This is a genomic window from Nonomuraea sp. NPDC004580 (assembly GCF_040609855.1).
GTDB classification, from domain to species: domain Bacteria; phylum Actinomycetota; class Actinomycetes; order Streptosporangiales; family Streptosporangiaceae; genus Nonomuraea; species Nonomuraea salmonea.
The window spans coordinates 1-109413 of the sequence record NZ_JBEXLH010000024.1 but is presented as its reverse complement, the minus strand read 5'-3'; the positions used below and the strand labels follow the sequence as shown (position 1 = coordinate 109413).

Sequence of the window (109413 nt, the reverse complement as noted above, 5' to 3'; positions counted from 1 at the left end):
ACCAGCAAGATCTTGAGGACATTCCTGGTCCTTCGCCCAGCCCGGTCTCGGGCCTGCCGGCGTTCGGCAGCCGCGCAACCGCGATGAGCTGGACCGGCACGGAGAGGCGGGTGAGCCGGGCTGTGAGTTCAGCCGGTGGGGCGGGGCGACCGGCATTGTGGGTTCACGTCAAGTAGCGCGAGCGGGGCGGCCCAGGAAGACCTGGGCCGCCCCGCCCTTTCCCAGACCGGAGAGGACATGCCTGTCAACGAAAACCTTCATGACCTGCTCACGAGGTACGGCGTCATCGACGACGAACTCGGGTTCCACGCCGTGTGGTGTGCGGGTCGAACACCGGGGGAGGTGGCCGGACTGCTGCGCGTGAGCCCCGGTTCTGCCGCGCAATGCCGTCTCGACGACCCCTGGGAGGGCCTCGACCAGCTGAATGATCGGGACGGCGTGCTGTTCGTGGGCGCGTACCGGGATTGGACGCTGGTCCTGCAGACGGTGGGCGTCAAGACCACACGAGACCCGGCGCTCTCCATCCTGTCGAGCGGCGGCCGCAGGGCGCTGGCCATCGGCTGGGACGTCAATCTTCGCGGGCGGCTCACCTACGCGGCCGACGGCCGCATTCTCGCGTCAATGGTCCTGTTCCCACCTGGACGTCCGCGCGGCATCGACCCGCGGGCCCTGGAACAGTACATGGACGGCATCCCCTTCGAGGACGGCCCGGACATGGAGGCCCATGCCGTGAGCGCCTTGCGACTGGCCGCTCGGATCACGGACGGAGGAGTCGACCGCGCCTGGCTGGAGAGTCCCCAGACGCGGTGGATCATCCCGGCCGACGCCTGGTACTACGGCTGGTGAGATCCGTGGGACATCGATCTGCCGGCCGGCCTGCGGTAAAAGCCCTCGCCATTGCCGAGGTGCTCGGGGTCGACTGCGAGGTAGCCACGGTCGTAGAGGGTGTGGACATCTGATCGCAGGAGCGGCGTGACGGCGCATGTGGGTCGTCCGGGTCGTCCGGGCACAATGGGGCTGTGGAACGTCAGGACTTCGGTGCCGCGGTGCGCCGGTTGCGGGAGAGCACGGCGCCCGCGGCTGTCGAGTTACCAGAACATCGCCTGGCGTACGTTCTGTGCCCCGTTCGACGGGGTTCAAGCAGTCCGCGGCTGACGCGACCGATCACCAGGCGGTCCTGGTCGCCCGCCTGACGAGCGCGCTGCTGCGCTACCCCGCGGACGCCTCGCTCGCCGCGCTGGTGGACGAGATGCGGACGCGAAGCCGCCTGTTCGACACCTTGTGGCGCACGCCGCGACCGGTGGCGGCCTATGAGAGCAGTGCCGTGCTCGTTCATCCGGACGGCCGCTCCGTCACGCTCGTGGGCAGCCTGCTCGCCATCCCGGGCGACGATCTGGCGGCTTTGATGCTCACCGCGGCGCCGGGCTCGGCCGATGCGGCGCGGCTGGCGGAGATCGTCGACGGGGAACCGGCCATCATCAAGGTGGGCCGATCTGGCCCAGGCTGACCGCGCGAGATCCTGCGAGATTGAGTGACGTCTCCAGCGACCGCGGAGCCGGTGGCCGCCTCCGGGCGGCTTCGGTCACGCGGAGCAGCTGGTCTGCTTCGGACTCGAAGCACCAGGCGGCACTTAACAGAAGCAGGTTCTGCATGAAGGCAGTACGTTTCCACTGGCGCTGGCCGATCTGCCCGCACTCCACGCCCAGGCCGCCGCCGGCGAGCTGCCGGGCAAGACCGTCGTCCTCGCGCCCACCGCCTGACCTCGCGTACAGCAGGAGTGATCGTGCCTTTGTCCCTGGCTCCCGAGATCGCCGAGGCGCTGCCCCCGATGGCCGGGGGCACACCACTTGAGGTGGGCGACGTCGAAGGGCGTCGTGCCCTGTGAGAGATCATCGGCGCCGCGGCCCGGCCGCCCGTTACGTGGCGGCCTCAGGCGTGCCGATGTTGTCGGTGGAGTATCGCCGCGCGCCCGAGTTCCCGTTCCCGACGCTGCTCGAGGACCGCCTATGCCGCGCTGCGCCGGCTGCACGACCGCTCCGCCGACCTGGGCAGGCCGCCGCCGCGCGGCAGAGCCGGCCCCGGCCTACCGCAGCGAATTCCTCTGACCACCGCGGCGATCGGTTTCGCCGGGCGGTTCGGTCGCCGTGATCGACGGCACAAAAATAGTTCACTGACGGACCATTTTCGTTCCGGACTATAAAACAATACCTTGCGGTCGGTCCGTAAGATCACCCGCCGAAAGATGCATCCCACTTTCTATGGATATCCACCAAAGCTGTGGCTACCATCAAGCGGTGATGATCGACACCGAAGGAGGTAGTTGATGGGCCACATCAAGAAGTTAGCCGTTTCGGCGGCCGCGGCGGCCGGGATCGCCGCCGTGACGGCTCTCGTGTCACCGGCTTCCCCCGCTCAGGCGGCGACCTGCAGCACTGACGCGCAGATCGGCACTCCCGGCGGCACCGGATGGGCGTTGTGCAGCGGCACCGGAGTAACTCAGACGCGGGTCGTGCTCTTCTGCCAGAACAGCAGCGGCGGCTACACCACGCTGTACGGCCCATGGGTTGCCAATTCCGTCAAATCAAATGCCAAATGCAGCAGCACCTCGTGGCCGATCTCGGTCGGATATCAAACGCTCTGAGCCGCCGCGGGCTCAGGTGATTTCCGATCGATAATCAACCGGCTGTGCCAGGATCCCTGAGCCACTCACGTTCTGATCGCCGGTTGCCGCCCTTTCAGCGAGCCATGGCTCCATCAGTCACGTGCGCGACCGGTGCCCGGCCTGTCAGGGCCGGGCACCGAGAGGGAGGGTGTCACTGGGATCATCTGCTGCTGGGGCGGAGGGGGCGACCGAGTAGGTTCTCGTCTGTGAGTGATATTCGGCTTCTCGGTCCGGAAGACCTGCCTCTGTGTCAGCGGCTGGAGCGCGATCGGGGGTGGTCCACCGATGAGGCCAAGTGGCGGCTGATGTTCGAGGTGGGCGAGGTTCACGCCGTCGATGCGGCCGACGGTGACGGACTGGCGGGGTGTGTCGTGGTGACCTGTTACGGTGACCGGCTGGCCGGTGTCGGCATGATGCTCGTCGCCGGCAGGTACGGCAGGCAGGGGCTGGGCACGCGGCTGATGGGGCACGCCCTGCAGGTGGCCGGGGGCCGCGTCGTGGAGCTGACCGCGACCCGGTTCGGGCGTCCTGTTTATGAGCGGCTGGGCTTCCGGCCTGTCGGCAGCCTGACGATCACCATGGGTCCGATGCAGGGGACGGCGTGCTCGCCGCGAGTTCGCGTGGCAAGCCCGGAGGACCACGCCGCGCTGCTGAAGCTGGACGCGGAGGTCACCGGCGCCGACCGGAGCAAGGCGCTGACCGGGCTGCTGGCCAGGGCCGAGCGGACGGTCGTCACCGACGGCGGCTTCGCCGTGGCCTGGAACGCCGGCCCTCACCGTGTCATCGGCCCCGTCGTCTCACCCTCGGAAGAAGCGGCTCGCGAGCTGATCCTGGCAGCCGCCCACGGCGCCGACCGCGACGTGCGGATCGACCTGCTGGACGCCTATCCGGGCCTGCGCTCGTGGCTCGCCAAGCTCGGGCCCGTCCAGGGACCCGCGGTCCTGCCGACGATGGTCCATGGTGCCCGCCGTCCCCCGGGTGATCGCGGGCGATACGTCGCGCCGATCCTCATCTCGATGGGCTGACCGGCCTTCGACCCAACGGAGGGACGGCCCTCGCGGCGGAAGAACGATGCCCCCGTCCGGCACGACCGCTCAGTCGCTCGACGGCGCCTCCTCGGCGCTGAGGGTTCGCAAGATGTCGGCCAGGGTCGACAGCTGCTCGTCGGTGAGCGGCTCGAACAGCTCTTCCGCCGCCCGTTCATAACTGGCCGTCCAGTCCTGCGCCAGCGCGGCTCCTTGCGCTGTCACGCGCAGGAGCACGGAGCGGCGGTCGTCCGCGCTGGCCTGGCGTTCGAGTAGCCCGTCGCGGACGAGCGCGTCGACCAGGGTGGAGGCGGTGCCCTGCGCGATGCCGACCGCGAGGGCGAGTTCGGTGAGCCGGACGGGCTGCGAACGCGCCACCTCCACTACCAGGCGGGACCTCGGCGTCGACACTCCGTGCTCGCCCAGACGCTCGTTGAAATGACGCACGAGAACCTTCGCCGTCCGGCTGAACTCGTCGGCGACCTGTGCGGCGGTCACGGTCTTCTTCGCGTGCGGCATCGCCCACCTCTCCTTGACGCACCCATCGTACGAGAGGTTACATTGACACCAATACATCGACGTCGAACTATTTGGGAGCGATGTATCCGCGCGATCGACCACGAGGAGTGGAAGCATGAAGATCTTCATCACCGGAGGCAGCGGTTTCGTCGGCGGCGTTGTCGTCCATCGCCTCATCGCCGAAGGACATGAGGTCATGGCGCTCGCCCGATCGGAGCCGAGCGTTCAGCGCGTCCGTGCGGCCGGAGCCGAGCCCGTTCCCGGCGACCTCGCCGATCTCGGCCAGGCCGGCTCACCGGCGCCGAGCTGGGTCGCCAGGCTGCGCGAGGCCCACGCGGTCGTGCACGTCGCGGCGCACATGGAGTTCTGGGGCCCCGACTCGCTCTTCGAGGAGGCCAACCACGTGCCGACGGTCGCCCTGCACGCCGCGAGCGTCGCGGCCGGTGTGCGTCGGTTCGTGCTCATCAGCGCCGCATCCGTCTCCACGGGGAGTCAACGACGTCCCGTCGTCGACGAGTCGATGCCGGAAGGCCGGCCGAACGTCGCCTACAGCCGGGTCAAGCTGGTCACCGAACGCGCGCTCCTGCAAGCCCGTGCCGGGAACACCGAGCTGGTGGTGCTCCGCCCGCCGTTCATCTGGGGCCGCGGAATGACGACGATCAACGACATGGCCGAGGTCGCCGAGGCCGGACGGTTCGCCTGGATCGACCACGGCAGGCACATCGTCGACTTCGTCCACGTCGAGAACCTGGCCGGCGCCACGCTCCTCGCCCTCACGCGGGGCCGCCACGGTGGGGTCTACTACGTGACGGACGGTACGCCGATGCCCATCCGGGACTTCCTCCCTCCCTTGCTGGCGACCCGCGGCGTGGACCTGTCCAAGAGCCGCAGCGTCCCCTTGGCGATGGCGGCGCCCATGGCGGCGATCATGGACCGTACGGCACGCCTGCTCCGGCGCAAGTCGGCGCCCCCGCTGACGAACTGGCTCGTGAGCTTCACCGGCCGCGACCGTTCCTACGACATCACCGCCGCGAGGCGAGAGCTGGGCTACTCACCGGACATGACGCTGGAGAAGGGCCTGGCGGAGATGGCTTCTCGTGAGTCCGCCCTGAGGGACTGTGGCCGACGAGGCGAGAGATCACCGGCAGGTGGACAGATCGCGCCGTGACGAGCTCCGCCACGCCGTCCGGCTGCGTGCGCGGCGCTTGCCGCGGGCATCAGCCGGACCAACGGTGTCGGTCCGCCGATCCTGAGGTCAGGGCCCGAAGGTGATGCCGTCCCTGCTGGTCAGGACGGTCAGGGGGGAGCGGTTGCGGGTGCCGGTGGGGTTGCCGACCAGGTACGCGGTGCCGTCCGGGAGGTTGCCGGCGCTCTGCTGGGTGCGGGAGTCGGGGACGTTGGTCTCGACCGAGTTCGACCAGGTCGCCCCGTTGCCGGTGCTGACGGCGGCGAGTTTGCGGTACGTGCCGCCGCCCTGGTCGCGGAAGACCATGACGATCGAGCCGTCGCGGCGCCGGTACCAGCTCGGCTCCAGCTCGCGGCTGATCTCCGGGGTGTTGGGCTGGTTGGTGCGATACGAAAGACGCCTCCCGGCCAAGCTGAGGAGGCGTCTTCCGTACGGTCACCTGCGGGTGCCGGCGGCGCGGCGCAGGTCAGCGAAGGCCCGGTCGAGGTCGTCGGCGGCGGATGGCGATCGCGTACGTGTCCATGCCCACCTGGGCGCACAGGGCGTGACCGCCGGCGTTAAACGCCGAGGTCACAGGGGTAGAGCTAGGCACCTCGGGGACATGCGGGGGCACCATGCGAGCGTTCGTGATGAAGGAGATCGGGCAGGTCGGCCTACCCTGGCGGCCTTCGAGAACGCGATCGCGGTCGCCTCGGCCATCGCCGCCTCGACGAACGCGCCGATCCACATCAACGCCATCGCGCGGCATGCCGGGGTGCCGCTGTCCCTCCAGGACTGGCAGCGCGTCGGAGCCGACATCCCGGTGCTGGCGAACGTCGCACCCGCCGGCGAGTTCCTCGGCGAGGACTTCTACCGCGCCGGCGGCGTGCCCGCCGTCATGTGGTCGCTGCTGACGGCCGGAGGACTACCACGCCCGCATCGACGACCCCGAGGCCGCGGCCGGCGGCAACCTCGCCATCCTGCGCACCGGCGACCGCATCCGGGTCGACCTGGACGGCGCGCGCGTCGACCTGCTCCTTCCCGACGAAGAGATCGCCGCGCGGTGGGCCGCCTACACGCCGCCTTCGCTCGACCATCAGACGCCGTGGCAGGAGATCTACCGCTCCACCGTCGGGCAGCTGGACGGCGGCGGCTGCATGGAGCTCGCGCTCGCCTACCAGGACCTCGTCCACACCAAGGGAGTCCCGCGTGACTCGCACTGACGCCAGAGGCACGATCATGATCGCCGACTTCGACTTCGGCGACGTGGACATCGAGCGCCCGATCATCGAGGGGGCCGGATTCGAGCTGCTCGCCGCCCAGTGCAAGAGCGAGGACGAGGTGATCGAAAGGGGCAGGGACGCCGACGGCGTCCTCACCCAGTACGCGCGGGTCGGCACCAGGGCCATCGACGGTTTCACGCGGTGCCGGGTGATCGCCCGCTACGGCACCGGCGTGGACATCGTCGACGTCGACGCCGCGACCCGGCGAGGCATCCAGGTCACGAACGCGCCGAACGAGTGGTGCGCCGACGAGGTCGCCGACCACGCCGTCGCGCTCTGGCTGGCGGCCGCCCGCAAGATCTGCGTGTACGACCGGGCGACCCGGCAGGGCGAATGGCACTGGCGCAGCCGATCTGGCGGCTGCGGGGACGGGTGTTCGGGCTGCTGTCCTTCGGCGCCATCGCCCAGCTGATCGCCGAACGCGCCAGAGCGTTCGGCGTCGAGGTGTGGGCGCACGACCCGTTCGTCGACGAGGCGGAGATCCGCTCCCGCCAGGCGCGGCCGGTGTCGTTCGACGAGCTCGTGGAGGGCTCCGACCACCTCGTGGTGCAGGCGCCGCTCACCCCGCAGACCCACCACCTCTTCGACCGTGCGACGCTGCGCAGGATGAAGCCCACCGCCCTGCTCGTCAACACCGCGCGCGGCCCGATCGTGGAGGACGCGGCGCTGCACCAGGCGCTCACGGAGGGCTGGATCGCCGGTGCGGCCGTGGACGACCTCGAGGAGGAACCGGCGAAGCAGCGCGACTGGCGCCCGAGCAACCCGTTGTTCGCGCTGCCCAACGTGATCGTCACCCCGCACGCCGCCTACTACTCCGAGCAGGCCGTCATGACGGTGCGGCGCATCGCCGCGGAAGAGGCCGTACGGGTCCTGACGGGGCAGAGCCCCCGGCATCCCGTCAACGACGTGACGTGATGGGCAAAGCCGGCGCTTCTAGGCCAGAATGCTGGGTGCGAGTCCCCCGAGACAAGGAGCGCTCAAGCCGTGGCGGAGAAGCAAGGCCTGCCCATCATCGCCTTCCCCTCCCAGGAGGCGTTCGAGAAATGGCTGGAGGCCGAGCACGAGTCGCCGGGGCTCTGGCTGCAGATCGCGAAGAAGGAGTCCGGCATCCCGTCGGTCACCTACGCCGAGGCGCTCGACGTGGCGCTGTGCCTCGGCTGGATCGACGGGCAGAAGGCCGCGTTCGACGACGAGCACTGGCTGCAGCGCTTCACGCCGCGCACGGCCAGGAGCAAGTGGTCGAAGGTGAACCGCGGCCGGGCGGAGGAGTTGATCGCGGCGGGGAGGATGCGCCCGTCCGGCCTGGCCCAGATCGAGGCGGCGAAGGCCGACGGCCGGTGGGAGGCGGCGTACGCGGGCCAGAAGACCGCGACGGTGCCCGACGACCTGCGGGCGGCCCTGGACGCCGACCCGGTGGCCGCGGAGTTCTTCGCCACCCTCGACAGCAGGAACCGCTACTCGATCCTTTACCGCGTGAACGACGCCAAGAAGCCCGAGACCAGGGCGGCCCGGATCGAGAAGTTCGTCGCGATGCTCCGGGAACACAAGAAGATCTATCCCTGAGCGTTCACCGGAGCGGCGGCGGACCCGTGCCGGACCCGCCGCCGCACGTTCGAGCTCGGCCCGCGAGCTGCTGAGGCGGTCGTCAGCCGCGCTTGGCGGGGTCCCAGCCGTGGCCCCAGCCGCCCTGGACCATGGTCTGGAAGGCCCAGCCGTCCTCGGTGCGCACCAGCAGGTCGGCGTAGTGCATCTGGTGGTCCTGGCCGTCGATCGTCATCGTGGCCTCGGTCTCCACGACGACCAGGTTCGGGCTGAGGAAGCGCGGGGTGCGGGTCGAGCGCAGGTCGAGGCCGGCGGTGCCGCCGCCCATGGACTGCTGCATCGCCTCGACGTACTCGGCTCGCGTCCACTGGCGGACCGCCGCGTGGCCGTCGGGCACGTCGGTGGCCACGTTCATCGGAAAGACCGCCAGGTCGGCCAGCTGCTCGATCGCGCCCTGCTCGGCCAGCGCGTCATAGGTGGCGAACCATTCCTCGATGCTCTTCAGTTCCTCGGTGGTGGGCTGGTACATAGGGGTCCTCCTCCATAAGCCGTACGTCGTACCGTACACCATACGGGATCAGAATGCACGCTCGTGATGGATGTGCTGGGGGAGCAGGTCCATGAAGGCGTAGAGGGCCCGGGTCGGCTTGCGGCGGGCTGAGCGGATCACGCTGAGGGTCCAGGACAGCTCCGTGTCCAGAGGCAGCGCTCGCACGCCGGGGCCTGCGGGGAACGCCTCGGGCAGGAGTGCCACGCCGAGGCCGTGGGCGACGTACTCGGGGATGGTGGTGACGTCGGAGACCTCGACCGTCACCTGGCGGCTCAGCTCGGCGCGGGCGAAGGCTTCGTCCACCACCTCCCGCTGGCCGAAGCCCGGCGGCATGTCGATGAACGGCTCCCCGGCCACGTCGGCGAGGCCCACGGCCGCCCGCCCGGCCAGCGGGTGGTCCTCGGGGAGGAGCAGGCGCAGGTCGTACTTCTTGATCGGGCTGACGTGCAGGTGCTCGTCGCGGAGTTGGCGGCCGACGAAGGCCACGTCCATGCGGCTGTCCTTGATCTGCTCGGCCAGCCCTGCGGTGCCGCGCCGCGACATGGCGAGGCGCAGCCGCACCCCCGGATGCCTGCGGTGGAAGTCGCCGGCCAGGGCGGGGACGTCCACGATGGTCATGCTGGTGAGCAGGCCGACGGTGAGGCTGCCGCGCAGGCCGGCGGAGACCGGCTCGACGGCGGCGCGGGCCCGGTCGAGCGCTTCCAGGGCGGCTCCGGCTTCGGGGAGGAACGCCGCGCCCGCCTCCGTGAGCTGCACCGAGCGGGTCGAGCGGGTCACCAGTTCGACCCGCAGCTCGCTCTCCAGCGCCTTGAGGCCCGCCGACAGCGTCGACTGGGTGACGTGGAGGCGCTGGGCGGCGCGGGTGAAGTTCATCTCCTCCGCGACCGCGATGAAGTACTCCAGTCTGCGCTGGTCCACACACGCCTCCATTGATCGAGATCAGCGATGGCAGCATCGAGATTCTTCGTTGGGCACGATAGGTGAGCGTCGGTGAAAGTGGCCAGGACGGCACTTCCACGAAGGACGATTCATGCGTGTACTTCTCACCGGCGGCACCGGCTACATCGGTAGGGCGGTCCTCGGCCGGCTCATCAGCGAAGGCCACCGGGTCACCGCACTGGTCCGCGACCCGGGCAAGGCGGAGGCCGTACGCGCGCAAGGGGCGGACCCCGTCATCGGCGACCTGGCCGACGGCGCGACGGTGCACCGGCTCGCCGGCGCCGCCGACGGCGTCATCCACCTGGCCTCACCGGGTGACGACAGCAGTGCGCGGATCGACGACACGGCGGCCACGCACATCATCGCCGCACTGACAGGCAGCGACCGGCCGTACGTCCACACCGCCGGCGTCTGGGAGCACGGGAGCGGCGCCGCCATCACCGAGACGAGCCCGATGAACCCGCCGCGCCTGACGGCCTGGCGGGTGCCGATCGCGGAGCGGGTGCTGTCCGCGCCGGGCGTGCGGAGCGCGGTGGTGGCTCCCGCCGTGGTCCACGGTCACGGAGGCGGGCTGCTCAATGTCGTGGGCGCGGGGCCGAGGACCGGCGGGGCCCTGACCATGATCGGGCACGGGGACCAGCATTGGAGCACCGTGCACGTGGACGACCTCGCCGCCCTCTACGTGCGGGCCCTGGAGAAGGCGCCGGCGGGCTCGTACTTCATCGGGGCGAGCGGCGCGAACCCCACCGTCCGCGAGATCACCGAGGCGGTGAGCCGGGCGATCGGCCTGTCCGGCCGGGTCGCGCCCGAGCCGGTGGTCCAGACGCTGGAGCGGCTCGGGCTGCTCGGCGAGGCCCTGCTGCTCGACCAGCAGGCCACCGGGGACGCCGCACGGCGCACCCTCGGCTGGGCCCCGGAACACCCCACGATCATCGACGACATCGCGCCATGACGCGGCCATGGATGCGTTCGCCCGCCCTGCCCGTGCTGGCGGCCGTCGCGGCCGGAGCGGTCGTCCCGGTGCAGTCCCGGGTGAACGCCGAACTGAGCCACCGGCTCGGCGACGCGGTCGGCGCCGCCGCCATCAGCTTCACCGGCGGCGCGGTCATCATGACCGTGCTCGCGCTCTGCCTGCCGCGGCTGCGCCAGGCGCTTCTGAGCCTGCCGCGCGTCACGCGGGAGCGCCGCCTGCCGCGCCGCTACCTGCTGGCGGGGCTGCTGGGCGGGACGTTCACGCTGGCCCAGTCGACGACCGCGCTGATCACGGGCATCGCGGTGTTCACGGTGTCGGCCATCGCGGGACAGACCCTCGGCGGGCTGATCGCCGACGCCCGGGGCATCGGCGGCGTGCTCCGGCAGCGGCCCGGTGCCCATCGTCTGGCGGGTGCGGCGCTCACCCTGGTGGCCGCCGTCGTCTCCGCCCTGCCCGGGCTCTCCGGCGCCCCGGCCACGGTGCTGCTTCCCGCGCTGCTCGCCGTGGCCGCCGGTCTGCTGCTGGGCCTGCAACAGGCCATGAACGGCGCCACCGGGGCGGCGGTGGCCTCCCCGCTCGCCGCCACCTGGGTGAACTTCGCCGTCGGCGCGGTCTTCCTCGGCCTCGCCTGGACCGTGCAGACCCTGGTCTTCGGCCTCGGCGGCCACCCGCTGCCCACGCAGTGGTGGGCCTACCTCGGGGGCGCGTGCGGCGTGGTCTTCATCGCGACGTCCGCCCTGCTCGTCCGCAGGATCGGCGTGCTGCTCCTGGGTATGGCGTCCATCGCGGGACAACTGCTGAGCTCCGTCGTCCTGGACGCCGTCCTGCCCTCGGGCGACCACGCGCCGGGAGCGTTCACCGTCGTCGGCGCGGTCCTCACCTTCGCGGCCGTCTGGATCGCCGCCCATCGCAAGCAGGAAAGAAAGGAAGAACCACGGTGCCCCACGACCGCATCCTCCTCAAGGGCGCGTATCTGATGACCCAGGACGAGCGGCTCGGCGACCTCCCCGGGGACGTCCTCGTCGCCGATGGAAGGATCCAGGAGATCGGCCCTGACGTCCGGGACGAGCAGGCCCGCGTGATCGACGGCTCCGGCACCGTCGTGCTGCCCGGCTTCATCGACACCCACCGGCACAACTGGCAGGGAGCGCTGCGCGGCCTGGGCCCCGCCTGGACCTACGAGGAGTACCGCAGCCGCGTCCAGATCGGGCTCGGCCAGCACTTCGAGCCCCGCGACGTGCACATCGGCAACCTGGCGGCCGACCTGCTGTCCATCGACGCCGGCGTGACCACGGTGCGCGACGAGTCGCACATCAGCAACAGCCCCGAGCACACCGACACCGCCATCGCCGCGCACTGGGAGTCGGGCATCCGCGCGGTGTTCGACCACGGGTGGCCGTCGACGGAGGCCGAGGCATGGCAGTTCGGCAGCGACCGTACGCATCCGGACGACATCCGGCGCGTACGCCACGACGTGCTCACCGACGACACCGCCCGCGTCACGCTGAACGCGATGCTCCGCGGCCCAGAACTGTCCACCCCCGAGGTGGCCGAGCACGACATCCGGCTCGCCAGGGAGCTCGGGCTGCGCATCAGCATGCACGTGGGCCTGGGGGAGTGGGGCGCCAAGCAGCAGGCGATCCGCAGGCTCGCCGGCTCGGGGCTGCTGGGCTCCGACATGACGTTCATCCACTGCTGCACCTCCACCGACGAGGAGCTCAGGATGCTCGCCGCCCACGGAGCCACGGCGTCCGTGGCGTCCGCGCTGGAGGTCTTCATGCCGGGGCTCGGCCACGCGAACCTGCTGCCGGCCACCGACCCCGCGGCCGCGATCGTCGCGAACGCTCACGCGGGCAACGTGGACACGGTGATCGTGGCCGGTCGCGTCCTGAAGGAGGGCGGCGTGCTCAAGGGCGGGGAGACGGTGTTCGAGCAGGCGGCGGCGTCGCACGACCGGCTGTTCCGCGCCGCCGGCCTCAGCCGGCCCGGGGCGGCGCGTGTGAGCGGGTGATTCAGCGGATGCGGTCGAGCAGGGAGCCCCCGCTCTCCGGGGCGAAGGGCGCGCCGGTAGCGCGAGCATGCTGAATAGAACGTAGCATGAGCGTGCTATAAAGGCAGGGTGCCGAAGATCGTGAATGCGGGGGAGCGGCGGCGGGCGGTCGCCGAGGCGGTGTTCCGTGTGGTCGGCCGTGACGGCCTGGAGCAGGCGTCGCTGCGCAACGTCGCGGCCGAGGCCGGGCTGGCCATCGGGTCGGTGCGGCACTACTTCGACGGGCACAACGAGCTGATGGTGTTCGCGATGCGGGAGATGTCCGCGCGCGTGATCGCCCGGCTGGACGCCCACGCCGAACGCCTCATGGACCCGTCGGCGCCGCCCACCCCCGACGAGCAGCGCGAGATCGCCGTCCGCATGCTGGCCGAGCTGCTGCCCCTGGACGACGAGCGGCGTACCGAGGTCATCGTCTGGTTGTCCTTCGCCGCCGCCGCGCGCACCAGGCCCGAGCTGCGCGCGCACGCCGACGAGCTGTACGACGGCCTGCTCGCCCTCACCACCCGCATCCTCGAGGGCGCCCGCCGGTCGGGGCGGCTGCGCCCGGACCGCGACGTCGCCCTGGAGGCGCGCCGGCTGTGCGCGCTGCTCGACGGGCTGGCCATGCAGGCCGCGTTCCATCCCGGCCGGCTGGACGCCGACACCATGCTCGCCGTCCTGCGCACCCACCTGGCCGCGCTGGCGCCCTGAAAAGCGGGGTCAGACCTCCGTGCGCCGGTCGATGCCGAGCGTCGCGATGAGGTCCTCGTGGAGCTGGAACCAGACCCGGTGGCAGGAGTCGATCTCGCTGCCGTCCACCCAGCCGGCCTCTCCGGCTCGCGCTCGGGCCAGGGCCGCGGCGAAGCGGATGTCGTACCCGCGCAAACGTGACAGGACGCGCCCGAGCCGGTCGGACAGCGGCGTGAGCGCGTCCGAGAGGGCGGCGAGCTCGCCGAGGACGCGGGCGTCCCAGGCGGGGTCGGAGTGGTCGTTGGCGGCGAGCCGGTCGCCGGGAGCGGGCCGGAGCTGCCAGTCGGTGCAGGCCTGCTGCAGGCGGGCGTTCAACGGGAGGAACGCGCGGTAGACGTCGCGGACCTCGTCCGTGCCGCCGGCGTCGGCGAGCTCGGCCGCGAGCCGGCGCTCGTTCTCCGTGCGACCGCGTTCGGTCAGCGACCAGCCCCCGGTGCCGGCGAAGGCGGAGCGGCCGACCCAGCCGCGCGCCTCGGCGTCGCGCAGCAGCTCCTCCGTCTCGGCCGCGTCGAGCCCGTAGCGCCGGGCGAGCTCCGGGGTGTCGGCGAAGCCGAGCACGCGTACGGCGTGCAGCACCAGCAGGTCGGGTACGGAGTCGCGGGTCACGAGCCGGTGTCCTGTCGCGCGGTCAGGCGGGTGTAGTGCTGCTGGCACGCCTGGGGGGAGTTGAAGCCCATCGCGTCGGCCATCTGCGCCCAGGTCAGGCCGGCGCTGCGGGCGATGAACAGCAGAGCGGACTCCAGCCCTTCGGCCTCGGCGCGGGCGGCGGGCAGGAGGGCCAGCGCGTCGAGCACGTCGTCCTGGTCGAGGTCGCCGTGGCGCCAGACGGCGAACTGGACGAGGTCGATCGCCGACGGCGGCACCGGCGAGGGGCGCCACGGGCGGGGGTCGAGCGCGTCCGCGCCGAGGCGCAGGAGGCGTTCGCGGGCCTCCTTCTCGCGGTCGGCCTGGGCGTCGTCTCCCTGCCGTGGGTTGCGTGACATGCCAGTCATGGTCCACCATCAATAAATTGTTGTCAATCTTTTGTTGATGAGGGCTGATGATCGTACCCCTGAGGGCGGCTGTTGCTGTGACGTGCGGAGGCAAGGCGGGGGCGCTCGGCGCGCTGCTGCGGGCGGGGCTGCCGGTGCCGGACGGGTTCGTCGTGCCGTTCGCCGATCCTGGTGCGGAACTGCGGCCGGCGGTCGAGGAGCTCGGTGACGCGCCCGTCGCGGTGCGCTCGTCCGCCTCGGACGAGGACACCGCGCACGCTTCGGCCGCCGGACAATACGAGAGCTTCCTCGCCGTACGGGGGGCCGACGCGGTGATCGAGGCCGTACGTGCCTGCCGGGCCTCGCTGTTCGCCCCGCGCGCCCTCGACCACCAGGGCGACCGCGCCATGGCCGTCCTCATCCAGCGCCACGTGGACGCCGACGTGTCCGGCGTCATGTTCACCCCCGCAGATCCGGGCGACCCGACCCGCATCGAGGCGTCATGGGGGCTCGGCCCCAGCGTCGTCGGCGGCACGGTCACTCCCGACACCTACCTCGTCGCCGAGGCGGTCACGCGCACCATCGCCCGCAAACGCACCCGCCTGGACCGGCGGGGCGGCGAGCTGGTCACGTCCGGGGTGCCGCTCGGTGCCCGCGATCGGCCGGCGATCGACGACGCGACCGCCAGAGCGCTCGCCGGCCTGGGCGGGATGATCGCCGCCGTACGCGGCGGCCCGCAGGACGTCGAATGGGCGATCGCCGGCGGCCGTACCTGGATCCTCCAAGCACGCCCGATCACCGCCGCACCCCCACCGCTCACCTCGGCCGCACTGAACGGAATGCCGGGCAGTCACGGCGTCGCGACCGGCACCGCGCGGATCGTCCGCGGCCCGGACGACTTCGCGCGCGTGCGTCCTGGCGACATCCTCATCTGCCCCTTCACCGACCCCGCCTGGACGCCGCTGCTGCGCATCGCCGCCGGCGTCGTCACCGAGACCGGCGGCGTGCTCTCCCACGCCGCGATCGTCGCCCGCGAGCGCGGCATCCCCGCCGTCCTCGGCATCCAGGACGTCACGAACACCCTCCACGACGGCGCCACCATCACCATCGACGGCACCACCGGCACCGTCACCTGACGAAGGCGTGCAGGGCGTCGAGCAGGCAGGCGACGTAGGCGTCCCGTACGTCCTGCGCGTGGGGTGGCGGGCAGGCTCACCTTCCGGTTGGCCTGCACCGCGTGCTGTACAACTGCCTTCTGCTGACCGGACAGGCCGAGGCGGTGGCCGTCCGATCGCGTGACGGGTCGTGCCTCGTCATCGTGGATCAGCAGGTCGTCCAAGTGGATCGGCCAGCGCTTCACTCCTCCCGGCGTCTGGTCGCGCTCGCCGCCGGCGCGACGATCGCCCGTCCCGGTCTGTGGCGCTGGTTCGCGGCCGGAAGTGTGGAGGCGTACGCGCTCAGCGCGCCGGCCTGGCGGCGCATCGTGCGCGGGCCCGCGTCATGACGACCGGCGGGCCAGGTCGCCGGTGGCGTCCTGGCCGGCGTCGGTGGTGCGGCGGAGGAAGTCGGCGAGCAGGTCGAGATCGGCGTCGGCGTACTGCTCGCAGATCTCGTCCATCTTCGAGCTCATCCCGCCATAGAGCTCGAAGAGCTCCGCGTTGCGCTCCCGGTTGGCGCGGACGATGACGGCGCGGCGGTCGGACGCCGCCGGGTCGCGGTCGCGGGTGACCCAGCCGGCGCGCTGCAGCCGGTCGAGGATGCCGGTGATGGTGGCCGGGTGCAGGCCGGCGCGGCGGGCCAGCGCGGTCGGGCTGAGCGGGCCGTGCCGGTTGACGACGTCGAGGCAGGACAGATCGACGTCCTTGAGGCCCGCGTGGGCACCGACCTGGTGGTTGAGCAGCGAAAGCTGGATGCTCAGGGCGCGCAGCGACTCCTTGATCTCATTGGTCACCCGGCGCCGCGATCGCGCCGGCTCGGCTGCCTCCGAGGACGTCATACGGTGGGCCTCCCGCGCGAATGAATATGGCCCACGTACTGTATGTGACTCACATCATGCGGGCGCCGAGCCCGGCAGCGGGCTGGAGTCGGCGTACCTGACCTCGTAGACGCGTTCGGCGAACTTCCAGCCGTCGGGCGTGCGCTCGTAACGGTCGTGGTAGACGGCGTGGTTCAGGTGGGAGCCGCCGTCGCGCATCCGCCCGAACTCCTGGATGTACGACCGCCCGGTCGCGGTGTCACCGTCGATCCTGATGACGCCCGGGTGGACGTTCTGGACGAAGAACTCCCACAGGCCCTGCCCCCACTCGACGCCGGCCCTGATCGCCTCCCGGCCGGCGAACTCCCTGCCGATGTGCGGCCACCGCACCACGCACTCGAGCGTGAACAGGGACTCGACGCGGTCGTAGTCGCGCGTCATCACGGCGTCGGTGAGCTCGCCGCGCAGGGCCTCGATCTCGACGCGGTCGGCGATCGCTCGCATGTCGTTCATGGCTCCAGCATCGGAGCCGGCCCCGGAGAGAACAACGTAGGCTTCGTGCGGCGATCCATGACATGGGGGTTATCGGTGGAGCTGAGGGACATCGAGATCTTCCTGACGCTCGCAGAAGAGCTGCACTTCGGCCGCACCGCCGAACGACTGCACGTCTCGCAGGCCCGCGTCAGCAAGGCCATCGCCCGGCAGGAGCGGCGGCTCGGCGTGGCGCTGTTCGAGCGCACCAGCCGCCGCGTGGCCTTGACCCCGGTCGGGCGGCGGCTGCGCGAGGACCTGGCGCAGGCGTACGACCTGCTCCAGCAGGGCCTCGCCCGGGCCGAGGCGGCGGGCAGGACACTGCGTCTCGGGGTGTTCGGCCACGCCGGGTACGAGCTGCGCCCGCTCATCGACGCCTTCCGCGCCCGCCACCCCGGCGGTGACGTGCTCTTCAGCGAGGTCACCGGCGCCGACCCGTTCGCCGCGCTGCGCGCGGGAGAGGCCGACGCCCACGTGCTGTGGCTGCCGGTCGCCGAACCCGATCTCACCGTCGGCCCCACCGTGCTCACCAGCGGGCGCGTGCTGGCGGTGGCGGCCGGGCATCGGCTCGCCGGACGCGGCGGCGTGTCGCTGGAGGACCTGGCCGGCGAGCGGGTCGCCGACCTCGGCCCCGCGGCCCCGGAGTATTGGCTGGAGTCCATGGTCCCCGCCCGTACGCCGTCGGGCCGCCGCATCCCGCGCGGGCCCGCCGCCCGGACCTTCAACGAGATCCTCACCCTGGTCGCCGCCGGGCACTGCGTGCACCCGCTGGGCGAGCTCGCGGCCCGCTACAACAACCCGCCGGGCGTCGTGTTCGTCCCGATCCACGACGCCCCGATCCTCAGGTTCGCCCTGGTCTGGCCGTCCGTCGCCGACAGCCCGGCGGTCCGCGCGCTGGCACGGACCGCCGCCGCCCTCGGGCCCGTCGCGATGGGCTAGGCCGCGCCGCGGAAGGCGGTGGCGTTCCGTGTATGAAATTCATATTATATGAGCTTCATACAAGATGGCGTCAGACGATGCCCGCCCGGATCTCGTCGTACAACCGGGTGGGATCCTCGGCCAGCGACTTCTTGACGTGCACGCTCCATGCGTCGGCGAGCACCTCGGCCGCTCCCGCCTCGATCCCGTCCAGGCCGGCCCGCACGGCCTCGGCGGGGTCGCCCTTCGGCCCGTCGTAACCGGCGCTGAAGTCGGTGTCGACCGCTCCCAGATGCAGCGCGGTCACCAGCGTGCCCGGCAGCTCCAGGCGCACGCCGTTCGTCAGTGCCCACTGGGCGGCCTTGGTGGCGTGGTAGCCGTTCGTGCCCGGGTAGGCGTGCCAGGACTGCGCGGACAGCACGTTCAGGATCGCGCCGCCGCCGTTGGCCGCCAGCGCCGGGGCGAACGCGCGTACGGCGGTCAGCGTGCCCCAGAAGTTCGTCTCCATCTCCGCGCGGATGGCCGCCGGGTCCGTCGTGAGGAAGTACGTGGAGTGGCTGACTCCGGCGTTGTTCACCAGGAGCGTCACGTCGGTCGCCGTGGCGGCCGCGGCCAGGACCTGCGCCTCGTCCGTGACGTCCAGCCGCAACGGCACGACGCCGGGCAGGTCGATCGTCTCCGGGCGCCTGGCGGTCGCGTACACGCGGGCCGCGCCGCGGTCCAGGAGCTGACTGGCGAAGTGGCGGCCCAGGCCGCGGTTGGCGCCGGTCACGAGCGCCACCGCGCCCTCGATGCGGAAACCGTTCAGGTTCTCTGTGCTCATGTGAGCACGCTAAGACCTACCGCTGACGTCAGGGTCAAGTCCTGGGGAGGTCGGGACGAATCGGTCGGACATTCGCCGACGATTCGGCTGACTGCTATTGATCTTGACCGTTACCCTTCACCGTCAACAACGTTTCGTAGAAGGGAAGCTTTCATGCGACACCCTGTTGTCGTGAGTGCGTTACTCGCCCTGGTGACCGGCGCCGGCCTGCTGGCCGGACCGGCCACCGCCGCGGTGGCCGACGACAGCGCGGCCGGTGGCTGGTACACCGAACTGCCGGACACCATGAAGGTCTGCGACAACGCGACCTGGCAGGACGGACCGGCCGGCGCACCGCAGGGCGCCATCGTGGTCCCGGCGGGCGACAACACCGGCTTCGACTTCGGCCAGAGCGGCACGACCTACTGGTTCGCCCCGGGCACCCACACCCTCGGCGACGAGCCGTACAGCCAGATCAACCCCGGGGACGACAGCGTCTTCCTGGGTGCTCCCGGCGCCATCCTGGACGGCCGGAACAAGAACCAGTACGCCTTCTCCGGCGCAGCCGCCAACGTGCGCATCGCCTACCTCGAGGTCCGCAACTTCGGCCGCGGCAAGGACAACAACAACGAGGGCGTCATCAACCACGACGCGAGCAGCGGCTGGGTGATGGAGCACCTCTACGCGCACCACAACGACGGCGCCGCGGTGTTCCTCGGCAACGCCAACACGATCCGCAACAGCTGCCTGAAGGACAACGGCCAGTACGGCATCAGCATGTACCGGCCGCAGGTCGAGGGCGACGCGGCGATCAAGGACATCGTCGTGCACAACAACGAGATCTCCGGCAACAACCAGGACGACTGGGAGGCCGAGATCGAGGGATGCGGCTGCACCGGCGGCGTCAAGTTCTGGGACGTCGAAGGCGCCACCGTCACGCAGAACTACGTCCACGACAACCTGAGCGTCGGCCTGTGGGCCGACACCAACAACATCGACTTCCTCTTCGACCGCAACTGGATCGAGGGCAACGAGAGCATCGGTCTCTGGTACGAGATCAGCTACAACGCCACGATCACCCGCAACGTCTTCAAGCGCAACGCCTGGGTCACCGGCAACGACAACCAGGGCTCGCCGGCGCCGGCCATCTACATCTCCGAGTCGGGCGGTGACGCGCGCCTCGCGAGCGCCACCAGCGGCAGCACCGATCTGAGGATCAGCGACAACTACTTCGAGGACAACTTCTCCGGCATCTCGATCTTCGAGAACGCCAACCGCTTCTGCAACTCCAACGGCAACACCAGCAAGACCTACTGCACGCCGTTCGTCGCTCCGACGGTGATCCCGCAGCCGTACGACTTCGAGTACCCGAACCCGATCAACGACGCCCACCCCTGCTACACCTCGATCGCGAACGAGCCGCAGCGCACCGACTGCCGCTGGCACTCGCGCAACGTGAAGGTGACGGGTAACGAGTTCCGGTTCGACCGTTCGGTCGTGCCCTGCGCCGGCACCTACTGCGGCGTCCAGGCCCTGTACGCCCAGGGCGCCGACAACATGCCGTGGGCGCCGTACACGGTGGCGGAGATCCAGCAGAACATCATGTTCAACGCCGGCAACAGCTTCACCGGCAACACCTACGTCGGCGACTGGAAGTTCGCCAAGGGCTGGGGCGAGACGATCTCCTGGGACGCCTGGCGCTCGGCCCCGTACAACCAGGAGGCCGGCAGCACCTACAACGGCTCTACCGAGGAGCCGCCGGTGCCCAACGCCCTCGACGCCGACACCTCGACCCTCGAAGGCTCGATCGGCCAGTGGTCCGCCTGGTACGGCAGCTCCGTCGAGCGGTCGGCCGACGCGGCCCACGAGGGCGACTACGGCCTGCGCATCGCGGTGACCGAGGCGAACGGCTGGGGCGTCGCCCTCGGCAACTGGCCCGGCTTCGGGACCAGGGCCGGCGCCAAGCAGATCAGCTTGTGGGCCCGGCAGGGCACCCCCGGGATCGCCGGCGCGACGCTCAGCGTGCTGTGGCGCGACTCCGAGCAGGAACTGATCCGCACCGACGAGATCCCGCTGAGCGGCCTGACGGCGAGCTGGAAGGAGTTCACCCAGCAGCTCACGGCCCCGTCGGGCACCGCCGCCGTCTCACTGGAGCTGGTTGGCGAAGGCGCCGCCGGCGAGTCCCTCCACCTCGACGACATCGTGCTCGCCGACCAGGAGAACGCCTAGAAGAAGGGGGAACGGGCGCCCACCACCCGTTCCCGCCCTTGTCAGCGCAGTCCTGGCGATCGGCTCGTGGTCGCCGGGACGACCCAGCGGTGCCATTCTCCTTGAACACCCGGGCGAGCGCCTCTGTAGCCTGCCCGTCATGCGGTCCAGGCGTGCGTGAACGACCTTGGACGTCTCAACCTCACATCCCGTCGATTCCCTCGCGCGGGGGAGGCGCACCCGGGGCCCACGACGGGACGCTGCTGACGTCACGAGCGTTCGAAAGGGCTGGAGGGGTGGCGTGGTCACGTCGTTGCGGGTCCGGGTGTGGGTCTACCTGTTGCTGTGCGGGCTTCTGCCGTGGTCCGTGGTGAAGACCGTGTGGACCCTCGGGGGAGACGTGCTCGGGGTGAGCGGCCAGGACTGGTTAGGGAGTGTCGAGAGCGACGGGGGCGCCGTCTATGAGGCGCTGGCGGCCGTGGGGCTCGATCTGACGGTGCTGGCGGCCCTGCTCGGGGTGTTCCTCGCGCTCGGGCTGGTGCATCGGTGGGGGAAGATCTTTCCGCGGTGGACGCTTTTCCTGGCCGGGCGACGGGTGCCGCGCCTCCTTCCGCTGATCCCCGCGTGGGTGGTCGGGGTGTGTCTGGGCGGGTACGGGCTCGTCCTTCTCGTCATGGTGCCGCTCGCCCTGATCGGGGTGATACCGCCGTTCACGCCGCCGGAGCCCTTCACCAGCAGCGCGGACGTGACCTGGATGATCCTCTTCGGCGGCCTGGCGTTCGGCGGGCTCGGGGGAGCCCTCGTGCTGGGAGCGTGCTCGTACACGTCTCACGCGGGGTAGGCGTGCGTCTCGGTGGCCTTGACCGACGCCCAGATCTCCTGACCCGGGCTGAGGTCGAGGTCGGCCACGGCGGCGGGGGTGATGTCGGCGAAGGCCGTGATCGGGCCGTCGAGGTGGACGCGGACGTTGTCGCCGTGCCGTTCGATGCCGTCGATGCGGGCCCGCCACAGATTACGCGGGCTGCCGTCGGGACGCGAGCGATAGAGGGCGACGGCGGCCGGCGGGAAGGCCACGAACGCGGGCCCTGACAGGTGCTCGGAGCTGTGCAGCAGGAGCTCGCCGACCTTGACCCGGCCGGCGTCGGCGCTGCCCCGATAGAGGTTGAGCCCGACGAGGCGGGCGACGTAGTCCGTACGGGGCCGGCGCGCGACCTCGGCGGGCGGCCCCTCCTGGACGACGGCCCCCTGCTCGATGACGATCAGCCGGTCGGCCAGCACCATGGCGTCGAGCGGGTCATGGGTGACCAGCACGGTCGCGCCGTCGAAGTCGGCGAGGTGGCGGCGCAACTGCGAGCGGACCTCCAGCCGGGTGTGGGCGTCGAGCGCGGCCAGCGGCTCGTCCAGCAGGAGCAGCTCAGGCCGTACGGCGAGCGCACGGGCCAGCGCCACCCGCTGCGCCTGCCCGCCGGACAGCTGCCGCGGCCTGGCACCGGCCCGATCGGCCAGCCCGACCCGTTCCAGCAGCTCGGTGGCGGAGCGGCGGGCCTCGGCCTTGGGCACGCCCTGGCAGCGCGGCCCGAAGGCGACGTTGTCGAGCGCGGACAGGTGAGGGAAGAGCAGGTAGTCCTGGAACACCATGCCGATCGGCCGGCTCTCTGCGGGCAGGGTGTGCAGCGGCCGTCCTCGCAGCGAGATGTGACCGGCGGACAGGCGGGTCAGCCCGGCCAGCGCCCGCAGCGCCGTGGTCTTGCCCGCCCCGTTCGGGCCGAGCAGCGCCACCACCTCACCGGCGTCGGCGTGCAGCGTGACGTCGAGGGTGAAGGCGGGCCTGGTGACCACCAGGCGGGCGTCGAGGGTCACGGCGCGCTCACCCACCGATCACGCAGGCTGGCCAGGATGACCACCGACACGGCCAGCAGGACCAGGCTGAGCACGATGGCGGCCTCGGGCTCGGTCTCCAGCGCCAGGTAGACGGCCAGCGGCATCGTACGGGTGGTGCCGGGGAAGTTGCCGGCGAACGTGATCGTCGCCCCGAACTCGCCCAGCGCCCGCGCCCAGCACAACACCGCGCCCGCCACCACGCCAGGCATGACCATCGGCAGCGTCACCCGCCGGAACACCGTCCACCGCGAGGCGCCGAGCGTCGCGGCGGCCTCCTCGAACCGCTGGTCGGCGCCGCGCAGCGCCCCCTCCACGCTGATCACCAGGAACGGCATCGCCACGAACGCCTCGGCGATGACCACACCGGCCGTCGTGAACGGCAGCGTGACCCCGAATGACGCCTCCAGCCACTGCCCGACGATCCCGCGCCGGCCGAGCACCAGCAGCAGCGCCACGCCGCCGACCACCGGCGGCAGCACCAGCGGCACGGTGACCAGCGCCCGCACCAGCCGCCGTCCAGGGAACTCGACCCTGGCCAGCAGCCAGGCCAGCGGCACACCGAGCAGCAGGCACGCGGCGGTCGCGATGGTGGCGGTGACCAGCGACAACCGCAGCGCCTCCAGCACCTGCGGCTCGGCCAGCCGGCCGGGCAGCGTCGTCCACGGGGCGCGGACCAGCAGCCCCGCCAGCGGCAGCACCAGGAAGACCAGCCCGATCAGCGCGGGCACCACCAGCATCCACGGCAGCCTGCCGGACGCCTCGCGTCCTCGGGGCGTGGGGCCGGTCCGGCCGCTGACGGGAGCGTTCATCAAGGCGCTTCGAATCCGGCCTTGGTCAGCACGTCCTTGCCCTGCCGCGACAGCACCAGGTCGACGAACCGCCGGGCCGCGTCACCGGCCGGAGCCTTGGCGATGGTGGCGATGGGATAGTCGTTGACCGCCTGGTCGGCCTCGGGGAACGCGATGCCTTCCACCTTGCCGCCGGAGGCGATGACGTCGGTCTTGTAGACCAGCGCCGCGTCCACCTCGCCCAGCTCGACCTTGGTCAGCGTGGCCTTGACGTCCTGCTCCAGGGTGACCGGCCTGACCTGCAGCCCGGCGGCGTCCAGCGCCTTGGCGGCCGCCGCGCCGCACGGCACCTGCTCGGCGCAGAGCGCGACCTTCACCTTCGGGCCGGTGAGGTCCTTCAGCTCGTCGATCTGCGCCGGGTTGCCGGCGGGGACGGCGATCTGCAGCTTGTTGCGGACGAACGTGGCCGGCGAGCCCGCCAGGGACGCGTCGGTGACGGTCTTCATGGTGGCCGGGCTCGCGGCGGCGAAGACGTCGGCCGGGGCGCCCTGGACGATCTGCTGGGCCAGCGTTGCGCTGGAGCCGAAGTTGAACCGCACCGACGTACCCGGATGAGCGGCCTCAAAGACCTTCCCGAGCTCGGTGAACGTCCCGGTCAGCGACGCCGCCGCGAACACCGTCACCTCCTTGCTCCCTCCAGAGGCCGGCTCTCCTGACCCGCACCCCGCCAGGGCCAGCGCGACGGGCAGGACGAGCGCCAACAGGGACATGCGCCTGAACACCAAGGGGCCGCTCCTCACACGTGACTGGCCACGCGATCGTGGTCAGGGATCTCCACGACGACGTTGGTGGACTTGATCACCGCGACCGCCACCACCCCCGCCGCCAGGCCCAGCTCATCGGCGGCCTGGCGGCTCATCAGCGACACCACGCGGAACGGCCCCGCGGCGATCTCCACCTGCGCCATCACCGCGTCGCGGACCACCTCCGTCACGATCCCCCTGAACCGGTTGCGCGCCGAGGAACGCCCGCCGCCGCCGCTCTCCCCGACCTGCGCGCGGGCGAACGCCGCCAGGTCGGCGCCGTCGACCTGCCGATGCCCGTGCTCGTCGCGCTCGGCCCGCAACCGGCCCGCGTCCACCCACCGGCGGACGGTGTCGGAGCTGACCCCCAGCAGCGCCGCGGCCTCACTGATCCGAAACGTCGTCACAAGCCCTCACCATACCCCCGCACTTTCGAGTGTGAACAGCAATCAAGGTCAGCAGTAGCGGAGCACTTACCGTTCTTCCCCTCGCATTCGCGAGACAAAAGTTACGTTGCCCTGTGACCGCCGATGACGGGCTCGCGATCCACCACGGCCTCGCCGCTGTCCACGCCCTCAGCGAGAGGTACGGCTTCGAGCTCCCGTCCGGGCGCGCTCGGGGGAAGGGCCGAGGGTGATGCGGGAAGCTTCACATGTGCACAATGGCAGGACGCCGCGCTGTCCGTCATGGGGACCCTCGCGGAGGTTCGCTGAGCCTCCAGCGCCCCTCGAGCGCTGCTCGATAACGTGACGGTCCCCACGCGCTGGAGAGCCTCATGTCATTCCTTCGCCGAGCCCTGCTGTGGGCGCGCAAGGCCGGCAGGCACCTTTACGCCGGGCTGGTCATGCTCGGCGCCGGCGTCCACGCGCCCGCACTGCCCCTGCTCCGGGACCAGCGCGTGGATCATGACGTACCGGACCGGTGTCTGAGTCCATCTGAACGCGCCGCCTGGCACCGCCTCACGGCCTCGCTGACGCGCGACGAGTGATGGGCGGCGGGCCCGCTGCTCAGCAGCGCGTCGACCGCGTGCGTCTCCGCCGTCAGATCGATCAGAGCGCGCAGCAGTTCCTCGGGGTGAGCCGCTCTTTCGCGCAGCGCTCGGCCAGCTTCGCGAACAGCGACAGCGGCTCGGTGATGAGCGCTCCAAGGGTCAGCTCCTTCTAGCGAGCCTCTGGCCTGAGGTAGAACGTTCGGTCTTGACTGGTAGGCCGGGTGTGCCATGATGAGACCGAACGTTCTCCTCTTTTGGCGGGGAGCGTCGTAAGTCGTTCTGACCTGGAAGGCCACATCATGGGAACCCGTATGCTTCGCCGTGCCGCACTCGCCGCCGGCGCCCTCGCCTTGATCGGTGCCACCGCGCCCGGCGTGGCGATGGCGGACAGTGCGAAGTCCACCGGCGCGAAGCCGACCATCGTCCTGGTGCATGGAGCGTGGGCCGAGTCGTCGAGCTGGTCGTCGGTGGTGGAGCGGCTGCGCAAGGACGGCTATCCGGTGCGCGCCCTCGCCAACCCGCTGCAGGGCCTCACCAGTGACAGCGCCTACGTCTCCAGCTACCTGGCCTCGATCGACGGCCCCTTGGTGCTGGCCGGCCACTCGTACGGCGGCGCCGTCATCACCAACTCCGCCGTCTCCGACCCCGACGTCAAGGCCCTGGTGTACATCGCCGGGTTCATCCCCGCCAAGGGCGAGACGGTCGGCGATCTGGCCGCCAAGTCCTCGCCGGCCATCCCGCTGGTCACGACCACCGTCCCGGACGGCGCCGAGGTGTCCATCGACCCGGCCCACTTCCGTGAGTCGTTCGCCGGCGACGTCGACAAGACCACGGCCGCCACCCTCGCGACCGTCCAGCGTCCCGCCAACACCAAGGCGGTGACGGACGCCGGCGAGAAGGAGGCGTACCGGACCATTCCGTCCTGGAGCCTCATCACCCGGCAGGACAAGGCGATCGCGCCCGACCTGCAGCGCTTCATGTCGAAGCGGGCCGGTGCGCGCGTCGAGGAGGTCAACGCCTCCCACGCCGTCATGGTCAGCCGTCCCGACGCGGTCACGAACCTCATCGAGAAGGCCGCCCGCAGCTCCCGCTGAGCACGGGCCTCATGCTCCCGCCGGTCGATACGGACCCTCCGGCCGGCGGCGGACCATCCGATCCGCACGCTCCTCCCGATTGAGGTCTCAACCCATGACCCAGCACCAGATCGGCCGCCTGGCCGACACCCTGCGGCGGACCATCCACGCCGGCCGCGTCATCACCACAGGGCCGGACTACGACGCCGGCCGCGCCATCTGGAACGGCGCCGTGCTCGCCCGGCCCGGCGTCATCGTCCGGTGCGGCGACCACACCGGCGATCACATCGAGGTCCAGGTCGCCGTACGGGCCGCGCGCGAGGCCGGGGTGCCGCTGTCGGTGCGCGGCGGCGGCCACGACTGGGCAGGACGATCGCTCAGCGACGGCGGCCTCACCATCGATCTGTCCGGTATGCGGCAGGTGACCGTGGACCCTGAGGCGAAGGTCGCCGAGGTCGCGGGTGGGGCGACGGCCGCCGACGTCGTACGCGCCGCGCAGCCGTTCGGCCTGACCGCCGCGACCGGCTCCGCCGGGTCGAGATCGGCCCCGCCACCATGCCCGAGATGCTCGCGGGCCTCGACGCGCAGTTCCCCTTCGGCCGGCACGTCGAGATCCGCCCGCGTTCCGTACCGTCCCTTTCGCCGGGCGTACGCCAGGTGCTGAGCGCCGCCGGCTCCACCCTGACCTCGCCCTACTCGGCGGTCTCGGTGCACCACCTGCACGGGGCCGCGGCCCGCGTACCCGTCACGGAGACGGCGTTCGGCAACCGCGACCCGCACCTGATGATCGAGATCATCGCCCTCTGGGAGCCCGGCGACGCGTATGCGGCCGGCCACCGCGCCTGGGCCGCCGACGTGGCCCGCGCCCTGGAGCCCGACGCCCTGCCGGGCGGCTACCCCAACCTGCTCGGGGACGACGAATCCGCCCAGATCGCCCACGCCTACGGCCCGAACGCCGAACGGCTCCAAGAGGTGAAACACCGCTACGACCCGGACCGGATCTTCCGCGCGATCCCCCTCCCGCTGTTCTCCTGAAGAGATGAAGGTAGACGTATGAACCTGCGTACGAAGATGACGCGCCACGCCGTGATCGCCGGCATGTTCGGAGCCACGACGGCCCTGGCCGTCCCCCAGGCCATGGCGTCGGCGGCCCCGGCCGGCGCCGTGGTCGCGGCGTCCCCGTCGCCGGGCAAGCTCGGACGCCTGACGGACCTCGTCATCGAACGGCTCCTGGTGAGCGACGACGTGGCCGCCTCCAAGTTCGGCACCGACTCGCCCATCGAGGACCCGGTACGCGAGCAGCAGGTCCTCGACCAGGTCCGTCAGCAGGCGGGGGCGGTGGGGGTGGACCCGGACGCCGCCGTGGCGTTCTTCCGCGACCAGATCACCGCCAGCAAGGTCGTACAGAAGGGCCTCTTCACCCGCTGGACCACCCACCCAGACGAAGCCCCGACGACCCGTCCCGACCTGGCCGAGATCCGCCAACGCCTCGACCGCCTCACCACGGAGCTGCTGGACGGCCTCAGGAGCACGGAGCACGTACGCACCAAGCCGGTTGCCTGCTCAACCCAACTGACCCTCGCCACCACATCCGCTGCAACCAGACAACACCTGGACGCTCTCCACCGCCGGGCCCTCACAACCGCAACGACCTCGGTGTGCCGCCCGGTAGTGCGCACGCAGGCCGCTCCGGCTGCCGTGGCTCGGCGTTAGAACTCGGGGGCCGCGCCGCGGCCCCCGGGGTCCGCCACGTGCGCGCGGAACTTGCGCACCGACACGCTGATCGACCGGGCGGCGGCCTCGTCGTTGTCATGACGGGTCAGCGCGTGCAGGACCTGCTGCTCGATCGGCGACAGCGGCAGATCATCCAGATCACGGGCACGCGCCCACATGCCGTCGAACACGTCCGCCAGCATGATCACGAGACCCTGCTGGCAATCTGCAGCGCCCCCCGTCCGCGCCTGGGCGGGATCGGCCTGCACGAAGGCGACCGACCGGTTGACGATGGCCAGGTGCCTGACCGGCTCGATGGTCACCCGGTGCAGGTCACCCAGGGCATGCAAGGACCGCGCATGCGCCTCCTGCCGCGGATCGCCCAGCGTGTGCCCGGGAATGAGGGTGCGGCTGCGCAACCCGCGCGCCAGCAGCCGTCGGAAGGGCGTGTCATCGTAACCGGCGGAGGCTTCACGGGCGCGGACCTTCAGGTGCGCGAACTCGCCGGGATCGACGCTCAGCATCGTACGGATGCGGCGGGTGACGGCCGCCCCCTCGGGAATGTGCTCGACCATCTGGACCGGCCTGCCGCCGCGATGCTCCTCTGTCAGTTCGGTGAGCACGTCCCAGACGAGCGTCAGCTCAGTGAGCTGACGCTGCGTCTGCTCGATGCGCCGCCGCACCAGCACGTCGATCGCAGCGGCCGGGGCGAGCGCGGTCAGCGTGCCGTCCACCAGGCCCAGCGCCCGCAGCTCGGCCAGCACAGGCCGCACGCCGGGCATGACCAGTTCGACCCCGGCCGTCTCCAGGTCCGCGCGCGGGTGGCGCAGCAGGTAACGGTAGAGACGCTCCTGCTCGGGGCTCAGCCCCAGGCTCTCCAGGCTCATCATCACTCCGGGTCTCGTACGCGTGCCTCTCGCGGTCACGAGGTTCGCCGCGTATGGCATGTCGATCATCCAGTGGCGTCGCCGCCGGTCACCGCACGGGCCCTGAATCGAGGAGGTGTGCCCGGCCCCTCCCATGGCCCGCGGGTGCCGGTCCTTGCGGACGGCACCCGCGATCGGAGCCGCTGTCCATCCGGCTCGTCAGGGCCGGTTGTTCTTGCCGTCCAGCCAGAGCGTGTCGGACTCGTCGCGGTGGGAGCCCGAGCTGCCGACGTGTCTGGCGTCGATTTTCGGCCCCTTCTTGATGACGTGCACCAACGCCATCGCGTGTCCACGGCCGAGCTCATAGTCCTGCTTCAGCCAGTCGACGATCACTCCGGCCTTCACCGACGGGTCGTCGAAGCCGCGTTCTTTCGCCAGGGCGATGAACTCACGTGGGGTCAGTCCGGTCTTGGTTTCGATGTTGTCGAGGTAGGCCTGGAACGACATGCGCTTCTCCCATCTGTACGACCTGTCACGATCTCGTGCCAGGAAAGCTTGTCTTTCGCAAGTACGCTTTGTCAACTGAAGTATGAGTTAGGATTCGCAGCATGGCGTCTCGGGAGTACGGACAGTTCTGCGGCCTGGCCCGCGCGATGGAGATGGTCGGCGAACGGTGGAGCATGCTGATCATCCGCAACCTGCTCATCGGGCCCCAGCGCTTCACCGACCTGCACAAGGGCCTGCCGGCCATCCCGACCAACATCCTTTCGACCCGCCTCAAACAGCTCGAAGAGGCGGGCCTGGCCACCCGCCGCGCGCTGCCGCACCCCGAGCGCGCCGTGGTCTACGAGCTCACCGACTACGGACGCGACCTCGAGCCCGCACTGATCGCACTGGGCCGCTGGGGCGCACGGACGCTCACCGAGCCCCGCCCCGGCGAGCTCATCACCGCCGAATCGGTCGCCATGTCCTTCCACACCACCTACCGACCGGAAACAGCCCAGAAAATCACCGCCGGCTACGAGATCCGCATGAGCGACATCACGCTCCGCCTGCAGATCACCCAAGGGAAGCTCACCGTCGGCATCGGCCCCCACCCCTCCCCCGACCTCGTCATCGAACGCCTGACCGGCCACCCCATCCGCGAACTGATGAGCGGCGCCAAGACCCCTGACGACGTACTCCGCGACGGCAGCGTACGAACAGAAGGCGACCCCGCACTGCTCGACCGATTCGCCGAGATGTTCCGCTTCTGAAGCCATGCCGTTCACACCGGACTACCGGGACCGCCGTGCGCGGGACGGCTGGCGCGTGCACGCCGCGAGGTCTTCGGTTCTGCCGGCGCCGACCGGCGGTGACCACGTGCCGGACTTTGGCGCAGGCGTCGAGCGTTCGCTGTTCATCGTCGCCTCTTGTCATCGTGTTCGGCGGGGAGTGCGCCTCGAACCCGCGATGACCCCGCTCTTCCAGAAGCTCATCAACATCGCGCGGACGCACTCGCCGGCGTCCGTGCTCTGCTTCAACACCGGCCCGCAGACCACCGTGGACGCGGTGCGCCGCTGGTGGCCCCGGCCGTCCGACGCGGGCTGAGGCGGGTCACTTCGTGTCGATGCGGCCCAGCGGTCCGCCGGCCGCCGCCAGCGCCCGGCGGACGGCGGGCCAGGCGTCGTCGTCGAGGCCGAGCACGGTCCGCAGGAGCGTGACCCGGACATGAAGGTCCCTCCTGAGGGCCGCTCCGCAGCAATAGACGGAGCAGTGTCCGCTCGGTGAGCCGCGAAGATGTCCGCGTCATGTGTGGATCCTGGGCAGAATGGCCCGATGCCTACCATCCCGCACAAGTTCGCCGAGGCCACGTCTTCGTCCGCGTACAACGATTACGACCAGATGGCCGAGGACTACTCGGCCGAGAACGAGACCAACCTCGTGAACGCCTACTACGAGCGCCCCGCCATGCTGGAGCTGGCCGGGGACGTGGCAGGGCGGCGCATTCTCGACGCGGGTTGTGGCTCGGGGCCGCTGTTCGCCGAGCTGCGGAGCAGGGGAGCGATCGTGACCGGCATCGACGCGAGCGCGGGGATGCTGGAGATGGCCAGGCGGCGGCTGGGCCCCGACGCGGATCTGCACGCGGTGGATCTGGCCGGGCCCCTGCCGTTCCCCGACGACACGTTCGACGACGTCACCGCGTCCCTCGTGCTGCACTATCTGCAGGACTGGGGGCCGACGCTGGCCGAGCTGCGACGCGTGCTGAAGCCCGGCGGCCGGCTCCTCGTCTCGGTGGACCATCCTTTCTCCATCGCGCTCTTCCAGCAGATGGCCGGGGAGAAGCCCGCGTACTTCGAGACCCGCGCCCGCACCGAGGAATGGGTCATGGGCGGGGAGACCGTCCGGATGAGGTTCTGGGACCGGCCGCTGCACGCGATGACCGAGGCTTTCGCCGCCGCGGGCTTCCGCATCAGCGTCATCAGCGAGCCGCCGTTCGCGCCGGAGGCCCGCGAGCTGTTCCCCGAGGAGTTCGGCGGCATCGAGCCCGGCCGCACGCGGTTCCTGTGCTTCCTGTTCTTCGTCCTCGAGGCAGCCTGACGTAATCCCCTGGACTACAGCGTCGCCGGCTGTGCCGACGGCGGCAGCGTGTCGTCGCCGGCCGCGCGCAGGGCCGCGAGCGGGTCGGGATCGCCCATGTCGAAGGGAAGTCGGAGCCGAGCAGCACCCGCTCGGGCCCGGCCACCCTGACCGGTTCGCGCAGCGCGGCCGGGTCGTGGGTGAGCGAGTCGAAGTGCAGGTCGCGCAGATAGCTGCTGGGCGGCCGGGCACAGCCGCGGGCGTCGGGCCGCACCCGGTGGCCGTGGTCGGAACGACCCAGGTAGTACGGCAGGTAGCCGCCTCCGTGCGCGGCCAGCAGCTTCAGCCCAGGATGCCGGTCGAGCACGCCGGAGAAGATCAGGTGGGACAGCGCGACGGCGTTCTCCACCGGCTGGCCGACGATGTTCGACAGGTACCAGCGGTCCGCTTCCAGAGCTATGGGGAAGCGGCCTTCGCGTTGCCGGTGTCCGAGCGTACGGGGTCAGCTGCAGCTCCACCGAGCCCAGTACGTGTTCCGGTAGTCGTCCGTGACCCACAGTGCGTGGACGATGTCGTTGTCGCCCAGGTAGATGTCACCCGGCCAGGCGAGCGGGTCCGGATACGGGAAGATCACCGGCGCCCCGGAGGCTTCCCAGAACCCCGCGTCGTACCCGGTCGTGTTCGTGCGCTTGACCAGGCCGACGGTGTCGCCGTCGGTCTTCGCCGCCACCGGGCGGGCGCCCGCGCGGGTGTGCAGCACCGAGCCGTCGCTGTTCCACACGATGGCGACCTCGCCGCCCGACGTGGCTGTGCCGTAGCCCACCGGCCGGCCGCTGTTGTCGCTCTCCGTGAGGGAGAAGCTGCTCACTCCGGCCGGCGTCTGCAGGTCGTGCAGGGTGCCGTCCGGGTGCAACATTTTCTTGGACGTGAGCAGGATGCGGCCGTCCTTGTCGATGCTCACCGGGCGGCCCTGCCCGACGACGCGGTACGTCGAGTAGTTGGACGCCGGCCACACCACCACCGAGTACCCGGAGCTGAGGCTGGCCAGACCGACGACGTCCCCCTTGTCGTTGATCGCCACCTCTTCTGTGTAGGTGGAGCCGGACACCTTGGCCAGCTTCACCTTGGACCCCGAGCCGGGCCGCCACACGTACGGCTCCGACGGCCCTCCCGTCGGGGTGAGGCTGCCGATCACGGTGCCGCTGCTGTTGACGTCCTGCGGGGTGTCGCGTTTGTTGCCGTCCATGGTGGGCCACGTCGCCACGGTCTGGCCGTTGCGCCATAAGAAGCGGCCGTTGTCCTCGCCGGCGCCCACCGCGTACTCGCCGCTGGCGCTCGCGCCCGCGATCGAGGCGTAGTCGTCGCCGTTCTGGTCGGGGAGGTTGCCCAGGTAGGTGCAGGCCGTGGCGGCGGACGCGGGGCTCGCCGGCGCCATGAGCCCGGCGGCGGCCAACGCGCTGACCAGGATTGTGCGCACGTGCTTACGCATGGAACTCCTCGCGGTCGATTCCCGGCTTTCAGGACGAGCTGCCGGATCGTGCGCAGCCTCCCAGCCGCCCATCAAGGGCACCTCGAATTGATATGGGGACGCCTGGGCGCTGGTGCTGGTCGCCTCCGGCTCCCCGGAGCCGGTCAGGTGGTGAAGCCGTTCAGGAGGGCGGTGAGCCCTGGGCCGCAGTGGTCGTCGAGGATGGTGGCGTCGGCGGCTTCGGCGAGCAGGTTGTAGCCGGGGCTGCCGGGCTCGGGTTTGCGGCTGCGGCCGGCCTGCGTCATGGCGACGGACAGGGCGTGGCCGATGACGAGCTCGCGCAGGCAGCGCGTCATGCGCAGGGCATCGGCCGGGGACATGCCGTCGGCGAAGTCTACTTTGTAAAGGCGGCCGCGTGGGTCGCGCCGTCGTCAGGCGGGCCTCGTCGGTGGCCGGGCCTGGTCAGTGGTGCTGGGCGCCGGTCTCGATCTGGCCGCCCACCTTCTTGCGCAGCCCCTCCAGCAGCGCGGGCTCGGACACGACCGTCCACCGATCACCCACCAGGTACGTCCCGCCATACGGCTGGGCGTAGTCGAGCCAGTCGCGCTTGCCCTTGTCGGTGGTGAACGTGACGATCGTGTACCGGCCCTGCTTGGTCTGGCAGGCCGCCTGCTTCAGCTCGTCGGCGTCGATCTGCAGGCGCGCCTTCGGGCAGCCGGCGCTGGTCTTGAGCTTCTTCATGCTCGCGCGCGGCAGCTTCACCGTCGCGGCGGGCTGCGTGACACCGCCGCCCGCCACGTGTCCTTGGTGGTGCGACTGGTGTTGCGCGGCGGCGGGCGCCGCCCCTATGGCGGCTTGGGGTTGCGAGTTCCCGCAGGACACCAGGCACGCGCCCAGCACGGCCGCGCCCGCCGAGACGGCCAGCAGGCCCGTCACCCGCCTCCGGTTGCGTGCGAGTGACGGCGGCTGCGGTGTGAGCGTCATGGTGATGTTCCTCCGATTCAGGCAGCGGGAAGCTCCCACGGGAGGTACGCACGCCCGTCCGCACGCGGTTCACCCGGGCGGAAAAGGGTTCGTGTCCGCCGGTGGCGGCCCGTTAGCATCGCGCGGATGAACGCTGTGCTGTGGTTGTCCGGCCCCTCGGGCGTCGGGAAGTCGTCGGCCGGGTGGGAGATCTGCGATCAGCTCGGCCGGGAGGGCGTCAGGACGGCGTTCGTGGACGCCGACCAGATCAGCCTCATCTACCCCGAACCCGAACAGAACACCCACCGCCTCCGCGCCCGCAACCTCGCCGCCCTCTGGGACGGCTTCCGCGCGGAAGGCGCGGAGTGCCTGGTGCTGGCCGGCTTCGCGGACACGCCGGACGAGGTACGCGAATACTCCTCGCTCCTGCCTGATGTCGCGTTCACCGTGTGCCGGTTGCGTGTCCCCGGAGCGGAGCTGCGCCGGCGTTTCCTGGGCCGCGGCTGGCAGCCGGACCTGGTGGACCACGCGGTGGCCGAGGCTGAGGCGCAGGACCGTACCTCCTATGCCGACCTGACCCTGGACACCAGCGGCCTGACGGTCCCGGAGACGGCCCGCCTGATCCGGGAGCGCACCGGCTGGCCGGGAACCACCGCACCCGGCCAGGGACGTCCCGCACAGGCGGAGCCGGCCCCGGTGCCGGTGCTGTGGTTCACGGGGGCGACGGCGGTGGGGAAGTCCACGGTCGCGTACGAAGTGTTCCGCCACGTCGTACGGACCGGCACGCGGACGGCGTATGCCGACCTGAAGCAGATCGCCATGCTGCGGCCCGCCTCCGGCGACGCACACCATCTCAAGGCCCGCAACCTCGCCGCGCTCTGGGCGGGCTACCGGGCAGCCGGAGCGACGTACCTGATCGTCTGCGGCGAGGCGGACCCCGACGAGACCATCCGCGACTACACCCGCCTGCTGCCCGGCGCGCGGCTGACGGTGTGCCGCCTCCACGCCTCCCCGGCCACGCTGCGCGAACGCGTCGCCGACCGCGCCCGGGGCGGCGGCCCGGCGATCCCCGGCGACGAACTGCGCGGCCTGGACGAGCACGCCCTGGACGAAGCCGCCACCCGCGCGGCGGCCGAGGCGGCCCGCCTCGACCAGGCGGGCGCCGGAGACGTGCGCATCGACACCGACGACCGTCCGGTGCCGGACGTGGTGGCCACCGTGCTCGCTCACCTCAAGCTCACCCAGGAGAACTCCCGAGCCTGAACCGGTCTCGCCCTGACCCCGTTACTGTGTCCGGATGACACCGATATTTGCGCTTTGTGAGGGATATGTCGGGAAGTCGGCGGCCCTCGATCCGGTCAGCATGGGAGTTTGCGGAGTCACCGGCGACTTCGCCGCGGCCACCGACTACAGCCCGGACGGCCACGCCGCCCGCGCCGACCTGATCCGCCGCACCCTGGCCGAGCTGGACGAGCTGAGCCCCACTTCGGAGGCCGATCGGCACGCCGCCGCGCATCTTCGGGAACGGCTGGAAGCGCAGCTGGCCTGGCACGACAGCGGGGAGCCCCTGCGCATGCTGCGCGGCCAGTTCGGGCTGATCAACGTCATCCGCGACAGCGTCGACCTGCTGCCACGCGGCGGCGACGACCAGTGGCGCGACGTCGCCGCCCGCCTGGCGGCCGTGCCGGAGATGCTCGCGAGCTGGCGATTCGCGATCTGGCGTGAGCTGACGACGGTCTTCCACGAGGGAGTGCCCGGTCACCACCTGCAGATCGGCGGGATGATGGCGGCCGGGGACACGCTGTCGCGCTTCGCGAAGACGTCCCGGGTGAGCGGGCACAGCGAGGGCTGGGCTCTTTACGCCGAACGCCTCGCCGACGAACTCGGCTGGTTCTCCGACCCTGGAACCCGCCTCGGCATGCTGGCCGCGTCTTCGCTGCGCGCGGCCCGCGTGGTCATCGACATCGGAGTCCACCTGGACCTGCCGCTGCCCGACGGGTCCCGATGGGACGTTCGACAGGGCCTGCCAGGTGCTGCGCGAGCGTGGCCACGCCGCCGCGCACCGGATCCGTCCCGAGGTCGCCCGCTACTTCGGCTGGCCCGCCCAGGCGATCTCGTACAAGCTCGGCGAGCGTGCCTGGCTGATGGCCCGCCAGGCGGCGAGCCGGCGCACGGGCTTCGACCTCCGGACCTGGCACACCACCGCCGTCGGCCTCGGCCCCGTCGGCCTGGACGACCTGGTCGATGCCCTGAAGGACGTCGGCCGAGGCGCTGCCGGTCAGTGCCGCACATGGGTTCGTCAGCCCAGTGTCGCAACGGGTACGTGCTGCTCGGTCTCGCCGTCATAGGCGGCATCGTGGTGCTCGTCGTGGGACGACGGGTGACCGAACCGGCCTGAGCGCAGGCCGGTTACAGATGGCGGCGCCCGCCTGGCCCCGCGGACCAAGCTCGGGCCGGGTGGGCGCCGCCGGCTCAGGGGTCAGGCGCTACGTGCGGCGTCGTAGCGGGCGATCACGTCGTTCCAATTGATCAGATCCCACAGCTTCTCCACGTAGTCCGGCCGCACGTTACGGTACTGCAGGTAGTACGCGTGCTCCCAGGCGTCGAAGACGAGCAGCGGGGTGGTGTTCATGCCGACGTTGCCGTGGTGGTCGTAGACCTGCTCGACGACGAGCCGCCGGCCGAGCGGCTCCCACGCCAGCACGCCCCAGCCCGAGCCCTGCACGGTGGCGGTGGCCGTGGTCAGCTGCCTCTTGAACGCCTCGAACGATCCGAAGTGCTCGTCGATGGCCGCCGCCAGGTCGCCGTCGGGGCGGTCGCCACCGTCGGGGGACAGGTTCTGCCAGAAGATCGTGTGCAGCACGTGCCCTGACAGGTTGAACGCGTACGTCTTCTCCAGCCCGACCAGCCCGCCGAACTCACCCTTGTCCCGCGCCTCCGCCAGCCGCTCAAGGGTGTCGTTGGCGCCCTTGACGTAGGCGGCGTGGTGCTTGGCGTGGTGCAGCTCCAGGATCTCGCCGGTGATCGCGGGCTCCAGGGCGGCGTAGTCGTACGGCATGTCGGGCAGCGTGTACTGACCCATGACGCTCCTCATCATTGTTGCGAATCATTCGCAACAACAATAGACCCGCAACTGGTGTCCCGTCATGGAGATCACGGCGGTGTCGCCATCGGACCCGGCCGACCCACTCCACGACGCGGTGCCTGACCGTACTTGAGGAACCGAGGCTCGCCTGATCATGGTCATCCCGCTACGAAGTGGAGTTACCCGTGCTCCCAGGTCGGGTGTCGTCGTCATCATCAGCGGAGCTTTCGGATGGGGCGGCGTTCCCGTCCTGATCGCGTGGCACGGGCTGGAACCAGGACCCGAGAGGCCCAGGTGGTTCAGAGGACGCGAACGGCGGCCTCCAGGCGGCGGTCGCCTCAGGGTCCGCGTCGGAGTCCGGTGGGGGTGAGCCGGGGCGCGGGTCGTTCGCCTTGTTCTGGTCGTCGAGGGCGACGACGTTCTCGAGGGCTTCGAGAAGCTGTCGCGTCCAGGGGTTGTCCTCCTGCACGGGGTACGGGCGCGGGGCCGGCGGTGCGGGGACGGGGTCGGCGACGGGTTCCGGGGCCGCCAGGCGGGTGCGGCGGGACCTGACCACGAGTACCGCGAGCCCGGCCAGCACGGCGGCCACGAGGAGCACGGTCGAGGTGAGCACCATCGTGGTGGAGACGTCCCGCTGCTGGCTGGCCACCGTGGTGGTGAGGTGCGTGGGGACGGCGCTGGAAGCCGTGGTGGTGGATGCCGGTGTGGCGGCGGCGCCCTCGTCTTCCTCGGCCTCCGGCGTGGGTGAGGTGGAGGTCGACGTGCCCGCCGCCGCTGCTGACGTGGAGGTGGCGGACGATTCGGCTTCGCTCGCCGCTTCGCCGGCCGTCGAAGCGGCGGGCGACTCCGATGCCGCGGCGCTCTCGGTGGGCGCCGGCGCGTCGGAGGCCGTTGCGGTTTCTGCGGGCGATGACGGCTCAGGCGCGGTTTCGGTGGGTGATGCCGAGTCGGATGCCGTAGGGGTCGCTGTGGGGGTCGCTGTGGGGGTTTCTGTGGGGGTGGCCGAAGGGGACTCGGTCACCGTCGGTGTGGGGGAGGAGGAGTCCGAGGGGGTTGACGACGGCGTCGCGGTGGACGTCGGTGTGTCCGAAGCGGTGGGTTGCGGCGTACCCGTGGTGGCGGGTCCGCTCGACGTCGAGGTGGGCGTCGGCGTCCCGGAGGGTGGCGTGCTCTCGGACGGCGACGTACTCGGCGTGTGAGTCGGCTCTGGCCCGGGACGAGTCGGCGCGGACGACGGACCGCCCCCTTCGTGGTGGGAGCCGCCCTGATGGGATCCGTGCTGATTCGGGCCGTCATGGCCGCTGTCGCCGCGATCCGGAGCCGGCGAGAGGTCCGGCTCCTCCGAGGAGCCTTTCCGCCCGAACTCGTGAGAATTCGAGCCCTTGCCATGCGGGTCCTGGTGCCTTCCCTGGGAGTCGTCCATGCCGGAGCGCGGCCCATCATGGGGCTCGCGCGTCGGCTCACCCACGTGGTCATAGGGAGGCCGGTGGTCCGGCTGACCCGTGAAGGAGCCCGAGTCGATGAACTTCTGGAGATCGTGCGTCATGGAAGCGGGGGACCTCCTGGGACGAGATCGGACTTAACCATTCAGACCATGACAATAGGGACTGATAAGGCTAAACCGGGAGCATGTGGGGTGGAGCGAGCGTACCTGAAGTCCTTGCAGCTCACGAGCTTGAGACAGCGCGATCGACGGCCCTGTCAGGCAGCGAATCCCAAGCAGGAGAGGCGCTTTCGGCGCTACGGTCGAAGCTGGCAAGAGAAAAGATCTACCAATGAACAATGATCGCGAGCCGGGACGGCACCGCACGCTCGCCCCACAAAGAGGACCGAGGCGCTCCGTCCAGAGCCCTTCCCCTGTCCGCCTCATCCTTTGAAGGGGTGAGACAGGGGCTTGCGCGTGTGTCCCAGCCAGCGCATTCCGCCACGATCCGCGCTACCCGGGCACGTGCCACAGGTTTCTGCACGGTCCCGGTTGACGCCGATGACCGTGCTGCTCACCGCGCATCAGAACTGGCGTGACCTCTTGACGACAGAGATCCGAATGTTGACGACAGGGCCACGAAAGCGCCATGCGCTCAACTAACTGGCGTCGGATCTTCCGCATCTCCAGGAGGAATCATGCGCTTCACCACTCCCACCGTCGCCAAGTCGACGATCGTGGCCTTAGCGGCCGCCGCCACGGTCGCGGTAGCCGGGACTCCGGTCTCAGCTTCGACGATCGCCGATCCAGAAGCAGCCGCCCAAATCCGCTGCGGCTACTACAGGGACACGACCGGAAACTGGTATGGGCACTGCGATGAAGGCCCGCGGACTGACATCATCATCAGAGTCGAGTCGTATATCGAAGGCCATTACGAAATGTGTGTCAAGCCCGGTCTGACGAAGCTCGACCCCTTCGCCTACTACGCCGTCTACGTCGGCAGACTGTGCAACGCTGGGTGACGCAAGACCTCGCGGCTGCCGGGCGAATCGCCAGGCAGCCGCGATACCCAACCGATCGATCTGGGATGAAGACGAATACCGTCGCCTGTTCGGCCGGCACTTCATCGGCATCTGCTGGAGGAGTACTACCTGCTGCCCGACGCCACCGGCCAGAACCTCCATGAGATGGAAGAGCCCCTGACAGCCAAGGGCTTGCGCGTCACCACCGAACCGGGCGGAACCGTGCACCATATCGTCCACGACGTGGTTCACGGCTCAGCCTGACCAAGGCCGATGGTGTCCTGGACCGGGCTGGGCGGGTCGGCCACGATGGGGGCATGGGGAGTGGATCAGCGCGGTCGGGCGGCGGGAAAGCTGGTTCAGGGCTGAACTGGACGGCGGTGAGCGCGGTGGCGGGTTCGCTCGCAGCCGTGGTCGCGCTCTTCACCTTCCTGAGGGGACCCGGCACCAAGCCCGGCGACGTGGATGTCACTCAGTCCGCGATATCCAGCCCGTCCCTGGAGCCATCCTCGCCGGATCAGGAAGACACCCATCCCCCACCATCGTCTGAGCGCAGTACGTCCCGGCCACCGGAACGTACGCGCGTGGCCCAGGACACGGCTGTGCCGCTGCCGACGCCCCCGCCCGCCGGCTGTGACGAGGCGGCGGCGGCTCTGAGCGCGTACAGCAGGGACGCCGGCACCAGCCGCAGCGGCCAGGCGGCCGCAGCTCAGCAGGCGTACCACGACCTGATGGGCGCGGGCCTCAACGCGCAGGGAGCGGTTGCGGCGAAGATCAGGCGGCTGGCGGCAGAATTCCAGGAGCTGGGCTTCCGCTGTCTGGGCGGAGCGGGTTTCAAGCCGGACGAGCAGATTCCCCACTTATCCGGCTCCTACAGAGGACGGTCGGACTCATCGGCTTCCACCAGGCTCGCCACGACGTATCCGTGATAGCCCTGTCCGCGCAGGATCAGCAGATCATCGAGCTGCGCGTGAGATCCAAGTCGTGCGGCCAGGCCGGTGCGGGAGCCGGTGAGGACAGGGGCCTCCTCGAAGTCGCAGTCGGTCAGGATCAGCGGGTGGCGCACTTCGGCGTACGACAGGTCCAGCCGGCCCGTGATCCGAGCCCCGGACAGGCGCAGGCCCGGCGTCTGCCCGGGAAGATCGTCGAGGGCGCCGAGCAGCAGCCTGGCGATGACCGTCGCCCGGATGGGAGAGCCGGAGAGATTCACCGGACGCGCCGCGGGATACGCCTTCCAGAGGGCGATCTCCGGATCGGGCAGATCTTCGGTGATCATGGGGCCGCTCCCGGGAACGTCGCCTGCATCGGTAAGGAGATGCTCCAAGGTCACCACCGCGCTTGGCAACCACACCGTCAACCGGGTCTTCGGTCAGCGACCCATGAGGGATCGAACGGCAGGGTGGTCAAGGGAGCGGGTCCTGGGAGTAGGCGATGCGGCCGGAGAGTTTGCTCGCCGGGGCGCGGCACAGGGCCAGGGCGGCGGTGGCCATCACTTCCGGGGGTTCGGCGTTCGGGTCGTTCTCGGTGGTCAGGCCGTGGAAGACGGTGCCCGGTGTGGGGACGACCTGGGTGGGGGAGAGGCAGTTCACGGCGATGTCGTCGGCGTACAGTTCGGCGGCGAGACCGGTGGTGAGGCGTTCGAGGGCGGCTTTGCACATGCCGTACACCGTGGCGCCCAGGCCGGCCATCGGGCCCGGGGGCAAGGAGGGGTGGCGGGCGGCCACCGAGCTGATGTTGAGGATCCAGCCTTGGCCGCGTTCGCGCATGCCGGGGATGACGAGTTGGGCGAGGTGGGTCGGAGCGTTGACCTGGACCTCGAACATCAGCGCCATGCGGCGGGGGGTGAAGTCGGCGACGGGGGTGAAGAACGTGACGGCGGCGTTGTTGATCAGGATGTCGACCTTGCCGAAGCGGTCGAGGACCTGCTTCACCAGACGAGTTCTGTCGTCGGGGATCGAGAGGTCGGCGGCGAAGGGCTCGGCGGTGCCGCCGGTGTCGCGGATGCGGCCGACCGTGTCGCGTAGGGTGCCGGGCAGGCGGCTGGTGCCTTCTTCCAGGGTGCGGGCGGTGGCCGCCACCTGTGCGCCTGCCGCGCCGAACGCCTCCGCGATCGCGGCGCCTATGCCCCGGCTGGCTCCGGTGACGATCGCGACTCGCCCGTCCAGTTCGCCCATGGCCACTCCCTATATTAGAACAATGTTCTGAAATAGAGCTTCTGCCCGGGCGGCGGAGGGTGTCAAGGGGTCAGGAGGGAGCGGCCCAGCTCGTACGCCTCCGTCAGGTCGCCGCCCCGGTAGCTGAGCGCGGCCAGGTCGGCGAGGTGGTGATCGGCGTTCACCGCGACCGTGTTGGTCAGGCGGCGGAACAGCGGCGCGTCCGACATGGAGTCGCCGTAGGCGACACACCGCGCGTACGGCAGGCCGAAGCGCAGGCGCAACTCCTCGGTGATGTCGACCTTGTCGGCCGGGGTGAGGATGGCGGCCGGGTCGAGCGGTTCGGCGAACGGCGGCGCCGGGAACCGGGACGCCACCACCTCGTCGAAGCCCAGCTCGAGCAGGTGGCGGGCGAAGAAGTCCGGCGACATGGTGATGACGGCGGAACGCTCGCCCCGTTCGCGGATGTCGCGGCAGACCTGCTCGATGCCGTTCAGCCACGGGCTGGCCGCGAACGCCTCGGCCACGGCGGCCTGCGTCAGCTCGCGCCACAGTTCGTGGATGGCGGCAGCGAATCCCCGCGTGTCGATCTCGCCGGCCGCGAAGCCGGCCTCCAGCTCGACCAGTTCGTCGTACGTGCCGAGCCGGCGGGCGATCTGCAGGCTGGCCGACGAGCCGGTGAGCAGCGTGCCGTCCATGTCGAACACGTGCAGGGACGCCGCCCGCGTCCCCCCGTCAGTCTCGTGCCGCACGTTCCCCGTCCCGCTCGTCGTGTTCCGGGAGGAAGCGTATCCAAGGCGTCGAAATCACCGGATCTCGCGCAGGAACCGCTCGATCGCGTGCCGCCGACTGGCCCATCATGACGATCCGGTCCGGATCGGCGCCGTAGCGTCCCGCGTTGCGGGCGACCCAGCCCAGCGCGCACTTCACATCCCCTGGCGTCGTCCGCCAGTCGTGGGAGCGGAAGAAGCGGTAGGAGATGTCGAACACGACGTAGCCGGAGTCGGCCAGCCAGGCGTCCCAGCGCGGGAAGAGGCTCTGCCCGGCCTGCCGTGTGCCGCCGTGGATGTTGATCACCGCAGGTGGGGGAGCGCCGGTCGGCCGCGGGGGACGCCAGACGTCGAGCATGAGGTCGGTGCCGCCGATCCGGGCGTACCGGACGGTGGCGTCGGGGCCGCGTGCGGCGGTGCTGGACAGCCCATCCAGGTACGGTCCCAGGCTCAGCGGGACGTTCAGTTCCCGTGCGGTCGCCCAGGCCGAGGCCGGCGGCAGCAGGGCCGCGACCAGCAGCACCGCATTGACGGCCGCCACCACCCCCGCGCTCCACGCCGCCCCCCACTTCCTCGCCGGCACGGCCGCCCCCGCCCCCAGCAGCGCGAGGACCGCCAGGACCAGGCTGAACTCCGTGACCAGCACGCCGAGCGCCCACAGCTCCAGGTTCGGCATGGGCAGCAGCGCCGGCGCCGCGACGACGAGTGCGGTCACGGCGAGGAGCCAGGCCCCGGCCAGCGCGATCCTGCGGCGTCTTCTGTGCGGGTGCGCTGCCATGGAGGTCTCCTTTCTGCATACGATCGTATTTAATACGACTGTACGCGCATATTTCCGGATGCAGGAGACTGAAGGCATGCCGAAGTCGGTCGATCACGAGGAACGGCGCCGCCACATCGCCGCCGCGCTGCTGCGCGTCACCGAGCGGGAGGGGATGGAAGCGGTGAGCGTCCGTACGGTCGCCGCCGAGGCGGGCTGTTCGGTCGGCGCGGTGCAGCGCTACTTCCGCACCAAGGACGAGATGCTGCACTTCGCCCTGGTCAGCGTGGTCGAGTCGGCCAGGCGGCGCTTGGACGGGATCCGCCTGGGCGGCCCGGACGGGATGACGTTCGCCGACGCGCTGCGTGCCGCGATCCTGCAGTCGCTGCCCCTGGACCCGGCCAGGCTGGGTGAGGCCCGCGTCTGGGCCGCCTTCTACGCCAGGGCCGCCGTGCGGCCGGACTTCGCCGAGGTGATCGCCGAACTGCACAAGGAGGCGCTCGGCAACCTGGACCAGGCCCTGCGGTACGCGCGCAGCACCGGAGAGCTGGACCTGGAACAGGACCCTGAAGCGCTCGCCCGCCTGCTCCTGGCGATCATCGACGGCCTGATGTGGGCCATCCTGCTGGATCCCGCAGCCGCCGCCTCGAACGGGGCTGCCGTCCCGCAGCTCGCGGCGCTGGACGCGGCGCTCGGCCTGATCACGCGCTGATCAGCGGCCGTTCCAGCCGATATTCGATTGCTTGCGTTGATCCGGGCGGAGCCGGAGAACGCCCCGTCCATCGCCGTCGCCCAGCGGTCCGGCTTCCGGTACGTCAGGCGGAGCCAGGACGAGGACGGCACCTGGTACGACTACTACTTCCGTGGTCTGTGAGGACGCGTCCGGCCCAGGCCAGTTCCAGCTTGCCCGCCGGGGAGCGGGGGAGGGCGGGGCGGAGACGGGGGGATGCCCGGTGCGGGACACGACAAATGACGTAACCGGCGTTCAGGTCAGGCGTACCTCGTCGGTCTCGCCGTCCGACAGGAACGACGCCAGCGCCTGCCCCTCCTCGACCAGCTCCGCCCGCTCGGCCGCGGTGAGATCGCGCAGAGGGGTGACGACCACCGCTCCCGACTCGCGGGCGGTGATCCAGGTGGCGGACACCCGGCCGTCCACGAGGACCACGCGGGCTCCGCTGACCGACAGGTTCCGGTGGGCGTCGTCGATGATCCGCGTACGGTCGTCGTAGCCGAGGATCGCGTTGTCGAAGGCGGGCAGGAAGCGTACGGGGGCGGGTGTGCCGGGGTCGGGCAGCGGCGCGTCCGGCAGGTCGAGCAGCAGCCGCCCGCGCTCGTCCTTGAACGTGACCAGCTCGTCCCGCACCGCGGCCACCGCGGCCGGCAGCCCGGTCAGGCCGCACCAGGCGCGCAGGTCGGCGCCGGCGGCGGGGCCGTAGGCGGCGAGGTAGCGACGGACGAGCTCACGGCCCACGAGGTCGGAGCCGTCGGCGGGCAGCGGCTCGATCTCCTTGCCCAGCCACGACTCCAGCAGCGCGTTCCGCACCCCCGCCGTCGTCCGCCACAGCCCGCGCGGCGGCAGCTGCACCACCGGGACCAGCGCGGCCATCGCCAGCTCGCCCAGCGGCCGCGGGCCCGGCTCGGGCCAGCGCTCGGCGAGCGCGCGTCCCATCTCGCCCATCGAGCGAGGCTCGCCGTCCGCCATGATCTCCAGGGCCGCTTCGCGCAGCTTCTCCACGTCGACGCCGGCCAGCTCCCGCCGGTACGTGGTGAGCACCTTCTGCCGCAGCATCCCGTCATGGCGGGCCCGCCAGGCCAGGGCGTCCTCGGCGGTGACGAGGTGCACGGTCCTGCGCATGAGGTGGACGCGGACGACCTGCCGTCCGGTCAGCAGGTCCGACAGCGCCTCGGGGCCGAACGCCGACAACCGCGACCAGAGCCCCACGAACGGCTCCTGCGGCTCCTGCGCCTGCAGCCCGCACAGGTGCGCGACCGCGTCGAGGGCCGGGACGGCGGCCCGTCCGAGCAGGGACTGCCGGGCCAGCGTGGCGCGGTTGAGCGCCCGCGTGCTGAGAACGACCATGAGCATCCTTCTGGGGGTACGAGATCGGCGCTGCACCGACAACTCTGGCAGGCATTGCGGCCAGGTCGTGGCCGCTTCTGGAGCGCCGCCGATCTTGGCAGGAGAAGGGGACAGGATGTGGCCGCTACTGCGGGCATCATGGCAGGCATGCAGAAGACCTCCGCGCGCCTGCTGGCCCTGCTCTCCCTGCTGCAGTCCCGCCGCGACTGGCCGGGGGCGCTGCTGGCCGAGCGGCTGGATGTCAGCCCGCGCACCGTCCGGCGCGACGTCGACCGGCTGCGCGAGCTGGGCTATCCCATCGTGACCTTCAAGGGCCCCGACGGGGGCTATCGGCTGGGGGCGGGTGCGCAGTTGCCGCCGCTGTTGTTCGACGACGAGCAGGCGGTGGCGGTGGCCGTCGCGCTCCAGCTCGCCACCGCGGCCGGGGCGGGCATCGAGGAGGCCGCGGCGCGGGCGCTCACGACCGTGCGGCAGGTCATGCCGTCCCGGCTGCGCCGCCGCATCGACACCGTACGCGTCACCGCCGTCGGACGCCCCACCGACCGGCCCGCACCGACCGTGGACACCGGTGTCCTCATGGCCGTCAGCACCGCCGCCCACGACCACGAGGTCCTCCGCTTCGGCTACCGCTCTGCGGAGGAGGAGGTGCTGCGGCGGGTGGAGCCGCACCATCTCGTCACCTGGGGCGGGCGCTGGTACCTCGTCGCCTGGGACCTCGACCGCGACGACTGGCGGACGTTCCGCGCCGACCGCATCACCCCGCGCACCCCGAACGGCCCCCGCTTCACCCCGCGCGAGCTGCCCGGCGGGGACGTGGCCGCCTTCGTCGCCGCCCGCTTCCGCGGCGCCCCCGACCCGAGCCCCACATCTGGGGCGGACTGGCCGTGCCGGGGTGAGGTGATTCTCGATCTGCCCGCCGACGTCGTGTCCCGATACACCCGCGAAGGGCTGGTCGAGGCGCTCGGGCCGGATCGGTGCCGGCTCGTCCTGGGTTCGTGGTCGTGGCCGGGGCTGGCCGCGGCGCTCGGGAGGTTCGACGCCGACATCGAGGTGGTCGGGCCGCCCGAGCTGAAGGCCGCCTTCGCCCACCTCGCCGATCGCTTCTCCCGCGCGGCGGCATCATAGATACATGCTTGCATGCAAGGCTGCTAGCCTGGACGTATGCCCGAGACCGCCAAGCGTCCTTCCGCTGCTCACGCCGCGTACACCGTCACCAAGGAGCTGATTCTCTCCGGCGAGCTGCCCGGTGGGAGCCTCATCAGTGAGGGTGAGATCGCCGAGCGCGTACGCGTGAGCAGGACTCCCGTGCGTGAGGCGTTCCTGCGGCTGGAGTCGGAGGAGCTGCTGGCGTTGCATCCCAAGCGCGGCGCGGTGGTCGTGCCGGTGCCGCCCGGAGAGGCGGCCGACGTGCTGGAGTTGCGGCTCGCGCTGGAACGTTCCGCCGCCGAGCGCATCGCCAGGACCGGTCTGCCCGGCGAGTACGACCAGCGGATGCGCGACCTCCTGGCCCGGCAGCGAGACCTCGCGGCGGCGGCCGACGTCGGCGGGTTCGCCGAGGCGGACGAGGCGTTCCACCGGTGCATCGTCGAGGCGTCAGGCAACCGGCTGGCGGGCCGCTTCTACGCCACCCTCGGCGACCGTCAGCGCCGCATGAGCCTCTCGGCGCTACGCCTGCGTCCCGAGCGGCTGCCGCTGCTGGCGGGCGAGCACGAGACCCTCCTTGAGCATCTGCGTGGCGGCGACGGCGCCGCCTTCGCCGCCGCCCTCGAGGCCCACCTGACAGCCACCCACGGCACCCCGCACTGACCCTGCACGCCTGCCCGTCGCGACCTCGAAAGTTCCTCCTTCCATGCTCGAAACCCAGCCGGCCGCCCGCCGCACGTTCTCCTGGCGGGTCGTGGCGCTGGCGATGCTCCTGTGCGGGTGGGGCGGTAACCAGTTCACGCCGCTGCTGCTCATGTACCGCCGCCTCGGCGGCTACTCCACGCTCGACGTGGACGCCTTCCTCGGCGCGTACGTCGTCGGCCTCGTCCCCGGCCTCCTCCTGGCCGGCCCCGTGTCGGACCGGCGCGGCCGGCGTCCCGTGCTCGCGGCGGGCACGGCGGCGTCGGCGCTGGCGAGCCTCGTGCTGTGCTTCGGCGCCCAGAGCGCGTGGGCGATCTACGCGGGCCGGCTGCTCACCGGGGTGGCGGTGGGCATCGCGATGGCCGTGGGCAGCAGCTGGGTGAAGGAGCTGTCAGCGGGCGAGGACGGCGCTCTGCCCGCCCGGCGCGCCTCGCTGTGCCAGACCGCCGGGTTCGGGCTGGGCGCGGGGGTGGCGGGCGCGCTGGCCCAGTGGGGTCCGTGGCCCATGGTCAGCCCGTACGTCGTGCACGTGCTCCTCACCGTGGCCGTCCCCGTGCTGCTGCTGCGCGTCCCCGAGACGCGCACGCCCAGCCCGGACCCGGCGGGGCTGCTGTCGCCGTGGCTGGCCGCCGCCGCGGCGGCCGTGCTCGGCATGGGGTACGGGATCGCGGTCGTGTCGGGGCTGCTGGAGATCCAGCGCATGGCGGGCGCGGACGACCTGGCCGGCCTGACGGGGGTCTACTACATGCTGGCGTACACGGGATTCCTGCTTCCTGCCCTGCTGGCCGGATTGTCGGCGTGGCTGCCGTACCCGATCATGCTGACGGCGGTGGCCGGCGTGGCGCTGATCTGCCTCGCGGTGGTCGCGACCGGCGTGAGAGTGACCGCGCGGACCTAGCCGGAGCGGTAGAAGCAGGCCGAGCCCGCGACAGCGCAACGTCACCGATGGTGACGGTGGGTGATGTCACGGAGGGTAATCACAGCAGGTGGCGCGGCGTCACGGGCGCCGCTCGGGCGCCGCGCTTTCTGTCCCCTGAATCATGGAGGTATCCATGCGTCCATCCCCTCGTAGCCTCGCCATGGTCGCCGCGCTGGCGGGCGGCTTCCTGATGGCGGCGCCGGCCGCGCACGCCGTGATCGACCCGGCCAAGATGAGCATGATCGAGTCGCTCCAGAAGACCGACCCGGTCGTGATGGCCAACTGCGCCACCGGCACGATCGCCGACCCCGCCGGGGCCGTCGTCATCCCGCCCGAAGTCCCGCTGGTGGGCTGCCTGACCCTCTGAACGCGCTGGAGCGGGACCTCGTCACGGGTCCCGCTCCGCGTTCGAGCTCCCCAGGGCCGATGACGGAGTGACCAGATCCCGGCTTGTACACTCTTGGTGTTTCTTGGGGGGAATCGGGGGGAATCGCGCGTGCCGCTGGAGCAGGTCCTCGTGTTGCTGACCGCAGCGGCCGGAGCCGGGTGGATCGACGCCGTCGTGGGCGGCGGCGGGCTGCTGCAACTCCCCGCCATCCTGGTGACCGGGATGCCGCCGGTCGAGGCGATGGCCACCAACAAGCTGTCGTCGGTGTTCGGCACCACCTCCGCCGCCGTCGCGTACGCGCGCTCCACCAAGGTCGACCGCCAGGTCGCGATCCCCGGGGCGGCCATGGCCATGGTGAGCGCCGGTCTCGGGGCGTGGGCGGCGGCGTCCATCTCGGCCGACGTGCTGCGGCCCGCCGTCATGGTGGTGCTGGTCGCGGTCGCGGTGTTCGTGACGTTGCGGCCCAGCATGGGCGCGGTGCCGGTGCCGCACCTGCGCACCCCGTCCCGCGTGGTGGCGGCGGTGGCCGCGGCCGGGGTCGGCATCGCCTTCTACGACGGGATCATGGGGCCGGGGACGGGAACGTTCCTCATCATCGCCTTCACCACCATCCTCGGGCTGGACTTCGTCTCCGCGTCCGCCTCCGCGAAGATCATCAACATCGGCACGAACGTCGGCGCGCTGGCCGTGTTCGCGGTGCAGGGGCACGTGCAGTGGGCGCTCGGCCTCGGCATGGCGGTGTGCAACGTGGCGGGCGCGCAGTTCGGGGCGCGGACGGCGCTCAAACGGGGCGCGGCGTTCGTCCGGATCGTGCTGCTGGTCGTGGTCGTGGCCATGGTGATCAGGCTCGGCTGGCAGCAGTTCGCCTGACCTGCCGGAAATAGAATGGCCGGCATGCGTGCCAGCCGCCTGCTCTCGCTGCTTCTGCTCCTGCAGACGCGCGGCCGCATGACGGCGTCCGAGATCGCGGACGAGCTCGAGGTGTCCGTACGCACGGTCTACCGCGACGTCGAGGCCCTCTCGGCGGCCGGCGTCCCGGTCTACGCCGACCGCGGCCCCGCGGGCGGCTACCAGCTGCTCGACGGCTACCGCACCCGGCTCAACGGCCTGACCGCCGAGGAGGCGTCCGCGCTCTTCCTGGCCGGCCTGCCGGGGCCGGCCGCCGAGCTGGGCCTGGGCGAGTTCGCGGCCAACGCCGAGCTGAAGCTGCTGGCCGCACTGCCGCCGGAGCCGCGCTCGCAGGCGGCGAGCATGCGCGAGCGGTTCCTGCTCGACGTGCCCGGCTGGTACCGCTCCGCCGACGACGTGCCGCACCTGAGCGAGGTGGCCGAGGCCGTGTGGGACCAGCGGCCGCTGCACATGACCTACCGGCGGTGGGGCAAGCAGGAGGTCGACCGGGTCATCCATCCGTACGGGCTGGTGCTCAAGGGCGGCTCCTGGTACCTCGTGGCCGCCCCGCCCGGGGGCTCGCCGCGCACCTACCGGGTGGCGCGCATCCTGACCCTGGAGACGATGCCGGGACGTTTCGCCAGGCCGGAGGGTTTCGAGCTGGCCACGTTCTGGCGGGAGTACGCCCAGGAGTTCCGCGAGCGGATGTACACCGCCGAGGCCGTCATCAAGCTCGCACCAGGGCGGGGCGACCTGCTGGCGTACACGATGGGCGCGGACGTCGTCGGCGCCGCGCTCGCCGCGGCCGGCGAGCCCGACCCCGAGGGCTGGCTCACGCTCACCGTCCCGGTCGAGTCGCTGACGCACGCCCGCTGGCTGCTGCTGCGCATGGGCGCCGACGTCGAGGTGCTCGGCCCGCCCGAGCTGCGCACGCTGATGAGTGAAGCCGTCACGGACCTGGCCAAACTGTACGGCTGACGCCCGCGGCGAAAAATGAGACGACACCCCGCCGCGGGTTCTGCCAGCATCCCCGCATGTACCTTCTCGCTTTCATCGGCGCGTGCGTCCTGGTGGCCATGGCGCCCGGGGTCAGCACGGCCGTCATCCTGCGGCAGACCCTGGCCTCGGGCCGCGGGTCCGGCGTGGCGGCCACGCTGGGCAACGAGACCGGCATCCTGCTGTGGGGCCTGGCCGCCGCGTTCGGCCTGTCCGCGCTGGTCGTGGCCTCGCAGCTGGCCTACGACGTCATGCGGGTCACCGGCGCGGTCGTGCTCGTCGTGATGGGCGCGCAGGCGCTGTGGCAGGCAAGGAAGCCGGTCCCCGTCACCGCCGTCGAGGGGGATGCGGTGGCGGGCCGGCGCGGCGCGTACCTGGCGGGGCTCGGCACGTGCCTGGCCAACCCGAAGGCGGCGGTGTTCGCGATGTCGTTCCTGCCGCAGTTCGTCCCGGCGGGCCAGGACGTGCCGCTCACCCTCGTCACGCTCGCCGTCGTGTGGGTGGCGGTGGACGTGGTGTGGTACCTGATGCTCATCTGGGCCGTCGCCCAGGCCAAGGCGTGGCTGGGCCGCCCGTCGGTCAAGCGGCGCCTTGAGCAGATCTCCGGCGTGGTGCTGATCGGCCTCGGCGTCCGCATGGCGGTGGAGTCCCGATGACGATCTGGTACGACGAGCGCGGCGCCGGCGAGCCGGTGGTGCTGCTGCACTCGACGGCGGCCGACTCCGGCATGTGGGACGCCCAGGAGGAGGCGCTGGCCGACCGCTTCCGCGTGATCAAAGTGGACTTCCGCGGCTACGGCCACACCCCCTACCGCTCCGACGGCCCCTACAGCGACGCCGGCGACGTCGCCAAGGTGCTGGCCGCGATCGGCGTCAGCAGGGCGGCGCTCGTCGGGTCGTCAGGCGGCGGCCGGGTGGCGCTGGAGCTGGCGGCCGCCGGGCTCGCCGGGCGGCTGGTGCTGCTCAACCCGCTCTCGACGCTGGAGCCGACGCCCGACCTGCGGGCGTACTGGCAGGAGGAGAACCGCCTGCTGGAGGAGGGCGACGTGCAGGGCGCGGCCGAGCTCAACGCCCGCACCCTGCTCGGCCCCGACGCGGGCCGGGAGGCATGGGACAAGGTGGTGGCGATGCAGCGGCACGCGTTCGAGGTGCAGCTCGCCGCCGACCCCGAGCCTGAGCAGGTCGAAGGCGAGTTCTCCCCGGCCGGCATCGAGGTGCCCGCGCTGGTGGTGGCCGGCGGGCGCGATCTGCCGTGCTTCCGCGAAAGCGCCCGCCACCTGGCCGCCGAGCTGCCCCAGGCGCGGCTGCTGGAGCTGGAGTGGGCCGGGCATCTGCCGGCGCTCGAACGTCCTGAGGAGATCAACGCGCTGCTGCTGGATTACCTTTAGTGCATGACGAACGACCTGGCGACCCTCATGAGGCAGGCACAGGACGACGATCCGCTGCTGGCCCTGCACGCCACGACCGCGTTGCGGCGCGAGATCGAGCGCCTGGAGGCGGTCCAGGTGCGGCGGGCCCGGGTCGCCGGGCTCGCCTGGTCGCAGATCGCCGACGCGATCGGGGTGAGCAAGCAGGCGGTCCACAAGAAGTACGGCCGCCGCTAACCGTCGTGACCGCTGCCGCCGGCGAGCCCGCGTACCGGCCGGCGGCGGACGGCGTGCCGCGGCTGCCCATCCTGCTCTACCGGCTCGGCCTGGGCGCCCTGCTGGGCGGCCGGGTCATGCTGCTCAACCACGTCGGCAGGGTGTCCGGCCTGCCGCGCCAGGCCGTTTCCCGGACATCTCACCGGTGACCGTGGCCACCGCCTCCAGGACCCGGTCCACCTGGGCGGTGGTGTGGGCGGCGGTGACGCTGAGGCGGATCAGCGGCTGCTCGCCCGGCACGCCCGGTGGCAGCATCACGTTCGCCAGCACGCCTTCCTCCAGCAGCTTCGCCCAGAAGCGGCAGCACGTCAGCGCGTCCGCCATCGGCAGCGCCACCGTGGGGGTGCCGCCGGGCGGGATCGCGTAGCCGAGCCTGGTCAGGCCGGCGCGCAGCCGGTCCGCCGCCGCCAGGACGGCCTGGCGGCGCTGCGGCTCCGTACGGATGATGTCGAGCGCCGCCAGCGCCGCGGCCGTGCAGGCCGGCGGCAGCGACGCCGAGAACAGTGCGGGCCGCGCGCTGTGCCGCAGGTAGTCGACCACGTGCCGGGGGCCCGCCACCGCGCCGCCCAGCGTGCCGAAGCACTTCGAGAACGTCACCGTCTGCACGTCCACCGCCGCGCCCAGGCCGAAGTGCTCGGCCGCGCCCCGCCCGCCCGCGCCCAGCAGGCCCGCGTCGTGCGCGCTGTCGAGCACCACCCGCGCCCCGTGCCGCGCCGCGTGCTTGGCGACGCCCGGCAGGTCGCACAGATCGCCGCTCACCGAGAACATGCCCTCGGTGAGCACCATCGCCCCGCGATCGTCGCCCACCCCCTCAAGCAGCGTCTCCAGGTGCGCCATGTCGTTGTGCCGATAGCGCCGCAGCTCAGCCTGCCCCAGCCGGGCCGCGTCGATGAGCGAGGCGTGCATGTGCCGGTCGGCCACCACCACGTCACGCGGCCCGAACAGCGCGCTCAGCGCCAGGTTCGCCTGGTAGCCCGTGGAGACCACCATCGCCGCCTCGTGCCCGAGGAACGCCGCCAGCTCCCGCTCAAGCCGCTCATGCAGGGCCAGCGTGCCGTTGAGCACCCGCGAGCCCGAGTTGCCCGCGCCCAGCTCCTCCATCGCCGCCACGCCCGCCGCCGCCAGCCGCGGGTCGCCCGACAGTGCCAGGTAGTCGTTGGATCCCGCCAGCAGCACCCGCCGCCCCGCCGCGACCACCTCGCCGCCGCGGGGCCTGCCCTCCACCGGCAGGTAGAAGGGGTAGACGCCGGCCGCGACCACCGCCTCGACCTCCTGGGGGAGCCGGCATTTCGTGAACGGGTCTCTCCGCCCCACGCACTTCACCTCGGATGTCCGTAGCTGACAGTGTCCGGTCGTAAGGGTAGAGTAATCGCCGCTGATCCGGTTCCCGGGCACGTCCATGCCGGCCGGTCCGCCTCCCGCATGCCCCCAGACACTCCGACAAGGACGTACGCATGACCGAGGAAGAGATCTTCCAGCAGCTGCGCACCATCTGCGCCCGGATCCTGTCGGTGGATCCCGCGCGCATCACCGCCGACACCGACCTGCGCCAGGAGCTGGACGCCGACAGCCTCGACATGGCCGAGCTGGCCGCCGCCAGCGAAGACCGCTTCCGCGTCGCCGTCGACCTCGACACCGCCAAGCAGGCGCGCACCCTGGCCGACATGGCCGGGCTGGTCCACGCCGGGGCGCGGGTCGGCTGATGGGCGCGCGGGTCCGCGCCGCGGTCACCGGGCTCGGCGTGCGTACGGCGGCGGGCAACGACCTGGCCGGGTTCTGGCGGACGCTGGTCGAGGGGCGGTCCACGGCACGCACGATCACCTCGTTCGACGCCGGTGAGCTGCCCGTCGGGTTCGCCTGCCAGGTGCCCGGCTTCGACCCGGCCCCCTACGTCACGGGCAAGGAGGCCCGGCGCATGGACCGCGCGACGCTGCTCGCCGTGTGCGCCGCCGCCGACGCGCTCGCCGACGCGGGCGGGCCGCACGTGCCGCCCGAGCGGCGCGCGGTCGTCACCGGCACCGCGCTCGGCGGCACCGAGACCTCCGAGGCCGCGCTGCTCGGCGGCGGCCAGCCCGGCGCGCTCTACGTGCCGCGGACGATGCCCAATGCCTCCGCCGCGTTCGTCAGCATGCGCCACCACATACTCGGGCCCAGCATGACCGTCTCCACCGCGTGCGCCTCCGGCGGCCACACCGTCGGCGAGGGGCTGCGGCTGCTGCGCGACGGCTCCGCCGACCTCGTCGTGGCCGGGGGCACCGAGGCGTGCGTGTCGCCGACCATCCTGCTCGCCTTCCACCGCTGCGGCGCGCTGTCCCAGCGCGGCCACGAGCCCGAGCGCGCCTCCCGCCCCTTCGACGCCGCCCGTGACGGGTTCGTGCTCGCCGAGGGCGCCGCGTTCGTCGTGCTGGAGCGTCTCGACGACGCCGTACGCCGCGGCGCCCGCGTCTACGCCGAGCTGGCCGGCTACGGCCGCACCTCCGACGCCCACCACCTCACCTCGCCCGACCCCAAGGGCGACGGCGCCGAACGCTGCCTGCGCCAGGCCCTGGCCGACGCCCGGCTCACCCCCGGCGACGTGGCCCACGTCAACGCCCACGGCAGCGGCACCGTGCTCAACGACGTGACCGAGGCGCGGGTGATCGCCCGCGTGTTCGGGCCGGGGCAGGTGCCGGTCACCTCCACCAAGAGCGTCGTCGGTCACGCCATCGGCGCCGCCGGGGCCATCGAGGCCGTGGTCTCCGTGCTGACCCTGCACGAACGCCTCATCCACCCGACGATCAACCTCGATGTTCTGGATCCCGAGTGCGAGGTCGACGTCGTCCGGTCGCCGCGTCCGCTCGGGGCGGGGGCCGTGGTGTCCACGTCGTTCGCGTTCGGCGGCCACAACGCCGGCCTCGTCTTCACCCCGTCCTGACCGGGGTGCGGCGGGCGTTCTCGGTGCGGCTCATCACCGCGCGAACGACCAGCGCCACTGCGAGGCCCGCGACCAGGTCCGACACGTAGTGGTACGAGTTGTGCACCACCGCCACCGTCAGCCCCACCGCCGCGAGCCACAGCAGCAGGCACGCGAGTCCGCGGACGTGGCGGCGCAGGGTGAGCACCGTGATCCAGGCGCCGGCCACGTGGGGTGAGGGGAAGCAGGCGCCGGGCGGGTCGAGGGCGGCCATGATGGCGTTCTGCAGCGGGGTGATCAAGTAGCCGGCGGGGCGCTGGGCGGCGTACAGCTCCGGCGGTGCCGGCGCCGGTCCTTCAAGCGGGAGCCCCATGAAACCGACGTAGCAAAGGATCAGCGTGGCGAGCAGCGCGAACAGGTATCCCTCCGCCAGCTCTGTACGGCCTCGAAAGTAGAGCACCGGCGCGATCAGAAAACACCCATAAAAGGAGAAATAGCAGAACGTCACCAGCTCGGTGGCCGGCGGCATGGCCCACTCGGCAACGACGGCATTGAGATCGACCCCGAACACCCCTCGCTCCCAGGTGCGTACGGCGTCGTCGAGGAACCGGCCGTGCACGGCGAGCGCCGCCTCCGCAGCAATGGAATAGACGACCGGCATCACGAGCAACGGCGCCATGAACCGCAGGCCCGCCACCCGCCGATCGCCCGGCCGCCACTGCCCGGCCCGCGCCACCAGCACCAGGAACGCACCACCGACCAAGCACCCGCCAAGCAGCCCCGGCGCACTGGGCACCTGCTCATGGGCCAGGACGACAACGGTCGCCATCAACGCGAAGTAGCCCAGCAACAGCCCTTCAACCGGCCGAATCTCCACAATCCTCCTGTCTACGAGCGCCCCCCTGCCACCGCGTGGGACGTCGGACCGAGGCCGCCCGGTGGGGCGGCAGTTGCTGCGACTGCTGAGCAAGCTCACTGGCTGGGGACGCTGCGGGCGGGCTCGTTCGCCGGGTGGTGCGTCATCGGATGGGGCATGGTGGGGGCGGGTCCGTCCGCCTGATGAGGGGTCACCCGGTGGGGACGGCTTGCGTGGGTGCCGCGGTCGGGTGGGGCGCCGGCGGCTTGTGGTGGTGTTCGCGGGCGGGCCACCAGAGGCGGGGGCCCAGGTGGTGGGCCAGGGCTGGGACCAGGAACGAGCGGACCAGCACGGTGTCGATGACCACCCCTACCGCCACCAGCAGGCCGAGTTGGACCACCGGCACCAGGGGCAGGACGGTGAGGACGAAGAAGGCGGCTGCCAGCACCACGCCGGCCGCCGTGATCACGCCGCCGGTCGCGCGCAGGGCGTGCAGGGTCGCTGCGCGGGTGCCGAGGTGTGCGGTCTCCTCGCGTACGCGGGCCATCAGGAAGATGTTGTAGTCGACGCCGAACGCCACCAGGAACACGAACGCGTACAGGGCGAACGACACGTCCATCACCGGATGATCCAGCACCTGCGTGAACAGCGCCGAGCACAGCCCGAGCGTGGCCGCGAACGACAGCACCACCGTGCCCATCAGCAGCAGCGGCGCCACCAGCGAGCGCAGCAGGACGATCAGGATCAGGCCGACGACCACGAGGATCAGCGGCACCACGAGGCGGGCGTCGGCGAGGGCGGCGTTCTTGGCGTCGAGCAGCTCGCCGGTGAACCCGCCGACCAGGGCCGCGTCTCCGGCCGCCGCGCGTACGGTCGCCCGGAGGTTCTCCACCAGGCGCTCGGCGTGCGGCGTGTTGGGCTCGGCGGCCAGCACCACGTCGTAGACCCGCCAGGGGGCGACCGGCCCGCGCCGCACGGACACCACGCCCTCGGTCCCGCGTACGGCCCGCGCCACGGCGGCGGTCGAGCCTTGCCTGGCCAGCACCACGACGGGTGCGCTGGCCGGATAGTGACGCCGTAGCACGTCGTAACCCTCCACCGACCCCGTGCGGGTGGTGAACATGGCCGACGGCGGGATGCCGGACGCGTCCAGCGTGGTCAGCCCCAGGCACATCAGGGCGAGCAGCGCCAGGGACCCCGCCCACGCCACGGGCGCCCGCCGCCCCACGAACCCCGCCACCCGCCCCCACACCCGATCCGGCGGCCCGCTTGGGCGAGGCGCCGGGCCGTGCTGCGACAGCCCGGCCCGTTGGTTGGAGGGCGGATCGTGCTGTGACTGGTCGGCCCCCTGGAGGGGAGGCGCGTCGTCCCGCGTCAGGCTCGCCCCCTGGGGGCAGGTGACGTCGTGATGGGGTGCGTTCTTCGGTGGGGTGAGGGTGGGTTGGTGGTGAGGGATGGCGGGCCAGAAGGCGCGGCGGCCGCCCAGAAGCATGAGGGCCGGGAGGAGGGTGACCATGACGGCCATCGTGATGAGGACCCCGACGGCCGCTGCGGCGCCGATCGAGCGGAGGGCGTTGGTGTCGGCGGCGGCGAGGCAGCCGACGCCGCCGGCCACCGTCAGGGCCGAGGCGATGACCGTGCGGATGCCGCTTGACAGGGCCTGTTTCAGGGCTGTCGTCGTGCCGGGGGTTACGCGCAGGCGTTCGCGGAAGCGGGCCACCAGCAGCAGCGCGTAATCCGTGGCGACGCCGAAGACCAGTACGGTGAAGACTTCGGGCGTGGCGGCGCGCAAGGTGATCCAGCCTGAGCGGGCGAGGGTGTAGATCGCGGCGGCGGAGCACAGATAGGCCGCCGCCACGGCGAGCATCGGGATCAGCCAGAGCACTGGGCTGCGGTAGACGGCCAGCAGGACCAGGAGCACCACGGTCACGCTCAACGCCAGCAGCGTGCCATCGACCCGCAGGAACGAGTCGGCGTAGTCGGCGGCGAACCCGCCCGCGCCGGTCACGTGGCTGACCAGGCCCGGTGGGTTGGCGGCGGCCGCGATGTCGCGCACCTGCTCGACGAGCGGGGCGATCACCACGCCGGGCCGGCCGGACAGCAGCACCGTCACCTGGAGGGCGCGCCGGTCGGCACTGGGCAGCGGCATCGAGGAGGTGCCGACCACGTCGGGCAGGCGGGCGAACGTCCGCAGATCACGGCGTACGGCCGCGAGGTCGTCCGGCCGCAGCGGGCCCGTGCGTTCGTAGATCACGAGAGTGGGCACCGACCGCCCGGACTGCTCGGCCACCAGGTCGAGCACCCGCGCCGACTCGACGCCCCTGGCGAGCAGGGAGGTGCCGCTGGTGACGCGGACGTCCTCGAGCGGGCCGCTCGTGAGCACGGCCACCACCGTGAGAACGACCCACCCGAGAACCACGCCTGCGGCGATCGTCCGCGCGCGTATGGTGCGAAAAAGAACCGGCAATTCCCGCCCACCCCCGGCCTTGGTACAAAGGTGCCGGCCGACACGTAGACCCTAGGTTCCCGATCCCGCTCAAACAAATTGACGCAGCGGTCTTTTATTTACGTCGGGCGGTATCAAAAGCCGACATTGAGATATTCGGGTGTGGCTGGTATTTGTGGAAATTGCGTAAGGTGCGGCTTTTGTTCTCTGGCGGGTTCGCCTCTCCGCGAACGGTCCCGGCGCGTCAGGGGCGGACGCGGAGGTCGGCGAAGAGTGCCCGGTGGTCGGAGCCGGGCACGTCGAAGATCTGGGTGGCCACCGCTCCGGCGCGCGCGTCCGTCAGCACGTGGTCGATCGTGACCAGGGGCGGCAGCGAGCGTCCGTGCGGCCAGGTGGGGACGAGGCCGTTCCCGGTGGAGGCGGCGGCGTCGGTGTAGCCGGTGCCGAGGAGGTCGCGGAAGACGGCGTGGTCGAGGGTCGCGTTGAAGTCGCCGGCCAGGATCCTGGGCGGCCCCGACGTGGGCGCGGGCGGCAGGGAGGCGACGCCGGCGTGCCACTCGGGCACCGTGCGGGGCACGGGAGCCACCGGGTGCACGACGACCACCTCGACCGGCGAGCCGCCGGGCAGCGACACCTCAGCGACCGGCATGTGGTGCCCGACCGGCCGGAACAGCCCCTTCCGCTCGCGCAGCGGATGCCGGGAGTAGATGCCGCTGCCCTCGGGGCCGCGTACGTCGGGCACGCTGATGTCGTACGGCAGCAGGTCGTCGAGCCCGGCCGCGGTCAGCCGGACCTTGGCCGGCCAGGTGAGCTCCTGGATGCTGAGGACGTCCACGTCGAGGCGGCGTACGAGATCGACGATGACCGCCGCGTCGCCGCGCCCGCCGTTGAGGTTGGCGGTGAGCACCCGCAGCGTACGGCCCCCGGCCGGCGCCGCGCCGTCACCGAACGCGCGCGGCGCCACGCACCAGGCCAGGCAGGCGCACACCACCAGCATGATCGCCGCCGCGGCCCGGCTCCTGAGCAGGACCGCGACGCCCAGCACGACCAGCGCCAGCACCGCGAAGCAAGGGGTGAAGGCGGCCATCGGCACCAGGAAGACGCCCGTCTCCAGCCCGCCGAGCCGCACCACCGTGCCGGCCGCGAACAGCACCGCCAGGGCGAGCGTCAGCCGCCCGCGCCACACCCGCCCGGGCCGCGCCTCGGGCGCCGCCGTCTCCACGTCCTCCTGCACCAGCACGAGCGCTCAGGCTAGAGGACCATCCTTAACGTCAGATGAGGATCGACCCGCCGTACGGGCCGCGGCGCCGCGTCCGGCGTCCTGGTCGGCGCAGCGCGGCGAGCAGCGGCGGTGCCGGCCGCCGGCGTCAACGGTCGGCGCAGTGCGGCGAGCAGCAACGGCGCCGGTCGTCGGCGTGGTCGGTCGGTCGTCAGACGAGGCCCACCATGAAGCCCTCGTCCTTGATGCCCCAGTAGGCGGCCGGTCGGTACTGCCGCATGGCCCGCTCGATGACCGGGACGTACTTGGGGTTCGAGCCGAGCGGCAGCCGGTAGCCGTTCTTGACGGTGTGGAACTCCCACAGGTGCTCCATCTCCGGGTGCCGCTGCCGGAAGCCGGGGTCGGCGGGGAACAGGTCGAGCCTGACCATCGTCTTGCGGAGGATGTAGTCGGCGAGCTTGACGCGGCGCTGCTGCGTACGCGAGATGCCCACGCCCGCCAGCTCCTGCCACGCCGCCCCCCACGGCTGCCCCTGCGGGTCGTCCCAGCGCACGCCGTGGGCGTCGAAGACCAGCCGGCGCGGGCGCGACAGCTTCTTCCAGGTGAGGACCGGGAGCAGGCCGATGAGCAGGAAGATCGCCCCCACGATGCCGACGGCCACGGCGGTGCCCGAGCCGCCCGTGGTCTGCCCGGTCAGCGCAGAGACCACGGCGAGGAGCCCGATGCCGCCCGCGACCGACGCGCCGATCACCGACTTGGTCTTGGTGTCGCGGGCCACGTCGATGATCACGGGAGGGGGCGGGGCGGGTGGTCCTGGCGGGGGATAGGGCGGGTTGCGGGGGCCGTACGTCATGACATGTCACGTTAACGGGGGTAAGCAGGGGAGATATCACGCTTCAGGGTTTTGCGAAGCGTGTCCGGGCCACCCGTACGACATCACCCGGACGGGGGAGGTGAAGAGGCCGGTCCTCCACGAGAGTCGTGACCGCACTTCACGCCGATCTCGTCAGGAGACGATATGAGTACGTACGCACGCGCCGCCGCCGCCCTCGCCCTCACGGCCACCCTCACGGCCGGCTCCCGCCCCGGACGCGCGGGTGATCAAAGGCGGGTACGTGCTCAAGGACAAGCGGTGACGTGTTGCTTGACAGAACGTCTGCGGTGCCGAAAGTCGGTGGTCGGTAGTATCTCGGTATGAGTGACGAACCCGAGCCGGACCACAACCTCGGCTGGACGCTCGGCGTGCTGCTGCGCGCCTACCAGGGCACGGTCGTCACGGTGATCGGCGACCTGCCTCATGGGCCGCGCGGCTACCAGACGCTCGCCGCCGTGGTGGGCGGCCGGCATCCGACCCAGCTCTCCCTGGCGTCCTTCCTCGGCATCGACCGCACGGTGCTGACGTACCTCGTGGACGATCTGGTCGAGGCGGGGCTGGTGGAGCGCAGGCTCAACCCGTCCGACCGGCGGCAGCGCCGCATCGTGGCCACCGACAAAGGCGTGAGCGTCTACGAGGACCTCGAACGCCGGGTGGGCGACGCCGAGGACCACCTTCTCGGCGCGCTGTCGGCGGACGAGCGCGAGGCGTTCAGGAGCATGTTGCGGCGGGTGGCGTGTGACGTGAGCGACATCGAGCCGGCGAAGGATCCGTGCGAGGTGGCCGAGGAGATGCTGGCCGACTGACGCGGGAATGTGCCCGACTGATCCGTGGTTGTGCAACTCGTCTGGCGCGTAGATAGTCTTCGCGACAACGTATCTTGAGGAGGGGCACCATGCCTGACTACGGCCACGAGCTCACGTTCGGCACCTTCATCACCCCCGCGAACTCCGCACCGAAGGAGGTCGTCGGCCTGGCACAGGAGTCCGAGGCCGCGGGGCTCGACCTGGTCACCTTCCAGGACCACCCCTACCAGTCGGGCTTCCTCGACACCTGGACGCTGCTGTCCTACGTCGCCGCCGAAACCGAACGCGTCCACCTGTCCGGCAACGTCATCAACCTGCCGCTGCGCCCGCCCGCCGTGCTCGCCCGGGCCGCGGCCAGTCTCGACCTGCTCAGTGATGGACGGTTCGAGCTGGGGCTGGGAGCCGGTGGGTTCTGGGACGCGATCGAGGCCATGGGCGGCCGCCGGCTCAGCCCTGGCCAGGCCGTGGACGCGCTCGGCGAGGCGATCGACGTCATCCGCGGGCTGTGGGACGCGGACAACCGGTCGCTGTTCCGGGTGGACGGGACGTACTACCAGGTCGCCGGGGCCAAGCGGGGGCCTGCCCCGGCGCACGACATCGGCATCTGGCTGGGGGCGTACAAGCCGAAGATGCTCCGCCTCACCGGCGCCAAGGCCGACGGGTGGCTGCCCTCGCTGCCGTACATCAAGAGCCTGGACGAGGTCGCCCGCTCCAACGCGATCATCGACGAGGCCGCCGAGGCCGCCGGGCGGGAGCCCGCGGCGGTGCGGCGGCTGCTCAACATCGGCGGCCGGTTCGGCTCCACCCGCGGTGAGCGCCTCCTCGCCGGGCCGCCCGGGCAGTGGGCCGAGCAGCTGGCCGCCCTCACCCTCGAGTACGGCTTCTCCGGCTACATCGTGATGGCCGACGACGCGGGCACGATCAGGACGTTCGGCGAAGAGGTCGCGCCCGCCACCCGCGCGCTCGTGGCGCAGGAGCGCGCCCGATGACCACCCGGTACGCCCACCCCCTCCGCCTCGGCCTCCTCCTCACCGGCACCGCCCCCGGCACGGCGGCCGACCTGGCCCGGCTGGCCGAGGAGCTGGGCTACGACCTGATCGCCTTCCAGAACGAGCCTCCGACCTCCGGCGATGGCGACGAGGCGGCGGGTCTGGACGCGTGGACGCTGATGAGCTGGGTGGCGGGGCGGACGGAGCACATCACGCTGGCCGCCATCACCGCGCCCGCCGCGAAGCCTGCCACGTCGAAAGGCACAGCGCCCGGCACAGCGCCCGGCACAGCACCCGGCACAGCGCCCGGCACAGCGCCCGGCACAGCGCCCGGCACAGCGCCCGCCGCCGTGCCGGCCGGCGCGGCGGGCCCTGTGCCCACCGTGACCGCGCGTGCCGCGGCGAGCCTTGACCTGCTCACGGGCGGGCGGGTCGAGCTGGGGCTGCTCGCCGGCCCCGACACCGGTGAGGCGGCCGACATCGTCCGCGGCATCTGGTCGGCCGCCGAGCGCTCGCCCTTCCGCCACGACGGCGAGCACCACCGGGTGCCGGGCGCGGAACGCGGCCCCGCTCCCGCCCACGACATCCCGCTCTGGATCGCCGGAGACTCCGGCCCCGACGTGCTCCGCCTCGCCGCCCACAAGGCCGACGCCTGGCTTTTCACCGCGTCCGGCCAGGACGCCGACGCGGCGCCCCCGGCAGGAGGTGCGGGTGGCCGGCTGGTTACCGCGGCCACTGCGGCGAACGCCGTCATCGACGAGGCGGCCGAGGCGGCGGGGCGCGATCCGCGCGAGATCCGCCGGATGGTCCAGGTCACCGGCGAGGCGACGGCGGCCGAACTACTGCCCCTCATCGAGGACGCCGGGATCGGCGCCATCCTGCTGGCCACCCACGATCCCGACACGATCAGACGGTTCGCCGAGGAGACCGCCCCGGCCCTGCGGGCGGCGGCGCGGGAGACGGCGCCACAGGTCAGGAGCCTGTTCGTGCGCCGCCACCGCCACCCCGGCATCGATTACGACGCCGTCCCCGCGAGCCTGGCCGGCTCGGCCGTGGAGCCGGGCGACCCCGGCTACGCCCGCGTGCGCTCGACGTACCTCAGAGGCGGCGCCCCCGGCCTGGTCCTGCGCCCGGGCACGCCGGACGAGGTGGGCGAGGCCGTGCGGTACGCCCGTACGCAGCCGGTGAAGCTGTCGATCCGCAGCGGCGGCCACGGCATCAGCGGCCGCTCGACCAACCACGGCGGCATCGTCATCGACCTGTCCCGCCTGCACGCCATCGACGTCCTCGACAAGGAAACCCGGCGGGTCCGCATCGAGCCGGGCGCGCGCTGGAGCGACGTGGCCGCCGCGCTCGCCCCGCACGGCTGGGCGCTCAGTTCGGGCGACTACGGCGGCGTCGGGGTGGGCGGGCTGGCGACGTCCGGCGGTATCGGGTGGTTCGTCCGTGAGCACGGCCTGACCATCGACCACCTCAAAGCCGTCGAGATGGTGCTGGCCGACGGCACGCGCGCGCGGGCCGACGAGGAGGAGAACGCCGAGCTGTTCTGGGGCGTGCGCGGCGCGGGCGCGAACTTCGGCATCGTCACGGCGTTCGAGTTCGAGGTGGACGAGGTGGGCGACGTCGGGTTCGCGCAGTTCGTCGTGGACGCCACCGACACGGCGGGCCTGCTGGAACGCTGGGGCGCCGCCATGGAGGCCGCGCCGCGCGACCTGACCAGCGCCCTCATCATCGGCCGCGCCCGGCCGGGGCAGCCGCTCATGGGGCAGATCATGGCCGTCGTCGACTCGGACGACGCCGAGACGATCATCGCCAGGCTGCAGCCCATCGCGGCCGCGGCCCCGCTGCTGGACTACTCGATCCAGGTGCTGCCGTACGACGCGGTCATGCACGTGCCGCCCGCCGCGCACGAGGGTCAGGGCGAGCCGGTGACCAGGTCGGGGCTGGCCGACCATCTCACGCCCGAGCTGGCCGCGGCGGCGCAGCGGCTGGTGGCGAGCGGCCAGACGTACTTCTTCCACGTCAGGGGCATCGGCGGCGCCTCGCGCGACGTGCCGTGGGACGCCACCGCGTACGCGGGCCGCTCGGCCAACTTCCAGCTCGTCGCGTTCGGCCACAGCCGCCGCGGCCTGGACGCCGCCTGGGACGCCATGCTCGGCCACTTCTCCGGCCTCTACATCAACTTCGAGACCGACCAGCGCCCCGAACGCCTGCTCCAGGCCTACCCCGAGCCCACCCTGCGGCGGCTGCGGGAGCTGAAGCGCCGCTACGACCCGGGCAACGTCTTCCGCGACAACTTCGCCGTCGAGCCGTGAGCGGGGCTCACGCGAGGTCCCACAGCAGCCGGTAGTAGGCGAGGCGTACGGGGTCGGGCTCGATGCCGTACCCCTCGTACAGGCCGGCGTCGTGGCCAGGGCCGAAGTCGTAGTCGAGGCTCCATGCCGCCACGGCGAGGTCGGCCCACCGGTCGGCCAGGCCGAGCGAGCCGAGATCGACGTGCGCGGCGAATGTGCCGTCGTCGTGCAGCAGCGTGTTGGGGACGCACGCGTCGCCGTGGCAGACGACCAGCCGGTCGATCGGCGGCGGACGTTCGATGATCGCGCGGGCCTCGGTCAGGCCGAGGTGGCGGTGCTCGGGCGACCAGTCGTCCGGTCCGTCCCCGTCGGCGAACCGCTCCCGGGCGCGCCGCAGCCGCCGTTCGACACTCCAGTCGTACGGGCACGCGCTCGCGGGCAGCGTGTCGTGCAGCAGCCGCAGCCCGCGCCCGATCGCCCGCGCCACCATCTCAGGCTCGCCCCGCCACCGCTCGGCCACGGCCGGGACACCGGGCACGGCGGCCGTCACCAGCCACTCCTCGCCGGGGCTCGTGCCGTGTTCCAGCACCGGCGGGACGGCGACCCAGCGGGACGCCCACGTCAGCCGCTCGGCCTCGGCCATCAGGTCGATCTCGGGCGTGCCCGCGGCGACCCACTTGGCGTAGCGCACCACTGCGCCGTCGAGCCGGTACGTCAGCCCGCCCAGCTCGTTGCGCCACACCAGCGTCACGGTGTCGTCGCCGGCCAGCTCGGCGATCATGGCGGGGACCTCGGTGCTCACAAGCACGTGATCATGGCAGCGGCGAGCCGGTCGATGCCACCGGTTTTCGGGATTCATGCACACTGTGCATACATGCGCGTCGTGTAAGTTTCCTGCAGGACGTGCCGAACGCTGACGGGCCAGCCTGAGCCCGGGAACAGGATGTGCCGATGAGCAACGACAGCCTGACCGAGGAGACCCCCGCCGCCAACCCCACGGCGATGCGCAGGATCCTGCCCGCCGGGATGGTGGAGCGCGGCGGATGCCCGTTCGACCCGCCGCCCGGGCTGGTCGAGCGGCGCGGCAAGGGCGCCGTTCAGCCGCTGCCGCTGCTCAACGGGGCCGAGGCGTGGCTGGTGACGGGGTTCGACGAGGCCCGTACGGTGCTCGCCGACCCGCGCTTCAGCGCCGACAGGATGCGGCACCGCGAGGCCACGTCCCTGCAGCCGCACGAGGTCGAGGCGCTCAAGGCCGGCACCCTGCCGCAGGGCCCGGCCATCGAGACCCGCGAGGACGGCTTCTTCGTCTTCATGGACCCGCCCGAGCACACCAGGATCCGGCGGCTGCTGACCGGCCAGTTCACCGTGCGGCGCATGAAGGCCCTGGAGTCGCGCGTCACGGAGATCGCCGTCGAGCACATCGAGGCCATGAAGGCGGCCGGCGACCAGGCCGACCTGGTGCCGGCGTTCGCGCTGCCGCTGCCCTCGCTGGTCATCTGCGAGCTGCTCGGCGTCGACTACGCCGACCGGGCCGAGTTCCAGGAACGCACGGCCATCTCGCTCAACTCCAACACGCCGCCGGACGAGCGGGCCACGGCCGGAGCCGAGCTGTACGCGTTGATGCAGGGCCTGGTCGCGGCCAAGCGCGCCGAGCCGGGCGACGACCTGCTGTCGGGGCTCATCCATGAGGCCGAGCCGCCGCTGACCGACGGCCAGCTCGTGGACATCGCGCTCGTCCTGCTCGGCGCCGGTCACGAGACGACCGCGAACATGCTGGGGCTCGGCACGTTCGCGCTGCTGGAGAACCCCGGCCAGCTCGACGCGCTGCGCGCGGACCCGTCGCTGATCGACAACGCGGTCGAGGAACTGCTGCGCCATCTCAGCATCATCCAGCTCGGCGTCAGCCGCGTGACCACCGAGCCGGTGACCCTCGGCGGCGTGGACATCCCCGCCGGCGCCACCGTCGTCGTCGCCACGCCCGAGGTCAACCGCGACCCGCGGCACTGGCCCGACCCCGACCGCCTCGACGTACGCCGCCCGCGCACCTCGCACCTGGCCTTCGGGCACGGCGTCCACCAGTGCCTGGGGCAGCAGCTCGCCCGGGTCGAGATGCAGATCGGGCTGCGCGAGCTGATCACCCGCCTGCCGGACCTGCGCCTGGCGGTGCCCGCCGGCCAGGTGCCGCTGCGCAACGAGATGCTCATCTTCGGCGTCCACTCCTTGCCGATCACCTGGTCCTGACCCACGCGCCGCCGGTTTCGGCCAGACCGATTGCGGTGACTTGACCGACACGGGCGATTTCAGCTGGGACAGTCGCGGCGTGGAGAGTGTGCGACTTGTGGCGCGGTTGCGGCGGGGTGGGGTGTTGTGGCCCGGTTCCCGGGCGGCCGGGGTCGATGTGGGGCGGCTGGCGGTGCCCGGTCTGGTGGTGTTCGCGCCGCTGGCGTGGTTCGCGGGGCTGGCCGCCCTGCCCATGGTCGGGTCGGTGGCCGTGGTCAACGGTGAGCTGGTGCTGGCCGAGGATCCCGGGCCGTGGCAGCCGGGCTGGGTGGCGGGTGTCGCGGTCATGGTGGTGGCGGCGTACGCGGTGGTGTCGGGCGCCACGATGCTCCTGGCCGCGGCGCGGCAGACCGGGCGCCAGGCCGAGCCGGCGACGGCGCTCGGGATGGCGGTGCGGCGGTGGCCGGCGCTGCTCGCGGTCACCGCGATCACCGTGCTCGGCGCGGCGGCGGTGGTGGGCGCGGGGGTCGGGGTGCAGGTGGCCCTCCGGTGGGAGTTCCTCTCCTGGCTCACGGCGGGCGGGCTGGCGCTGGCCGCCTCACCGGTCCTGCTGGCCGGGCCGGTGCTGGTGCTCGAACGGCGGGGGCCCGTCCAGGCGGTCGGGCGGGCGTACCGGCTGGCCGTCGAAGGCACGTGGCCGGACGTGATCGCGCTGCTCACCGGAGCGGTGCTCGTGCCCGCCCTCGCCGTACGGGCCGCGCTGTGGGCCCTGGACGCCGTCCCCGCCCCGCTGGCGATCACCTTCGCCGCCGCCCTGGCCGTGACCGTGGTGCCGTTCCAGGCGAGCGTCCTCACCCGTGCCTACCTGCAACGGCTGGCGTGGCGGCACACCGCGCTCCAGGACTCGGCCGTCTTCCCGGAGACCGTCGCACTCAAGGACATCCCCTCATGCCAGAACGGCCGGCCGCCGACGGGCGCGGAGCCGGCAGGAACGTGGATGTGGCGGCTGGTGGCCGCCGTCCTCCTGCCCGCCGTCCTGTACGCGATGACCGCCACCGCGAACCTGCTCGACCGCCCCGAGCTCTACCGGCGGCCGGTCACGGCCGTCTCCGGTCCGGTCGCCGCGCACCTGACCGGCGACGGCCGGCTGCTGCTGCTCCTGGACGACCTGGACACCCCGCCGACCCTGCTGGCCTGCACGGCTCCCGCCTGCACGGACACCGCCACCGTCTACGCCGGCCCGGCGGGCGAGGACCTGTGGCGGGACGTGGCCTCGGCTCCCTTGCCCGGCGGCCGGCTGCTGCTGGCCTCCTGGGCCACCACCGATGGCGGCACCGGGCGGCTCGACCTGCTGCTGTGCGACGCGAAGAACTGCACCAGGCCGCCGGGCACGGCGGGGCGGGTGTCGGCGGGGCCGCACGAGTTCGCGCTGGCGGTGGCCGCTCGTCCCGGCGGTGGCGGGCTGGTGCTGGCGCACGCGGGCGAATCCGGTGCCGGGAAGCCGGGGGAGCAGACGGTGGCGTTCACCTCCTGTGCGGACCTGGCCTGCTCCACGCCGGTCACGCGGCAGGCGGCGGTGCTGAAGGTGCCGGCGTACCTGGACAAGGAGGACGGTTTCGCGCTCGCCGTCGCCCCCGACGGACGGCCGGTCGCCGCCCAGCTCGACGCCACGACCGGCGCCGTGCACGTCGTCTCCTGTCAGGACGCCGCCTGCGAGCGGGCCACCGTGAGCACGCCCGTGAGCGGCTCGGCGGCGCCGGCGCGGGGGTTCGCCCTGGGGACGCCCCGATCCGGGCTCGCGCTGGCGATGCGGCGGGACGGGCGGCCGGTGGTCGCGTACCAGGCGGGCGCGGACGGCGCCGTCACGCTGCTCGACTGCCGCACCTCCGACTGCGCGGACGGGCGGACGACCCGGCTGTCCGAGGCCGTCCATGGCCCGCCCGTGCTGGTGCTCGACCGGGCGGGCCGGGCCCTGGTCGCCTACCAGGACGTGGCCCGCGACAGGATCGCCCTGACCTCCTGCACGGCCGCGCGCTGCGGCACGGTCGCCGTCGCCAGGCTGGACGGTGCGGGCAGGCACCTGGCACTGACCCTGGACGGCGCCGGCCGCCCGGTCCTCGCCTGGACCGCCGCCCACGACCGCGACGGCAGCCACGTCCTGGTCAGCACCCTGCTCGACCCGTGAGAGCCAGGCGGGGAGGACGCCGCTCCTTGTCCCGCTCGCGCGGCACCTCCCTCACCCGCCGACCGGCCCCATCGCCGAGACCCACGCGGGAGCGGGGAAACCGGGCCGTGAAGTCAGACGCGCAGCAGCGACGGCCACGTCCGGGGGCCGACCTCGCCGTCGGCATCGAGGCCCTCGGCCTGCTGGAACCCGCGGACCAGCTCCACCAGCTGGTCGTCGCAGAGCGTCGACTTCAGCCAGCCCTCCAGCCCGTCCGCGACCTGCGCGTACGCGGCCGGCGGGACGTGCCCGCGGGCGAACAGGCACCCCCTGACGGTCTTGACGTCGAAGTTGTCGTCGCCGAGCCGGACCAGTGGCAGTTGCTTCACGATGTCCTCCGTCCAGGATCCTCCGGGGCCGGGGTCTCCAGGGGCGGGCTCACCGCCGACGAGGGCCGCGACGGCCGCCCTGAAGTCGTCCATGTCGATCGAATGGGGGTCGGGCTTGGAGGTGTTGACCTCCCGGTGCGCCTTGACGCGCGAGGCGGGCAGCCCGAACTCCCGGCACAGCTCCGCGCACAACTTCCGGTACGCGTCCAGCTGCTCGGCCGGCCACGGCTGGGAGCCGTCGTTCTCCGCCTCGATGCCGATGGAGCTGGAGTTGTCGTGGAAGGCCGACGTGGAGGGCGCGTTGTGCCAGCACCGGCCTGCGGCGATCACGTAGATGTGACCGGACCGGCCGAGCCCGAAGTGGGACAGCGGCCCCTCGAGGCCGGGCCGCCCGTCACGGACGACCGCGAGCGAGGGATAGTCGCCGCCGCCCGCGGGCCCCGCGGTGTGGTGGCAGACGATGCCCTGCACTTCGGGCTGGGGGCCGTGGCCGCGGCCACGCCAGCCGGACACCTCGGTCACCGGATGCCCGGTGCGCCGGGCGACGTCGGCGAGCTGGGTCAGGAAAGGCATCGAGGACCTCCGTGGTGCGTCTCGATGATGCTCACAACCTTCGGTGTGGGAGGACAGATGACCGCGTCATCGCGGTTGACGGCCGCCACGAGGGGATGGGCGGCCGGTGGCCTCGCCGGTGTGGCGGGCGCTTACAGATCACTAGCACGCGGTACCCGAGCGCGACCGGAAAATGCGCAGAAATCACAGCACCGGAGGTCAGGGCCGTACGGCGCCGACCAGGCGGTTGCGCCAGTAGCCGTCGAGGGTGACGATCTTGACGACGTCGCCGGTCTGCGGGGCGTGGATCATCTTGCCGTCGCCGACGTACATGCCCATGTGCCCGAGACCCTTGCTGAACAGCAGGTCGCCGGGCTGCGCCGCCGTCACGGGGACTCGCCGCGCGGCGCCCCAGCTCCACTGCGTGTACGTGGTGCGCGGCAGGTTCACCCCTGCCGCCCGCCAGGCCGCCTGCACGAGCCCGGAGCAGTCCCACGAGCCAGGCCCCGTGCCGCCGTACCGGTAGGGTTTGCCGATCTGCGCGAACGCGAACTCCAGCGCCCGCCGCGCGTTTCCCGACGCCGGCCCGGTGTACGCCTTGCCGGTGCTCTGCGGATTGCCCGTCTTGAACGCCCCGAGCCGCCGCAGCAGCGCGGCCTGCTGGTCCACCAGCTTGTCCACCTGGGCCTGCTCGCGGCGTACCTCGTCGCGGGCCTCGTCGGCCTCGGCCAGCACGGCCTTGGCCCGGTCGCGCTTCTGGCGCAGCCGCGCGGTGGCCGACTCGAAGGCGCGCAGCCGGGCGGCGCGGTCGCGGGCGAGCTGCTCCAGCGCCGCCATGCCGCCGAGCACGGCCTCGGGGTCGCCGCTGCCGACGAAGCGCTGCCAGCTCAGCGGCGAGCCGAGCTGGTAGTCGCGCGCGGCCAGGTCGGCCAGCTCCGCGCGCAGCTCCTCAGCGCGCGCGTCGTCCTCCGCCGCCTCCGCGTCGAGCGCGCGGTAGCGGTCGCGGGCCGTCTTGTAAGCCTCGGTCGCCCGGTTGTAGCGCTCGACGAGCTGGTCGGCCTTCTCGTTGAGCTTGACCAGCCTGGCCCTGGCCTGGGCCGGTGACGGGTCGGCCATGGCGGGGCCGGGTAAGGCCAGGGCCATCGTGCAGACCACCGCTGACACCGCCGCCGCCCGTACCCTCACGTGTGCGCCTCCTCCGTCGTCACGACGAGGTACGCAGGCGCGGCGCCGTCCGGTTCAGCGGCGACCCGGAATACGGTACAGGGGTATGGTGTTGCCCCTCGCAGGAGCGAGGGGAGGGCGTGACATGGCCGGATACAGCGCCAGCAAGCAGGACCACGCCATGCGGCTGCGCCGCGTCGAGGGGCAGATCCGCGGGCTGCAGCGCATGGTGGAGGACGACCAATACTGCATCGACATCCTCACCCAGGTGTCGGCGGCGACCAGCGCGCTGAAGGCGTTCTCGCTGTCGCTGCTTGAGGAGCATCTGGCCCACTGCGTCGCCGAGGCCGCGCGGAAGGGCGGCGCCGAGGCCGACGCCAAGGTCAAGGAGGCCTCGGACGCGATCGCCAGGCTTGTGCGCTCCTGACGCTCAGCCGGGGGCGGGGCCGCCGGCCTCGCCGCGCCACCGGACCGCCTGGTCGTGGGCGGCCTGTACCGGTACGTGCGCAACCCCATGTACCTCGGGCTGTTCGCCGCCGTCGTCGGCCAGGCCATGGTGTTCGGCAACGGCTGGCTGCTGGTGTACGCGGCCGTCATGGCGGTCCCGGTCGTGCTCTTCGTCCGGCTCTACGAGGAGCCGAGGCTCCGGCGCAGTTTCGGCGCCGACTACGAGCGCTACCGCGCGGCCGTGCCCGGATGGTGGCCGCGCGTGCGCCCGTACCGGCCCTGATCATCCCGCGGCGGCCAGCTCGCTCTCCATGCGCCGGCGCAGTGCGGCCTTCTCCGGCTCGGGCAGCCAGCACGCGTCCACCCCGGCCAGCGCCATCGCCTTCAGCCGCTCGTCCGGCACGCCGAGGTCATCGGACAGGATCCGGTACTCCTGCGTCAGCGACGTCGGGAACATGCCGGGGTCATCGGAGGCGGGGATCACGTTCAGCCCGGCCTCGATCATCGCCGCGATCGAGGCCCGCCGCCACGGCCGCCACGAGCGCCGCGACGTCGTCGAGATGACGGTGAACGGAACCTGCTCGTCCCTGACCCTGGCCACCACCTCGTCGTCCTCCAGGACGAAGTAGCCGTGGTCGATCCGGTCGCAGCCGAGCACGTCGAGGCAGGTGATCGTGTTGACGGCCACGGGCGCGTGCTCGGAGGAGTGCGCGGTACGCCGCAGCCCCGCCTCACCCGCCAGCCGGAACGCGGCCGCGAACCGCTCGGGCGGCCCCGCCGTCTCCAGGTTGTCCAGCCCGATCCCGGCCACGTAGTCGTGCGGGTGCTCCACCACCGTGCGCACCCAGGCCAGCGCCTCGTCACCGGTCTTGCTCCGGTCCACCGCCGCGATGAGCCGGCCGGTCATGCCGAAGTCGCGCTCGGCCATCCTGATGCCCTCGGCGTACGCCTCCACCACGGCCGGGTAGCCGAGCTTCTCCTGCTGCTCGGTCAGCGCGTCGAAGGACAGCTCCAGGTGCCGGGTCGCGCTGGTGCGGTGGGCCGCCTCGAACGCCTCGTACGTGATCCTGGTCAGGTCGTCGGCCTCCCGCAGCACCTGCAGCACCCACGACGACACCTGGAACAGCGAGTACGACACCTCCGGCTCGTCCGCGCTCCTGCCCTGCGGCACCGGCACCCGGGTGTTCAGGTAGAGCGCGGGGTCCGGCGGCAGCGAGTTGACGTCGGCGTAGATGCGTTCCGGCGTGTCCGGCAGGTCGAGCTTCTCCCGCCTGGCCAGCTCGGCGAAGGTCGAGGCGCGCACCGTGCCGATGAGGTGGCAGTGCAGATCGACCTTGGGCAGCGCTGCGAGGTTCACTTGCCGGCCACCTCGCGGGTGAAGCGCTTGACCCAGGCGTCGCGGGTGTCCACGAGCTGGGCCGGGTCGAGCGTCTTGTACCCGGCGGCCACCGGGTCCTTGGCCGCCTCGCCGGTCACCTTGGCGATGTCCGGCGGGATGTCGGCCTTCGGGTTCACCGGCAGGTCACCGACGATCTTCGCCGTGGCGCTCTGAGCCTCCGCCGACAGCAGGTAGTCGATGAACTTCTTCGCGCCGTCCTGGTTGCGCGCGCCCTTGGGGATCATCGCCCGGTTCGTGGCCATGTAGCGGCCCTTCGCGGGAGCCGTCCAGGCGATCGGCTCGCCCGAGGTGACGAGCTGGGTCGCGAACCCGCTCAGCGCGTCCGCCGCGACGATCTCGCCCTGCGACAGCAGGTTCGTGACCTCGGTGGTGGAGCTGTAGAACTGCAGCACGTTCGGCGCCCAGCCGGCCAGCGTGCGCAGCGAGGCGTCGATGTCGTACGGCCCCTTGCCGTACGCCTCACCCACGCCCGAGATCATGAGCTGCCCCGCGGTCACCGAGATGTCGGGCAGCGCCACCTTCTTCTGGTACGTCGCGTTCCCGAACAGCTGCCAGTCGGCGGCCTGCTCCTTGGTCAGCTTGCCGGTGTTGTAGATGACGCCGTTCAGCTGGTGGGTGTAGGCGGGGCCGTCGTAGGCGCCCTCGGTCGCGAACGGCGCCAGCTCCTTCATCGCCGGCACGTCGACCTTCTCGAACAGGCCGTCCTTCTGGCCGAGCGCGGCGAAGTAGTCGGAGATCAGCACCACGTCCGCCTCCGGCTCGCCCTTGGCGAGCTTCAGCTTCGACAGCCGGTCGGCGTTCGAGCCGGTGTCCAGCTCCACCTTGATCCCGGTCTTCTCGGTGAACGGGTCGACGACCGCCTGCTCGAACTCCTTGACCCCGAAGGGGAAGGTGCTGACCACGAGGGTGTTCTGCGCGGCCTGCTCGTCGCCGGAGCTCGACCCCGAGCATCCGGCCGCGGCGAGCAGCGTCAGGGCAACGGCCAGTGCGGCACGGCGCGTGGGCATGGGTGTTCCTTCTTTCAGCGGGGGAGGGGGACCAGCCGGTCGTCCGGCGTGATCACCGAGACGCTCGATCCTGGAGCGGGGGCGGCGCCGCCGCGCACGTCGGCGAGCAGCCTGACGGTCGCGCCCGACGGGTCCACGACGTCGAGCGAGACCAGCAGATCGACGCCGCGGAAGGCCACGTCGGCCACCGTCGCGTCGAGCCCTTCACCTTCGCCGGCGAGGCGCAGGTGCTCGGGCCTGATCGTCATGGGGGTGCCGTCGGCGGCGGTGAGGAAGTTCTCGTAGCCGAGGAACTCGGCCACGAAGCGGTCGGCGGGGCGCGGGAAGACCTGCTGCGGCGAGCCCTGCTGCACGATCCGGCCCTCGTTCATGATGACCATTTCGTCGGACATCTCCAGCGCCTCGTCCTGGTCGTGGGTGACGAGGATGACCGTCAGCTCGGTCTCGGCCTGGATGCGCCGGATCTCGGCCCGCATCTGGATGCGCAGGCGGGCGTCGAGGTTCGACAGCGGCTCGTCGAGCAGCAGCAGCTTGGGCCTGATCGCGATCGCCCTGGCCAGCGCCACCCGCTGCTGCTGACCGCCGGACAGCTTCTTCGGCTTGCGGTCGGCCAGGTGGGCGAGGCCGACCAGCTCCAGCGTCTCCATGACCCGCGCCCTGCGCTCGGCGGCCGGCACCTTGCGCAGCTTGAGCCCGTAGCCGACGTTGTCGGCCACCGTCATGTGCGGGAACAGCGCGTACGACTGGAAGACCATGCCGAGGTTCCGCTTCTCCGGCGGCGTGCGCGTGCTGTCCACGCCGTCGATGCGGATCGTCCCCGACGTCGGCTCGGCGTAGCCGGCGACCATCCGCAGCGTGGTGGTCTTGCCGCAGCCGCTCGGCCCCAGCAGCGTCGTCAGCTTGCCGGCCGGCACGGCAAGGTCGATCGCGTCCACGGCGGTGAAGGCGCCGAACGACTTGGTGACGGCGATCAGCTCGGCGGCGGCGGTCATTGGTTGATCCCTCCGAAGATCTTGGCGAACCCGACCGTGCGCTCGGCGACCATCGCGATGACCACGGTGGCGGCCAGGATGAGGGTGGAGGCGGCGGCCACCATCGGGTCGTAGGACTGCTGCACGTAGTCGAGCATCGTCACCGGCAGCGTCCTGAAGTCGCGTCCCTGCAGCAGCAGCGAAAGCGGCACGTTGTTGAACGAGGTGACCACGCTGAGCAGCCCGGCCGAGAAGATCCCCGGGCGCAGCAGCGGCAGCGTCACGTTGAAGAACGCCCGCAGCGGCGAGGCGCCGAGCCCCCGGGCGGCCTCCTCCAGCGCGGGATCGGCCAGCGCCAGCGACGCGCCGGTCACCCGCACCGCGTACGGCAGCATCAGCGCCGTGTGCCCTACCAGCAGCGTGCTGAAGTTGTCGAGGTCGAGGCCGATCATCAGCTGCTGGAACAGCGCGAGCCCCACCACCAGCTCAGGCACGATGAGCGGCGACAGGAACAACCCCTCGACCAGCCCCTTGCCCGGCAGGTCGCCCCGATGGATGGCGAGCGTCACGGGCACGCCGACCAGCAGCGCGAGCACGGTGGCCAGCAGCGCCAGCTCCAGGCTCGACAGCGCCGCCTCCATGAACGGCTCGTAGCCGAGTGCCTCGCCGAACCAGCGCAGCGAGAACCCCTCGGGCGGGAAACGCAGCACGCTGCCGCTGGTGAAGGCGGTGGCCACCACGAAGACGATCGGCACGATCATGATGATGTAGCCGACGACCGCGAGCGCCGCCGTGATAGGCCGCTTCACGAGGTGGCCCCCTTCCGCCCCATCAGCGAGGACAGCCCGGAGACCAGGAAGACCAGCACCGTCATGATGAGCGCCGTCGCCGAGGCCGAGGCCCAGTCGACGGTGGTGCTCGCGTACGTGAACAGCTGCGTGGACAGCATCCGCTGGCTCGACCCGCCCAGCAGGTACGGCGTCGTGTAGGCGGTGACGGCCCCGGCGAAGACCAGGGTGGCGGCCACCACGATGCCCGGCATGGTCAGCGGGATGACGACGCTCCACAGCGTACGGATGCGGCTCGCGCCGAGCCCGCGCGAGGCGTCGTCCAGGCCGGGATCGACCTGGGCGACCGCCGAGTAGCAGGAGATGATCGCCAGCGGCAGGAACAGCTGGGTCAGGCCCAGCACGATCGCGAGCTTGGTGTAGAGCAACTGTGGCGCCACGTCCACGAGGCCGAGCGTGACGAGCAGTTGCCCGAGCGCCCCCTTCGAGCCGAGGATCACCAGCCAGCCGAACGTCCGCACCACGTTGCTCAGCATCAGCGGGAAGATCGCCACCGCCAGCAGCACGCCGCTCCACCGGGACGGCGAGCGGGCCAGCCAGTAGGCGATGGGGAACCCGAGGACGACGCAGATGACGGTGACGATCAGGGCCAGCCCGACGGTGCGCCCGATGACCTCGAGGTCGTAGGGGTCCTTGAGCATCTCGCCCAGGCGCGCGAAGATCTCACTGGTCGAGACGTCCGGCGGCGCGAAGAGCATCGCGGCCGACGGGATGAGGAAACCCGCGAGGAGAAGGACGAGCCCTGGCGCCAGCAGGAGGGCCGATTTGCGTGAGATGTCGGCGTCCTTTCTCCGTGGCGTACGCTGTGGTCTGGAACCGGTTGTGGAACCGGTTGCATGAGCCTGACCATAGATGACGAGCGGCCTCGCGCACAAACCGCCGCGTTACTTCCGTGTTACCGCTCAAGGAGGATCAGTGCCGACACTGGCGGACGTCGCCGTACTGGCGGGGGTGTCCAAGGCGACGGCCTCCCGCGCTCTGGGCCGGCCCGACCTGGCCGCCCCCGAGACCGTGGCCCGCGTGCGCGCGGCGGCCGAGCAGCTCGGATTCGTCCCCAACCGGGCCGCCACCCAGCTCGCCAGGGGCAGGACCGGCGTGGTCGCCATCGTGGTGCCCACCCTGGACAACACGTTCTTCACGCCGATCATCGGCGGCGCCCAGGCGCGCGCCGCCGGCTCCGGGATGCAGCTGACGATCGCGGTGCACTCACTGGAGCACGCCGCGCAGCTCGCCGCCGTCGAGCAGCTCGCCCACCAGGTGGACGGGTTCCTGTTCGCCGCGCCACGGGGGTCGGACGAGATCGTCAGGGCGGCGGCGGCGTACAAGCCGACCGTGCTCATCGACCGCGAGATCGACGGCATGCCCTCCACGGTCGCCGACACCGCCACCGCGTTCGGCGCGCTCGTCGGCTGGTTCGCCGAGAAGGGCCACGAACGCATCGTCTATATCGGCGGCCCCGCCGGCTCCTGGCAGGACGGCCAGCGCCAGGCCGCCATCCGCGCCGCCGCCTCCGCGAGCGGGGTGACGCTCACCATGCTCGGCCCCTGCCCCTCGACGTTCGCCTCGGGCGTGGCGACCGCCGAGGCCGTGGTGGCCGCCCGCGCCACCGCCGTCGTCCCGTACGCGACCTCGATCGGCCTCGGCCTGATGTTCGCGCTGATGCGGCGCGGCGTCACCGGCGTCGTGGTCAGCTCGGAGGGCATGGTCGTGGAGAGCCTCGGCCTGCACGACGTGCCGTCGATCGACGTGGACGGCGAGAAACTGGGCGAGGTCGCCATGGATCAGCTCATGACCCTGCTCGGCGAACGCCGCACCCCGGCCGTGCCCACCCGCCACCGCCTGACCGTCCCGATCAGCTGATACTGCGCCCGCGCATCCTGGGCCGCGCCGCTGTCAACGGGCGCCGTGCGGTGGCCGGCTGCGCATCACTGGCGGTTGACGAGGTCCAGAAGGGCTTCGTGGGTGTCCTGGTCGGCGGCGGCGATGAGGCCGCCGGTGCCCCTCTCGGGTGGGTTGCCGTCGAGGCCGCTCACCACGCAGCCGGCGGCTCGGCACAGCGCGATGCCGGCGGCGAAGTGCACGCTGTCGTGGACGTGGCCGTCGGTGACGTACGCGGCGCGCCGGCCGGCCGCCACCCAGGCCAGGGTCAGGGTGGTGGAGGTGACCCGCGGGCGGAACCGCTCCGTGAAGCCCGGGTCGGTGAGCAGGGTGGTCGCGCGGAAGGCGGGCGCGTTCGGGAACGGCGGATCGAGGTTCAGGTCCACGAGGGGCGGGTGCGCCGACGGCTTGAGCGGCTCCTCCGTCTCGTTCCGTGAGACGGTCGCGGTGGTGCCGTCGGTCCAGAAGACCTCGTCGGTGAACGGATCGGCGACGGCCGCCACCGCGATCGCCGCGCCCGCCAGCGCCGCCGTACGGGCCACATCGGCGTCCGTCGTCATGATCGTGGTGCCGGGGTGCCGACGATGGTCCATACCAGGTGCTCCAAACGCTCGCGGTCGCCGGGGGAGATGTCCCCGATCAGCTTCTCGGCGTGCTCGGTGACCTTGCGGTGGGCGGCGTACGCGATCTCCTTGCCCTGCTCGGTCAGCTCGATGCAGGCGGCGCGGCTGACCCCGGTGTAGACCCGGCTGCCTGGGTGTGCGAGGCGTACCAGCGCGGTGGCCGGCGCCGTGTCGTCCATGATCCGCATCGTAGGTGACAGTACTTTGTAGTGCGAATGATCTGCTTCGCGATGAGCCGAGACCCAGGCGCACGCCTACCTCGGCGGCCCACGGTCCCGGGACGAGCTGGAGCGCGACGTGCCGCCCGTGCCCGCGCGGTGGGCGGGCAGCTTCGTCGTCGAGCTCGACGGGGAGATGATCGGCAACGTGCTGCTCAAGCGGGTGACCGAGCACAGCCGCCCGGCCGCCGTCGGCAAGGCCGAGCTCGGCTACCTGTTCCTGCCCCGCGCCTGGGGCCGCGGGTACGGCACCGAGGCGTGCGCGGCGGCGCTCGCCTGGCTCGACCGCGCGCTGCCCGGCGAGCCGGTGATCCTCACCACCCAGACCGCCAACACCGCCTCCATGCGGCTCGCGGCCAAGCTCGGGTTCACCGAGGTCGAACGCTTCCACGCCTGGGACGCCGAACAGTGGCTCGGCCTGCGCGACCCTTCGACGATTGCTGAAACGAGCGGCGGGCCCGCCGGTGTGCACTAGCGTTCCGCCGCACGGGGACCGTTGCGTCGAGGGAGCACGTCATGGGGGAACGGCTGGAGATCCACCGGGAGACCGTGGAGGCGGGGGTGAAGCGCTGGTCGGCCGCCGCCGCCACGCTCCAGGCCCGGCTGGCCGACGCTCGCGCCAGGATCGAGAGCCTGCACGCCGCCCGGCCATGGGGGCAGGACGCGACGGGCAGGGAGTTCGAGCGGGCGTACCTCGCCGATGACGGCCCCGGCACCTTGCTCCGGGCCGGCGCCGACTGGGCGGACTTCGCCGTCTCCGCCGGTCCCGGCGTCCTGGAGAGCGTGAACACCTCCGCCTCCGCCGACGCCGGCCTCGCCACGCCCAGGACCTAGCGCGCGCCGTACGGGGGATCAGCGTGGTCACGAACGTCAGCAGCCCGGTCACCAACCCGCTGCCCGGGCAGGACAACACGATCGGCAGCTCCGGCTACGCCACCGACGTCACGCCCGCCTGGGGGACCGGCCTGCCCGCCTGGTGCGACGCGCTCATCGCGCTGCTGTCGTCCGGGCAGCTGTGGCCGGAGACCAGCGAGTCGGGCGAGGCCGCGCTGGCCGTCGCGTACGAGGACTGGAGCCGGGCCGCCCTGGACTTCGCGGCGGCGGGCGGCACGGCGCGCGACCTCATCCTCCAGGGGTGGGACGGTCCCGCCGCCGACGCGTTCCGGCAGCGGGCCGAGCAGATGCTCGCCGAGGGTCAGGGCATCTCCGCCCTCGCCGCGCTGGCCCACCAGTACGCGCTGCAGCACGACAGCCTGGCCCGCGACACCCAGTACGCCAAGCTGGTGATCAACGTCGGCTTCTGGATCACGGTCACGTCGATCGCCATCGCCGCCGCGGCGGCCGCTCTCAGCGCGGGCGCCCTGGCGCCCTTCATCGGCCCGTACGCCGCCCGCTTACGGTCCTTCCTTGACAAGGTGTTCGCCTGGCTGGAGCGGGCGGCCGGGATCAGGTACGCGGGGGCGGCCGGGGCCAGGGCCGTGCCCAGGCTGGCCGCGCTCGGGGCGGGCCAGGGCGCGAAGGGCCTGCTGGCCCGGGCGGTCTCCAGCCACATGCTGCGGGAACTGCCCGAGGAGCTCGGCGAGGGCCTCCTCGGCGACTACCTCGCGCAGAGCGAGCAGCTTGCGCGCGGCACCCGCACGAAGTGGGACGGTCAGTCGACCGCCGCCACCCTCCTGGGCGACGGCATGGGCGCGGTCCTCGCCTCAAAGGTGACCCGCCCTGTGGGCGGCCTGGTCGACCGCCTCCCCGGCATCAGAACACTCAACGCCGCCGCCGGCGACGCCCCAGGCGCGCTGAACGCCCTGATGCGCTTCCCCGGCCGCGCCACCCAGACGGCCCTCACGAACATGGCCGTCTCGGCACCGGCCGGCATGGTTTCGAACGGCATCGTGTACGGAAGATGGGAAGCTCCGAGCCTGGAGTCCTTGCTGGGCAGCGCCGCAGCGGGCGTGGGCCGCACGAACACGATCAGCCCCTTCAGCGTGGACGTGATGAGCGCTGCGGCGAACCCCCGCCGAGCCTTGGACACGGCAACGGCAACGGCCCTGTCCAGTGACACCACCCGCACCACACCTCCACCCCCGACCTCCCCACCCACCATCACGCCCACCCCGCCGTCCGACGGCCCGACCTCGCAGTCGGCTCCCATCTCATCCCCGCCCACGGAGCCGAGCACCCCGCCAAGAACCACCCCTCACCGCGCTCAGGAGACCGCGCACCCCCGCACGCCGCTTCCCCCACGCGCCCAGGAGCAGGCGCGGGTTGAGGAGCGGGGTGAGACTCACGCCCGCACCCAGGGCTCCGGACCCGCCCACGATGCCGCCCGCACACAGGACTCCGGACCCGCCCAGGATGCCGCGCGCACGCAGGACTCCGCACGCACGCAGGAGCCCGCGCGAGACCAGGACCCCGTGCGTGGCGAGGACCGCGGCAAGGCCGAGGGGCCTGGCCAGGCGCAGGCGCGTGCCCAGGAGCACGGGCGGGTTGAGCAGCAGCCGTCGGCTCAAGAGCAGCCGCAGCCACCTTCGACCTCGCAGTCTGCCCGGGCAGCGGCCCTTCCCAGCGACGCCGGGCCGGTGGCCGTCTCGGACGACGTCGCCACGCCGGATCCGCGCTCTCCCGCCACGACCGCTGGGACGACCTCCCGCCCCGGCCCCGTCACTCCCATCAGCGCCCCCGCACCGAGCGACACCGCGGTCGCCGGCCAGGCGGCCTCCGGTCCGGTCCCTGGCTCGACCGTCGGCCCGGCCACGGGCCAGGGGACCGGAAGCGGGGCGGCTGCCCAACCAGGGGAGGGTCGGGAGCGGGGGGCGGCGGTGCCCGACGTCCGGAGGTTGTCCGAGCTGCTCAGCGGGAGGCCGGTCTCCCCGGACGGTTCCGTCGAGGTGGCGCCGGAGTACCGCTACAAGGAGAGCGGGCCCGACTCCTGGAAGCTGACGGATGAGGACAATGAGCTGATCTTCCGGCGGGACATCGTGCCCGCTCTCATGGCGGGGGTGCGGCGGCCGGAGCGGCCGCGGGTGGTGTTCATCGGAGGGCAGGCCGCGTCCGGGAAGACGACCGCGCAGCGGGCGGCCATGGAGGCGTTGGGCCCCGACGGCGCGCTGATCGCCGATTTCGACGGGCTGCTGCACTACGCCCCCAAGTACGCCGAGCTGATGGCCCAGAACGATCGCATCGCCGCGGCCCAGGTGGGCGGGGACGCCTACGTGTGGATGAAGAAGGTCATCGCGCTGGCCGCCGAGCTGCGCGTGAACCTCATCCGCGAGGGCGCGATGAACAGCAGCCCCGGGGTCGAGGCGGAGGCGGCCGAGTTCAGGAGGCTCGGTTACCGTACCGAGGCGTACGTCATGGCCGTCCCCGCGGCGCTCAGCCGGCTGTCGGTGCTCGACCGCTACCAGCGGATGCGCGACACCGACGGGTACGGCCGGCTGGTCGCCCAGGAGATCCACGACACCGCGTTCGCCGGCATCCCCGACACGATGCGGGCCATCGACGACACCCGCTACCTCGACGCGCTCACGATCCACCGCAGGGGCGGCGAGGCCGTCTACCGCAACGAGCTGGACGAGCAGGGCAGGTGGCGGCGCACACCAAGAGCCCGCGAGGTGCTGGAGGAGGTGCGCGGCAGGCCGTTCAACGAGGAGGAGGCCCGCTGGTTCAGGGAGACGTACGAGCGCCTGAGCACCAGGCTCCCGGACGAGCTGAAGGACCAGCTGCCGGAGATCGCCGACCTGGGCGCGGAGCACGGCGTGGACGTCGATCCGCAGGGCAGGGCGGAACGGCTGCGCGAGCGGTACACGACCGAGGCCGACGGCATCCTGCGCGACGAGCACGCGGCGGAACGCGAGCAGCTGGCCGCGCAGCACCGGCGCAGCCTGGCCGGGGCGGCCCCGCACGAGCGCGAGGGGCTGCGCGAGGAGCAGGCCGACGAATGGGACGGCCTGCTCCAGCGGCAGGAGCTGGGCAGGACGGGGCTGCGCGTGCTGGCGTACTGCACCGAATGGGACCCGCACCGGGGCGGCATCATCGCCGTCAACCGCAACCTGGCCGAGGGGCTGGCGCGGGCCGGGCACGAGGTGTACGTCCGGGTGGGTCACGAGGTGCCGCCGGGCGTCGGCGGCGAGCGGCTGCACGTGATCGGCCCGAGGCGCCCCGAGCCGGGCCGCAGCGAGATGGACCAGCTGAGCTTCGACGGCGAGGAGCTGCCGCCCGAGGTGGACGTGGTCATCGGGCACAGCCGCTACTCAGGCCCCGCCGCCATGCAGGCCCGCGACCGGCTCTACCCGGACGCGCCGCTGGTGCACGTCCTGCACATGGTGACGGGGGCGCTCGGCCGGATCGCGGACAGGCCGGCGCTGGGCCGCGACTTCGAGAACATCGAGCGGGCCGTCATCTCCGAGGCCGACATGCTGGTCGGCGTCGGCCCCGTGCTGTCCGGGGAGGCGCGGCGGCTGGCCGGCAGCAACCCTGGCGACCGCGAGCCGCCCGTGCACGAGCTGATGCCGGGCGTGCCGTTCGAGGCGCCCAGGCAGCGGCCCTTCTTCGGCGAGCGGACGCGTACGGTGCTGCTCATCGGCCGGGCGGACGCGGCGCAGAAGGGCGGCCACGAGGCGGCGCTGATGATTCGCGAGCTGCAGAAGGACCTCGACGTCCGGCTGGTGATCAGGGGCGCGGCGCCGGAGACGGTGGAGGAGGTCAAGGAGCGCCTGTCGGACGTGGCCGGCCGCGAGGTCGAGGTCAGGCCGTTCACGCTGGACCGCGACGAGATGCTGGCCGACATCCGCGCCGCCGACGTCGTGATCATGCCGTCGCGCGGCGAGGGGTTCGGCCTGGCGGCGCTGGAGGCGGCCGGGGCGGGCGCGCCCATCCTCATCCCGAGGTCGAGCGGCCTCGGCGGCATGCTCGGCGACCCGAGCCGTTTCCCGCCGGCGCTGACCAAGGCGAGCCTGGTCGAGCAGGGCTTCGAGGACGAGGTGCCGGTGCAGCGGTGGGCCGCGCACCTGAAGGAGATGCTGCGCGACCTGCCCCGGGCCCAGGAGCAGGCCCGTCAGCTCCAGCGGCTGCTGCGGGAGGCGAACGCCACCTGGGAGGGGGCGGCGGAGTCGCTGGTGGCCGCCGTACGGAAGCTGGATCGGCCGGAGCCGGCGATGCGTGCGCCCGTCCTGCCCCGGATGTCCGGCGACGGCTGGGTGAACTGCGCGCAGGGCCACGCCCACTGGGGCAGGTTCGGCGGCGCGGGCCTGCTGGTCCACCACCGGGGGCCGGACGGCGTCCACGTGCTCATGCAGCGGCGCGGCGAGGACACCGATGTCGGCGGCACCTGGGCGCTGCCCGGCGGGGCGCGCGACAGCGACGAGTCGCCGGCCGGGGCGGCCCTGCGCGAGACGGCCGAGGAGAGCGACCTGGCGCAGGACGCGGTCCAGGTCGAGCACGTGATCAGGGACGACCACGGCGGCTGGGCGTACGACACGGTGATCGCCGTCGCCGCCGAGCGCGTCCAGGTCCGCGGGCGTGGCGAGGAGTCGCTTGAGCTGGCCTGGGTGCCGATCGAGGAGGTCGCGCGGCTGAACCTGCATCCCGGGTTCGCCGCGTCCTGGCCTCGCCTGCGTGCGGTGCTGGAGGGCGCGCCGCCCCCGGGGCCGGCCGAGGCGACGCCGTATCCGGAGGCGGGGCAGCTCGGGTTCGGGGCGGCGCCGGTCGTCCCGCTGCCGGCGCATCCCGTGACCGGGGCGGCCGTGGCGGCGCGGGAGCCGCTGCCGCACGGGGACGGGCTGCTCAACCGGGAGCTGGTGACGTTCGCGGACGGGACGCGGGTGACGTACGAGCGGTTCGAGCGGCCGGGCGACGCGGCCGTCAAGGTGCTGAACGCGCACGTCGGCCGGGCGGTGGGGGCGCGGGTGCCGCTGTCGTACGCGCTCGGCCTGCGCGACGTCTACACCGACCACATGCCTGGCGAGCCCGCGCCGGAGAGCGCGCACAGGCCGGCCACGCGCGACGGGGTGCTCCTCGGGCTCTACCACGCGGTGACCGCCAAGCACGGGTTCGGTCATGGCGACCTGGTGCTCGGGCCGTCCGGCGGCCTCATCCCGACCGGCAGCGGCACCGCGTCCCACCTGCAGATCCCCGACGCGGCGAACCCGTTCGTCCAGGCGTTCTTCCGCGAGAGCGAGCCCCGGGTGTTCCGGTGGGTCGCCAACCCGCTCAGCCCGGCCGACGTCGCGATCATCAGACGCGAGCTGGACGCCCTGCGCCCGCTCTTCGAGCGGCTCAACAGGCTCCCCCTGTACGAGGGCGTGATGCAGCGCTTCGAGCAGGCCGCCGAGCAGGCCCGAGGCACCGTCAACCTGCTCCCGAGGCCGGCCGGCCACCCGGTCACGCTCCCCGAGCAGGAAACCGAGGTTCACTACCCGGCCCCGCCGCCGCCCGACTCCGCCGAGGCCGCCCACCACCGCCGGGTGGCCGAGGCGCTGCTGACCGCAGACGGCACGTTCACCAGCACCAGCGACGTCAAGACGTACGTGATCGACGCGCTGGCCGAGCGGATGCGCTCGGCGACCCCGCAGCTCGTCATGGCGGCGACCGGCCTGCACGTCGGCTCCGACATGATCAACCGGCTCGGCGACCCCGACCATGTCCTGGTGCCGATCAACGAGCGCTATCCCTCCATGGGCGCCGAGGTCAGGCACGTGGACGAGCTCGATGCCCGCCACCCCCCGGCCGCCGCGCTGCGGATGGACTCCCCGGAGGCGGAGCGGCTCGTGCGGCGGATCGCGGTGAGCGAGCTGCTGCACGCCTGGGCCCACCGCAACGCCAACAGCAACGTGCGCGTGCTGGCCATCCAGGAGGTGGTGCGGGAGGAGTTCGGACTGACCAAGGCGATGTCGTGGCCGATGGACGGCAGGACGCGCGCCGCCGTGGACATGGAGCTGCTCTACAACCGCCGTACGCTGCGCGACTTCGTCCGCACCCAGTACGACTTCACCCAGGAGGTGCTGGCCGCGCGCGGCATCGAGGAGGTCGTGGCCTACCGGGGGATGGCCTGGTCGGAGGGCCGCCACTCGGTGTGGGACGCGCTGCGCCCCGGCGACATGATCGAGATGCGGCACCGCCCGCTGGCGAGCTGGTCGGCCGACCGCCAGGTGGTCATGGACTGGCTGGACACCCTCGACGGCCGCGGCGTGCTGCTGGTGGACAGGAAACCGGCCCGCGACATCCTGTCCCTGCCGGTGACGGGCATGGGGTTCTTCCGTCAGCGGGAGTTCGTGGCGCTGCCGGGGGACCGGCTGACCACGCTGGGCCACATCACACCGGGCCGCCCGGCCCCGCCGCAGGATGAGCCACCGATCGTCACCCGCCCGGACGCCCCCGCAGGTAGCTGGCGGCCGACCCCCGTGACGGCGGGACCGCTCGACCTCGCCGACCCGCTGGACCGGCGCATCGCCCGCGTGCTCGACGGCACCGACCCGGCCCCGCCGTGGTGGCCGCGCGACGACTCGGGCTACGCGGTCGCCAAGCGCGACCTCGACTTCCTCGGCATCGCCCCGCGCCAGCTCGCCTGGCTGCTGCGCAGGGAGGCGCCGCTGGGCATGACTCCCAGACAGTACGACCGCTACGCCACCGAACTGCTCGAAGCCCTCGGCAGGGACGGCATCGACCCGTCCCAGGTGGACATCAGGCTCAGGGGCACCGGCGCCGTGCTGTTCGCCGGGCGGCACAAGACGTTCCCAGCGGATGATCAGCTCACGCCGCAGGCGCGGGAGCGGCTGAGTGAGTGGTTCGGCGACGACCCGGTACGCCCCGAGCGCCGCCTGTTCGACGCGATGTACCGGCTGGGCCTCGAAGCCGAGCCCAGCGACTACGACTTGGACCTGTCCAGCACGCCCATGGTCCGCAGGGCCCGCGTCGGCTGGACGCCGGGCCGCTTCCCCGGCGACTTCATGGGCGGCCACGGCTACATCGACAAGCGGACGCTCATGGAGGCGTTCCCCTGGCTGGTGACGTGGAAGGATGACTGGGAGGCGGCGCTGGGGCGGCCCATCTCGCTCGGCGTGTTCGAGTCCAGCGGGCCCTTCGACGGGCACAGCATGGGCCTGGAGCTGTCGTCGCACCACCAGGACTCCGACTGGGTCATCCACCGGCCGGACCGCCCCATGGCCTGGAGGCAGCCCATCGACGACGAGCTTGGAGAGTGACGATGCTCTGGCCGGCACTGCGAGTCCTGGCGTACGGCGAGCTCGGCCACGAGCAGGCGGCGGAGCTCGCCCGGCTGCTCGGCCTCGACCAAGGCCCGCGTAGCGAGGGTCCTGGCGAGGAGGCGAGCCTGGCCCACCGGTCCTTCACCGACGGGGTGCGCCTGGTCCTCGACCTGTCGCGGCTCGGCACGACGGGCTGGCTGCTCACCCTGCTCGCCGAGGGCGAGCCGGGCCCGCAGGTCGTGGAGCGGCATCGGGCGCTGCTGCGCGACGCCGCGGAACGCTTCGGGCTGTCCGTCGTCCAGGTCGATCCGCCGCGGACCGCTGACGAGGTGTTCCTGCCGCCGCCCGCCGACGAGGGCTCGATCGGGCAGTCGTGGGAGCTGCCGTTCGACGAGCTGGACCAGCTCTGGCCCCACCTCGGCGTACCCGCCGACGCGCCGCGCGAGGTGAAGCGGGTCAAGCTGGAGGCGATGACACGCGCCCCCGTCTGGGGCTCGGCCCCCGAACGCCTGCGCCGCCAGGCCGCCGAGTTCCTCCGCGCCTGAGGGCCGGCGCACCCGTCTCCTGACCGGCCAGGCGGCGGGCCTCCCGGACCCGTGAACGCGGCGTCAGGCGGCCGCTACGGGTTCTCCGGTGAAGCGGCGCAGTTCCGGGCTGAGGGCGGCGACGGCGGCGGTCAGACAGAGCAGGCCGCCCAGCACCAGGAGGGCGCCCGCGCCGCCCAGAGCAGCGGCCAGAGCGCCGCCGAGCACGGGCCCGAGGGGCTTGAGCCCCATCCCGCCCATGCTCAGCACCGCGCCCATCCGGCCCAGCATCGCCTCCGGCACCAGGCGGGCGATCATCACGTTCAGCACCACGTTCAGGGACGGCGTCGACAACGTGATGAACACCAGCGGAACCATCCGGTGAGGATCAGCGCCGCCAGCAGCGCGGAGACCGCCGCCTGCAGGCCCTGGGCGGTGACGAGCGTGCGGCGGCGGTCCCAACGGTCGATCCAGACGCCCGCCGGGATCTGGACGGCCAGGAAGGCGGCGGTGCGGGCGCCGGCGACGACGCCCGCCAGCCCGGGCGAGCCGGTGAGCGCCAGCACCAGCAGCGGCGTGGCGAGCCTGCTGAGCTCCGTCCCCAGCTGGGAGACCGCGCCGCCGATCCACAGCAGCTGGAAGCGGACGTTCTTGCGCAGCGGGACGGTCACCGGGGGGCTTCCTCGCGTGAGTGCGGGCGTAACCGGAGGAAGATACCTCGAAACGCCCTCCAGCGTCCCTGCAGCGTCCCTACATCGTCGTGCAGGGCAGGCCGTAGCTGGAGTAGCCGCCGCCCGGCTTGTGGTACCAGAGCTCCGCGCAGATGTTGGTGCCCGAGGGCACCGGCCAGGTGTAGGAGAAGTCCCTGTTACCACCGCTGTAGGTGTAGGTGGGGTAGTTCATGTCGCGGCCACCGCCCCAGACATGGATGTGGTACGTGCCGCGCGGGCTGCAATCGGACCCCCAGTGCCGCAGCAGGATCGCGTTGTAGTCGGCCAGCAGCCGCAGGCAGACGCTGGTGCCGGCCGGGCCGGCGACCCGGTCGGCCGCGCTCGCGGCGGGGGTGAGCGTCATCGCGGTGACGGCCGTGAGCGCGGCCGCCGTCGTCAGGAGCCGCGCCAGGGACCGTCCTGGCCTTTCCAGTGCCTTCATGGGATCTCCCCGTGGTCCGGAACGTACGATCCTTCCCAGCCTCGTGCCGCGCGGCCGCGCTCACCAGGACGTACGCCGGTCACTTACCGGGCTTTTCCGCACGCTCGTCCAGCAGGCCCTCGGCGCACAGGTCGGACCACAACCCCTCGGGGAGGCGGGCCTCGAACGCGGCGAGGTTGAGCCGTACCTCGTCGGCCGAGCGCATCCCCACCACGATGCCCGCCACGGCCGGGTGGCGGAGCGGGAAGGCCAGCGCGGCCTGGGGGAGGGTCACGTCGTGCGCGGCGCAGACGTCGGCGATCCTGCCGACCCGCTCCAGCACCTCGGGGGCGGCAGGCGCGTAGTCGTAGCGGGCGTCTGCGGAGGGGCGTTCGGTGGCGAGCAGGCCGGAGTTGAAGATGGAGGCGGCCAGGACCGACACCCCGCGTTCCGCGCAGGCGGGCAGCAGGTCGTCGAGCGCGGTGTGGTTCAGCAGCGTGTAGCGGCCCGACAGCATGACCACGTCGGCGTCGGTCTCGCGCACCAGGCGGGTCAGCTTGGCGGAGTCGTACATGCCCGCGCCGATCGCGCCGACCACGCCCTGGGCGCGCAGCTCGGCCAGCGCCGGGTAGCCGTCGCGCAGGGCGGCCTCGAAGTGCTGCTCGGCGTCGTGCAGGAACAGCACGTCGATCCGGTCGACGCCCATGCGGGCCAGGGAGTCCTCGACGCTGCGCAGGATGCCGTCGCGGGAGAAGTCCCAGACCCTGCGGTGGGTGGCCGGGACGGCGAACGCCTCGTCCATCCTGCCCTGCGGGTCCTGCGGCACCAGCAGCCTGCCGACCTTCGTCGACAGCGTGAACTCCGTGCGCGGCCTGCCGCGCAGCAGCTCGCCGATGCGGCGCTCGGAGTGGCCGATGCCGTAGTGAGGTGAGGTGTCGAAGTAGCGGATGCCGGCGTCCCAGGCGGCGGCGAGCGCCTGGGCGGCGGTGTCGTCGTCCAGCGGGTCGAACAGGCCGCCCAGCGGGCCGCCGCCGAAGCCGAGCTCGGTGACCCGTACGGCGCTGCGGCCGAGCTGACGAGTGCGCATGTGGTCGGTCTCCTTCACGCGTGGGCGAGGTGGTCAGAAGGCGGGAAAGGCATAGCCCGAAGGGTGGAAGGGGGCCCGCTCGCCGCGGAAGGCGAGCGAGGCGGCGGCGACCGCGCCGCGGCGCAGCTCCTCCACCCGGCCGGCCGCTGCCAGCGACGACAGCGTGGTGCCGCCCAGGTAGGCCGCGCCCAGCTCGGCCGAGGTCAGCCGGAGATCGGGACGGGCCCGCGTACGTTCGCAGGTGACGGACTCGCCGTCGGCCCGCAGGTGATGGCGGCCCGCGTTCCACGGGCAGAACGGGTCCTGGACCTCCAGCACCAGGTCGAGCGGGGCAGCGTACCGGCGGGCCGCCAGCGCGCGTCCCACGTCCGCGAGCCGGACCCAGAGGTTGTCCAGCACGGTGGTGCGCGCCGCGCGGGGGTCGGCCAGCAGGTGGTACAGCGGCTCGTCCACGGCCCCGTCGTAGGCGAGCTCGGTGTGCGCGTCGAGGTCGATGAGGAAGCGCCACAAGGCGGCGTACGCCGGTCCGGTGGTGGCCGCGACCTCGATCACCTGCACCGTGCCGGCTTTGGAGCGGTAGAGGGCGTAACCGGTGGCCTCGCCGCCCGGCTCGGCGTGCACGGCGAAGCGCAGCGCCGTGCCTCCCGCGCGGGCCCGCTCGTGGTCGGCCAGCAGGGCCGCCCAGTACCGTTCCGTCCGGTCCACCCATCCGACCCTGCCGCGGCGGGCGGTGTCGTAGACCTTCTCCAGCAGCGGCAGAGCCTCCTCGCGCGCGAGCAGGCGGATCCGGCCGTCGCCGACGCCGGTGCCCGGCCGCAGGGCCATGAATCTCTTGTCGCCCCTGATCTCGGCCACGTGACTGGCCAGGCCGTAGCCGAAGCGGCCGTAGATCGTGGCCTGGGCGGCGTTGAGCGCGGCGATCGGTTCGCCGCCCGACTCGTACAGGTCCGTGAGCTGCCTGCGCATCATCGCGGTCAGGATGCCGCGCCGCCGGTGCGTCGGCAGGACCGCGACGAGCGTGATGCCCGCCACCGGCACCTCCGCGCCGGGGATCGTCATGACGCGCCCGTAGATGGACGCGCCGCCGACGATGTCCGCGCCGTCGCAGGCGGCGAGCGTGCGGCCGGGGTCGAGGGAGACGGCGGCGTTCCTGAGACCGCCCTCCGTCCAGTCCTGGCCGTAGGTGGTGGTGACCATGCGGGCCCACGCGTCGATCTCGTCGGCGCCGATGGTCCGCAGCGGGTACGTGCTTGTCATGCTTCGAGTGTGGCCGGATAAACAACCGTCGCACATCGGGTGATCTCTGTATTTATATGCTGGCGCGATGATGGCGGAACGTGTGGTCAGCCCGGTTTTCGTGGGCCGGGACGAGGAGCTGGCCGAGCTGGCGGCGGCCCTGGACGCGGCCATCGAGCAGGGCCCCGCGCTGGCGCTCGTGGCCGGCGAGGCCGGCATCGGCAAGTCGCGGCTGCTGGCGGAGTTCGCCCGGTCGCTGGGGCCGCGGTCGCTGGTCGTCGAAGGCACCTGTACGGAGCTGGGCAGCGACAGCCTGCCGTACGCGCCGTTCGTGACCGTGCTGCGCAGCCTGATCCGCGTCGAGGGCGCGCTGCCCGGACCCTACCGGCAGCTGGCCCGCTGGTTTCCCGAGCTGGGTGACGCCGGCGACGCGGAGGGCGGCAGGCACCGGCTGTTCGAGGAGGTGCTGACGCTGGTCGAGCGGGTGGCCGCGAGCCGCCCTGTCGTCGTGACGATCGAGGATCTGCACTGGGCCGACGCCGCCACCCGCGAGCTGCTCGGCTTTCTAGCCAGGAACCTCACCCAGCCCGGCGTGCTCCTGACGATCACTCACCGGCCGTTCGGAACCGGCGACAAGCTGCTGTCGGAGCTGTCCCGCCGCCCGCGCGCCACCCTGCTGCGGCTGGACCGGCTCGACCGGCAGGGCGTGGGCCGCCAGCTCACCGCCATCCTGGGCGCGGAGCCCGACGCGGCCACCGTACGCCGGGTGCACGAGCGCAGCGACGGCAACCCGCTGTTCGTCGAGGCTCTCGCCCGCGCCGGCGAGCGTACCCCCGACAGCCTGCGCAGCCTTCTCCTGCACGGCCCGCGCTCGCTGCCGGCCCCGGCCCGCGAGCTGTTGCGCATCGTCTCGGTGGCGGGCGGCAGGGTCGATCACCGGCTGCTGGAGCGGGTCGCCGGGCAGGGCGGGGCCGAGCTGGACGCCCTGCTGCGCGAGCTGGTCGATCGCAGCCTGCTCGTCATCTCCGGCGACGGCTACGACTTCCGCCACGCGCTGATCCGGCACGTGGTGTACGAGGATCTGCTGCCGGGCGAGCGGGCCCGCCTGCACGCCCGCTACGCCGAGGCGTTGCGCGATTCGGGGGCTCACGCGGAGCTGGCCGCGCACGCCCACGCTGCCGGGGATCTTCGGCTGGCGCTGTCCGCCGCGTACCTGGCCGCGGGGCGGGCGCGCCGCACGTACGCGTACGAGGAGCAGGTCCGCCTGCTCGGCCAGGTGCTCGACCTCTGGGACCCGGAGGTGGACCTGGGCGTCGACCGGATCGACGTGCTGACCGAGATCGCCGAGGCGTGCATGCTGAGCGGCGACTACGCGCGCGGCGTCGAGTACGCCACACAAGGACTGGAGGCCGTGGACGAGCGGCGCGAGCCCGAGCGGGCGGCCCAGCTCCTGGAGCACCGGGGCAGGTTGCGGCACCGGCTGAAGGTGACCGGCGTCTCCGACTGGGAACACGCGCTCGCCCTCCTGCCCGCCGACCCGAAGAGCGTCCAGCGGGGCAGGCTGCTCGGCGTCCTGGCCATGGGCCTGCTGCCCGACGTGGCCAGGGCGCGCGAGCCGTTCGAGGAGGCGCTGGCGATCGGCCGGCGCACCGGCGACCCCACGGTCACCATCCGCGGGCTGCTGGGCGTCGGCCTGATGACGCGCGATCTCGGCATGGTGGCGCAGGCCCGCACGCTCGCCGGGCGGCTCGACGGCCACGACCTGCTCATGACCGTCCCGATGTACGAGGCCATCCTGCACACCATGGCGGGCGACCACCCGAGCGCCGTCGCCGCCGCCCGCGACGGCCTGAGCCGCGCCCTCCGCTACGGCCTGGGCCGCAGCCGCGGCGCCGAGCTCGCCCGCCACGCCGCGCGCGGGCTGATCCTGGCCGGGCGGTGGGACGAGGCGGACGCCCTCCTGCGCGACGGCCTCCAGGAGGATCCGCCGCCGCTCTCACGGCAGGCCCTGCTCGTCCTCAGCGGCCAGCTGTCGCTGCTGCGCGGCGACGTCGATGCGGCGGCCTCCGCCGCATCGGCCGTCGAGCACGTCGAGAGCGACGGCCTGTTCTCCCGCTACCAATTGCTCTGCCTGCTGGCCGTCGCCCAGGGCGCTCCAGGCCGAGCCGACCTGATCCTGGAACGCGCCCTGAAAGACCCCGAACTCACCCGTATCTACTCCAGCGACGCCCGCCCGATCCTGGTGGCCGGCGCCCTCGCCCAGCGAGCCCGGGGTGCCAGGAAGGCCGAGCTGGTCGCGGCCGATGCGCGGCTGGGCGTGGACGGGCGGCTCGACCGCGCCTGGCAGGTCATGCTGCACGCGCTCATCGAGGACGACGGCTGGGATGAGGCCGTGGCGGCCTGGCGGGAGCTGCGGCAGCCGTACGAGCTGGCCCTGTGCCTGTTCCACGGCGCGCGGGCCGCGCTGGAGGCGGGCGACAGGCAGGGCGCGACGACCCGCCTCACCGAGGCCGCCCGGCTGGCCGGCGACCTGGGCGCCGCGCCGCTCGCCCGCGAGATCACCCTGCTCGGCCGCCCCCGCCAGCCTCAGGAGGGTCTGACGGAACGTGAGCAGGACGTGCTGAAGCTGATCGCCGAGGGCCTGAGCAACCGCCAGATCGCCGCCCGCCTGCACATCTCCCCGAGCACGGCCGGCGTCCACGTCTCCCACATCCTCACGAAACTGGGCGCGACGACGCGTACGGAGGCGACGGCCATCGCCTTCCGCAAGGGCCTGGCCTGACCCCTTTGCACGGAAGTTCGACGGCGACCCGCTCAACGCCTCCTCCTGGACCAGGTTCCCCCACCCGATCTTCCAGCGCAGGAGGTGCGGCAGTGGACCTGCAGCCACCTCGCCGCCCAGCACTGGCGCGTCTCCTGACGTCAGACCCCGGACCGCTCGCGCAGGGCGTCCGCCACGAGCGCGAGGGCCAGGCCGGTGCAGGCGAGCGCCAGCGCGGGCACGACCGCGAGCCGGGGCGCCGTGACCAGCAGCGCCGTCGCCTCGCTCACCATGCCGCCCCAGTCGGCACCCGGCGGCAGCCCGATGCCGAGGAACCCGAGCGAGGTCACGGCGATCAGCGTGCGCGCGAAGTCGGCGGTGGCGACGGTCAGCACGGGGCCGGCCAGGTGCGGGGCGATCGTCCTGCGCAGCAGGTAGAGCGGGGACGCGCCGATCGCCCGTACGGCCAGGACGTGGTCGGCCCGCGCCACCCGCCGCGTCGCCGTGTGGGCGACCAGGCCGCAGCTCACCCAGCCGAGCGGCACGAGCGCGGCCAGGACCGTGGCGTACCCGGGCGGCAGCACGCCCGCCAGCGCGAGCGCCAGCGTGAGCCCCGGCAGGGCGAGCGCCACGGTCGCGGCGAAGCGCAGCAGCCGCTCGGTCGCCCCGCCCGCCAGCCCGGCCACCGCGCCGGCGATCGTGCCCAGCGCGGTGGTGACGGCGGTGACGGCGAACGCGACCAGCAGCGAGGTACGGCCCGCCGTGGCCGTCCTGGTGAGCAGGTCCCGGCCGAGCTGGTCGGTGCCCAGCCAGTGCTGCGGACCGGGCGGCAGCAGGGCACGCCCCAGGTCGGGCGCGGAGGGGTCGTACCCGGTCAGCCAGGGCGCGACCAGGCAGAACACGACGACCAGCACGAAGCCGGTGGCCCCGGCGCGGCCCGTCACCGCTCACGCCCCCTCAGCCGCGGGTCCAGGGCCGACAGGCACAGCTCGGTCGCCGCCAGCAGCAGCACCGTCGCCACGGCCACGACCAGCACGTACGCCTGCACGACCGGCACGTCCCGCTGCCTGATCGCCGCCACGGCGAGCTGCCCGAGGCCGGGCCAGGCGAACAGCGTCTCCACCACCACGGCCCCGGCCAGCAGCTCCGCCACCACCAGGCTCATGGCGGTGACCGCGTTCGGCGCGGCCACGCGCAGCGCGTGCACGACGACCGTGCGCCGGCGCCGCAGCCCCTTCGCCGCCGCGAGCCGGACGAACGGCCGCCGCAGCGCCCGCGCCAGGTCCGCGCGCAGCAGCCGCAGCAGCGTCGCGGCCCCGGCCAGGCCGAGCGTGAGCGCGGGCAGCACCACCGAGTCAGGACCGCCGGTGGGCAACAGCCGCAACCCCACCGCGACCACGCTGATCAGCAGAATCCCCACGATGTACGGAGGAACCCCGCCGGCCGCCACCGTCACCAGCGCGAGAATCCGGCTGTCGAGCGCCCGTGGCCGGACCACGGCCGGCAACGCGACGAGCAGCGCGAGTGCCGCCGACACCGCCGCAGCCGCCACAGCCAGCGCCAGCGTGGCCGGCAGCCGCGCCGCGATCTCGGCCGCCACGGGGGAGCGGTCGACGTAGGACCGGCCGAGGTCGCCGCCCAGCACGTCGAGCGCCCACCGCAGATACCGGCTGAACAGCGGCTCGTCCAGCCCCAGCTCCGCGCGCAGCGCCGCCACCGCCGCCGCCGTCGGCTGCCCGCCGCCACGGCGCAGGATCTCCTCGGCGGGATCGCCCGGCGCGAGCGAGGTCAGCAGGAACACCAGCACCGACAGCGCCAGCAGCACGAGCAGCAGCTCCGCCAGGCGGCGCAGGAGGACGGCGATCACGTGCCGGGCGCCAGCTCGCCCAGGTCGGTCACGTACGCCACGTTCTGCCGCACGCCGCCGACCTCGGTGGTCGTGACGATCGGGTTGTCCTGACAGGCGAGGGGGATCATCGGCCGGTCGGCCGCCAGCAGCCGCTGGATGCGGTGGTAGAGCGCGCGGCGCTCGCCCTGGTCGGTCTCCGCCGCCGCCCGGTCCACCAGCGCGTCGAACTCCGAGCTGCGGTAGCCGAGCCGGCGATCCACGTTCCAGGACGCGTCCGAGCGCAGGAAGCGGCGGAACAGGTAGTCGGCGTCGGCGTTCGGCACGCTGTACGCGCTGAGGAAGACGTCGTAGTCGCCGGCCTCCATCGCCGGCTTGGTGGCCTCGGTGACGCTCACCCGCGCCGGCAGCCCCGCCTGCTCGAACGCGGCACGCAGCACCTCGGCGACGTCGGCGTAGGGGAACTGGCCGGTCTCCGCCGCCGAGATCAGGATGGTGACCGGCCGCTCCGGCGCCTTCGCGGCGGACACGAGCGCGCGGGCCCTGCCTGGGTCATAGGGGGTGCCGCCGGGGGCGGCGAGGTCGCCGAAGACCGGGGACAGGAAGCCGGCGCCGGGCTTGGCCGTGCCGGCGAACAGCGTGCCGGCGATGGCTCGCCGGTCGATCGCCAGGTCGGCCGCCTCGCGCAGGCGCGGGTCCGAGAACGGCGGGCGCGAGGCGTTGAAGGTCAGGTAGTGCGTCAGCACCGACGGGCTGCGCACCACGCGGAAGCGGCCGTCGGCGGCGACCGCGGCGACCTGCGCGGGCAGCAGCGCGCCCTTGTCGATCAGCCCGTCCACCTCGCCGGCGCGTAACGCGGCGACGCGGGCGTTGGCGTCGGGGATCACCTTGACCACGATCGTGTCGTACGCGGGCGCGCCGCCGTGGTGATGCGGGTTGGCGGTGAGCACCGCCTGCTGCCCCTTGGTCCAGCTCGCCAGCGTGTACGGCCCGGTGCCGATCGGCCGGTCGCCGAACGAGCCGCCGCCCGCGAACGCCTTCGGCGACTGCACCATGCTGAAGAACCCGGCCAGCCGGCCCGGCAGGTCGGCCACGCCCTCCTTCAGCTCGAACACCACCTTGCCGTCCTCGGCCCGCACCCGCCCGAGCCTGCCGTACGCGGCCTCCATGCCCGCGTCGAGGCTGAAGAAGGCCGACTGCCGGGGCGCGATGCGCAGGAACCGCTCGACGTTGGCCACCACCGACTCGGCGGTCAGCGGCGTGCCGTCGCTGAAGCGCACCCCCTGCCGCAGCGTGAACGTCCACCGCCGCCCCTCGTCCGCGCTGCCCCACGAGGTGGCCAGCGCAGGGACCGGCCGCAGCTCGTCGTCCACGGTCACCAGCGGCTCCCACACCCGTAAGGTCTCGTGGACGAAGTACGGATCCTCCGGCCCGGCGACCAGGTCGCGTGGAGCGGCCAGGGTGAGCTTCCTTCCGTCCTGCTCGGCCTGGCCGCAGCCGGCCAAGGCCGCCAGCAGCGCCAGCACCATGATCACCGATCGTTTGCGCACTCGATCCTCCCGCCCGCCGTCATCCGAAGGCAACGATAACCGTGTTCATCTCTCGCGTCACAAGCGGTGGTAGGCCAGCAGGGCGAGCGCCGCGACCGCGCAGGCGGCGGCCACCGCGCCCATGACCCAGCCGTACCCGGCCGCCTGGGCCAGGGCGACGGCGGCGAGCGGGGCGGCGGCCTTGTCGGCGACCGCGAACAGCGCGATCCGGCCCGACAGGCTGGCGTAGGCGGTGGTGCCGTACCGCTCGGAGAGCAGGTGCGGCAGCGTGATCGTGCCCACCCCGAACCCGATCCCGAACAGCAGCACGCACCCGATCGCCCCCGCCGCGCTCCCCGCCACCACCGGCATCAGCAGCGTGCCCGCGCCCTGCACCGCGAAGACGCCCGCCGCGACCGGGGCGGCGGCCCAGCGGCGGCGCAGGCCGGTGGTGACCACGCGGCCGGTGACCGACAGCACGCCGAGCAGCCCGGCGACGGTCGCGGCGAACACCGGCGGATGCCCGAGGTGGATCAGGTAGGTGACCAGCAGGACCGCGATGGTCGCCACCGCGCCGTTGTGCGCCGTGAACGCCGCCGCAAGCAGCCAGAAAGGGCGCCCACGTACGGCGGACCTGACCAGGTCGCCCCTGGTCGTGGCGGTGGCCTCGGCGGCCTGGTGCGCGGGCCCGCGCAGGACCAGGGCGTGCAGCGGGATCGCGGCCAGGCCGTAGCCGAGCCCGAGCACGACCAGGGCCTGGCGCCAGCCGTAGAGCTCGACCAGCAGTCCGGACAGCGGCAGGAACACCGCCGACGCGAACCCGGCCACGATCGTCACCGCCAGGAGGGCGTTCGCCCTGCCCCGCCCGTACGCCGGCCCGTCGAACCAGGCCATGATCACGGCGAAGGCGGGCTCGTACAGCACCATCGCCGACGCCACCCCGATCGCCACGAACACCCCGTACAGCTGGAGCAGGGTGTGAACCTGCGACCAGCCCAGGACGGCCAGCGTGCCGAGCACCGACCCCGCCGTCATCAGGCCGCGCCCGCCGCGGGCGTCCAGCCACCGGCCCGCGAACGGCGCGCACAGCGCGGTGGTCGCGACGGCGAGGGTGAGCGCGGCGGCGACCTGCGTCCCGCCGGCGCGCAGGTCGCGGGTCATGGGGGTGAGGAAGACGGAGAAGGCGTAGTAGAGCACGCCGTATCCGATGGTCTGGGTGACGGCCAGGGCCGCGACCATGCGCCATCCCTGGTGGAAGCGGCTTATGGCCGGCCTCGCAGGACCGCCCGCAGGTTGGCCCGCACCAGCGTCGTCGTGGGGTGGCCGGGGCCCAGCACCCGCTCGCACTCGGCCAGCGCCCGTTTCAGCAGGGGAGTGGCGCGGCGCACGTCACCGGCCGCGTGATAGGCGGCGGCCAGGTTGTTGCGGGAGGTGAGCGTGTCGGGGTGGTCGTGGCCCAGGACGCGTTCGCGCGCCCAGCCGGCCGGGTCACGCGGCGAAGGGGCGGGCCGCACGTCGGCGACCTCGTCGACGTTGTCCAGCACCAGCAGCCAGCCCTGGCGGGCGGCCAGCCAGGCCGTGGCCCGCTCGGCCAGCGCCTCCAACGGCAGTGCCGTGGTCAGCTCCGGCTGCAGGGCGACCGCCAGCCCTTCTCGCCGATCGCGACGGAACGCTCGCCGGCGGCGACGGCGCCCGCGCCGAACTCGGCGACCAGCTCCCGCAGCTCGGCCTCGGCGGCGGGATCGTCCTCCAGCAGGTTCGCTCAGCCGCGACCGCCACGCCGCCTCCTGCTCGGCGCGGGCCGGCTCCAGCTCGGCCCCGGTCCGGCCGACGAGCTCCTGCCGCGAGCGCTCCAGCCGCCGCACCACGACCTCCTCCCGCTCAGGGTCGCCCAGCCTGATCAACCGGGCGAACCGCTGCTCACGGACGTCCACGCATCGGTGGTCATCTCCGACACCAACGTCGTGGCCCCCGCCGCGGCCGACGCCGCCAACGCCTCACTCCACATCGTGCCCCTCCTGCCCGCCGAGACAAGTACTCCGTCCTGTTTGACCGCGAAACGATCGAGGAAGTTCCGCGAGCACAGTCCCGGGCATAGGTTCCGATCACAACGAGCACTATCACGAACTGCTCATTCGAGAGAGCCCACAGAGTGCGAAAAGGCCCTGGACGTCGGCTGCCCTCTTCACCGAGCCACAGGAAGCATGAGCGAGGGGTCAGGCCGGGTGCCGGCCCAGTTCGGGCCCCAGTTCGGTGGCGATGTCGGTGAGGATCTGGACGTAGTCCCGCGCCGCGCTGCGCGCCTTCCGCCGCGGCGGCGCCGTCCAGTACGTCTTCCAGGACCCGCTGCGCAGCCTCGACCCCGACCGCACCGTCTTCGACACCCTCGTCGAGGGCCTCGCCGTCCGCGGCCGGAGCCGTGCCGAGCTGCGAGAGGCCGCCGAGGACGTCGCGCGGCTCGTCTTCCTGACGGCCGGCCTGCTGCCCAGGCATCCCGGCGAGCTGTCGGGCGGCCAGCGGCAGCGGGCCGCCATCGGGCGGGCGATCGCGGTCGGCCCCCGGCTGCTGATCTGCGACGAGCCGGTCAGCGCGCTCGACGCCTCGACCCGCATCACGATCCTCGAACTCCTGCTGCGCCTGCGCGAGACCCGCGACCTCGAGCGGCCAAGACCCTCCCGAAGGCCCGCCTGGCCGTCGTCAGGGGCGCCCGCCACGACGTGGTCAACGACCTCCAGCACCGCTCGGTCGCCGCCGAGATCGTCACCTGCCTGGAGGCGCTGCGCGACAACCTGGTCCCCGCCGTCACCGTGGAGACCACCACCTGGTGATCATCGAACAGCGGGGCGGGCGCCGCTCGTCCTAAGCTGTCGGTATGTCCCCCGCTCTGGTTCTGCTGGACGGCCTGCGCTGGCAGGGTGCCCGCGTGTCCGGCGATCGAGCCCACACGCTGCTGGCCCTGCTCGCCCTGCACGGCCGCGCGGGGGTCGGCGACGAACGGCTGGTGGCGGAGCTGTGGCCGGAGGACCCGCCGGCCAACCCGACGAAGGCGCTGCAGGTCGTCGTCTCCCGCACCAGGGCGGCGACCGGCGCGGCCGTCGTGGAGCGCACGCCGCGCGGCTACCGGCTCGGACTGCCCGCGGAAGACGTGGACGTCCTGCTGCTCGAAGCGCTGGCCGAGCGCGCCCGCGACGCGCTGGCCCGCGGCGACACGGAGCACGCCGTCCGGCACGCGGAAGAGGCGCTGGCCATGACGTCCGCACTCGACGGCGCCGACCGGGTGGCGGGCGCGCTGTCCGAGCTGCGCGACCTCGCCGCCGCCTGCGCCGCCGAGGCCCGCAGGGTGGCGGCGATCGCCCACTCGCGCGCCGGCGCGCACTACCAGGCCCTGCCGCTGCTTGAGCAGGCCGCCGCCGGCCGCCCCCAGGACGAGGAGCTGCTGGCCTGCCTGCTGCGCAGCGAGTCCGCCGTCCGCGGCGCGCCCGCCGCGCTCGAGCGCTACGAGCGCCACCGCGCCGAGCTGGCCGCCCGCCTCGGCACCGGGCCGGGCCCCGGGCTGGCCCGCGTGCACGCCGAGCTGCTGGCCGCCGACCGTCCGGTGCGCCAGGGCATCCTGTACGACGGCTCCACCCTGCTCGGCCGCGAGGACGACGTCCGCGCGCTGCACGCCCTGCTGCACGCCCACCGGGTGGTCTCCATCGTCGGCCCCGGCGGGCTGGGCAAGACCCGGCTGGCCCACGTCGTCGGCAGGCACGCCGCGCAGCCCGTCGCCCACTTCGTCGAGCTGGTCGGCGTCTCCTCCCCTGAGGGCGTGGTGGGGGAGGTCGGCTCGGCGCTCGGGGTGCGCGACTCGATCAGCGGCCGCCGCATCCTGACCGCCGAGCAGCGCTCCGACGTACGCGCCAGGATCGCCCAGCAGCTCTCCCGGACGCCCGCGCTGCTGATCATCGACAACTGCGAGCACCTGATCGAGGCCGTCGCCGACCTGGTGGCGTTCCTCACCGTGACGACCCGCGACCTGCGGGTGCTGATCACCTCCCGCGCCCCGCTGTCCATCCCCGCCGAGCGCGTCTACCTGCTGGGCGAGCTGCCGAGGCAGGACGCGGTCGAGCTGTTCCGCCAGCGCGCCACGGCCGCCCGCCCCGGCGTCCTGCTCGACGACGCGACGGTCGAGCAGGTCGTCGCCCGCCTCGACGGGCTGCCGCTGGCGATCGAGCTGGCCGCCGCCAGGGTGCGGGTGATGGCGGTGGCGGAGATCGAGCGGCGGCTGGCCGACCGGTTCGCCCTGCTGCGCGGCGGCAACAGGACCGCCCCCGACCGCCACCGCACGCTGCTCGCCGTCATCGACTGGTCCTGGAACCTGCTGGATGAGCCCGAGCGCCGGGCGCTGCGCTGGATGTCGCTGTTCGGCGACGGCTTCACCCTCGCCGCGGCAGAGGCCGTCCTCGGTGCCGACGCCCTGCACGCCGTGGACGCCCTGGCCGAGCAGTCGATGCTGAGCGTCCGCGAGACCGCCCACGGCCTGCGCTACCGCATGCTGGAGACGGTCAGGGAGTTCGGCAGGATGAAGCTGAAGGAGGCTGGTGAGGAGGAGCCCGCCCGGCGGGCGCAGCTCGCATGGGCGGCGGCCTACTCGCTCGGCCACGCCACCCGGCTGTTCGGCCCCGAGGAGTTCGCGGCCGCCGACGCGCTGCGCGCCGAGGAGGGCAACCTCGCCGACCTGCTCAGGCAGGCGCTCGCCGAGCCCGACCCGGCCACGACCGTGCGGCTGCTGGCCGGCCTCGGCACGATGTGGTCGGTACGCGGCGAACACGAGCGCATCCTCGTGCACGGCGACGCCATCAGCGAGGCGCTCGGCGGCTGGAGCCCGCCGCCCGACCTGGTCGAGGTGACCAGGGCGGCGACGCTGGTCACGCTCTCCAACATCATGTTCGTCGCCGAGCAGCGCGGCTCCGCGCTGCTCGGCCTGCTGCGCAGGCTGCCCGTCAGCGCCGATACCGACCCCCGCATGGCGGCGCTGACCGTGGTGACGCTCGCCGGCGAGGGGCTCGACACCCCCGCCATGCTGGAGCGGCTGGCCGAGCTGTCCGCGAGCGACGACGAGTACGTCGCGTTCGCGGCCACGCGGCAGCGCGCCCACCTGCTGGAGAACGCGGGCGACGTGGCGGGCGCCGTCGAGGCCGCCGAGCAGACCGTGGCGCTGCTGAAGCAGGACGACGGCCAATGGCTCGGCGCGATCATGCACGCCATGCAGGCCCACCTGATCCTGCAGCTCGGCGACCGCCGCAGGGCCGTCGAGCACGCCAGGATCGCCCTGCCCGTGCTGCACCGCATCGGCGCCTCAGACGACGAGGCGCAGCTGCGGGCGGTGCTGGTGTCGGCCGCCATCGCCGACGGCGACCTCGATCGCGCGGAGGCCGAGCTGGCCGTCATCGGACGCATCAACGACACCGAGCCGGTGATGGGCGGGGTGGCGACGCTCGCGCTGTGCTCCGCCGAGATCGCGCTGGCCAGGGGCGAGACCGACAGCGCGCTCGCCGCGTTCAGGCTGGGCGTGCAGCGGGCGCGCGAGCTGCGGGTGCCCGGCATGACGGACGTGGAGGCGGCCCCGTGGACGGTCGTCGCCGAGTCGATCGCGCTGACCGCGCACGCGTACCACGCCAGAGGCGACGACGTCCGCTACGGCGGGCGGCTGTTCGCCGACATCGCCCGCCACGACCTGCTCTCGCCCCACAACCCCCACCTCGACTACCCGATGTGCGGGTCGATGCTCTTCGGGCTGGGCGCCTGGGGGCTGCTGCGCGGCGCCATGCCCGCGGAGCCCGCGATCAGGCTGCTGGTGCTGGCCGAGCGGTTCTCGTACAACGTCCTGCTGCCGAGCATGGCGATCGAGCGCATCGAGCCGCACGCCGAGCGGGCCGCGCCCGGCCTGCTCGCTGCCGTCCGCGCCGAGTACGGCGACCGGCGCGGCGCCGGCCTGCTCAGGGAGGCGCAGCGGTTCGTCGAGCAGGCCGGAGAGCTGACGGGCGCGTCACAGGTGCCGTTTGTAGCTGCGGACCGACAGCGGCGCGAAGATCGCGATGACGGCCAGGCCGGCGACGATCGTCCAGGCCACCTCACCGGAGACGGTGGCGTGGTTGGCCAGGTCGCGGGCCGCCGTGACCAGGTGTGAGACCGGGTTGACCCGGACGAACGCGGCCAGCCACCCGGGCAGGCTCTCCACCGGCACGAACGCGTTCGACAGGAACGTCAGCGGAAACAGGATCATCATGGAGAAGCCCTGCACGGCCTGGGCGCTCCTGGCGATCGTGCCGATCCAGGTGAAGATCCACGCCAGCGACCAGCCGGTGAAGACGGCCAGCAGGATCGCGGCGAGCACGCCGCCCGCCCCGCCGCCCGGGCGGTAGCCCATCACCAGGCCCATGGAGAAGGTCAGCGTGGCCGCGATCGCGTAGCGCGACAGGTCGGCCACCATGGGGCCGGCGAGCGGCGCGATCCGGGCGATGGGCAACGACTTGAACCGGTCGAAGACGCCCTTCTCCATGTCCTCGCGCAGTTGCGTACCGGTGGCCATGCACGTCGTCAGCACGGTCTGGGCGAGGATGCCGGGGATCATCAGCGGCAGGTAGCTCTCGACGTCGCCGGCGATGGCGCCGCCGAAGACATAGGCGAACATCGCGGTGAACAGGATGGGCTGCAACGCCACGTCGAAGAACTGCTCGGGGTTGCGGCGCATCTTCTTCAGCGCCCGCCACGCCATCGCCATGGTCTGGCTGACGGTCTCCGCCACGGAGACGCGCCGGCGGGCGGCGGCCACCCGGGCGGCGGCGTCGACGGTCTCGCGGGTGGGTGCGATCGTGGTGGTCATCGGTCCTCCTCGGTGTCGTCGCCGTCCGTCTCGTGGCCGGTGAGGGCGAGGAACACCTCGTCCAGGCTGGGCTTGGCGACGCTGACCGACGCGATCGGCACCCCGGCCGTGCGCAGCGCGATCAGCACCTCCCCGGCCAGGTCGGACTGGTCGAGCGCGACGTTCAGCCGGCCCCGCTCCGGGCTCAGCACCGGCTCGGAGCCGAGCACGCGCCGCACCACCCCTACGGCGGCGGGCACGTCGGCCGGGTCGGCGAGCAGTAGCTGCAGCGTGGAGTCGCCGACCGTGGTCTTCAGCTCGTCGGGGGTGCCCTCGGCGACCTTGCGGCCGTGGTCGATGACCGCGACGCGGTCGGACAGCTGGTCGGCCTCGTCCAGATACTGGGTGGTCAGCAGCACCGTGCAGCCGTCGGCGACCAGCCCGCGGATCGTCTCCCACATCTGGCCGCGGGTGCGCGGGTCGAGGCCGGTGGTCGGCTCGTCCAGGAAGATCAGCGGCGGCCTGGTGATGAGGCTGGCCGCCAGGTCGAGGCGGCGCCGCATGCCGCCGGAGAACTGCGCGATCGGCTTGTCGGCGGCGTCCAGGAGCCCGAAGCGGCTCAGCAGGTCGTCGCCGACGCTGCGGGCGCGGGCGCCGGGCAGGCCCTGGAGGCGGCCGAAGAGCCAGAGGTTCTCGCGGGCGGTCAGGTTCTCGTCGACGGAGGCGTACTGGCCGGTGACGCCGACGAGCTGGCGGATGACGTGCGGGTCGCGGGCCACGTCGACCCCGAAGATCTCGGCCCGGCCCCCGTCGATCGCCAGCAACGTGGCCAGCATCCGCAACATGGTGGTCTTACCCGCGCCGTTCGGGCCGAGGATGCCGAAGATCTCGCCGGTCCGCACGTCGAGGTCGACGCCGTCGACCGCGCGGTGCGTCCCGAACGTCTTCGCCAGCCCCTCGGCACGGACGGCCACGCCGGGTGGAATGTCGGTCATGCTCATGACAGCACTCTCGGCGGCCCGGGTTTCACCGCGCCCTCGACCGGGTTTCACGAGCCGGCGCCGCCATGAAACTCCTGCTCAGACGGCCGTGTCCGGTCGGCAGGCGTCGGCGATCGCTCCGGGGTCCCAATAGAAGGGGCGGCATTCGAGCATGCGTCCGTCCTTGACGGTGATCAGCTGCACGATCAAGGTGTCGACCTCACGGCCGGTGGCACGGGCGCGGAAGCGCACCCGGTTCCGCACGACCACGGTGTCCCCGTCGCCCCAATGCTCCTGCTCCAGGAACTCCATCGACTCCCAGACCTCACTGAACCGGGCCAGGAACCGCTCCATGCCGTCGTGGCCGCGCCAGGTTCCTGAGCCGGTGAAGGGCAGCCCGGGAGCCTGATGCAGGATCACCTCCGGATCCAGATGGGCCGCGACGTCGTCGTAGCTCGCCTTGCCGAATCCACCCGCGGCCACGTAGGCGGCCTCGGCCTGGTAGATCCTCTGCATCACCGTCCAGGCGCCGGCCTGGTCACTTGCCGTGATCGCTGTACTCATGGCGCCAGCATCGCCGACCGGGACGATCTCCGCTGGCGGCTATCAGACCTTTGAACCGTGCCTGCTCGATGCCGGCCGGCGCACGCCACCTCGCGCCGCCGGGACCGACGCTTGAGTAGGCGTTACTCATGTGGAACCGGGCGTGCCGCACCCATCCTGATGAGAACGGCTCCGCAGAGCACAACGGGAGGGGATGGCCATGATCTACATCACGCTGGAGAGTTTCCGCTGTCACAGCGAGACCAGCGAGGTCGGCTCGGACGAACCGTACATGATCGTCGCCGCGGTCGACCTCAGGCCGCCGAACTCGCCCGTGCCCAGGTCGCGCGTCTACCGGTACGGCCCCTTCGGCGACGTGGACGGCCAGGAGACGCACCAGGTGCCGTTCCAGTCGTTCTGGGGCCTGGCGGGCGAGGAGCGGGCGCTGCCCAACCCGGACGACGCCATCTTCATCGTCGGCATCATGGAGAACGACAACGGCGATCCGGAGAACCTGCGCGGCATCGTCGCCGCCACCGTCTCCGGCACCATCGCCGCCACCCTGGGCACGCCCCGCCCGAACATCGTCGGCCGGCTGCTCGAGGACATCAATTCCGCGCTCAAGACCGTCACCGGAGCCCCGAACTTCGACGACCAGGTCGGCCCGCCCCGCGAGGTGCGCTTCACGCCCGGCGACATCGCGCTGGCCGAGACGGGCAACCCGGCCCGGCAGTCGCTGCGCGTCCAGGGGGACGGCGGCGACTACACGGTGACGTTCAAGGCGATCAACCGCGGTCAGGCCGCCTGGCGGTTCTGCGTGCGCTGCCGCGGCCTGTTCTTCGACGGCTACCCCGCCAAGGGCGTCTGCCCGGCGGGCGGCGGTCACGCCGCCGCCGGGTGGATCTTCTTCCTGCCGCACGACCGGCCGGGGCCGCTGGGCGGGCAGGACCAGTGGCGGTTCTGCGACAAGTGCTTCTCCATGTTCTGGAGCGGCGACCCCGCCAACCAGGGGCGCTGCCCGGCGGGCGGCGCTCACAACAGGCAGGGCTACATGTTCTTCCTGCCGCACGACCACAACGGCCCCGGGCAGACCGAGTGGCGCTTCTGCGACAAGTGCCGGGTGATGTTCTGGAACGGCGAGGCCAACAAGGGAGTCTGCGGCGCCGGCGGCGGCCACCGCGCCGCGGGCTTCGTCTTCAAGCTCGACTTCACCCCCTGACGTGGCACCCGCCCCTGGCCTCACGGCACCCCGGTGCGGCGGGGCCGAGCCGCCGGGCAACTCCTGCATGATCGTGGTCGCCACCGACGCCCCGCTCGGCGCCCTCTTCAAGGCCACGACCACCACAGGGCAGGGCCGCACGAGCCACGCCGTCCCCTACGACCGGCTCCGGCGCGAGCGGCCCTGACCTCAACGGCCGGGGGCCTCAGCGCGGGCCCCGCCGCCCTCGAGCATGAGCGAAACCGCCGCTGTCCTCACGGGCCGGCGGGATCGCCCTCCTTGCGCCTGCTACGAAGGTGCGGAGTCTGCGTGATCTTCGGCTATGGCCGCCGGTCGCACGAGTGAGGGGGCCGCCGTTTCCCAGGCCGCCTCGATCATCTCGAAGACCTCGTCCACGGTCGCCTCCGGGTCGGTGGACTCGCGGGCCAGGGAGAAGGCGTCGATCGCGAACCTGGCGATCGTCCGGCAGGCCGTCGTCTCCGGCGGCAGCCCGAAATGGGCGGTGAGGGCCGCGGCCAGCGCGCGTGCGTGGCGCAGCCGCATGGACTCCTCGTACGCCCGCAGCGCCGGCACCTCGTCGATCATGCGCCACAGCGGGGCGGCGTCCTCGCTGGTGCAGTGGCGTACGAGGGCGTGGATCTCCCGCCGGAGTGCGGGCATGAGCGGCTCGTGCGGCGCCCGGCCGTGGACGGCCTGGACGAGGCGCTGCTCGAAGTTCTCGTCCTGGTCGAACACCAGCGCCTCTTTCCCGGCGAAGTGCGCGAAGACCGTGGTGACCGCCACGTCGGCCTCGGCGGCCACGTCGCGGATGCCCACGGCGTCGTAGCCCCGCTCCATGAAGAGGCGCAGCGCGGCGTCGGCGATCTTCTGACGGGTCGCCGCCTTCTTGCGTTCGCGACGTCCGGTGGGCACGGTCATGCGCTGATGCTACCAGCAACGAAACAAAAACGGTTTTGAAATCCTAACAGTTAGTGTTACGGTCGGCGGCATGAAGAAAGTGAGCTTCGCCGCGTACGGCGGCCCTGACGTCCTGCACCTCATCGACGCCGAGGAGCCCCACCCGGGCCCCGGCCAGATCCGCATCGCGGTACGCGCCGCCGGCGTCAACCCCTACGACTGGCGGGTCCGCGAAGGCATGAACCAGGTCGAGCTGCCCGCCGGCATCGGCCTCGACGCCGCCGGGGTGGTGGACGAGATCGGCCCCGGCGTCGAAGACGTGGAGATCGGCGACCCGGTCTTCGGCGAGGGCCACGAGACCTACGCCGAGTACGCCGTCCTGGACGCCTGGACCCGCATCCCCGACGGCCTGACGTTCGAGGAGGCGGCCGGCTACCCGTCGGTGATGGAGACCGCGCTGCGCGTCATCCGCGAGACCGGCGTGCAGCCCGGGCAGAGGCTGCTGGTCAGCGGCGCGGCCGGGGGAGTGGGGTCGGCGGTGCTGCAGGTGGCCCGCGACCGCGGCATCGCGGTGATCGGCACCGCGGGGGCCGCGAACCAGGACTACGTACGCGGCCTGGGCGCCCGCGCCACCACCTACGACGCGGGCTGGCCCGACCGGGTGCGCGAGCTCGGCCCGGTGGACGCCGCCATCGACGTGGCCGGGGCAGGCGTCGTCGGCGACCTGGTCGAGCTGACCGGTGACCCGCGCCGGGTGATCTCCATCGCCGACCTGGACGCCCCGAAGTTCGGCGTCCGCTTCTCCAGCGTGGCGGGCAGCATGCCGGAGGCGCTCGCCGAGACCGTCCGCCTCATCGGCCTCGGCAGGCTGCACATCCCGGTCGAGAAGGCGTACGCGCTGGCCGACGCCGCGCAGGCGCACGTCGACAGCCAGGCGGGTCACACGAGGGGCCGCCGCGTCCTGCTCGTCTGAGCGGCGAGGACGAGCAGCAGCGCGGCCGCGGTGAGCCCGATCCCGAACCAGACGACGCTGGACACCCCAAGCCGGTCGGCGAACACCCCGCCCACCAGCGCCCCCAGCGCGATGGAGGTGTTGTACGCCATCGTGTTGAGCGACATCGCGGCCTCGAACGTCTCGGGAGCGGCCGCCTGCGTCATGGTGACCTGGCTCAGCTGCACCACGCCGAACGCCACCCCCCACACGACCAGCGTGACGACCGCCCCGGCCGCGCTATGACCGAGGAAGAGCAGCGCCAGCAGCGACGCCACCAGCCCGGCGCTCCCGACGAGGAAGCCGCCCCTGGCGTTCCTGGCCACGACGGGCCCGGCGACGAGGTTCCCGATCGCGCCGCCGACGCCGTACGCCATCAGCGTGACCGTCACGAACAGCGGCGTCGCGCCGGCGTGCTCCTCCAGGAACGGCCGCACGAACGTGTAAGCCCCGAAGTGCCCGAGCACGAACAGCACGACAGCCGTCAGCACCAGCCGCAGCGGCCCGTTGCGCAGCGGCAGCAGGAACACCTCCCGCACCGACACCGCGTTCGCCGAGGGCAGCGAGGGGACGAGCACGGCGACCGCGACGAACACCAGCGCGCTCAGCCCGCTCCAGATGAGAAAGGTGGTCCGCCAGTCGGTCAGGTTCTCCAAGGTCGTGCCCAGGGGGATGCCGGCCACCGCGCCGATGGAGATGCCCGACATGACCACCGACGCCGCCCGGCTCGCGTGCCGCTCGGGCACCAGCCGCATCGCCATGGCCACACCGATCCCCCAGAACACGCCGCTGGCGAACCCCATCACCAGCCGTGTGCCCAGCACCAGGGGATAGCTGGGCGACACGGCGGTGACCAGGTTGCCCAGGGTCAGCACCGCGAGCAGCGTCGCCAGCAGCACGCGCCGATTGACCCGCCTGGTCCACGCCACGATGAACGGCACTCCCAACCCGGCCGACACCCCCATCAACGTCACCATCAGCCCGGCGGCGCCGACCGAGATGTCCAGGCCGGCGCTGATGGGGGTGAGCAGGCCGACGGGCATCAGTTCGGTGGTGAGGAAGACGAACAGGCTGGCGGTGATCGCCGCGACTCCGAGCCACGGCCGCACGGCGGACTCGTGCCGCACTTCTTGCTGCAAGGTCATGCGTTCCAGGGTGGTGGAGGGACGATCGATGAGTCCAACACATCTTTGTCATCGTGATCGATCGTGCTGCACGATGGATGCATGGAGCTGCAACAGCTGAAGTACGTCGTCGCGGTCGCCGAGACACTGAACTTCACCCGCGCCGCCGAGCGCTGCCGCGTCGTCCAGTCGGCGCTCAGCCACCAGATCGCCGCGCTCGAACGCGAGCTCGGCGCCCGGCTGTTCGAGCGCACCAGCCGCAGGGTCCGGCTGACACCGGCCGGTGAGGCGTTCCTGCCGGAGGCCCGCGCCTGCCTGGAGGCCGCCGGCC

The 109413-nt window shown here is 72.2% G+C and carries 118 protein-coding genes and 5 pseudogenes; 66 read left to right on the top strand and 57 right to left on the bottom strand.

Annotated features, from left to right (window positions below; all coding sequences use genetic code 11):
* Nucleotides 1-237 precede the first annotated feature (237 nt).
* The 5 genes from ABZW11_RS24505 (at nucleotide 238) to ABZW11_RS24485 (ending at nucleotide 3687) form a co-directional block, all read left to right on the top strand.
* The gene (locus tag ABZW11_RS24505; protein ID WP_355421126.1) at nucleotides 238-846 is read left to right on the top strand and encodes a DUF6461 domain-containing protein; all 609 of its coding nucleotides are present in this window, start codon (nucleotides 238-240) and stop codon (nucleotides 844-846) included.
* A 271-nt stretch (nucleotides 847-1117) separates the two neighbouring features.
* Nucleotides 1118-1507 (top strand): hypothetical protein, encoded by a 390-nt coding sequence (locus ABZW11_RS24500; RefSeq protein WP_355421123.1) that lies wholly within the window; start codon nucleotides 1118-1120, stop codon nucleotides 1505-1507.
* Between the two features lie 374 nt (nucleotides 1508-1881).
* Entirely contained in the window at nucleotides 1882-2148 is a 267-nt protein-coding gene (locus tag ABZW11_RS24495; protein ID WP_355421120.1) for an alpha/beta hydrolase fold domain-containing protein, read from the top strand.
* 175 nt (nucleotides 2149-2323) lie between these two features.
* Entirely contained in the window at nucleotides 2324-2641 is a 318-nt protein-coding gene (locus ABZW11_RS24490; RefSeq protein WP_355421117.1) for a hypothetical protein, read from the top strand.
* Between the two features lie 227 nt (nucleotides 2642-2868).
* Nucleotides 2869-3687, top strand: a complete 819-nt coding sequence (locus ABZW11_RS24485; RefSeq protein WP_355421114.1) for a GNAT family N-acetyltransferase — start codon at nucleotides 2869-2871, stop codon at nucleotides 3685-3687.
* Between the two features lie 69 nt (nucleotides 3688-3756).
* Here ABZW11_RS24485 and ABZW11_RS24480 read toward each other — a convergent pair whose 3' ends face one another.
* On the bottom strand, nucleotides 3757-4206 hold the full coding sequence (locus tag ABZW11_RS24480) for a MarR family transcriptional regulator (protein ID WP_355421111.1): 450 nt from the start codon (nucleotides 4204-4206) through the stop codon (nucleotides 3757-3759).
* Nucleotides 4207-4321: 115 nt separating this feature from the next.
* On the opposite strand from ABZW11_RS24480, the gene ABZW11_RS24475 reads away from it, so the two are divergent.
* Nucleotides 4322-5374 (top strand): NAD-dependent epimerase/dehydratase family protein, encoded by a 1053-nt coding sequence (locus tag ABZW11_RS24475; protein WP_355421109.1) that lies wholly within the window; start codon nucleotides 4322-4324, stop codon nucleotides 5372-5374.
* 87 nt (nucleotides 5375-5461) lie between these two features.
* On the opposite strand, the gene ABZW11_RS24470 is transcribed toward ABZW11_RS24475, so the two are convergent.
* Entirely contained in the window at nucleotides 5462-5803 is a 342-nt protein-coding gene (locus ABZW11_RS24470; RefSeq protein ID WP_355421106.1) for an exo-alpha-sialidase, read from the bottom strand.
* Between ABZW11_RS24470 and ABZW11_RS24465 the strand changes: the two are divergent.
* The 5 genes and pseudogenes from ABZW11_RS24465 to ABZW11_RS24445 form a co-directional block, all read left to right on the top strand.
* Nucleotides 5697-6239: pseudogene (locus tag ABZW11_RS24465) on the top strand (dihydroxy-acid dehydratase); the annotation flags it as partial. The gene ABZW11_RS24470 and the pseudogene ABZW11_RS24465 sit on opposite strands and share 107 nt — an antisense overlap.
* A gap of 70 nt (nucleotides 6240-6309) precedes the next feature.
* Nucleotides 6310-6594 (top strand): dihydroxy-acid dehydratase, encoded by a 285-nt coding sequence (locus ABZW11_RS24460; RefSeq protein ID WP_355421174.1) that lies wholly within the window; start codon nucleotides 6310-6312, stop codon nucleotides 6592-6594.
* Nucleotides 6581-7066, top strand: coding sequence for a hypothetical protein (locus ABZW11_RS24455; RefSeq protein WP_355421103.1), 486 nt, complete (start codon nucleotides 6581-6583; stop codon nucleotides 7064-7066). Before ABZW11_RS24460 ends, ABZW11_RS24455 begins: the two co-directional genes overlap by 14 nt.
* A complete protein-coding gene (locus tag ABZW11_RS24450) occupies nucleotides 6988-7569 on the top strand; it encodes an NAD(P)-dependent oxidoreductase (protein ID WP_355421100.1) in 582 nt (193 codons plus the stop codon). The genes ABZW11_RS24455 and ABZW11_RS24450 overlap by 79 nt, the downstream gene beginning before the upstream one ends.
* Nucleotides 7570-7638: 69 nt before the next feature.
* Nucleotides 7639-8217, top strand: coding sequence for a YdeI/OmpD-associated family protein (locus ABZW11_RS24445; protein WP_355421097.1), 579 nt, complete (start codon nucleotides 7639-7641; stop codon nucleotides 8215-8217).
* Nucleotides 8218-8299: 82 nt separating this feature from the next.
* On the opposite strand, the gene ABZW11_RS24440 is transcribed toward ABZW11_RS24445, so the two are convergent.
* The gene (locus ABZW11_RS24440; RefSeq protein WP_355421095.1) at nucleotides 8300-8725 is read right to left on the bottom strand and encodes a nuclear transport factor 2 family protein; all 426 of its coding nucleotides are present in this window, start codon (nucleotides 8723-8725) and stop codon (nucleotides 8300-8302) included.
* Between the two features lie 48 nt (nucleotides 8726-8773).
* Nucleotides 8774-9664 carry a LysR family transcriptional regulator gene (locus tag ABZW11_RS24435; RefSeq protein WP_355421091.1) on the bottom strand — a complete coding sequence of 297 codons (891 nt, stop codon included), beginning with the start codon at nucleotides 9662-9664 and terminating at the stop codon, nucleotides 8774-8776.
* Nucleotides 9665-9776: 112 nt separating this feature from the next.
* Here ABZW11_RS24435 and ABZW11_RS24430 point away from each other — a divergent pair, with 112 nt between their 5' ends.
* From ABZW11_RS24430 to ABZW11_RS24415, 4 genes are all read left to right on the top strand, one after another.
* Entirely contained in the window at nucleotides 9777-10637 is an 861-nt protein-coding gene (locus ABZW11_RS24430; RefSeq protein ID WP_355421088.1) for an NAD-dependent epimerase/dehydratase family protein, read from the top strand.
* A gap of 11 nt (nucleotides 10638-10648) precedes the next feature.
* Nucleotides 10649-11635 (top strand): DMT family transporter, encoded by a 987-nt coding sequence (locus tag ABZW11_RS24425; protein WP_355421085.1) that lies wholly within the window; start codon nucleotides 10649-10651, stop codon nucleotides 11633-11635.
* The gene (locus ABZW11_RS24420; protein ID WP_355421082.1) at nucleotides 11596-12669 is read left to right on the top strand and encodes an amidohydrolase family protein; all 1074 of its coding nucleotides are present in this window, start codon (nucleotides 11596-11598) and stop codon (nucleotides 12667-12669) included. Before ABZW11_RS24425 ends, ABZW11_RS24420 begins: the two co-directional genes overlap by 40 nt.
* Before the next feature lie 108 nt (nucleotides 12670-12777).
* Nucleotides 12778-13398, top strand: coding sequence for a TetR family transcriptional regulator C-terminal domain-containing protein (locus ABZW11_RS24415; RefSeq protein WP_355421079.1), 621 nt, complete (start codon nucleotides 12778-12780; stop codon nucleotides 13396-13398).
* Between the two features lie 9 nt (nucleotides 13399-13407).
* On the opposite strand, the gene ABZW11_RS24410 is transcribed toward ABZW11_RS24415, so the two are convergent.
* A complete protein-coding gene (locus tag ABZW11_RS24410; protein WP_355421076.1) occupies nucleotides 13408-14043 on the bottom strand; it encodes a transcriptional regulator in 636 nt (211 codons plus the stop codon).
* A complete protein-coding gene (locus ABZW11_RS24405) occupies nucleotides 14040-14420 on the bottom strand; it encodes a DNA-binding protein (RefSeq protein WP_355421073.1) in 381 nt (126 codons plus the stop codon). Before ABZW11_RS24405 ends, ABZW11_RS24410 begins: the two co-directional genes overlap by 4 nt.
* 56 nt (nucleotides 14421-14476) lie before the next feature.
* On the opposite strand from ABZW11_RS24405, the gene ABZW11_RS24400 reads away from it, so the two are divergent.
* Nucleotides 14477-15544, top strand: a complete 1068-nt coding sequence (locus ABZW11_RS24400) for a PEP/pyruvate-binding domain-containing protein (RefSeq protein WP_355421070.1) — start codon at nucleotides 14477-14479, stop codon at nucleotides 15542-15544.
* Nucleotides 15545-15645: 101 nt separating this feature from the next.
* On the top strand, nucleotides 15646-15912 hold the full coding sequence (locus ABZW11_RS24395) for a hypothetical protein (RefSeq protein ID WP_355421067.1): 267 nt from the start codon (nucleotides 15646-15648) through the stop codon (nucleotides 15910-15912).
* Here ABZW11_RS24395 and ABZW11_RS24390 read toward each other — a convergent pair.
* Nucleotides 15907-16359 carry a MarR family transcriptional regulator gene (locus ABZW11_RS24390; RefSeq protein ID WP_355421064.1) on the bottom strand — a complete coding sequence of 151 codons (453 nt, stop codon included), beginning with the start codon at nucleotides 16357-16359 and terminating at the stop codon, nucleotides 15907-15909. The two genes, ABZW11_RS24395 and ABZW11_RS24390, sit on opposite strands and share 6 nt — an antisense overlap.
* A 99-nt stretch (nucleotides 16360-16458) precedes the next feature.
* Complete coding sequence (locus tag ABZW11_RS24385; RefSeq protein ID WP_355421061.1) at nucleotides 16459-16896, bottom strand: nuclear transport factor 2 family protein; 438 nt, start codon at nucleotides 16894-16896, stop codon at nucleotides 16459-16461.
* 75 nt (nucleotides 16897-16971) lie between these two features.
* Here ABZW11_RS24385 and ABZW11_RS24380 point away from each other — a divergent pair, with 75 nt between their 5' ends.
* Nucleotides 16972-17853: a LysR substrate-binding domain-containing protein gene (locus ABZW11_RS24380; protein WP_355421058.1), complete on the top strand. Its 882-nt coding sequence runs from the start codon at nucleotides 16972-16974 to the stop codon at nucleotides 17851-17853.
* Nucleotides 17854-17923: 70 nt separating this feature from the next.
* Here the strand turns inward: ABZW11_RS24380 and ABZW11_RS24375 are convergent, their stop codons facing one another.
* The gene (locus tag ABZW11_RS24375; RefSeq protein WP_355421056.1) at nucleotides 17924-18655 is read right to left on the bottom strand and encodes an SDR family oxidoreductase; all 732 of its coding nucleotides are present in this window, start codon (nucleotides 18653-18655) and stop codon (nucleotides 17924-17926) included.
* A gap of 171 nt (nucleotides 18656-18826) precedes the next feature.
* Between ABZW11_RS24375 and ABZW11_RS24370 the strand changes: the two genes are divergently transcribed.
* Both ABZW11_RS24370 and ABZW11_RS24365 read left to right on the top strand, forming a co-directional pair.
* Nucleotides 18827-20863, top strand: a complete 2037-nt coding sequence (locus ABZW11_RS24370) for a right-handed parallel beta-helix repeat-containing protein (protein ID WP_355421053.1) — start codon at nucleotides 18827-18829, stop codon at nucleotides 20861-20863.
* Nucleotides 20864-21143: 280 nt separating this feature from the next.
* Entirely contained in the window at nucleotides 21144-21683 is a 540-nt protein-coding gene (locus ABZW11_RS24365; RefSeq protein WP_355421050.1) for a hypothetical protein, read from the top strand.
* On the opposite strand, the gene ABZW11_RS24360 is transcribed toward ABZW11_RS24365, so the two are convergent.
* The 4 genes from ABZW11_RS24360 to ABZW11_RS24345 are packed head-to-tail and all read right to left on the bottom strand — an operon-like array spanning nucleotide 21671 to nucleotide 24721.
* Nucleotides 21671-22717 (bottom strand): ABC transporter ATP-binding protein, encoded by a 1047-nt coding sequence (locus tag ABZW11_RS24360; protein WP_355421047.1) that lies wholly within the window; start codon nucleotides 22715-22717, stop codon nucleotides 21671-21673. The two genes, ABZW11_RS24365 and ABZW11_RS24360, sit on opposite strands and share 13 nt — an antisense overlap.
* Nucleotides 22699-23532, bottom strand: coding sequence for an ABC transporter permease (locus ABZW11_RS24355; protein WP_355421044.1), 834 nt, complete (start codon nucleotides 23530-23532; stop codon nucleotides 22699-22701). Before ABZW11_RS24355 ends, ABZW11_RS24360 begins: the two co-directional genes overlap by 19 nt.
* On the bottom strand, nucleotides 23532-24281 hold the full coding sequence (gene modA, locus ABZW11_RS24350) for a molybdate ABC transporter substrate-binding protein (RefSeq protein WP_355421041.1): 750 nt from the start codon (nucleotides 24279-24281) through the stop codon (nucleotides 23532-23534). The genes ABZW11_RS24355 and modA overlap by 1 nt, the downstream gene beginning before the upstream one ends.
* Nucleotides 24282-24307: 26 nt before the next feature.
* Entirely contained in the window at nucleotides 24308-24721 is a 414-nt protein-coding gene (locus tag ABZW11_RS24345) for a TOBE domain-containing protein (protein ID WP_355421038.1), read from the bottom strand.
* A gap of 368 nt (nucleotides 24722-25089) precedes the next feature.
* Here ABZW11_RS24345 and ABZW11_RS24340 point away from each other — a divergent pair, with 368 nt between their 5' ends.
* The 5 genes from ABZW11_RS24340 (at nucleotide 25090) to ABZW11_RS24320 (ending at nucleotide 28091) form a co-directional block, all read left to right on the top strand.
* The gene (locus ABZW11_RS24340; protein WP_355421035.1) at nucleotides 25090-25302 is read left to right on the top strand and encodes a hypothetical protein; all 213 of its coding nucleotides are present in this window, start codon (nucleotides 25090-25092) and stop codon (nucleotides 25300-25302) included.
* A 314-nt stretch (nucleotides 25303-25616) separates the two neighbouring features.
* Complete coding sequence (locus ABZW11_RS24335; protein ID WP_355421032.1) at nucleotides 25617-26399, top strand: alpha/beta hydrolase; 783 nt, start codon at nucleotides 25617-25619, stop codon at nucleotides 26397-26399.
* 94 nt (nucleotides 26400-26493) lie between these two features.
* Nucleotides 26494-27042: an FAD-dependent oxidoreductase gene (locus tag ABZW11_RS24330; RefSeq protein WP_355421029.1), complete on the top strand. Its 549-nt coding sequence runs from the start codon at nucleotides 26494-26496 to the stop codon at nucleotides 27040-27042.
* Nucleotides 27036-27413 (top strand): BBE domain-containing protein, encoded by a 378-nt coding sequence (locus ABZW11_RS24325; protein ID WP_355421026.1) that lies wholly within the window; start codon nucleotides 27036-27038, stop codon nucleotides 27411-27413. Before ABZW11_RS24330 ends, ABZW11_RS24325 begins: the two co-directional genes overlap by 7 nt.
* Before the next feature lie 18 nt (nucleotides 27414-27431).
* A complete protein-coding gene (locus tag ABZW11_RS24320; protein WP_355421023.1) occupies nucleotides 27432-28091 on the top strand; it encodes a chorismate mutase in 660 nt (219 codons plus the stop codon).
* Here the strand turns inward: ABZW11_RS24320 and ABZW11_RS24315 are convergent.
* Nucleotides 28088-28981: a hypothetical protein gene (locus ABZW11_RS24315; RefSeq protein ID WP_355421020.1), complete on the bottom strand. Its 894-nt coding sequence runs from the start codon at nucleotides 28979-28981 to the stop codon at nucleotides 28088-28090. The genes ABZW11_RS24320 and ABZW11_RS24315 overlap by 4 nt on opposite strands.
* 195 nt (nucleotides 28982-29176) lie before the next feature.
* A complete protein-coding gene (locus ABZW11_RS24310) occupies nucleotides 29177-29464 on the bottom strand; it encodes a DUF4287 domain-containing protein (protein WP_355421018.1) in 288 nt (95 codons plus the stop codon).
* A 101-nt stretch (nucleotides 29465-29565) separates the two neighbouring features.
* On the opposite strand from ABZW11_RS24310, the gene ABZW11_RS24305 reads away from it, so the two are divergent.
* From ABZW11_RS24305 to ABZW11_RS24295, 3 genes are all read left to right on the top strand, one after another.
* Nucleotides 29566-30213, top strand: coding sequence for a winged helix-turn-helix transcriptional regulator (locus ABZW11_RS24305; RefSeq protein WP_355421016.1), 648 nt, complete (start codon nucleotides 29566-29568; stop codon nucleotides 30211-30213).
* A gap of 106 nt (nucleotides 30214-30319) precedes the next feature.
* Nucleotides 30320-30547, top strand: coding sequence for a hypothetical protein (locus ABZW11_RS24300; protein WP_355421013.1), 228 nt, complete (start codon nucleotides 30320-30322; stop codon nucleotides 30545-30547).
* A gap of 228 nt (nucleotides 30548-30775) precedes the next feature.
* Nucleotides 30776-31537, top strand: a complete 762-nt coding sequence (locus ABZW11_RS24295; protein WP_355421011.1) for a class I SAM-dependent methyltransferase — start codon at nucleotides 30776-30778, stop codon at nucleotides 31535-31537.
* On the opposite strand, the gene ABZW11_RS24290 is transcribed toward ABZW11_RS24295, so the two are convergent.
* From ABZW11_RS24290 to ABZW11_RS24275, 4 genes are all read right to left on the bottom strand, one after another.
* A complete protein-coding gene (locus ABZW11_RS24290; protein ID WP_355421171.1) occupies nucleotides 31419-31883 on the bottom strand; it encodes an amidohydrolase family protein in 465 nt (154 codons plus the stop codon). The two genes, ABZW11_RS24295 and ABZW11_RS24290, sit on opposite strands and share 119 nt — an antisense overlap.
* 135 nt (nucleotides 31884-32018) lie before the next feature.
* Nucleotides 32019-33005, bottom strand: a complete 987-nt coding sequence (locus ABZW11_RS24285) for a hypothetical protein (protein ID WP_355421008.1) — start codon at nucleotides 33003-33005, stop codon at nucleotides 32019-32021.
* A 143-nt stretch (nucleotides 33006-33148) separates the two neighbouring features.
* Complete coding sequence (locus tag ABZW11_RS24280) at nucleotides 33149-33364, bottom strand: hypothetical protein (protein ID WP_355421006.1); 216 nt, start codon at nucleotides 33362-33364, stop codon at nucleotides 33149-33151.
* A gap of 82 nt (nucleotides 33365-33446) precedes the next feature.
* Nucleotides 33447-33968 (bottom strand): hypothetical protein, encoded by a 522-nt coding sequence (locus ABZW11_RS24275; protein WP_355421003.1) that lies wholly within the window; start codon nucleotides 33966-33968, stop codon nucleotides 33447-33449.
* A 126-nt stretch (nucleotides 33969-34094) separates the two neighbouring features.
* Here ABZW11_RS24275 and ABZW11_RS24270 point away from each other — a divergent pair, with 126 nt between their 5' ends.
* From ABZW11_RS24270 to ABZW11_RS24260, 3 genes and pseudogenes are all read left to right on the top strand, one after another.
* Nucleotides 34095-35210, top strand: coding sequence for a hypothetical protein (locus tag ABZW11_RS24270; RefSeq protein ID WP_355421001.1), 1116 nt, complete (start codon nucleotides 34095-34097; stop codon nucleotides 35208-35210).
* A gap of 34 nt (nucleotides 35211-35244) precedes the next feature.
* Nucleotides 35245-35910, top strand: a pseudogene (locus tag ABZW11_RS24265) (DUF885 family protein); the annotation flags it as partial.
* Nucleotides 35911-35977: 67 nt separating this feature from the next.
* Nucleotides 35978-36295, top strand: a complete 318-nt coding sequence (locus ABZW11_RS24260) for a DUF885 family protein (protein WP_355421169.1) — start codon at nucleotides 35978-35980, stop codon at nucleotides 36293-36295.
* Between the two features lie 131 nt (nucleotides 36296-36426).
* Here ABZW11_RS24260 and ABZW11_RS24255 read toward each other — a convergent pair whose 3' ends face one another.
* The gene (locus tag ABZW11_RS24255) at nucleotides 36427-37029 is read right to left on the bottom strand and encodes a superoxide dismutase (RefSeq protein ID WP_355420999.1); all 603 of its coding nucleotides are present in this window, start codon (nucleotides 37027-37029) and stop codon (nucleotides 36427-36429) included.
* 169 nt (nucleotides 37030-37198) lie between these two features.
* Nucleotides 37199-37681, bottom strand: coding sequence for a hypothetical protein (locus tag ABZW11_RS24250; protein WP_355420996.1), 483 nt, complete (start codon nucleotides 37679-37681; stop codon nucleotides 37199-37201).
* Between ABZW11_RS24250 and ABZW11_RS24245 the strand changes: the two genes are divergently transcribed.
* The 3 genes from ABZW11_RS24245 to ABZW11_RS24235 all read left to right on the top strand — a co-directional run bounded on the left by ABZW11_RS24245 (nucleotide 37638) and on the right by ABZW11_RS24235 (nucleotide 40406).
* The gene (locus tag ABZW11_RS24245) at nucleotides 37638-38231 is read left to right on the top strand and encodes a hypothetical protein (protein WP_355420993.1); all 594 of its coding nucleotides are present in this window, start codon (nucleotides 37638-37640) and stop codon (nucleotides 38229-38231) included. The two genes, ABZW11_RS24250 and ABZW11_RS24245, sit on opposite strands and share 44 nt — an antisense overlap.
* A 922-nt stretch (nucleotides 38232-39153) precedes the next feature.
* Nucleotides 39154-39477 (top strand): DUF6355 family natural product biosynthesis protein, encoded by a 324-nt coding sequence (locus tag ABZW11_RS24240; RefSeq protein WP_355420990.1) that lies wholly within the window; start codon nucleotides 39154-39156, stop codon nucleotides 39475-39477.
* Nucleotides 39478-40061: 584 nt separating this feature from the next.
* Nucleotides 40062-40406 (top strand): hypothetical protein, encoded by a 345-nt coding sequence (locus ABZW11_RS24235; protein WP_355420987.1) that lies wholly within the window; start codon nucleotides 40062-40064, stop codon nucleotides 40404-40406.
* On the opposite strand, the gene ABZW11_RS24230 is transcribed toward ABZW11_RS24235, so the two are convergent.
* From ABZW11_RS24230 to ABZW11_RS24215, 4 genes are all read right to left on the bottom strand, one after another.
* Nucleotides 40349-40834, bottom strand: a complete 486-nt coding sequence (locus tag ABZW11_RS24230; protein ID WP_355420984.1) for a hypothetical protein — start codon at nucleotides 40832-40834, stop codon at nucleotides 40349-40351. The genes ABZW11_RS24235 and ABZW11_RS24230 overlap by 58 nt on opposite strands.
* Before the next feature lie 46 nt (nucleotides 40835-40880).
* Nucleotides 40881-41651, bottom strand: a complete 771-nt coding sequence (locus ABZW11_RS24225; protein WP_355420981.1) for an SDR family NAD(P)-dependent oxidoreductase — start codon at nucleotides 41649-41651, stop codon at nucleotides 40881-40883.
* 62 nt (nucleotides 41652-41713) lie between these two features.
* A complete protein-coding gene (locus ABZW11_RS24220) occupies nucleotides 41714-42382 on the bottom strand; it encodes an HAD-IB family phosphatase (protein ID WP_355420979.1) in 669 nt (222 codons plus the stop codon).
* Nucleotides 42366-43178, bottom strand: a complete 813-nt coding sequence (locus ABZW11_RS24215) for a carboxylesterase family protein (RefSeq protein WP_355420976.1) — start codon at nucleotides 43176-43178, stop codon at nucleotides 42366-42368. The genes ABZW11_RS24220 and ABZW11_RS24215 overlap by 17 nt, the downstream gene beginning before the upstream one ends.
* A 76-nt stretch (nucleotides 43179-43254) precedes the next feature.
* On the opposite strand from ABZW11_RS24215, the gene ABZW11_RS24210 reads away from it, so the two are divergent.
* Nucleotides 43255-43869, top strand: coding sequence for a TetR family transcriptional regulator C-terminal domain-containing protein (locus tag ABZW11_RS24210; protein ID WP_355420974.1), 615 nt, complete (start codon nucleotides 43255-43257; stop codon nucleotides 43867-43869).
* 27 nt (nucleotides 43870-43896) lie between these two features.
* Entirely contained in the window at nucleotides 43897-44031 is a 135-nt protein-coding gene (locus ABZW11_RS24205) for a hypothetical protein (protein ID WP_355420971.1), read from the top strand.
* A gap of 111 nt (nucleotides 44032-44142) precedes the next feature.
* Here the strand turns inward: ABZW11_RS24205 and ABZW11_RS24200 are convergent, their stop codons facing one another.
* Nucleotides 44143-45237 (bottom strand): winged helix DNA-binding domain-containing protein, encoded by a 1095-nt coding sequence (locus ABZW11_RS24200; RefSeq protein ID WP_355420968.1) that lies wholly within the window; start codon nucleotides 45235-45237, stop codon nucleotides 44143-44145.
* A 147-nt stretch (nucleotides 45238-45384) separates the two neighbouring features.
* Between ABZW11_RS24200 and ABZW11_RS24195 the strand changes: the two genes are divergently transcribed.
* From ABZW11_RS24195 to ABZW11_RS24155, 9 genes are all read left to right on the top strand, one after another.
* A complete protein-coding gene (locus ABZW11_RS24195; RefSeq protein WP_355420965.1) occupies nucleotides 45385-46362 on the top strand; it encodes a WYL domain-containing protein in 978 nt (325 codons plus the stop codon).
* Between the two features lie 36 nt (nucleotides 46363-46398).
* On the top strand, nucleotides 46399-47043 hold the full coding sequence (locus ABZW11_RS24190) for a GntR family transcriptional regulator (RefSeq protein ID WP_355420962.1): 645 nt from the start codon (nucleotides 46399-46401) through the stop codon (nucleotides 47041-47043).
* A 43-nt stretch (nucleotides 47044-47086) separates the two neighbouring features.
* Entirely contained in the window at nucleotides 47087-47980 is an 894-nt protein-coding gene (locus ABZW11_RS24185; protein ID WP_355420959.1) for an MFS transporter, read from the top strand.
* Between the two features lie 154 nt (nucleotides 47981-48134).
* Entirely contained in the window at nucleotides 48135-48368 is a 234-nt protein-coding gene (locus ABZW11_RS24180; RefSeq protein WP_355420957.1) for a hypothetical protein, read from the top strand.
* A gap of 129 nt (nucleotides 48369-48497) precedes the next feature.
* Complete coding sequence (locus ABZW11_RS24175) at nucleotides 48498-49259, top strand: TSUP family transporter (RefSeq protein ID WP_355420954.1); 762 nt, start codon at nucleotides 48498-48500, stop codon at nucleotides 49257-49259.
* Between the two features lie 24 nt (nucleotides 49260-49283).
* Nucleotides 49284-50255: a YafY family protein gene (locus ABZW11_RS24170; protein WP_355420951.1), complete on the top strand. Its 972-nt coding sequence runs from the start codon at nucleotides 49284-49286 to the stop codon at nucleotides 50253-50255.
* Nucleotides 50256-50311: 56 nt separating this feature from the next.
* On the top strand, nucleotides 50312-50929 hold the full coding sequence (locus ABZW11_RS24165) for a LysE family translocator (RefSeq protein ID WP_355420948.1): 618 nt from the start codon (nucleotides 50312-50314) through the stop codon (nucleotides 50927-50929).
* On the top strand, nucleotides 50926-51660 hold the full coding sequence (locus ABZW11_RS24160; protein WP_355420945.1) for an alpha/beta hydrolase: 735 nt from the start codon (nucleotides 50926-50928) through the stop codon (nucleotides 51658-51660). The genes ABZW11_RS24165 and ABZW11_RS24160 overlap by 4 nt, the downstream gene beginning before the upstream one ends.
* 3 nt (nucleotides 51661-51663) lie before the next feature.
* Nucleotides 51664-51876, top strand: coding sequence for a hypothetical protein (locus ABZW11_RS24155; protein ID WP_345407674.1), 213 nt, complete (start codon nucleotides 51664-51666; stop codon nucleotides 51874-51876).
* Here the strand turns inward: ABZW11_RS24155 and ABZW11_RS24150 are convergent.
* Entirely contained in the window at nucleotides 51873-52007 is a 135-nt protein-coding gene (locus tag ABZW11_RS24150; protein WP_355420942.1) for a hypothetical protein, read from the bottom strand. The two genes, ABZW11_RS24155 and ABZW11_RS24150, sit on opposite strands and share 4 nt — an antisense overlap.
* Nucleotides 52000-53229: a pyridoxal phosphate-dependent aminotransferase family protein gene (locus ABZW11_RS24145; protein WP_355420939.1), complete on the bottom strand. Its 1230-nt coding sequence runs from the start codon at nucleotides 53227-53229 to the stop codon at nucleotides 52000-52002. Before ABZW11_RS24145 ends, ABZW11_RS24150 begins: the two co-directional genes overlap by 8 nt.
* A gap of 140 nt (nucleotides 53230-53369) precedes the next feature.
* Between ABZW11_RS24145 and ABZW11_RS24140 the strand changes: the two genes are divergently transcribed.
* Together ABZW11_RS24140 and ABZW11_RS24135 are read left to right on the top strand one after the other, a co-directional pair.
* Complete coding sequence (locus ABZW11_RS24140; protein WP_355420937.1) at nucleotides 53370-53618, top strand: acyl carrier protein; 249 nt, start codon at nucleotides 53370-53372, stop codon at nucleotides 53616-53618.
* Nucleotides 53618-54829: a beta-ketoacyl-[acyl-carrier-protein] synthase family protein gene (locus tag ABZW11_RS24135; RefSeq protein ID WP_355420934.1), complete on the top strand. Its 1212-nt coding sequence runs from the start codon at nucleotides 53618-53620 to the stop codon at nucleotides 54827-54829. The genes ABZW11_RS24140 and ABZW11_RS24135 overlap by 1 nt, the downstream gene beginning before the upstream one ends.
* Here the strand turns inward: ABZW11_RS24135 and ABZW11_RS24130 are convergent.
* From ABZW11_RS24130 to ABZW11_RS24115, 4 genes are all read right to left on the bottom strand, one after another.
* On the bottom strand, nucleotides 54816-55685 hold the full coding sequence (locus ABZW11_RS24130) for a phosphatase PAP2 family protein (RefSeq protein ID WP_355420931.1): 870 nt from the start codon (nucleotides 55683-55685) through the stop codon (nucleotides 54816-54818). The genes ABZW11_RS24135 and ABZW11_RS24130 overlap by 14 nt on opposite strands.
* 190 nt (nucleotides 55686-55875) lie before the next feature.
* Complete coding sequence (locus tag ABZW11_RS24125; protein WP_355420929.1) at nucleotides 55876-58083, bottom strand: MMPL family transporter; 2208 nt, start codon at nucleotides 58081-58083, stop codon at nucleotides 55876-55878.
* A gap of 271 nt (nucleotides 58084-58354) precedes the next feature.
* Entirely contained in the window at nucleotides 58355-59350 is a 996-nt protein-coding gene (locus tag ABZW11_RS24120; protein ID WP_355420926.1) for an endonuclease/exonuclease/phosphatase family protein, read from the bottom strand.
* 190 nt (nucleotides 59351-59540) lie between these two features.
* A complete protein-coding gene (locus tag ABZW11_RS24115; protein WP_355420923.1) occupies nucleotides 59541-60182 on the bottom strand; it encodes a hypothetical protein in 642 nt (213 codons plus the stop codon).
* Between the two features lie 341 nt (nucleotides 60183-60523).
* Between ABZW11_RS24115 and ABZW11_RS24110 the strand changes: the two genes are divergently transcribed.
* From ABZW11_RS24110 to ABZW11_RS24100, 3 genes are all read left to right on the top strand, one after another.
* The gene (locus ABZW11_RS24110; protein ID WP_355420921.1) at nucleotides 60524-61009 is read left to right on the top strand and encodes a MarR family transcriptional regulator; all 486 of its coding nucleotides are present in this window, start codon (nucleotides 60524-60526) and stop codon (nucleotides 61007-61009) included.
* A gap of 89 nt (nucleotides 61010-61098) precedes the next feature.
* On the top strand, nucleotides 61099-61998 hold the full coding sequence (locus ABZW11_RS24105) for an LLM class flavin-dependent oxidoreductase (protein ID WP_355420918.1): 900 nt from the start codon (nucleotides 61099-61101) through the stop codon (nucleotides 61996-61998).
* Nucleotides 61995-64313 (top strand): LLM class flavin-dependent oxidoreductase, encoded by a 2319-nt coding sequence (locus tag ABZW11_RS24100; protein WP_355420915.1) that lies wholly within the window; start codon nucleotides 61995-61997, stop codon nucleotides 64311-64313. The genes ABZW11_RS24105 and ABZW11_RS24100 overlap by 4 nt, the downstream gene beginning before the upstream one ends.
* 7 nt (nucleotides 64314-64320) lie before the next feature.
* Here ABZW11_RS24100 and ABZW11_RS24095 read toward each other — a convergent pair whose 3' ends face one another.
* The gene (locus ABZW11_RS24095) at nucleotides 64321-65094 is read right to left on the bottom strand and encodes an aminoglycoside 3'-phosphotransferase (RefSeq protein ID WP_355420912.1); all 774 of its coding nucleotides are present in this window, start codon (nucleotides 65092-65094) and stop codon (nucleotides 64321-64323) included.
* Nucleotides 65095-65243: 149 nt separating this feature from the next.
* Between ABZW11_RS24095 and ABZW11_RS24090 the strand changes: the two genes are divergently transcribed.
* Nucleotides 65244-66533 (top strand): cytochrome P450, encoded by a 1290-nt coding sequence (locus ABZW11_RS24090; RefSeq protein ID WP_355420910.1) that lies wholly within the window; start codon nucleotides 65244-65246, stop codon nucleotides 66531-66533.
* 79 nt (nucleotides 66534-66612) lie between these two features.
* Entirely contained in the window at nucleotides 66613-68697 is a 2085-nt protein-coding gene (locus tag ABZW11_RS24085) for a hypothetical protein (protein ID WP_355420907.1), read from the top strand.
* A 113-nt stretch (nucleotides 68698-68810) separates the two neighbouring features.
* On the opposite strand, the gene ABZW11_RS24080 is transcribed toward ABZW11_RS24085, so the two are convergent.
* Both ABZW11_RS24080 and ABZW11_RS24075 read right to left on the bottom strand, forming a co-directional pair.
* On the bottom strand, nucleotides 68811-69638 hold the full coding sequence (locus ABZW11_RS24080; RefSeq protein ID WP_355420904.1) for an N-acetylmuramoyl-L-alanine amidase: 828 nt from the start codon (nucleotides 69636-69638) through the stop codon (nucleotides 68811-68813).
* Nucleotides 69639-69836: 198 nt separating this feature from the next.
* Nucleotides 69837-70802, bottom strand: a complete 966-nt coding sequence (locus tag ABZW11_RS24075) for a C40 family peptidase (protein WP_355420901.1) — start codon at nucleotides 70800-70802, stop codon at nucleotides 69837-69839.
* A 124-nt stretch (nucleotides 70803-70926) separates the two neighbouring features.
* On the opposite strand from ABZW11_RS24075, the gene ABZW11_RS24070 reads away from it, so the two are divergent.
* Entirely contained in the window at nucleotides 70927-71208 is a 282-nt protein-coding gene (locus tag ABZW11_RS24070; RefSeq protein ID WP_355420898.1) for a metal-sensitive transcriptional regulator, read from the top strand.
* A 48-nt stretch (nucleotides 71209-71256) separates the two neighbouring features.
* Nucleotides 71257-71511, top strand: coding sequence for an isoprenylcysteine carboxylmethyltransferase family protein (locus ABZW11_RS24065; RefSeq protein ID WP_355421166.1), 255 nt, complete (start codon nucleotides 71257-71259; stop codon nucleotides 71509-71511).
* Here the strand turns inward: ABZW11_RS24065 and ABZW11_RS24060 are convergent, their stop codons facing one another.
* From ABZW11_RS24060 to ABZW11_RS24040, 5 genes are read right to left on the bottom strand one after another with little or no spacing between them, the layout of a single operon-like run.
* Nucleotides 71512-72585 (bottom strand): hypothetical protein, encoded by a 1074-nt coding sequence (locus ABZW11_RS24060; RefSeq protein ID WP_355420895.1) that lies wholly within the window; start codon nucleotides 72583-72585, stop codon nucleotides 71512-71514.
* Nucleotides 72582-73634, bottom strand: coding sequence for an extracellular solute-binding protein (locus ABZW11_RS24055; protein ID WP_355420892.1), 1053 nt, complete (start codon nucleotides 73632-73634; stop codon nucleotides 72582-72584). The genes ABZW11_RS24060 and ABZW11_RS24055 overlap by 4 nt, the downstream gene beginning before the upstream one ends.
* A gap of 14 nt (nucleotides 73635-73648) precedes the next feature.
* Entirely contained in the window at nucleotides 73649-74626 is a 978-nt protein-coding gene (locus tag ABZW11_RS24050; RefSeq protein ID WP_355420889.1) for an ABC transporter ATP-binding protein, read from the bottom strand.
* The gene (locus ABZW11_RS24045; RefSeq protein WP_355420886.1) at nucleotides 74623-75414 is read right to left on the bottom strand and encodes an ABC transporter permease; all 792 of its coding nucleotides are present in this window, start codon (nucleotides 75412-75414) and stop codon (nucleotides 74623-74625) included. Before ABZW11_RS24045 ends, ABZW11_RS24050 begins: the two co-directional genes overlap by 4 nt.
* Nucleotides 75411-76151: an ABC transporter permease gene (locus tag ABZW11_RS24040; RefSeq protein WP_345407605.1), complete on the bottom strand. Its 741-nt coding sequence runs from the start codon at nucleotides 76149-76151 to the stop codon at nucleotides 75411-75413. The genes ABZW11_RS24045 and ABZW11_RS24040 overlap by 4 nt, the downstream gene beginning before the upstream one ends.
* Before the next feature lie 217 nt (nucleotides 76152-76368).
* Between ABZW11_RS24040 and ABZW11_RS24035 the strand changes: the two genes are divergently transcribed.
* Nucleotides 76369-77313, top strand: coding sequence for a LacI family DNA-binding transcriptional regulator (locus ABZW11_RS24035; RefSeq protein ID WP_355420883.1), 945 nt, complete (start codon nucleotides 76369-76371; stop codon nucleotides 77311-77313).
* Nucleotides 77314-77378: 65 nt separating this feature from the next.
* On the opposite strand, the gene ABZW11_RS24030 is transcribed toward ABZW11_RS24035, so the two are convergent.
* Nucleotides 77379-77924: an inositol monophosphatase family protein gene (locus ABZW11_RS24030; protein WP_355420880.1), complete on the bottom strand. Its 546-nt coding sequence runs from the start codon at nucleotides 77922-77924 to the stop codon at nucleotides 77379-77381.
* Nucleotides 77888-78133: a hypothetical protein gene (locus ABZW11_RS24025; RefSeq protein WP_355420877.1), complete on the bottom strand. Its 246-nt coding sequence runs from the start codon at nucleotides 78131-78133 to the stop codon at nucleotides 77888-77890. The genes ABZW11_RS24030 and ABZW11_RS24025 overlap by 37 nt, the downstream gene beginning before the upstream one ends.
* Before the next feature lie 85 nt (nucleotides 78134-78218).
* Between ABZW11_RS24025 and ABZW11_RS24020 the strand changes: the two are divergent.
* The 4 genes and pseudogenes from ABZW11_RS24020 to ABZW11_RS24005 form a co-directional block, all read left to right on the top strand.
* Nucleotides 78219-78647 (top strand): annotated as a pseudogene (locus ABZW11_RS24020) (GNAT family N-acetyltransferase); the annotation flags it as partial.
* A gap of 41 nt (nucleotides 78648-78688) precedes the next feature.
* Nucleotides 78689-79006: a hypothetical protein gene (locus ABZW11_RS24015; RefSeq protein ID WP_355420875.1), complete on the top strand. Its 318-nt coding sequence runs from the start codon at nucleotides 78689-78691 to the stop codon at nucleotides 79004-79006.
* 23 nt (nucleotides 79007-79029) lie between these two features.
* Nucleotides 79030-86367: a zeta toxin family protein gene (locus ABZW11_RS24010; RefSeq protein WP_355420873.1), complete on the top strand. Its 7338-nt coding sequence runs from the start codon at nucleotides 79030-79032 to the stop codon at nucleotides 86365-86367.
* A 2-nt stretch (nucleotides 86368-86369) separates the two neighbouring features.
* A complete protein-coding gene (locus ABZW11_RS24005) occupies nucleotides 86370-86915 on the top strand; it encodes a hypothetical protein (RefSeq protein ID WP_355420871.1) in 546 nt (181 codons plus the stop codon).
* Between the two features lie 63 nt (nucleotides 86916-86978).
* On the opposite strand, the gene ABZW11_RS24000 is transcribed toward ABZW11_RS24005, so the two are convergent.
* The 5 genes from ABZW11_RS24000 to ABZW11_RS23980 all read right to left on the bottom strand — a co-directional run bounded on the left by ABZW11_RS24000 (nucleotide 86979) and on the right by ABZW11_RS23980 (nucleotide 90369).
* Nucleotides 86979-87260, bottom strand: coding sequence for a hypothetical protein (locus ABZW11_RS24000; protein ID WP_355420868.1), 282 nt, complete (start codon nucleotides 87258-87260; stop codon nucleotides 86979-86981).
* Nucleotides 87230-87565, bottom strand: a complete 336-nt coding sequence (locus ABZW11_RS23995) for an MFS transporter (protein WP_355420866.1) — start codon at nucleotides 87563-87565, stop codon at nucleotides 87230-87232. Before ABZW11_RS23995 ends, ABZW11_RS24000 begins: the two co-directional genes overlap by 31 nt.
* A 79-nt stretch (nucleotides 87566-87644) precedes the next feature.
* On the bottom strand, nucleotides 87645-88046 hold the full coding sequence (locus tag ABZW11_RS23990; RefSeq protein ID WP_355420864.1) for a hypothetical protein: 402 nt from the start codon (nucleotides 88044-88046) through the stop codon (nucleotides 87645-87647).
* Nucleotides 88047-88125: 79 nt separating this feature from the next.
* On the bottom strand, nucleotides 88126-89112 hold the full coding sequence (locus ABZW11_RS23985) for an aldo/keto reductase (RefSeq protein ID WP_355420862.1): 987 nt from the start codon (nucleotides 89110-89112) through the stop codon (nucleotides 88126-88128).
* Between the two features lie 33 nt (nucleotides 89113-89145).
* Nucleotides 89146-90369: a GNAT family N-acetyltransferase gene (locus ABZW11_RS23980; RefSeq protein WP_355420859.1), complete on the bottom strand. Its 1224-nt coding sequence runs from the start codon at nucleotides 90367-90369 to the stop codon at nucleotides 89146-89148.
* Nucleotides 90370-90436: 67 nt separating this feature from the next.
* On the opposite strand from ABZW11_RS23980, the gene ABZW11_RS23975 reads away from it, so the two are divergent.
* Nucleotides 90437-93130 (top strand): AAA family ATPase, encoded by a 2694-nt coding sequence (locus ABZW11_RS23975; RefSeq protein WP_355420856.1) that lies wholly within the window; start codon nucleotides 90437-90439, stop codon nucleotides 93128-93130.
* Nucleotides 93131-93270: 140 nt separating this feature from the next.
* Here the strand turns inward: ABZW11_RS23975 and ABZW11_RS23970 are convergent, their stop codons facing one another.
* Genes ABZW11_RS23970 through ABZW11_RS23950 form a run of 5 tightly spaced genes read right to left on the bottom strand, consistent with a single transcriptional unit; the run spans nucleotide 93271 to nucleotide 98418 of the window.
* Nucleotides 93271-94053: an ABC transporter permease gene (locus ABZW11_RS23970; RefSeq protein ID WP_355420853.1), complete on the bottom strand. Its 783-nt coding sequence runs from the start codon at nucleotides 94051-94053 to the stop codon at nucleotides 93271-93273.
* Nucleotides 94050-94976, bottom strand: coding sequence for an ABC transporter permease (locus tag ABZW11_RS23965; RefSeq protein WP_355420850.1), 927 nt, complete (start codon nucleotides 94974-94976; stop codon nucleotides 94050-94052). The genes ABZW11_RS23970 and ABZW11_RS23965 overlap by 4 nt, the downstream gene beginning before the upstream one ends.
* Entirely contained in the window at nucleotides 94973-96505 is a 1533-nt protein-coding gene (locus tag ABZW11_RS23960; protein WP_355420847.1) for an ABC transporter substrate-binding protein, read from the bottom strand. The genes ABZW11_RS23965 and ABZW11_RS23960 overlap by 4 nt, the downstream gene beginning before the upstream one ends.
* A 57-nt stretch (nucleotides 96506-96562) precedes the next feature.
* The gene (locus ABZW11_RS23955; RefSeq protein WP_355420844.1) at nucleotides 96563-97723 is read right to left on the bottom strand and encodes an MFS transporter; all 1161 of its coding nucleotides are present in this window, start codon (nucleotides 97721-97723) and stop codon (nucleotides 96563-96565) included.
* Between the two features lie 23 nt (nucleotides 97724-97746).
* On the bottom strand, nucleotides 97747-98418 hold the full coding sequence (locus ABZW11_RS23950) for a tetratricopeptide repeat protein (protein ID WP_355420841.1): 672 nt from the start codon (nucleotides 98416-98418) through the stop codon (nucleotides 97747-97749).
* A 361-nt stretch (nucleotides 98419-98779) separates the two neighbouring features.
* Here ABZW11_RS23950 and ABZW11_RS23945 point away from each other — a divergent pair.
* A pseudogene (locus ABZW11_RS23945) lies at nucleotides 98780-99010 on the top strand (peptide ABC transporter ATP-binding protein); the annotation flags it as partial.
* A gap of 346 nt (nucleotides 99011-99356) precedes the next feature.
* Nucleotides 99357-100826: pseudogene (locus ABZW11_RS23940) on the top strand (BTAD domain-containing putative transcriptional regulator); the annotation flags it as partial.
* A 1686-nt stretch (nucleotides 100827-102512) separates the two neighbouring features.
* Here the strand turns inward: ABZW11_RS23940 and ABZW11_RS23935 are convergent.
* The 3 genes from ABZW11_RS23935 to ABZW11_RS23925 form a co-directional block, all read right to left on the bottom strand.
* On the bottom strand, nucleotides 102513-103349 hold the full coding sequence (locus ABZW11_RS23935) for an ABC transporter permease (protein WP_355420838.1): 837 nt from the start codon (nucleotides 103347-103349) through the stop codon (nucleotides 102513-102515).
* Complete coding sequence (locus ABZW11_RS23930) at nucleotides 103346-104323, bottom strand: ATP-binding cassette domain-containing protein (protein WP_355421164.1); 978 nt, start codon at nucleotides 104321-104323, stop codon at nucleotides 103346-103348. Before ABZW11_RS23930 ends, ABZW11_RS23935 begins: the two co-directional genes overlap by 4 nt.
* 84 nt (nucleotides 104324-104407) lie before the next feature.
* Nucleotides 104408-104872, bottom strand: a complete 465-nt coding sequence (locus ABZW11_RS23925) for a nuclear transport factor 2 family protein (RefSeq protein WP_355420836.1) — start codon at nucleotides 104870-104872, stop codon at nucleotides 104408-104410.
* Between the two features lie 199 nt (nucleotides 104873-105071).
* Between ABZW11_RS23925 and ABZW11_RS23920 the strand changes: the two genes are divergently transcribed.
* Nucleotides 105072-106070: a hypothetical protein gene (locus ABZW11_RS23920; protein ID WP_355420834.1), complete on the top strand. Its 999-nt coding sequence runs from the start codon at nucleotides 105072-105074 to the stop codon at nucleotides 106068-106070.
* Nucleotide 106071: 1 nt separating this feature from the next.
* A complete protein-coding gene (locus ABZW11_RS23915; protein ID WP_355420832.1) occupies nucleotides 106072-106257 on the top strand; it encodes a hypothetical protein in 186 nt (61 codons plus the stop codon).
* Nucleotides 106258-106358: 101 nt separating this feature from the next.
* On the opposite strand, the gene ABZW11_RS23910 is transcribed toward ABZW11_RS23915, so the two are convergent.
* A complete protein-coding gene (locus ABZW11_RS23910; RefSeq protein ID WP_355420829.1) occupies nucleotides 106359-106988 on the bottom strand; it encodes a helix-turn-helix domain-containing protein in 630 nt (209 codons plus the stop codon).
* A 70-nt stretch (nucleotides 106989-107058) separates the two neighbouring features.
* Between ABZW11_RS23910 and ABZW11_RS23905 the strand changes: the two genes are divergently transcribed.
* Entirely contained in the window at nucleotides 107059-107940 is an 882-nt protein-coding gene (locus ABZW11_RS23905; protein ID WP_355420826.1) for an NADP-dependent oxidoreductase, read from the top strand.
* Here the strand turns inward: ABZW11_RS23905 and ABZW11_RS23900 are convergent.
* Nucleotides 107907-109103 carry an MFS transporter gene (locus ABZW11_RS23900; RefSeq protein WP_355420823.1) on the bottom strand — a complete coding sequence of 399 codons (1197 nt, stop codon included), beginning with the start codon at nucleotides 109101-109103 and terminating at the stop codon, nucleotides 107907-107909. The genes ABZW11_RS23905 and ABZW11_RS23900 overlap by 34 nt on opposite strands.
* 81 nt (nucleotides 109104-109184) lie before the next feature.
* Between ABZW11_RS23900 and ABZW11_RS23895 the strand changes: the two genes are divergently transcribed.
* Nucleotides 109185-109413 (top strand): LysR family transcriptional regulator (locus tag ABZW11_RS23895; RefSeq protein ID WP_355420820.1); only part of this gene is annotated, 229 nt, incomplete at its 3' end.

What these genes read in the sequence shown, in the direction of transcription:
- ABZW11_RS23980 (WP_355420859.1), bottom strand. Translation starts at nt 90,369, where the DNA reads ATGACAAGCACGTACCCGCTGCGGACCATCGGCGCCGACGAGATCGAC.
- ABZW11_RS24090 (WP_355420910.1), top strand. Translation starts at nt 65,244, where the DNA reads ATGAGCAACGACAGCCTGACCGAGGAGACCCCCGCCGCCAACCCCACG.
- ABZW11_RS24400 (WP_355421070.1), top strand. Translation starts at nt 14,477, where the DNA reads ATGATCGTACCCCTGAGGGCGGCTGTTGCTGTGACGTGCGGAGGCAAG.
- ABZW11_RS24275 (WP_355421003.1), bottom strand. Translation starts at nt 33,968, where the DNA reads ATGACGCTCACACCGCAGCCGCCGTCACTCGCACGCAACCGGAGGCGG.
- ABZW11_RS23930 (WP_355421164.1), bottom strand. Translation starts at nt 104,323, where the DNA reads ATGACCGACATTCCACCCGGCGTGGCCGTCCGTGCCGAGGGGCTGGCG.
- ABZW11_RS24015 (WP_355420875.1), top strand. Translation starts at nt 78,689, where the DNA reads ATGGGGGAACGGCTGGAGATCCACCGGGAGACCGTGGAGGCGGGGGTG.
- ABZW11_RS24040 (WP_345407605.1), bottom strand. Translation starts at nt 76,151, where the DNA reads ATGCTCTTCGCGCCGCCGGACGTCTCGACCAGTGAGATCTTCGCGCGC.
- ABZW11_RS24385 (WP_355421061.1), bottom strand. Translation starts at nt 16,896, where the DNA reads ATGAACGACATGCGAGCGATCGCCGACCGCGTCGAGATCGAGGCCCTG.
- ABZW11_RS24450 (WP_355421100.1), top strand. Translation starts at nt 6,988, where the DNA reads ATGGCACTGGCGCAGCCGATCTGGCGGCTGCGGGGACGGGTGTTCGGG.
- ABZW11_RS23955 (WP_355420844.1), bottom strand. Translation starts at nt 97,723, where the DNA reads ATGGTCGCGGCCCTGGCCGTCACCCAGACCATCGGATACGGCGTGCTC.
- ABZW11_RS24320 (WP_355421023.1), top strand. Translation starts at nt 27,432, where the DNA reads ATGAACCTGCGTACGAAGATGACGCGCCACGCCGTGATCGCCGGCATG.
- ABZW11_RS23985 (WP_355420862.1), bottom strand. Translation starts at nt 89,112, where the DNA reads ATGCGCACTCGTCAGCTCGGCCGCAGCGCCGTACGGGTCACCGAGCTC.
- ABZW11_RS24005 (WP_355420871.1), top strand. Translation starts at nt 86,370, where the DNA reads ATGCTCTGGCCGGCACTGCGAGTCCTGGCGTACGGCGAGCTCGGCCAC.
- ABZW11_RS24105 (WP_355420918.1), top strand. Translation starts at nt 61,099, where the DNA reads ATGCCTGACTACGGCCACGAGCTCACGTTCGGCACCTTCATCACCCCC.
- ABZW11_RS24505 (WP_355421126.1), top strand. Translation starts at nt 238, where the DNA reads ATGCCTGTCAACGAAAACCTTCATGACCTGCTCACGAGGTACGGCGTC.
- ABZW11_RS24070 (WP_355420898.1), top strand. Translation starts at nt 70,927, where the DNA reads ATGGCCGGATACAGCGCCAGCAAGCAGGACCACGCCATGCGGCTGCGC.
- ABZW11_RS24100 (WP_355420915.1), top strand. Translation starts at nt 61,995, where the DNA reads ATGACCACCCGGTACGCCCACCCCCTCCGCCTCGGCCTCCTCCTCACC.
- ABZW11_RS24025 (WP_355420877.1), bottom strand. Translation starts at nt 78,133, where the DNA reads ATGGACGACACGGCGCCGGCCACCGCGCTGGTACGCCTCGCACACCCA.
- ABZW11_RS24185 (WP_355420959.1), top strand. Translation starts at nt 47,087, where the DNA reads ATGCTCGAAACCCAGCCGGCCGCCCGCCGCACGTTCTCCTGGCGGGTC.
- ABZW11_RS24210 (WP_355420974.1), top strand. Translation starts at nt 43,255, where the DNA reads ATGCCGAAGTCGGTCGATCACGAGGAACGGCGCCGCCACATCGCCGCC.
- ABZW11_RS24330 (WP_355421029.1), top strand. Translation starts at nt 26,494, where the DNA reads ATGACCCAGCACCAGATCGGCCGCCTGGCCGACACCCTGCGGCGGACC.
- ABZW11_RS24190 (WP_355420962.1), top strand. Translation starts at nt 46,399, where the DNA reads ATGCCCGAGACCGCCAAGCGTCCTTCCGCTGCTCACGCCGCGTACACC.
- ABZW11_RS24480 (WP_355421111.1), bottom strand. Translation starts at nt 4,206, where the DNA reads ATGCCGCACGCGAAGAAGACCGTGACCGCCGCACAGGTCGCCGACGAG.
- ABZW11_RS23935 (WP_355420838.1), bottom strand. Translation starts at nt 103,349, where the DNA reads ATGACCACCACGATCGCACCCACCCGCGAGACCGTCGACGCCGCCGCC.
- ABZW11_RS23975 (WP_355420856.1), top strand. Translation starts at nt 90,437, where the DNA reads ATGATGGCGGAACGTGTGGTCAGCCCGGTTTTCGTGGGCCGGGACGAG.
- ABZW11_RS23925 (WP_355420836.1), bottom strand. Translation starts at nt 104,872, where the DNA reads ATGAGTACAGCGATCACGGCAAGTGACCAGGCCGGCGCCTGGACGGTG.
- ABZW11_RS24030 (WP_355420880.1), bottom strand. Translation starts at nt 77,924, where the DNA reads ATGGACCATCGTCGGCACCCCGGCACCACGATCATGACGACGGACGCC.
- ABZW11_RS24430 (WP_355421088.1), top strand. Translation starts at nt 9,777, where the DNA reads ATGCGTGTACTTCTCACCGGCGGCACCGGCTACATCGGTAGGGCGGTC.
- ABZW11_RS24200 (WP_355420968.1), bottom strand. Translation starts at nt 45,237, where the DNA reads ATGGTCGTTCTCAGCACGCGGGCGCTCAACCGCGCCACGCTGGCCCGG.
- ABZW11_RS24240 (WP_355420990.1), top strand. Translation starts at nt 39,154, where the DNA reads ATGCGCTTCACCACTCCCACCGTCGCCAAGTCGACGATCGTGGCCTTA.
- ABZW11_RS24255 (WP_355420999.1), bottom strand. Translation starts at nt 37,029, where the DNA reads ATGGGTCAGTACACGCTGCCCGACATGCCGTACGACTACGCCGCCCTG.
- ABZW11_RS24340 (WP_355421035.1), top strand. Translation starts at nt 25,090, where the DNA reads ATGTCATTCCTTCGCCGAGCCCTGCTGTGGGCGCGCAAGGCCGGCAGG.
- ABZW11_RS24135 (WP_355420934.1), top strand. Translation starts at nt 53,618, where the DNA reads ATGGGCGCGCGGGTCCGCGCCGCGGTCACCGGGCTCGGCGTGCGTACG.
- ABZW11_RS23905 (WP_355420826.1), top strand. Translation starts at nt 107,059, where the DNA reads ATGAAGAAAGTGAGCTTCGCCGCGTACGGCGGCCCTGACGTCCTGCAC.
- ABZW11_RS24155 (WP_345407674.1), top strand. Translation starts at nt 51,664, where the DNA reads ATGACGAACGACCTGGCGACCCTCATGAGGCAGGCACAGGACGACGAT.
- ABZW11_RS23910 (WP_355420829.1), bottom strand. Translation starts at nt 106,988, where the DNA reads ATGACCGTGCCCACCGGACGTCGCGAACGCAAGAAGGCGGCGACCCGT.
- ABZW11_RS24140 (WP_355420937.1), top strand. Translation starts at nt 53,370, where the DNA reads ATGACCGAGGAAGAGATCTTCCAGCAGCTGCGCACCATCTGCGCCCGG.
- ABZW11_RS24425 (WP_355421085.1), top strand. Translation starts at nt 10,649, where the DNA reads ATGCGTTCGCCCGCCCTGCCCGTGCTGGCGGCCGTCGCGGCCGGAGCG.
- ABZW11_RS24160 (WP_355420945.1), top strand. Translation starts at nt 50,926, where the DNA reads ATGACGATCTGGTACGACGAGCGCGGCGCCGGCGAGCCGGTGGTGCTG.
- ABZW11_RS24180 (WP_355420957.1), top strand. Translation starts at nt 48,135, where the DNA reads ATGCGTCCATCCCCTCGTAGCCTCGCCATGGTCGCCGCGCTGGCGGGC.
- modA (WP_355421041.1), bottom strand. Translation starts at nt 24,281, where the DNA reads ATGTCCCTGTTGGCGCTCGTCCTGCCCGTCGCGCTGGCCCTGGCGGGG.
- ABZW11_RS24315 (WP_355421020.1), bottom strand. Translation starts at nt 28,981, where the DNA reads ATGATGAGCCTGGAGAGCCTGGGGCTGAGCCCCGAGCAGGAGCGTCTC.
- ABZW11_RS24490 (WP_355421117.1), top strand. Translation starts at nt 2,324, where the DNA reads ATGGGCCACATCAAGAAGTTAGCCGTTTCGGCGGCCGCGGCGGCCGGG.
- ABZW11_RS24475 (WP_355421109.1), top strand. Translation starts at nt 4,322, where the DNA reads ATGAAGATCTTCATCACCGGAGGCAGCGGTTTCGTCGGCGGCGTTGTC.
- ABZW11_RS24165 (WP_355420948.1), top strand. Translation starts at nt 50,312, where the DNA reads ATGTACCTTCTCGCTTTCATCGGCGCGTGCGTCCTGGTGGCCATGGCG.
- ABZW11_RS24115 (WP_355420923.1), bottom strand. Translation starts at nt 60,182, where the DNA reads ATGACGTACGGCCCCCGCAACCCGCCCTATCCCCCGCCAGGACCACCC.
- ABZW11_RS24405 (WP_355421073.1), bottom strand. Translation starts at nt 14,420, where the DNA reads ATGTCACGCAACCCACGGCAGGGAGACGACGCCCAGGCCGACCGCGAG.
- ABZW11_RS23990 (WP_355420864.1), bottom strand. Translation starts at nt 88,046, where the DNA reads ATGAAGGCACTGGAAAGGCCAGGACGGTCCCTGGCGCGGCTCCTGACG.
- ABZW11_RS24215 (WP_355420976.1), bottom strand. Translation starts at nt 43,178, where the DNA reads ATGGCAGCGCACCCGCACAGAAGACGCCGCAGGATCGCGCTGGCCGGG.
- ABZW11_RS24080 (WP_355420904.1), bottom strand. Translation starts at nt 69,638, where the DNA reads ATGCCTTTCCTGACCCAGCTCGCCGACGTCGCCCGGCGCACCGGGCAT.
- ABZW11_RS24195 (WP_355420965.1), top strand. Translation starts at nt 45,385, where the DNA reads ATGCAGAAGACCTCCGCGCGCCTGCTGGCCCTGCTCTCCCTGCTGCAG.
- ABZW11_RS24110 (WP_355420921.1), top strand. Translation starts at nt 60,524, where the DNA reads ATGAGTGACGAACCCGAGCCGGACCACAACCTCGGCTGGACGCTCGGC.
- ABZW11_RS24050 (WP_355420889.1), bottom strand. Translation starts at nt 74,626, where the DNA reads ATGACCGCCGCCGCCGAGCTGATCGCCGTCACCAAGTCGTTCGGCGCC.
- ABZW11_RS24355 (WP_355421044.1), bottom strand. Translation starts at nt 23,532, where the DNA reads ATGAACGCTCCCGTCAGCGGCCGGACCGGCCCCACGCCCCGAGGACGC.
- ABZW11_RS23900 (WP_355420823.1), bottom strand. Translation starts at nt 109,103, where the DNA reads ATGACCTTGCAGCAAGAAGTGCGGCACGAGTCCGCCGTGCGGCCGTGG.
- ABZW11_RS24310 (WP_355421018.1), bottom strand. Translation starts at nt 29,464, where the DNA reads ATGTCGTTCCAGGCCTACCTCGACAACATCGAAACCAAGACCGGACTG.
- ABZW11_RS24225 (WP_355420981.1), bottom strand. Translation starts at nt 41,651, where the DNA reads ATGGGCGAACTGGACGGGCGAGTCGCGATCGTCACCGGAGCCAGCCGG.
- ABZW11_RS24280 (WP_355421006.1), bottom strand. Translation starts at nt 33,364, where the DNA reads ATGTCCCCGGCCGATGCCCTGCGCATGACGCGCTGCCTGCGCGAGCTC.
- ABZW11_RS24295 (WP_355421011.1), top strand. Translation starts at nt 30,776, where the DNA reads ATGCCTACCATCCCGCACAAGTTCGCCGAGGCCACGTCTTCGTCCGCG.
- ABZW11_RS24375 (WP_355421056.1), bottom strand. Translation starts at nt 18,655, where the DNA reads ATGAGCACAGAGAACCTGAACGGTTTCCGCATCGAGGGCGCGGTGGCG.
- ABZW11_RS24055 (WP_355420892.1), bottom strand. Translation starts at nt 73,634, where the DNA reads ATGCCCACGCGCCGTGCCGCACTGGCCGTTGCCCTGACGCTGCTCGCC.
- ABZW11_RS24335 (WP_355421032.1), top strand. Translation starts at nt 25,617, where the DNA reads ATGCTTCGCCGTGCCGCACTCGCCGCCGGCGCCCTCGCCTTGATCGGT.
- ABZW11_RS24270 (WP_355421001.1), top strand. Translation starts at nt 34,095, where the DNA reads ATGAACGCTGTGCTGTGGTTGTCCGGCCCCTCGGGCGTCGGGAAGTCG.
- ABZW11_RS23920 (WP_355420834.1), top strand. Translation starts at nt 105,072, where the DNA reads ATGATCTACATCACGCTGGAGAGTTTCCGCTGTCACAGCGAGACCAGC.
- ABZW11_RS24440 (WP_355421095.1), bottom strand. Translation starts at nt 8,725, where the DNA reads ATGTACCAGCCCACCACCGAGGAACTGAAGAGCATCGAGGAATGGTTC.
- ABZW11_RS24285 (WP_355421008.1), bottom strand. Translation starts at nt 33,005, where the DNA reads ATGCGTAAGCACGTGCGCACAATCCTGGTCAGCGCGTTGGCCGCCGCC.
- ABZW11_RS24305 (WP_355421016.1), top strand. Translation starts at nt 29,566, where the DNA reads ATGGCGTCTCGGGAGTACGGACAGTTCTGCGGCCTGGCCCGCGCGATG.
- ABZW11_RS24170 (WP_355420951.1), top strand. Translation starts at nt 49,284, where the DNA reads ATGCGTGCCAGCCGCCTGCTCTCGCTGCTTCTGCTCCTGCAGACGCGC.